Raw genomic sequence first — 115,343 nt, forward strand, 5'->3', positions numbered from 1 at the left:
TTGAATCCTAAACTATGAAAATCATTGTCAATTAATCCTTTTCGGTTTCCAGATGAAAAAGCAGTTCCAATGTAAATGAACTTTTTTATAAAAGGATGAAATAGATTGAAAAGGGATTTTGTGATTTTGGTATTCTCTTCAAAAATTTTTTCGCGTTGTTCTTCATCGGTAGATAAATTCACGAATCCTGCCGAATGGATAAAATAAGCACCTTTTATTTGACTTGAAAAAGTATATTGAATTACATCCAAATCGGTATCAATGATTTCAATGTATTCGTGCAGTTTTGCGATGCCTTTGTCTTTTATGATTTTAGGCGTATAACTACTGGATAAGAGTTCGTTTATTCGATCTAAAGCGGAGTTTTTTCCTTTATTTCGTGCAATAATAAATAGTTTTCCATCAATTTTAGTGTTGATGAAAAGCTCCAGAATTTCATACATAATATGAGATCCTAAAACTCCTGTTGCACCTGTAAGTATTATTTTCATTATCGTTTTGTTCTAAAAACAAATGTAGTTTTAAAAAAATTAAAGAGCACTTTTTTAAAACTACAAATGGGTAAGATTTTGAAAATTAATTTCGCTATCCTAAAGCTATTTTTTCTAAAGTATACGCAATCAATTCATCAACGGCTTTGTACGGATCCTCGCTAAATGTTCCCGAAGCACGATTAGCAATAATGGCGTTTAATGACAATGCGTTATGTCCTAAAAGCGCCGAAAGTCCATAAATAGCTGCCGTTTCCATTTCTAAGTTTGTGATTTGGTTGTCACCAAATTTAAAATTATCCATTTTAGCATTCAACTCTTCATCTTGAATATTCAAACGCAAAACGCGACCTTGAGGACCATAAAAACCACCGGCAGTTGCGGTAATTCCTTTATGCATTTTATTGCTTTCTATCATTTTTTCCAGTTTTTCGGAACAAGCAATTACATATGGCTTTCCTTTTCGTAAATCCCAATTGGTGTGTTTCACAAAAGCATCTTCCATTTCAAGATTCGAAACTTCGTCAATCAAATAGGAGCGTAGCATGTTATCCAGTCCTAATCCAAATTTTGACATCACAAAACTATCCACAGGAATATCGGCTTGTAAAGAACCCGAAGTTCCAATACGGATTATGTTCAATGAAGTCAAATTTTCTTTTGGCTGACGTGTTTTCAAATCAATATTGACCAAAGCATCCAGTTCGTTGATGACGATATCAATGTTATCAGGACCAATTCCTGTTGACATTACCGTAATTCGTTTGCCTTTGAAAATCCCAGTTTGGGTTTTGAATTCTCTTTTTTGAGTCGAAAATTCGATGCTGTCAAAAAAATGCGTGATTTTCTCCACGCGATTTTGATCTCCTACAAAGATGATATCGTGTGCAATATGTTCTGGTTTTAAATTCAAATGGTAAACGCTGCCGTCTGGATTTAATATTAATTCTGATGATTGTATCATTATTTTTTTGTTTAATGTTTAAGGTTTCAAGTTGCTCAACTGAATACTAATAACTGAACACTGAATACTTTTTACCCTCCAACACGTTTTACTTTAAATCCTTTTTCTTTTAAAATAGTCATTATTTTATCACGATAATCACCTTGAATGATAATGGAATTATCTTTGAAAGTTCCACCAACACTCAATTTGGTTTTGATTTCCTTGGCAAGAATTTTAAAATCCTCGTCAGTACCTTCATAACCTTCAATTATGGTTGTCGCTTTTCCTTTTCGTTTTTCGAATTTACAAATCATAGGTTCTTTTTGAACGTATAATTCGTGAGCCACTTCTTCAATTGTATCTTCAGGAGATGGTTCGTGATCTGGAAAAAGGTTTTTTAATTGGTCTTGTAAGTCCATGTTTTAAAAATTAATTAATTATTAAACCATTAAGAAGTTAAGAAAATTAAGTTTCACTGCTCTTAATCTACCTTAATTTCTTAATGGTAAAAAACAAAAAGACATCAAGCGAACTCGATGTCTTTCTTGAACTATAAATTAAAAATTATTTTTTGATTAACCCTAAATCTACTAAACGCTCGTATAAATAGGCTCCTGCGGTAATATCTTCGAATTTTTTTGGATGTTCTGCATCAATACAGTTTTCCAAACAATCCAATTTCATATCACTCACTGGATGCATAAAAAACGGAATAGAATAACGTGAAGTTCCCCATAATTCTCTTGGTGGGTTTACCACTTGATGAATGGTAGATTTCAATTTGTTATTCGTATGACGTGACAACATATCACCCACATTAATCACTAATTCATCCGGTTCAGCAATGGCATCAATCCATTCTTCGTTGTGATTTTGTACTTGCAATCCTTTTCCTTGTGCACCCATCAACAAAGTAATCAAGTTGATATCACCGTGAGCAGCAGCACGAATAGCATTTGCTGGTTCAGACGTGATTGGTGGGTAATGAATTGGTCTTAAGATTGAATTTCCGTCTTTAGCATATTGGTCAAAATAAAATTCATCTAAACCAAGGTGTAAAGCCAAAGCTCTCAAAACATAAACTCCTGTTTTCTCAAGCATTTGGTAAGCCTCTTTACCTACAACATTAAAACGGGGAAGTTCTTTAACTTCAACGTTTTCAGGATACTCTGAAGCGTATTTTGAATCTTCAGACACGTATTGTCCAAAATGCCAAAACTCCTTCAAATCACCTTCTTTTCTGCCTTTGGCATGCTCTGTTCCAAAAGAAACATAACCTCTTTGTCCGCCAATTCCAGGGATTTCATAACTGTGTTTTGTTTCTAAAGGTAAAGCGAAAAAATTTCTGATTTCACCATACAATTCATCAACCAGTTGGTCGTTTAAAAAATGCCCTTTGAGTGCTACGAAGCCAATATCTTCAAATGCACTTCCGATTTCATTTACAAATTTTTGTTTACGTTTCGGGTCGTCCGAAAGGAAATCACGCAAGTCAACACTAGGAATGTTTTGCATACTTTTAAATATTTTTTAATAACTTGTAAGGCTAAAACCTTGCAGATACAAATGTAAAGAATAATTTTATATCTGAATTTTAAAACTTACAAACAATATAAAAAAATATAACAAAATAACACTAAACTGTTATATTTTTTTATCTTTGAACCATATAATAAAACCGAAAAAATGATCTTCGACAGAAAAAATCTTACAGACAACCAATTATTAGATTTTTATAAAAGAATACTGAAACCAAGACTAATTGAGGAGAAAATGTTGATTCTTATTCGTCAGGGAAAGGTATCCAAATGGTTTTCTGGAATTGGTCAAGAGGCTATTTCTGTTGGAGTCACAGCAGTTTTAGACACGGATGAATACATTTTGCCAATGCACAGAAATCTTGGCGTTTTCACCGGAAGAGACATTCCGTTGTACCGTCTTTTTTCACAATGGCAGGGCAAAGCCAATGGTTTTACTAAAGGTCGTGATCGCAGTTTTCACTTTGGAACACAACAATACAAGATTATTGGAATGATTTCGCATTTAGGTCCGCAATTAGGCGTTGCTGACGGAATCGCTTTAGCCAATAAACTAAAGAAAAACGGAAAAGTTACTGCCGTTTTTACTGGCGAAGGTGCTACCAGTGAAGGCGATTTTCACGAAGCATTGAATATTGCTTCTGTTTGGGAATTACCGGTGCTGTTTGTCATCGAAAATAATGGTTATGGACTTTCGACTCCTACAAATGAACAATACCGTTGCGAAAACCTGGCCGATAAAGGGAAAGGTTACGGAATGGAAAGTCATATTGTTGATGGAAATAATATTCTGGAAGTGTTTAATTTGTTATCTGAATTGAAGGCTTCGATGAAAGAAAATCCACGTCCAGTTTTATTAGAATTTAAAACCTTCAGAATGCGTGGACATGAAGAGGCGAGTGGGACTAAATACGTTCCACAGGAATTAATGGACATGTGGGCGATTAAAGATCCAGTAGAAAATTATAAAAAATATTTAACCGAAAACGGAGTTCTTACCGCCGATTTTGATACTGCTTTACATGCTGAAATAAAGAAGGATATCGATGAAAGTCTGGCTATTGCCAATGCGGAACCGGAAATTGAGTCTACTTTAAGCGAAGAACTAAATGATGTTTACAAACCGTATGAATTTGAACATGTTAATTCTTCAGAAGAAAAAGAAAATATTCGTTTTATAGATGCCATTTCTAGCAGTTTGAGACAATCTATGGAACGCCATGAAAACTCAGTAATCATGGGTCAGGATATTGCTGAATATGGTGGTGCTTTTAAAATTACCGATGGTTTTGTAGCGCAGTTTGGCAAGGAGCGTGTTATCAATACGCCAATTTGTGAAAGTGCAGTGGTTTCAGCAGGAATGGGATTGTCGATTAATGGATATAAAGCGATTGTGGAAATGCAGTTTGCCGATTTTGTTTCGACAGGTTTCAATCCAATTGTGAATTTATTAGCCAAATCACATTATCGTTGGTTAGAAAAAGCCGATGTTGTGGTCCGAATGCCTTGCGGTGGAGGAACACAAGCAGGACCTTTTCATTCGCAAACCAATGAAGCTTGGTTTACCAAAACGCCAGGTTTAAAAGTAGTTTATCCTGCATTTCCGTATGATGCCAAAGGATTGTTGAATACTTCCATAAACGACCCGAATCCTGTATTGTTTTTTGAACACAAACAATTATACAGAAGCATTTACCAAGATGTTCCTACCGATTATTATACCATTCCATTAGGAAAAGCGGCTTTGTTGAAAGAAGGGGCTGATATTACTATCATTTCGTTTGGAGCTGCAGTGCATTGGGCTTTGGATACTTTATCAAAAAATCCTGAAATTTCTGCTGATTTGTTGGATTTGAGAACTTTACAGCCTTTGGATACTGAAGCTATTTTTGCTTCTGTTAAGAAAACGGGAAGAGTGATTATTTATCAGGAAGACAGTATGTTTGGTGGTATTGCCAGTGATATATCAGCAATGATAATGGAAAATTGTTTCAAATATCTTGATGCGCCAGTAAAACGCGTAGCAAGTTTAGACTCACCAATTCCTTTTACAAAAGCATTGGAAGATCAATATTTGCCGAAAGGAAGATTCGAAAGTGATTTGAAAGAACTCTTGGCATACTAATAGTTAGAATTATTATTAGGTTGTTTTTAGCGTTATGATTCTAAAAATAACCTAATAGCCAATAGATTATTATGAAAATAATAATTGTTCCAAAACAGCCGCCACCTAATTTTTTGGCACCGTAACCTGCAAGTATTGTTTTAAAAAATCCATTCATACATTTTAAATTTTTAAGTATTCTTTAAAAGTACTGAATATTTTTTAGACGATTGTTTTAGTTTAATTCCAAAAATATTTTCTTAATAAGAGCTAATTCTTAGAGAACATTGTTTTATTATCAAATTTAGTTTAAAGCAATTGTATTTTTTAAAAAATCAAAATCTTATCGATTGATCAATTTTGCTTTCTCCTTAATAATATCACTGATTTTTCGGTTTTCAATTTTGCTTTCGAGCCAAGAAATAATGTCTAAATAAAGGAAAGCTCTTTTTTCATAAGTGTTTTTTTCCAATTCAATAAATCGAGCTCTCATTTTTATAAACTCCTTTTTGATATCCGTTGGATAAATAGAGTTTAAGTTTTTCAAAAATCGAATGATTTCTTTTTGCACTTCATGTAAATCATTCATTTTGATGAGGAATTTATAAGTATTTTTCAACTGATTTTCCAGGTAATAATCCTTACCTAATTCATAATGAGCAATTAAACACAAAATTCGGGCAAAACACATCAAATCTTCTCGCATCGAAAGATTTTTGTTGTTTATGATTTTCTCTAAATAAAAGATACATTCCGCATATTTTTCATTTCCGAAATAAATAGAGGCAAATTTATAATAGAACAACATTTCGTGATGCTCATCAAGATGGTCCGTATGAAGTTTTAATTTATTTAAGACTTCGGGAATTAAGTATTCGCTTTCGGCAAACGTTCCTTCCAGAATGTGGTAATTCAATTTATTGTTATACACATATAAGAATGATAGTGACGCAATATTGTCATTCACGGGAAAACGTGGGTCTTTTATGGTATTTTCCAGCAGTGATAAATACTTTTTGAATTTTGATTTGTATTTCAACATGTATAAAGATTCCAATAAATAATGGTTTCCTTTTAAGAAAAATACAGGGTTTAAATAAATCATATTAGGGTTGTCATAAAAAAGCGTCACCCATTTTAAAGAATATTTATAGCAGGAAAGAAAATCCTGTACTAAGAAACTTCGCCATAAATACGCATTATAAAACCAATATTTTTCTCTAAAACCAAACTTTTTATCATCAAATTTAGAAATGTGTTTATTGAAATAGTCGTCTATATATGTATACTCTTCATCACTTTTCACATAACCGGTTTTAAGCATAATCCCATACAGTTGCAGGGATAAATTAGATAATTTACTGGAAATGGTATTGCGGTAATTTAATTCTTTGGCCTGGATAACCAATTCATCAGCCCGTCCTTGAATACTTCGTGTGATGTATTGTGATTCAATAAGTTTTTCAAATTCTACGATTTCATACGCCATGAGTTTTTCATCATTCTCTAAAGCTAAAATTTTTGTTTTATCCAAAATTTTTAAACTCTGCTTGTATAACCCTTTATTGTATAATATAGCAGCAAAATCAATTTGTTCTCTAAGCTGATATCGAATGTTTTGACTGGGAATATTCAATCGGATGCTCACTAAAATTTGCTTGTACAAGTATGATTTAAGATTCGATAATTGTACTTTTTTAATGATACCGCTTTTCAGAATGAGTTTCTCATCATAGACTTCTGATTTGTCTAAAATGTTGAATAATTCGATGAATTTTGTATTGGAACTGGTTTCCAATCGGCTTGCAAAAATCTTAAATTGTCTTTTTTCAGATTTTGAAAGCGATTTTATTAATACAAATAAGAAATCTTTTTGATGGTTAGCCATTGTAAAATATAGTAGCTTAATGTGTTGTTTTTCAGTAGCTTACAAAGTTATTATTTGTTTTATAAGCAGTATATTTCATTAAATTGAGTTTTATAATAAAGTAATGAAAGATATTTTTGTTATCAAGATGTGAAATTACATTAAATAAATGAAAATGAATAGAGAGAAAGTTCAAATTTTTGATACCACTTTAAGAGATGGCGAACAGGTCCCAGGATGTAAATTAGATACCAATCAAAAACTCGTTATAGCAAATCGACTGGACGAAATGGGTGTTGATATTATAGAAGCTGGTTTTCCTGTTTCTAGTCCGGGTGATTTTTTATCTGTTTCAGAAATAAGTAAGGTGGTAAAAAATGCAGTTGTCTGCGGATTAACAAGAGCGGTGAAAAATGATATTGATGTTGCTGCAGAAGCTTTAAAACATGCAAAAAGACCTCGTATACATACTGGAATTGGAACTTCTGATTCGCACATAATACACAAGCTAAATACAACTAGAGAAGATATTATTGCACGTGCAAAATTTGCCGTTTCACATGCTAAATCGTATGTTGAAGATGTTGAATTTTATGCTGAAGATGCAGGTAGAACAGATAATGAATTCTTGGCGCGAGTCTGTGAAGAAGTAATAAAATCAGGTGCTACCGTACTTAATATTCCAGATACAACAGGGTATTGTTTACCAGAAGAATATGGTGCGAAAATTAAATATTTAAAAGAAAACGTCAAAGGAATTGAAAACGTAATCTTGTCTTGTCACTGTCATAATGATTTAGGAATGGCTACTGCTAATTCAATTGCAGGGGCAGTAAATGGAGCCAGACAAATTGAATGTACCATAAACGGGATAGGTGAAAGAGCAGGAAATACAGCACTTGAAGAAGTGGTGATGATTTTCAAACAACATCCTTATTTGAATTTAGACACGAATATCAATACACGTCAGCTGAATGAAATGAGCCGATTGGTTTCTGAAAGTATGGGAATGATGGTGCAGCCTAATAAAGCGATTGTTGGTGCGAATGCTTTTGCGCACAGCTCCGGAATTCATCAAGATGGTGTGATAAAAAATAGAGCAACTTATGAAATCATGGATCCTTTAGAAGTAGGTGTAAATGAATCATCTATAGTTCTTACGGCCAGAAGTGGTAGAGCAGCATTGGCTTACAGAGCCAAAAAAGTTGGGTACGAACTTACAAAAGTGCAATTAGATGTTGTCTATGTTGAATTTTTAAAGTTTGCTGACATTAAAAAAGAAGTGTTGGATGATGATATTCATCAAATAATTGAAGCTTGTAAAATGAATAAGGAATTAATCCTTAACTAAAATATTTTGATTTCTAATAAAATCTAAATCCTACTATTATGAACTTAAAAATAGCAGTACTTTCAGGAGACGGAATAGGTCCGGAGGTAATCTTACAAGCAAAAAAAGCATTGTATGCAATAGGTGTTGTTTTTGATCATGAGTTTGTTTTTGAAGACGCGCTTATTGGTGCTATTGCTATTGAGAAAACAGGAAATCCTTTACCGGAGCAAACATTGAACCTTTGTTTGAATACTGATGCTATATTGTTTGGAGCCGTTGATGATTCAAAATATGATACCCATTCAGATTCAAAATCACGCCCTATTCAAGGATTATTAAAATTGAGACAAGCACTAGGATTGTATGCGAATATAAGACCTATAAAACCATACAATGACTTATTGGACTTATCTCCTTTAAAAAGAAAAATAATTGAAGGAGCTGATTTTATAATTTTCAGAGAAATTTCGGGAGGATCTTATTTCAGTGAAAAAAAGATCAACGAACAAGGCACTTTAGCCTCTGATTTATGTGAGTATTCCGAAGAAGAAATTATTCGTATCAGTCATTTAGCTTTTAGAACTGCACAAAAAAGACAAAAAAAGGTGACTTTGGTAGACAAAGCCAGTATCCTTGAAACGTCAAGATTATGGAGAAAAGTGGTATCAGAAATCGCAGAAGGATATCCTGATGTAACCTTAGATTTTCTTTTTGTTGATAATGCGGCAATGCAAATAATCATTAATCCAAAACAGTTTGACGTCATTTTGACTGAAAATTTATTCGGAGATATTTTATCAGATGAAGCGAGTGTAATTACCGGTTCAATAGGATTATTGCCATCAGCATCTTTAGGAAATTCAAATGCACTTTTTGAGCCTATTCATGGTTCTTATCCAGAAGCAAAAAGAAAAAATATTGCCAATCCTATTGCTTCAATAGTATCTGCTGCGATGCTTTTGGAACATTTTGATCTTCATATCGAATCGCAAAAGGTATACGAAGCGGTTCATAAAGCAATCGAATTAAATGTCGTCACTGCCGACTTGAATCCGTATTCAAAATTTGGCACTAATGAAGTGGGAGATTTTGTTTCGAATTATATTCTAAGTAAAGACGACTTATATTTTAAAAGTGACAATGTCTACATAGGCCAATCGACCATAGTTTAAAAAATAAATAATTGATGGTACCTATAATTTTTCAGAAAAACATATTACCTACAAACTAACATAATAATGGAATTAAATAAATACAGCAAAATAATCACGCAAGATGAAACACAACCAGCTTCTCAGGCCATGTTGTACGGAATTGGATTAACTGAAGAAGATCTTAAAAAAGCGCAAATAGGAATTGTGAGTATGGGTTATGATGGAAACCCTTGCAATATGCACTTAAATGATTTGGCTAAAGATATTAAGACTGGCGTCTGGGCAGTAGATTTAGTTGGTTTGATTTTCAATACTATTGGTGTCAGTGATGGTATTTCAAATGGTAATGATGGAATGCGTTTTTCTTTGGTTTCTCGTGATGTAATTGCAGATTCTATTGAAACAGTTATGGGAGCTCAGTGGTATGATGGAATGATTGCTGTTCCAGGTTGTGATAAAAATATGCCAGGAGCGCTAATGGCTATGGGTAGAGTCAATCGTCCTTCGATTATGGTTTATGGAGGTTCTATTCACCCAGGAAAATGGAAAGGCGAGGATTTGAATATTGTTTCTGCTTTTGAAGCATTAGGAAAAAAATTCAATAACACTATTACACCTGAAGATTTTAAAGGTGTGATTCAAAATGCTTGTCCAGGTGCAGGTGCTTGTGGTGGAATGTATACTGCTAATACCATGTCATCTGCGATTGAAGCATTAGGAATGAGTTTACCTTACAGTTCTTCTAATCCTGCTTTGAGCCCAGAAAAAAAACAAGAATGTGTTGATGCTGGTAAAGCGATCAGAATATTATTAGAAAAAGATATTAAGCCAAGAGACATTATGACCCGTAAAGCATTCGAAAATGCAATTACAATCGTAGCTGTTTTAGGAGGTTCTACAAATGCGGTTATGCACTTAATTGCAATGGCTCACTCGGTTGGTATTGAATTGACATTGAAAGATTTTCAAGATATTAGTGATAAAACACCTTTATTAGCAGATTTGAAACCAAGTGGAAAATACTTAATGGAAGATTTACACAATGTTGGTGGTGTTCCGGGAGTAATGAAATATTTATTAAAAGTAGGTTTATTGCACGGAGATTGTTTGACTGTAACCGGAAAAACAATTGCAGAAAATTTAGCTTCAGTTCCTGATTTGCATGATGGTCAACAAGTGATTCATGAAATTCAAAATGCTTTAAAAGCAACTGGAAATATTCAAATTTTATACGGAAACATTGCAACAGAAGGTTGTGTGGCTAAAATTAGTGGTAAAGAAGGAGAATTTTTTGAAGGTACAGCTGTAGTTTTTGAAGGTGAAAAAGATGTAATCAGAGGAATCCAAGCTGGTGAAGTAAAACCAGGAAACGTAGTAATCATTCGGTATTGTGGTCCAAAAGGTGGTCCTGGAATGTCTGAAATGTTAAAACCAACTTCTGCTATTATGGGAGCTGGTTTAGGAAATTCAGTTGCTTTGATTACTGACGGACGTTTCTCTGGAGGTTCACACGGTTTTGTGGTAGGTCACGTTACACCAGAAGCGTATGATGGTGGCGGAATTGCTTTAATAGAAAACGGTGATGTGATTTCAATTGATGCTGTAAAAAACACCATTAATATGAAAATATCTGACGAAGAATTTGCAAAACGTAAAGCCAATTGGAAAAAACCGGAATCACCAATTAAACAAGGAGTGTTACTTAAATATATGCGTTCGGTCTCAAGTGCCTCTGAAGGATGTGTAACCGATAAATAATTTTCAAAAAAGAAGGAATAGAAACAAAACAAAATATTTTAAATATATGTTTCTATCTCTCAAAAATAATAAACGTACCCATGGGAACAAATAAAATATCCGGCGCCGAAGCCGTTATAAGATGCTTATTAGAAGAAGGAGTAGATTTGGTTTATGGCTATCCAGGTGGAGCTATAATGCCAGTTTACGACGAATTATATAAATTTCAAGATCAATTACACCACGTTCTAGTTCGTCATGAACAAGGAGCAACTCATGCTGCACAAGGTTTTGCAAGAGCAACAGGAAAAGTAGGAGTTGCGATTGCAACTTCGGGTCCGGGAGCCACAAATTTAGTTACAGGAATTGCAGATGCGCAAATCGATTCGACTCCTATGGTTTGTATCACAGGACAAGTAGGAAAACATTTATTGGGCTCCGATGCGTTTCAAGAAACTGATATTATTGGAATTTCGACTCCGGTAACCAAATGGAATTACCAAATAACGGAAGCTTCAGAAATTCCTGAAATCATTGCAAAAGCATTTTATATTGCCAGATCAGGTCGTCCAGGTCCAGTATTAATTGATATTACAAAAAATGCTCAGTTTGACGAAATTGAATTCAGTTATAAAAAATGTACCAGTATTAGAAGTTACAATCCGAAACCAGTTTTAAATCTTGAAAAGGTTAAGGAAGCGGCAGCATTAATTAATACTGCTAAAAAACCATTTATCATATTTGGTCAAGGAGTAATTCTTAGTGAAGCAGAAGCAGAGTTAAAAGCTTTGGTTGAAAAATCAGGAATTCCGGCTGCTTGGACAATTTTAGGACTTTCGGCAATGCCAACAGATCATCCATTAAATGTAGGAATGGTGGGAATGCACGGAAATTACGGTCCTAATGTTTTGACAAATGAATGTGATGTTTTAATTGCGCTTGGAATGCGTTTTGACGATCGTGTTACAGGAAATTTAGCTACTTATGCGAAACAAGCTAAAGTAATTCACTTTGAAATTGATCCAGCTGAAGTAGATAAGAATGTAAAAACTACTGTAGCAGTTTTGGCCGACTTAAAAGAGTCTTTAACAGCTTTACTTCCTTTAATTGAAAACAACTCTCATGAAGCTTGGCACAATGAATTCAAAGAGAAATATGAAATAGAATTAGAAGCGGTAATCAATGACGAGTTAAAACCAAAGAAAGAAGGAATTTCTATGGGAGAAACGATTGAAATGATTAACAAACATTCTAAAGGAGATGCCATTATGGTTTCGGATGTGGGTCAACACCAAATGTTTGCGTGTCGTTATGCCAAATTCAATTCGACCAAAAGCAATGTAACATCCGGTGGTTTAGGAACTATGGGATTTGCATTACCGGCAGCGATTGGAGCCAAAATGGGAATGCCAAATCGTGAAGTGGTAGCCATTATTGGTGATGGAGGTTTTCAAATGACTATTCAGGAACTAGGAACTATTTTTCAAACTAAAGTTCCAGTGAAAATTGTGGTCTTGAACAATGAATTTTTAGGAATGGTACGTCAGTGGCAACAATTGTTTTTTGACAAAAGATATGCTTCTACAGAAATGATCAATCCTAATTTTATAGCTATTGCTGAAGGCTATTATATTAAATCAAAAAAAGTAACCAAAAGAGAAGATTTAGATGCTGCCGTTGCCGAAATGATGGCTTCAAAAGAATCGTATTTCCTTGAAGTTATGGTAGAAAAAGAAAATAACGTATTCCCAATGATTCCTACAGGAGCATCGGTTTCTGATATAAGATTGAGTTAATATTATGGAAAATAAAACATTCACCATTTCTGTTTATTCAGAAAACAACGTTGGCTTATTAAACAGAATATCTGGAATATTCTTGAAACGCCATATCAATATTTTGAGTTTAAATGTATCCGAATCTGAAATTGAAAATGTTTCCAGATTTATCATTGTAGTTAATACTACTGAAAAATGGGTGCAAAATATAGTAGGACAAATCGAAAAACAAATCGAAGTCATCAAAGCATTTTATCATATTGACGAAGAAACTATTTTCTTGGAAAATGCACTATTCAAAATTGAATCGAGCTTGCTTTTTGATGAAAAACAAATTCAGAACATAATTAAGGAAAGCCACTCTGAAATAGTTACTGTTGCGAGAGACTTTTTTGTGATTTCAAAATCAGGACAACGTGCTGAAATAGAATCGTTATACGAAAAATTAAAACCTTTTGGAATCATGCAATTTGTTCGTTCTGGGAGAATATCGGTTTCCAAAGCAAAAATGGAGATTTCAACATTATTAGAAGAACTTAAACAGTAATTCGTTTAATTTTCAATTAGTAAACCTATCAATTATTAAATTTTACAATCATTAAATAATAAAAAATGGCAAATTATTTCAATTCATTACCACTTAGATTACAATTAGAACAATTAGGCGTTTGCGAATTCATGGATCAATCTGAATTTGTAGACGGAATTAAAGCTTTAGCAGGAAAAAAAGTAGTTATTGTAGGTTGTGGAGCACAAGGTTTGAACCAAGGTTTGAACATGAGAGATTCTGGTTTAGATATTTCTTATGCATTGCGCGCAGATGCAATTTCAGAAAAAAGAGCTTCGTTTAAAAATGCTTCTGATAATGGTTTCAAAGTGGGAACGTATGAAGAATTAATCCCAACAGCTGATTTGGTTTGTAACCTTACACCAGATAAGCAACATACAGCTGTAGTTACAGCGATTATGCCTTTGATGAAAAACGGTTCAACTTTAGCGTATTCTCACGGTTTTAATATTGTAGAGGAAGGAATGCAAATCCGTAAAGACATCACTGTTATTATGTGTGCGCCAAAATGTCCAGGATCTGAAGTGCGTGAAGAATATAAAAGAGGTTTCGGTGTACCAACTTTAATCGCGGTTCACCCGGAAAATAATCCAAACGGAGAAGGTTTTGAACAAGCAAAAGCGTATGCTGTTGCTACTGGTGGTCACAAAGCTGGAGTATTGAACTCTTCATTTGTAGCCGAAGTAAAATCGGATTTAATGGGAGAACAAACCATTCTTTGTGGAATGTTACAAACAGGTTCTATTTTATGTTTCGATAAAATGGTTGAAAAAGGAATCGAGCCGGCTTATGCTTCAAAATTAATTCAATACGGTTGGGAAACAGTAACTGAAGCCTTGAAACATGGTGGAATTACTAATATGATGGATCGTTTGTCAAATCCTGCAAAAATTGAAGCGTATGAATTAGCAGAAGAATTGAAAGATATCATGCGTCCATTGTTCCAAAAACATCAAGACGATATCATTTCTGGAGAATTTTCAAGAAACATGATGATTGACTGGGACAATAATGATGTTAATTTATTGACTTGGAGAGCTGCAACTGCAGAAACTAACTTCGAGAAAACGGCTCCGACAGCAGCTCATATTTCAGAACAAGAATATTTTGACAATGGTGTTTTAATGATTGCCATGGTTAAAGCGGGTGTAGAATTAGCTTTTGAAACAATGACACAATCAGGAATCATTGAAGAATCAGCGTATTACGAATCTTTACATGAATTGCCTTTAATTGCTAATACAGTAGCAAGAAAAAAATTATATGAAATGAACAGAATCATTTCGGATACAGCAGAATACGGTTGTTATTTATTTGACCATGCTTGTAAACCTTTATTGGCTGATTTCATGAAAACGGTTGATACAAATGTAATAGGAAAACCTTTTTCAACTTCTAATGGAGTAGATAATGCAGTTCTTATTGCTGTAAACAAAAGTATTCGTCAACATCCAATTGAAGAAGTAGGTGAGTGGTTGAGAGAATCAATGACTGCCATGAAAAAAATAGGATAATAAAAAATAGGAATTACCACACAAGAGGGTGTGTTGGGATTAGCTCTATATCATTTGATTTCATAATATTTTGAATTAGTTAAAACTTATTAAAAAGATAAATGGATATGGATGCTTGTACATTCACTTAACTTTAAACGAGCTTAAAGTTGAGTGAAGTAGTCCCTATTAAAAATATTGGGAAGTAGTAGAAATATCCATGTTTATTTTCTAAATAAATCATGCTAAAAGATTAGTAGTAGAATTCCTTGATTGGAACGAAATAGTTTTGGTTGATTATTGTTCAAAAAATCATCGTTTATAGTACTAAAATAATTGTTGTTAAATTTTGTTGATACAGGAGGTGAGGTAGATTTAAATCTATCTCGCCTTTTTGTGTTTTACTTATTTTGCCAAAAACAGTAAAAATTAAACAAATTAGTATTAAAAGTGCTTTTTTATTTGGGAATCTATTTTTTTTAGCAAGTATTTATGATTTAAATAATTTTAAGAATAGCGAGAGATTTAATACTTTTATAAAAAATTATAACATGAGCTACTACAAAATTGAAAATTTAGAACAATATTTTAAACATTACAATAAATCAGTTCGTGAACCTAGAAAATTTTGGGGTAAAATAGCAGAAGAAAATTTCACTTGGTACCAACAATGGGATAAAGTTGTCGAATTTAATATGGCTGATGCCGATATCAAATGGTTTACCGAAGCAAAAGTAAATATTGTAAAAAATTGCATTGACAGGCATCTTGCTAAAAGAGGAGAAAAAACAGCAATTATTTTTGAACCAAATGATCCAACAGAAGCTGCACTACATATTACTTATAATGAATTGCACCAACGTGTTTGTAAAATGGCAAACGTATTGCGTGAACAAGGCATAAAAAAAGGAGATAGAGTTTGTATTTATTTACCAATGATTCCTGAATTAGCGGTTTCAGTATTAGCTTGTGCCAGAATTGGAGCGATACATTCGGTTATTTTTGCCGGATTTTCGTCTACAGCTGTAGCCACTCGTATCAACGACAGTGAATGTAAAATGGTTATCACTTCAGATGGTGGTTTCCGCGGTAACAAAACCATTGATTTAAAAGAAATCGTTGATGAAGCATTAGAAAAATGTACTTCTGTAGAAAAAGTTTTAGTAGCCAAAAGAATTCATACCGATATTAATATGAAAGAAGGTCGTGACCAATGGTTGCAACCCCTTTTAGATCAAGCATCTGATAACAATGTTGCTGAAATTATGGATGCCGAAGACCCATTGTTTATACTGTACACTTCTGGTTCAACCGGTAAACCAAAAGGAATGGTGCACACTACCGCAGGGTATATGGTGTACACCGCTTATACTTTTAAGAATGTTTTCAATTATGAAGAAAACGATGTTTTTTGGTGTACTGCCGATATTGGTTGGATTACCGGACATTCCTACATTCTTTATGGTCCATTATTAAATGGAGCAACAACAGTAATTTTTGAAGGAGTTCCTTCGTATCCTGATTTTAGTCGTTTTTGGGAAGTAATCGAAAAGCACAAAGTGACACAGTTTTATACTGCACCAACTGCTATTCGTGCTTTGGCAAAAGAAAATATAGAATTTGTACAAAAATATCCATTGAAGTCGCTTAAAGTAATCGGATCTGTTGGTGAACCAATAAATGAAGAAGCTTGGCACTGGTACAACGACCACGTCGGTGATAAAAGATGTCCTGTAGTAGATACATGGTGGCAAACAGAAACAGGAGGAATTATGATTTCGCCTTTGGCATTTGTCACACCAACAAAACCTACGTATGCAACTTTGCCATTACCGGGAGTTCAACCGGTATTAATGGATGAAAAACGCAATGAAATAGAAGGAAATCAAGTAGTTGGTAGTTTATGTATTAAGTTTCCATGGCCAGGAATTGCCAGAACTATTTGGGGCGATCACCAACGGTATAAAGACACTTATTTCTCTGCTTTTCCAGGTAAATATTTCACTGGTGACGGTGCTTTGCGTGATGAAGTAGGATATTATAGAATTACCGGTCGTGTAGATGATGTGGTAATTGTTTCAGGTCATAATCTTGGAACAGCACCAATAGAAGATGCGATTAATGAACATCCAGCTGTTGCAGAATCAGCAATTGTAGGTTTCCCGCATGACATAAAAGGTAATGCTTTATATGGTTTTGTTATCCTTAAAGAAACTGGAGAAACAAGAAACAAAGCAAATCTGGCTAATGAAATTAATCAACACATATCTGATCATATTGGACCAATTGCTAAATTAGATAAAATTCAGTTTGTTTCTGGTTTACCAAAAACCCGCTCTGGAAAAATTATGCGAAGAATCCTTAGAAAGATTGCCGAAGGAGATTATTCAAACTTTGGAGATATAACAACTCTTTTAAATCCTGAGATTGTAGAGGAAATAAAAGAAGGAAAATTATAAATTAATTAAAAGCCGTTTGAATAAAACGGCTTTTTTTTTGAACAGAAAATATAAAATTATCGCTTATTTCATATCGAATAATTATGTAAGTTTTATATGAAATAATATAGTTGCTTTCTCAAACAAATCCATAAATTTACTTCTATATGAAAAATAAAGAAGTTTTAATTATTGGAGGTGGTTTAGCAGGATTGACTGCAGCGATTCATTTGTCCAAAATTGGACTTCAGATTACTGTAATTGAAAAAAATGAATTCCCAAAACACAAGGTTTGTGGCGAATATATATCTAACGAGGTCTTACCTTATCTCAATTGGTTGAATTTAAACATAGCCAATTTAAATCCTACAAATATCACACAACTTGAATTTTCAACAGCAAGCGGAAAAACCATTAAAAGTGTTCTGCCTCTTGGCGGTTTCGGAATTAGTCGTTTTGCTTTAGATGAATATTTATATAAAAAAGCACTTGAAAACGGATGTAAAATTCTTCAAGACAATGTAGAAAATATACAATTTGAAGACAATCAATTTATAGCTACGACTGCTAAAAAAACTATTTTAAAATCGGAAATAGTTATTGGTGCATTTGGAAAACGTTCTAACATTGACCAAAAATTAAATAGAGATTTTATTCAAAAAAAATCATATTGGCTAGCTGTTAAGGCTCATTATTCGGGAGATTTTCCAAATAATAGCGTTGGTCTTCATAATTTCAAAGGAGGATATTGTGGTGTTTCTAAAGTCGAAAAGGATATGATTAATATCTGTTATTTAGCAGATTACGAGACGTTTAAGCGGTTTAAAAATATAGAGGAATATCAAAAAATTGTGGTTTCAGAAAATCCACATTTGAAAGTAATTTTAGAAAATAGTAAATTGCTTTTTGAAAAACCTTTAACCATAAGTCAAATATCTTTTGATAAAAAACAAGCTGTAGAAAATCATATTCTAATGATTGGCGATACCGCGGGACTCATTCATCCATTGTGTGGAAACGGTATGGCAATGGCAATTCATAGTGCTAAAATTGTTTCAGAATTAGTGGAGAAATATTATAACAACGAAATTAAATCCAGAAATGAACTTGAGGAAAAATACATTGAGGAATGGAATTTTAATTTCAAGAAAAGACTCAAAATGGGTCGGTTGTTATCGAATCTTTTGCAAAAGCAAAAACTTTCAGCTATATTGATGCGTATATTAATTATATTTCCATTTTTATTATCTAAAATCATAAAAAAAACGCACGGAACCCCAATAACTCTAAATTCATAAATGTTTCTAAATACCAAATTCAGAACCGATACACTTGAAACGATGGATGATTTTGCCATGGAAGGAGAAATCTTGCGTGATGCATTGGATAAAATAGCTAAAATCAATCAGCTTTTAGGAGGGAACCAGCTAACTTTACAAGGCGTTCAGGATTTGACAAGTAGTATTTCAAAATCAAATGAAATTGTAATTGTAGATGTAGGTTGCGGAAACGGTGATATGTTGCGGACTTTAGCTGATTTTGGATTGAAAAATAAGCTGAAATTCCAGTTAATAGGCATCGATGCCAATAGTTTTACAATTAGTCATGCACAACAATTATCTCAAAACTATCCTAATATTAGCTATCGTTGTGAGGATATATTTGATGCATCATTTAAGGAATTAAAATATGATATTGTGCTGTGTACTTTGACATTACATCATTTCAAAGACAAAGAAATTGTTGATTTATTAAGCGTATTTTATGCGAATTCAACTATTGGAATTGTTATTAATGATTTACAGCGAAGCGCAATTGCTTATCGATTATTTCAAGCATTGTGTTTTGTGTTTCGATTGAATGAGATGTCTCGTGAGGACGGATTAACTTCAATTTTAAGAGGTTTTAAAAAAGAAGAACTGATTCATTTTTCTAAAAAATTAAGTTTTAAGAACTATAAAATTCATTGGAAATGGGCTTTTCGATACCAATGGATAATTTCTAAAATATGAGTGTAAAAATCAAAACAGTAACAAAACAGTTACCAAAATATTCCAGAACAACTGAAGAAATCATTCCTTTTTTGGATGCCTGGCTCGTTGGGCAAGACGAACGTTTCATTAGAAAAGTAAAGAAAATTTTTGAAGGAGCCGCGGTTGATAAACGGTATTCCATCATGGATCCGATTGAAGTATTTACCAAAACTTCTTTTGAGGAAAGAAACGATATTTATGTTCGTGAAGTGATTGATTTAGGGGAAAAAGTTTTAGAAAAAGCCTTGAAAAAAGCGAACTGGAACCCTGAAGATTTAGATTATATCATTACGGTAAGTTGTACTGGAATCATGATTCCGTCACTAGATGCCTATTTGATTAATACATTAAAATTACGTCAGGATATTGTGCGACTTCCAGTTACCGAAATGGGTTGTGCAGCAGGAATTTCAGGGATTATTTATGCTAAAAATTTCTTGCAGGCAAATCCCGGAAAACGGGCTGCCGTAATTGCTGTTGAAAGCCCAACGGCCACATTTCAATTGGATGATTTTTCGATGGCGAATATAGTAAGTGCTGCAATTTTTGGAGATGGAGCAGCTTGCGTTTTACTTTCTTCACATGAAGACGATGAAGGTCCGGAAATTTTAGCGGAGCAGATGTATCATTTCTATGATAATATTCACATGATGGGTTTTAAACTCACCAATTCTGGACTGCAAATGGTTCTGGATATTGAAGTTCCGGAAACGATTGCTTCTCATTTTCCGGATATTATTCATCCGTTTTTAGAAAAAAACAATCTAAAAATGGAAGATATTGATCATTTAATTTTTCATCCCGGAGGAAAGAAAATCGTTCAAACGGTTGAAGGTTTATTTTCTAATTTGGGTAAAAATATAGATGATACTAAAGAAGTTTTGCGTTTGTATGGAAATATGTCAAGCGCAACTGTTTTATATGTTTTGGAAAGAATCATGGACAATCAGCCTAAAAAAGGAGAAAAAGGATTGATGTTGAGTTTTGGTCCGGGTTTTTCAGCGCAAAGAGTTTTGCTAAAGTTTTAACAATGGAGAGTCAAAAGATTATATCTAAATTACCGTATTCTAAGCCGTTTTTATTTGTGGACGAAATAGTCCAAATCAATGAAAATGGAGTGGAAGGAACCTACACTTTTGATGAAAACCTTGATTTTTATAAAGGACATTTTAAAGATAATCCAATAACACCAGGAGTGATTTTGACGGAAGTTATGGCGCAAATTGGATTGGTTTGTTTAGGAATTTTTTTATTAGATGATTCATTTAATACAACTACTTCAATCGCCTTAACATCAAATGAAATAGAATTTTTAAAACCTGTTTTTCCTAAAGAAAAAGTGACCGTTATTTCAGAAAAAATATACTTTAGATTTGGGAAATTGAAATGTAAGGTAAGAATGAAAAATGAAAAAGGAGAAGAGGTTTGTACAGGAATAATCGCAGGAATGGTAATTTCTAAATAAATGAAAAAACGTGTCGTAATTACTGGTCTTGGTGTTGTTGCTCCAAATGGAGTAGGACTTGATGCGTTTACACATGCCATCAAAAACGGAATTTCGGGAATCAAGCACGACGCTGAGTTGGAACGATTGCAGTTTTCTTGCCAAATCGCTGGAAAACCAGAGATTTCTACTGAATTAGCATTAAAATATTTTTCTGAATTAGAGTTAAGAAACTTCAATTCTACTGGGATTTTATATGGTGTAATTGCTGGAATTGATGCATGGAAAGATGCTGGTTTATCGTTGGAAATAAATGAAGAACCAGATTGGGACAGCGGAACTATTTTCGGTACCGGAACTTCTGGAATTGATAAATTTCGCGAAAGCATTTATAAAATAGATGATTTTCAAACAAGAAGATTAGGCAGCACCGCCGTGGCTCAAACAATGAATAGTGGTGTGAGTGCTTATCTGGGAGGGAAATTAGGATTAGGAAATCAAGTCTCCACTAATTCTTCTGCTTGTACTACTGGAACCGAAAGTATTTTGATGGGTTATGAAAGGATAAAATCAGGACAGGCAAAACGCATCTTGGCAGGAAGCACAAGCGATTCGGGACCTTATATTTGGGGTGGCTTTGATGCTATGAAAGTTTGTACTTTTAAGCATAATGAAAATCCAGAGCAAGGCTCAAGGCCAATGTCTGCAAGTGCTTCAGGATTTGTTCCGGGAAGTGGAGCAGGAGCTTTAGTTTTAGAAGATTTAGAAAGTGCAATTGAACGAGGAGCTACAATTTATGCTGAAGTTTTGGGTGGGAATATAAATTCTGGCGGGCAACGAGGTTTAGGAACTATGACTGCTCCAAATCCTATTGCTGTGCAGAAATGTATTCAAAATGCTATTATTAATTCTGGAATTTCTGCTGATGAAATCGATGCGATTAATGGACATTTGACCGCCACATCCAAAGACAGTCTGGAAATTAAGAATTGGAGTGAAGCATTGGGAAGAAAAGGAAAAGAATTTCCATTTATAAATTCCTTGAAATCAATGGTAGGTCATTGTTTATCGGGAGCGGGAAGTATTGAAAGTGTGGCTTCAATACTGCAATTGTATCACGGATTTATTTTTCCGAATATCAATTGTGATGATTTGCATCCTGAAATTACAGCAATAATTGATGAATCCAGAATTCCTAGACAATTGATCGAAAAGGAATTAAATATAATTGCAAAGGCCAGTTTTGGTTTTGGAGATGTGAATGGATGCATAATTTTTAAGAAATACATTTAGTCACATAATGTCAGGTAATTTTGAATTCAATGCATTAAAAAAAAGCAAAAAATATGAATAAAGAACAAACAATAGAAGAATTAAAAAATATAGTAAAGCCGTATATTCAAAATCAAGAAGCTTTTGAAATGCTTACGGAAGATACTGATTTCATCAATGACTTAAAGATTAATTCTGCTAATTTAGTAGATGTTATTTTAGATATTGAGGAGAGATATGATATTGTAATTGATAATGAAGCTATGGAGCGTATGGTGAACGTAAAGTCAGCATTGGAAATTATTGAAACTAAATTATCAGAGAAAAATTAGTGAATCAGCTGAAAAAAAGTCTGTAAAATGATTGGAAACGATATAGTAGATTTGGCTTTAGCCAGAAAAGAAAGCAATTGGAAACGAAACCGGTTTTTAGATAAAATCTTTACTGCAAAAGAACAATTACTCATTGTTGATAGCCAAAATCCTGAAATAATGGTTTGGAATTTATGGTCTCGAAAGGAAGCTGCTTATAAAATATACAATCGAGAAACTGGAATTAGAGGGTATTTTCCTTGGCAACTGGAATGTAGTTATGAAAATGAAATTTCGGGTTCAGTTTCAATAAAAGGAAAAACTTATTTTACTAAAACGATAATTTCTAAGGAATTCGTACATACGATTGCAGTAGTGAAAAAAGATAATTTTGATACCGTCAAAAAATTAAATTCAAACGACACCATTATAAAATCGAATGGAATTCCTTTTATAATTGATGAGCAGACTAAATTGATCAAACCAGTATCCATAAGTCATCACGGTCGATTTTGGGAAGGAATTACTCTGATTGATTAGAATAAATATTATTTTATTCCCAGCCTTGATTTTAATTTTAAGAATAATAATGCCGTTTTATACGCATCTTCCGCAGATGAATTTCGATCACTTTTAGGAATATTATATACCGCGCAAAGTTCATCAAGAGAAAATTGTTTATCATTAATATCATGCAGTTTTCTATGCATAATATCAACATCTAGAGCTTCGTTTTTCAATCTCCCACAGTCAAGTCGTTCTAATGCAGCATTGATCATTTCTACATCAAAATCAATGTGATGACCCACTAAAACAGCATTCCCGATAAACTCTATAAATAATTTTATGGCTTCGGCTTCGCCAAGTTTTTTCATTTTGCTTTCCACCAAAAATTCATTTGAAAGACCGTTATCATGAAGAAACTTGTATTGTAGCAACACAGCCTCGAAACTATCCCCGATAACTATACTATTATCGATTACAGAAAAAGAACCAATAGATAAAATAACATCTTTAAGAGGATTCAAGCCGGAAGTTTCTGTTGACAAAACAACAAATCGGCTTGATTTCTTATCAAATTTAGAAAGATAGGTTTTCCAAAATTCTGGATATTCTTTATTAATACTTTTTAACCAGTCTAACATAATTATGAAAATTGAGTAAGTTGAAATTTATTTTTTATTAATTCTTCCAATTCTCTCATAGGAGCCAAAGCATTCTTTAATTTTTCCTTATCAATTTTTGATAATTCATTCAAATTTATAAATTGACCTGAATTATCATTTTTTAAGCCTTCTAAGGTTCTAAATTTTGATAAAATCAAAAAGGCTTCAGCACAATTAAGGTAAATTTCAGCATGTTTAGGATCTGCAATTGCTAACTGCTTGAATCGCTGAAAGGTGTTGTTGATTCCTCGAATATCAAAATTTAAGGTAAACAAACGAGCACCATCAATCAATGGCATCAAAGCACGTGTTTTTATATCAAATTTATCTTTGTTTGGACCTTCTTCTTCCACAATGAAATTTTTGAAAAAAGTTAGTGGTGAATTTTTTCTCAAAGCATCGTTTCCTAAGAAATCAAAGAACAGAGTGTTGTTTTTTGCATTTTTAAAAACAACATTTCCAATAGCATCTTCGATTCTTTGTTCTCCAAAAGTGATTTCATAATCAAAGAAAATACTGCTTAAATCATTGCTATTTTCACCTGGAGTATTCATCCAGCTGTCGTATTGTTTTGTCCAGTCAGTCAGTGATTTACACCAAAGCATATTGCTTCCCATATGCCCGTTTGGACATAATTCATAACCAATTTTTTCAAGCGTAGCTGTTGTTCGTTTTCCAAGTTTAAGGAAATAATCTTTTACCTCACGATATTTATCAGCCGAAACGTCTTCGAAAATTAATATACTGTCCTGATCGGTTAATAATAGTTGTTCTTTTCTTCCTTGACTTCCAATACTTAGCCAGGCAAAACGGGCAGGAGGTGAGCCTAAATCTAAAATGGATAACTCTACAGAACGTTTAATTATTGCTAAATTAATTTCGCTGGCAATATTAAAAACGTGAGAAAGCGGTATGTTTTTAGAAATAGATGTTTGAATCAAATCTGTTAAACGTTCTCGAATTTGTTTTAATTCTTTCGGATTTTGGGAACGCTTAATTTCTTTAATTAAAACACCTGGATTATTTGCTTGCGCAACTATCAAATCATGTTCAGAAATAACTCCTTTTACATCAGATTTATCAGTTCCATCCTGTGTTACACATAAATGGGTCACATTATGTTTCAACATAAGCAGTTGAGCTTCGGCCAAGGAAACATTTTCCACAACAGTAATAACGGGAGATGACATTATTTTATCTATTGAAACGGTTACAGGGAATCGACCGGTTGCAATTTTGGAACGCATATCACTGTCAGTCACAATTCCGATTGGAAAATTATTGTCACAAACGATAACATTGTTTTTTAATGTTTCAGTCATTAACTGAGCAACTTCTTGCGCAATTGCAGTAATAGTTGTTTTTAATGGTGAAATAGTATAGGATAATGATTGAAAATATTGCATTTCCGACTGCTGGTCAGAATAGAAAACATTGTCAGAGATAAGTTTGCCTCTTAAATTTTCTTTGTCATTTGGATTTCGCGTATTTGTTGCAAAACTCTCCAGCAAAAAGTTTAGAACTTCTGAATTATTCACCACAAAAGGACGAAAAGTAGCGATTGGTATAGCATAAACAATGCTTTCTTCTCTAGCTTTGGCCGTCATCATGTAATTATTCTTGGCAAAAAAGGGACGTAAACCAAAAATATCACCTTCATGACACTTATTTAATAAAGTTTCTTCAGAATCTGAAATCACAGATAAATTGATAGTACCTGAAGCAACAACATAAAAACTGTCATGCAAAACATCATTAATTTGGAATAATGTTTTATGTTTTTCTAAATTTACAACGCGAATACTTGTAGCTATTTCGGATAACTCCTCAAATGTCAAATGATTAAATGGTGGATATTCCTTTAAAAAATCGGCAATGTGCTCAGCAATTGTATTCATAAGTTGGTCAAATAAATGGTGTATTGTTTGTAAAAATAATAAAATAATAAATCATAATACCGTCATTACAGCAGTAAAACAACTAATTTATAAACTTCATAATATTTTCTTAAAATTAAGGGGAATTATGCTAAATTAAATGAAGTTATTTTATTTTTATGAGCAAAACTAAATCATTTTAAATTATGAGATTACTTAAAAAAATTCACCATTTGCTTATTGCATTTTTGATTATTAATTCTTTAAATGCCCAAGAAAAACCAACCAGCACAAAAGAAGTGGTTACTGGAAAAATTAATGGCGCTACAATTACAATTAATTATGGAAGTCCATCAGTCAGAGCAAGAGAAATTTGGGGTAAATTGGTTCCGTTTAATCAAGTTTGGCGTGCAGGTGCAAATGATGCAACAACTTTTGAAACCGACAAAGAAATTACTGTTGAAGGATCAAAATTACCTGCAGGAAAATATTCTTTTTTTGTTTTACCAAATGACAATGAATGTATCATAATTTTCAATAAAGAAGCTAAACAATGGGGAGCTTATAAATACAAAGAAAAAGAAGATCAACTAAGAGTTACAGTTAAGCAAAAAGTTGCAAAATCTAAAGTTGAAAAATTAGCGTATACAATTGATAAAAATACTATTACTTTGAGTTGGGATAATTGGGATATTCCAGTTTCTGTAAAATAAGTTTCTTTTAAATTATAAAACAGCATCACCAATAGGTGATGCTGTTTTATTTGGTTGAATATGTAATTACAAATATTTAACAATAAATTCTATTTTACATAATATAAATTATAGTGCATTACTATATTTTATCTATTTGACGCTCAATTGTTTAACTATAATAATTATTATATGTTTAACACTGGCTTAATAGATTCGTTAAAAATTCGGGTAAAATTAGACAAAGTTCAGATACTTGATAAACGTTTAATAACTGATTTTATCGCTTATTATCCTACACTAGATGCACTTGATCAAAATACAGGAGAAATTAAAGAAGATTTAGAATGGTCTCAATGCTTGGGAGATAATTACAAGAAAGCTGAGCCATTTGTAAAAATCATAAACGGTATAACTTACCGTATCTATATCAAAGCTTTTATAGATGGCAAAAAAACTGTACACGAATACGTAGTATTTCAGATTTCCGCAAAAATGCTTAAAGAAAAGTATTTCGAAGGAATCACCTCAAAAAATTATTCTTGTATTGTAGACGATATAAATTCATTTGGAGTACTTAAGATTTCAAAAAAAGCTTTTTTAGATGGCTTGGTTTCTGATATTGATATTTGTATCAATCAGTTAATCGACCTTAAAAGCTTAAAGACTGCATTCGCATTCATCATTCAAAATCCTAACGAAGGTAAAAAACCGTTAATGCATTACATTAACCAAACTACCCACGTAAAACAAACTTTTGATTTAGAAATACAAGAAAACGAACCCGTATTTAAAAGTACTAAAGGTTCTAATCTTGGTATGGATTTCAACAAAAGAGAAAAAGCCTCAAATACTGCCCCTTACTGTAAAATCTATCATAAAGGATTTGAATTACTTTCAAAGTCAATAGTTTTTTATAAAGCTTATCTAGAGCCTATGAGAGCGTCAGTAATTGACAACCTAGTACGTTATGAATTTACAATCAAAGCACATAAACACAAAGAGTATTTAACCTCAAAAGGCTTTAAAGCAGATTTTAAAACTCTTTTTGATTTATTGAGTGCCAACCCGAAAGATTTAAAATTAATCGCTCAATCTGGACTAAAACACTATATCGAACCAAAAAACAAAGCTAACGTACAAAAAGAGCAAAGCCCTACAGATGTAATGTTACAGTATTATATATCTCAATTAATTCTAGCTGGTTATGATACTGAAAAATTACTTGGTTTCGAGTACTTCATCGATTGTCCTGTAGCGAAATCAAGAAGCAAATCCAAAGCAAAAAAGCTTATAGATGATATCAAGCATAGAAACAAAAATATCAAAACTAAAATCGAAGAAAATGACCGCTCAAACAACTTTTTAAAAAATTTAGGAATATGAATGAAATAAGAGAAATTATCGTAGAAGATTATTTAGAAGTACCATTTGAAAAATATCTACATAGTAAAGGATTTGTTTTTAGTAAACAATTAAAACGTTGGTTTCATAATGACAAATGCATTGTATATCACTACAGTTGTGATGTATGGGTTTCTATCGATACTTTACACTGGCTTAATGAACAAAAAAAATAATTATGAAAAAAATACTTCTCGAATTTACAAATGAAGAATATTTGTATAACATTTTAACCGCTCAAAACGCATTAAAAAAACTGATACTAAAGGAAAAATTATTAAAGTCATCATCTTTTCTAAAATCTATCAGAATAGTTATAAATAGAGTAAAAATAATAGCTATTAGAGAACATATTTCTACACTAAGAAAATACCAAAAAATCAATCAAAAACTAACCGCCTAAAACAGGCAAAATCCCGACTAATGATAGTCGGGATTCATTTAACATTTTTGTTAATCCAATATTCTAAAAATTATGACTCAAAACTGCGAAAATTGCGCCTCATTCGATGGAACAAAACACGAGAATGACAATCGAACAAAACACGCTGGAATCTGCTTTAAATGGTCTCAGATTGTATTTAGAAATGAAACCTGTAAACAGTTCTTTTCAAATCAAAATAAAACAGAAACTGAGGTCTTCCCTCCTTTGCTTGATATTTCAAAATTGCCACCAGCAAACCAGCTTGCTTTTTTTTAAATTATTCAATTATTATATAAACAAAAAAGGGAGTGTCTCACCACTCCCCTATTAATAAACCAATGTTATGACCTCTCAAAAAGTATACACCGATTTACAAAAAATTACAAGTAAAGATATTGAAACTCTTCTAATATCAATATCAAATAAAACCGCTCAGCAATATTTGACTGATATCAAAAAGGAATACGATTTAAAAATAGTACTCTTTCAGCACTTCAAAAAGTACTTTAAAATAACTGAAATTCCCTCATTATCCCCTAAAAATACTTAGTACCCTAAAAGCCGATATTCTCGGCTTTTATTATTTCAAAATTTGTGCCAGTAAATCACTAATTAAAATGAAATAAATGGAAATTTTTAACTCGCAAGGTAAAAACATCACTAAAAGTGGGGTTCTCGTTCAAAACAAGTCAATAGGCTCTTTGATTGTTTCCCTTTCTCTAGATGTTGAAGCTCTTACTACAGAGCAAATTAAAGTAGAGGTTGAGAAGTTGACAGGAAATGAAGAAATTACAAAAGGCTTTATGTCTTTGGCTGATTTCATCTATATGACAACATTCAACGCTGATGCTATTACAAGTGATGCAAACTTTAAAACAACTGCTCAGTGCGAAATCTGCGAAGATGGTTCGATTGAGTTAGGTGATAAGGATGTCATCAAAATCGAATTAACAGGTTTGAAAACCGCTGAAACTTATGTTATCAACGGAATTGAAGAACCTCAAACTTCAAGAAAAACGCTTTCTTTTTCAAATAAGTCAATGGGCTCGGATGACAAAAGTAAAGTATTTGATGTAGTTGATTGTGATATTGTCGTATTGGACAACTCCGAGGACATCGAAGAAATCGCATACACATATGCAAACAAAGTTGTTGTAAAATACACTTTACATGAATTGAGGGTGTTGTCTCGTGCTATCGACCCCGTTGCATACATCAAACAGGATGGAACTGTTAAAGCTTCTTTTGCTAATAAAATTCAATTACCTCTTTTCGGAGTTGATTCGATTGAAGTTAGAAAAGTACAAGGCTCAATTGTTAACCTATTGGTAAGATACGAAGCTTAAGCCTATGTCTATATTCACGAAAATAGGTAAGGCAGTAAAAAAGGGAGTAAAACAAATCTCCCTTAAAAACTTAGTAAAGGTTGGTACTCCGTTCCTTTCAATGATTCCATTAGTAGGCGGACAAGTTCAGCAAACTATTGAGGGCGTTTCTGCTTCTGCTGAAGCAAAAAAACAAGCCAAAATAGCAGAGGCACAAGGTCAAGCAGAATTAGCAAAAGCGTATCAAGCCCAAGCCGATGCACTCGCTCAAACTGCAGGTCAAAATGTAGGTCAACAGGTAGGAACCGTCTTTAATGCCTTTGCAAAAGGCGCAACAAAAGAAGCTACTGCTCAGATATCTACAGGTGCAAAAGAGGTTGCTGGTAATATAGGTGCAGATTTAGCTGACGAAAGTATTAAAAGCTGGATTAAAAAGCACATGACCGCTTTAATTGTTGCTGGTGTTGCTCTCGTTGCTGGTGTTGTTATTTGGTGGCAAAAATCAAAATCAAAACCAAAGAAAAAAGGATGGTAAAGCCTTTAATCGGTACTGTAGGAATCGGTTTAATTGAGGGGGTTGACTCTATCCCCTCAGTTAATGGAACTACCGATATAATAAAGATAGTTGTTCAAGTAGTCCTTGCAATAGCTTCTTTATATAAAATGTTCAAAAAACCAAAAGAGGTTATCAGTAACCAAAATGTACAACCAATTAGTTAAAAACTATGTCAAATTATAAAGCAAGAATAACAAACGATCGTTTCGGAAATCCTTATCAAGTTATAGGGTGTAAAGACAAAAAAGGAACAGGATTCAGCAAAGGATACATTGAATTAGGCGGTAAGCTATACAAGCTTGAACCAAGTAAAGCCACAAAAGACGGTGTTGAAGTTTGGATTAAAGTTACCCAAGTCAAAAAGCAACCACAAAACGCAAGTATGTAAAATCAAAAAAACCTTTATAATCAAGCGTGCAGGGCTAACAAGCGTAAAAGGAATCCTGTAAATGCTGTCTTAAAGGTTTTTTTAAAAAACCCAAAAAATGAACAAAGTAAACGGAATCATAAACGGTCTTAAATTCGTGTTGAAATACGGTGTTTATATCACTGCAATTATTACTATAGTAAAATTCGCAATAGATACTTTTGAAGCAATAGAACAAAAAGACGCTCCAAAAACTCTAGAAAATGAGTAAATCATTCTTAAACAGTCACGCTGTGAGGGGATTAAGGAACAACAATCCTGGCAACCTTAAAAGGACTAAAGACGCTTGGCAAGGTAAGATTCCATTCCCTCAGAGTAAAGACGCAACTTTCGAGCAATTCAAAGAGATAAAATTTGGTATTCGTGCAATGTTGAAAGACTTAATACACGATATCAATAAAGGTAAAAACACAGTTAACGCCTTAATCAATGAATATGCACCATCTAGCGAGAACGATACAAAAGCCTACATTCTAAACGTTTGTAAAACGTTAGGAGTTCAGCCAAATCAAAAGCTTACAACGATAAACAGTAAGTTTCTTGTAATACTTGCTCGAGCAATAATGAAAGTCGAATTAGGTGCTTCTCATACATTGGTAACTGACGCAGATATCAATGAAGCTTTACAGATTCTCGGAGAAGTTTCAACGCCTCAGTTAACTGTCACAATCAGCAAAAATAAATACAAGCCTTTAATCCCAGCTGTGGTGTTTCTCCTTGTTTTTTTTTGTTCAATTTTTACAACAATAATTTAAATAAATCTAAAAAATCCTTATGGAAAAATTAAAAACTTTCGCAATGGTGCATCAAGCACAAATTTTAGCAGTTCTAACACTTGGATTACTTGTAGTAGCTTACAAAGTATTCGTTCCAGCAAAGCGTTAAGATGCCTTATTTATTACCACTATTAGCACTATGGCGAGAGATGAAAATTCTTTCGCTATTGGCTTTTCTAGTACTATTGTATTTCGTTTCAAAAATATTTAAAGATGATAAAGAACAACCAAAATAAATCAAATGTCGCAACTCAATCAATAGAGTTTTTAAAAAAATACTGGCTATTCATTACAGCTTTATTAATTGGAATACCTTACCTAAAAAGGTATATGGATGAACAAGCCGAAAGAACTAGACAAGCACAAGCACAAAATAAACTCGATGGCGTAAAAGCTGATATAATCATAAAAAAAGAAACTCAATTTGTAACTAATCTAAACCCATTGACGCAAACGCAAAGGAGATTAAAAATTACAGCTTCTAAGGATTTACATGCAGCGTCGCAAAGTTTAAGCGCTCACTTCGGAGTATTGTATTCTGACAAAGGAAATTGGTATGATTTTCTTAATCCAAAGGGATGGACAGAAAACGATACAGAGATTAGAAAAGTTTTAGTATTGTATCGCAATTACTTCGACAAATTAGAAAAACTATACTATGAAGTAGATACTAATTCTAGGAGTTTGAGAAAAGATATACTCGAACTATTAGACCCTGACGAATTAAAATATCTACGCAAATATTTAAAAATATAACTATGCAAAACAATTCTTTTTTAGTTGCTTACAACAAAAATAATCAACTAAGTTACCACGATTTAGACTATGATAATTTAAATCAAGGTGGGTCAACTTGTATCCCACTATATGAGGATTTAATTTTTACAGCTGTTTTCATAGCTGGTAAAAGGGTGCTTTATCCAACTACTGAGCAAGAAACTAATTTTTTTAACATCTTTACCCAGCAGGAGCGCTATCTAATTGCATCTGAATTTTTTGACTCCGATTTAATCAAAAATCAAGATTACAGAACTCAAAATACTGCTTTCTGTCCAAGCTTTCTACCTCCGCCCTCTTTTGATGTCATAATCACCAATGTTGATGCCTACGGGGTTACTTTTACAGGAGGTGATGAAGTTAGAGTTTATAGAAGTTTTGATGGTGTAAATTATCAAGAAGTAGGCTCACAAGGTCCAAGTGATTATCAAAGAACTAACTATCAGCCAAACAATCCGGATTGTTACTTTAAACTTTCTAATGTTACTAGAACTTTGTATTCTCCGGTTTATCATTACATCCCAGCTGGAGGAGATAGCTTGTAGTAAAATAAATTTTTAAATTCAAAAAAATATGTATATTTGTCGAAACTTCAACGAGAGAATTAAAGCAGTGGAATGCTCCTCTCAATGATATAAATCAAATAACATGCAAAAATCGAACTATTTATATAATAGAGCATTCCGTACAATCGGGAATGCTCTATTTTTTTTATCTCTTATCCAAATATTCCCCAAGTTTAATTTTTTTTATCTCTTATCTAAATGAGCATTTACGAGGGATTAAAAGATAAAAATGACTATTCAGTAACGGTCTACCACGGCAAAGAAAGAAGACTATTCACCGAGTATGTACATTCAATATACAGTTATTCTCATTGGCTTAAAAAACAGTCAATTACATGGGATTATCTACTGGTGTACGTTAGGAGAACTAGAAAGATACTTTGTTACTATAAAAATGGAGATTTTTTACACTCAAACCCTGATTTCCAAATAAGGGGCAGAATAAAAACAGGTTGGTAATATAAACAAAAAAAGAGGCTCAAACGCTGGTGGAACAGCTCGCCTCTCATTGATATAAATCTATGGCAAATATACACAAAAATTCTTTACATACTATAAATTATAGTGCATCTTATTGCAATGGAATATTATCATTTTTAGGTGTATTTCAGCATTTTTATACCAATATTATTGAGATGTTCGTTTCTGTTATGAAAATTATACTATTACATCTGCTACATTCAAAGGCTTAATTTTTTCAAATAAATACTCCGGTAACGATAGCAATAACAAGACCTGCAGACAGATTCTAAATAATCTAAAAATAAATCAGTTAGAAGAAGCTATAAATCTTTCAAATCTGATAAGATTAAATGTGTTGTCGGTTCTCCATAAACCAAAAGTCTGTCGATAAATTGTTGCAGATGCAATTGATCAATTAAAACAACTTTCATGAAAATATTATGCGTTCCGGTAATTCTGTAAACTTCATATATTTCAGGAAACTGGTTCAAATCATCACAAAATATTTTAAGCTTTCCACTAAATAATTTGAACATAATAAAAACTTCTAAGCCAAAGCCGAGTTTTTTATTATCGAGTTGAACATTATAACCTTTTATAACTTCAGTATCTTCTAGTTTTTGAACCCGTTCTCTAACTGATGATGGCGAAAGTCCTATTTGTTTGCCAATTTCTACAAATGAAGTTCTCGAATTAACTTTGAGACTTTCTATTATTTTTAAATCAAGCGTATCCACCATAAATAAAGTTTTAATATAGGCTAAAATACATTTATATTATGGAATAATGATGTTAAATCCGTGGATTAAATTTTAGTTTAACTAGGTGTTATTCTAATTTTGCACTATGGATATGATGTTATTGCTGCTTACTATTGGAATTTTTACTGGCTTTTTTGTTCAAACTATTACCGGATTTGCGGGTGCATTAATTGCGTTACCTTTTTTACTATTTGTAATGCCACTACCGGATGCAATTGGGTATTTATCTATATTCTATTTTATTTCTACACCTATTCATGTGTACAAAGAATGGAATTATATAGACAAGCCTCTTCTTAAAAAATTAGCTTTATCGTCATTTTTTGGACTACTGATAGGAATTATAGTATTAGCATACGGCCAGCCCGTAATTCTAAAAAAGGCATTGGGTGTATTTATAATTCTGTTTGTTTTAAATAGTTTAAAAGCAAATAAAGAGATACAGTTAATCTCAAAAATGAAATATTTTTTTGGATTTTTAGGTGGTTTCTTTTCAGGTGTTTTTTCAACTGGCGGACCTTTATATTTAGTAATTGTAAAAAACGAAACTTCAGATGTGAAGACTTTACGTGCCACTATGTTTGGCGTTTTGGGTTTGATAACATTCATGCGAATTCCTGTCCTTGCTTTCGAAGGGATTTTAACCGTAAATCAATTGTACAACTCATTGTATGTTTTGCCTTTTTTCATACTGGCTTTGATATTGGGTAAAAAAGTATACTTAAAATTAAATGAGCTTTTTTAAAGAGGATTATGTTAGGGCTTCTTTTTCTGTCCGGAATTATGTTATTGATTAAAAATTAATTGCTTCATTTCAATCAATCTGTTTTGCAACAGTTTAAATTTATTGAATCTAACAATTGATTCGCCTTTTAAATATTTACCTTTGCAAAAATTAAAAAAGATTCCATGACTGATACCGTAATGACAAAAGCAAAATATTTAAAATTAATTCTAATTTTAGGTTCACTGACAGCACTTGGTCCATTTTCAATAGACATGTATTTGCCTGGTTTTGCAGGAATTGCCAAAGATTTGAATACTTCTGTTGCTAATGTTTCCATGACTCTTTCCAGTTATTTCATTGGAATTTCTGCGGGACAATTGCTTTACGGACCATTATTAGACCGTTTTGGACGTAAAAAGCCGCTGTTTATAGGACTCTTAGTTTACATTTTAGCTTCTTTAGGTTGTGTTTTTGTAACCGACATTGATACTTTCATAGGTTTGCGTTTTATTCAGGCTATTGGTAGCTGTGCAGCGACCGTAGCATCGGTTTCTATGGTTCGTGATTTATTTCCTGTGAAAGATATTCCAAAAGTATTTTCTTTATTAATGTTAGTGGTTGGGCTTTCGCCAATGTTAGCGCCTACAGTTGGAGGTTATATAACAGAAGATTATGGCTGGCATACTGTCTTTTTTATATTGATGTGCATGGGGATTTTAATTCTTCTAGCAGCTCAAATTGGGTTGCCAAATACGTTTAAGCCAGACACTTCAATTTCATTGAAACCAAAACCAATTATTTCAAATTTCATCAGTATTGTAAAGGAACCACAGTTTTACACCTACGCGTTTACGGGTGCTATCGCTTTCTCAGGATTGTTTACTTATGTAGCGGCCTCCCCTATTTTATTTATGGACATTTTTAAAGTTGACGGAAAAACGTATGGTTGGATATTTGCTTTTATGTCATTAAGTTTCATTGGTGCCAGCCAGCTGAATTCATTCTTGTTACGAAAATTCACGAGTGAACAAATGATTTATGGCGCATTAATCACGCAATCTTTCATTAGTATTTCATTTCTTATTTTGGCAATGAATGATCTTTTGGGTTTATATGAAACTATTGCGATGTTATTTTTGTTCTTAGCGTGTTTAGGAATTTCAAATCCGAATACAGCGGGACTTACCCTTGCGCCTTTTTCAAGAAATGCAGGAAGTGCTTCGGCATTAATGGGTGCCATTCAGTTAGGATTAGGAGCATTAGCTTCTTTTGCAGTAGGTATTTTTGTTAAAAATTCAATGTTGCCAATGGTTATGATTATGGCTGTTTCAACAATTCTGGCTTTGATTATTTTAATTTTCGGAAAACGAAACATAAAAAAAACTATTACAACTTCTCACGATGAGGGAATTGCAATAGTTCATTAATTATAGATTTAATTTATTGTTGTTTTGGCTCCGTTTTTATTTTTTTATCGGGTCTGATAATCATACGTAACGATTGATCTTTAGCAAAATAAGCAATCATCCAATTGAAGAATGTTTTCACTCTGTTGCGATACGTTATCAATGAAATCAGGTGAATAAATAACCAAATTATCCATGCAAAAAATCCTTTGAAATGCATTTTTGGTTTTGGTAAATCAACCACAGCCTTATTTTTCCCAATAATAGCCATAGATCCTTTATCGTTATATTTAAAGGGTTTTAATGGCTTTTTTTGGCGCATTAATTTAAAGTTATCAGCTAAATTTATTCCTTGCTGAATAGCAACTTGTGCCACTTGCGGATGACCATTAGTAAAAGCTTCATCTGTTAGTTGAATACAAGTATCGCCTATTGCATAGATATTCTCCGTGCTATTAACTTTATTGAAAGCGTCCGTAGCCATTCTTTTTCCGCGGCCATAACTTTCTGCTGGAATTCCTTCGAAAACTTTTGCTGTAACTCCTGCAGCCCAAATTAAATTTTTGGTTTGAATTGTTTCCCCATTTCCAAAATATACTGTGTCATCAATATAATCAACCACAGTTGTATTTAATTTTACTACAACGCCTAATTTTGTCAGCGCTTCTAATGTATCTTCCTGTGAAGCTTTGCTCATTGGAGATAAAACTGCATTGGCACCGTCAACCAGGTAAATATTACTTGCTGTTGTGCTTAATTCCGGATATTCTTTCAATAAAATACTTTTACGCATTTCAGCAAACATTCCCGAAACTTCAACACCAGTCGGACCTCCACCGGCAACTACAATGGTTAATAATTTTCTGCGTTCGCGAATGTCTTTGCAAATGGCTGCTTTTTCTAAATTTTTCAATAATGTATTACGCATCACAATGGCATCATTGAGTGTTTTCATTGGAATGGCATTTTTCTTTACGTTTTCCATTCCAAAATAACTCGTTTCGGCACCAGTGGCAAAAACCAAGCAATCGTATGTTAATTCGCCATTATTGAGAATGATTTTATTTTCTGAAAGATTAACTTTTAATAAATTTCCCAGACGGAATTGTAGATTTTTTTTACCCGAGAAAAATTTTCGAAAAGGGTAACTGATACTTGAAGGTTCTAAAAAAGCGGTAGCAACCTGATAAATTAGTGGCGGAAAGAAATTATAATTGTTTTTGTCAACGAGTGTTACATTGATTCCTTTTTCATTTACTAGTTCTTTAGCAAGATTTAATCCTGCAAATCCTCCTCCTATTATTATAATTTCCATATTATATTTTAAGTCTAAAATTAAAAAAGCATCCATAAATATACGTTATTTATGGATGCTGATAAAATATTAAATATTAAAAAAACTTTAAATGTTTAGTTCTTTTTTAGTCTTTTAACGGGTTTTTCTAAAGGTTCATTCTTGTTTTGAAGGATGTAATTAGCCAACAATTTTTCGATTAATTCATCTTTAGTCAAATGATGAAAAACTGTTTTTATTTTTTCTTTTAATTCTGCAGCAACATCATGATTGGGTTTTGTCTTGAAAATTTGCTTCGCCCATAATAACGTATTATTTTCTTCGATGCTGGCAACAGTTGGTTTCTTGAATTGAGTAAATTTAATTCCCAACTCTTTTTCGAAATCTGCAATTTCAACTACTTCTTCGGGTTGCATAACAGTCAAAGAAAGACCCTTTGCTCCTGCTCTTGCCGTTCTTCCGCTACGATGTACATAGGCTTCGTAAACATCAGGTAAATGATAATTAACCACATAAGAGATTTCTTTTACGTCAATTCCTCTTGCCGCTAAATCTGTTGCTACTAATATATTGATATGTCCTTCACGGAATTGCTCCATGATTCGGTCCCGAATTCCTTGTGATAAACTACCGTGTAATGCGCCTGATGAAAACCTATTGATAGCTAAGTTTTTAGCTAATTTATTGACTGCAGCTTTCGTTTTGCAAAAGATGATTCCGCGTTCTCCCTCTTTCGAATTCAGGAAATGCATCAAGACATCTAGTTTTTCAATGGGATCCACCACAATATATTCATGTTCAATTCCTTGATTTCCTATCGTTTCCATGTTGGCACTAACTTGCACCACATTTTTATTCAAATAGTTCTGAATCAATTGTTTTATTGTTCCAGGCATGGTTGCCGAGAATAAATAAGTATTGTGAGTTACAGGTAATTCAGTTACAATTTCGTCTAAGCTTTCTTTCAATATCGTAACCATTTCATCGGCTTCATCGAGCACAAGGAATCTGGTTTCTTTTAGATTTATGGCTTTGCGCTGAATCAAATCAATCAATCTTCCGGGAGTTGCCACAACAATATGTGTAGGCAATGAAAGTCGTTCTATTTGTGGTTTAATTGGAATTCCTCCACAAGTTGCCGCAATAGAAACTTGTGGCAAATATTTTGAAAATTCTTCTAAGTTTCTAAAAATCTGATGTCCTAATTCACGCGTTGGCACCAAAATAACAGCTTGTACAACTGATAAATTAGTATCTATTAATTGTAAAATAGGCAATCCAAAAGCCGCTGTTTTTCCTGTACCGGTTTTAGCAAGTCCAACCAAATCTGTGGTGTTTGATAAAAGTAACGGAATTGTTTTTTGTTGAATTTCTGTTGGTACAACAATTTTCAATTCGGTAATCGCTTTTAATATTGGTGCTGAAATTCCTAAATCAGAGAATTGTTTTGGCATTTTTTTGGATTTTATATTTTATAAAAAATAGTTGTTTTGTAAACGGTAATTTTTAGCCCCGATGGAAACGGCATCCTGTTGTGGTCTCGTTTTTTTACGAGACCACAACAGATATAGTGTACAGCGGGATTAGCTCCTTGAAAAAGAAATATTAATCTTCATCCGGTTCGTTCATGATTTTCTCACGATATTTTTTCCCGGTTAACAATACCAGTTTCAATTTGTAATCGTCAACAAGCCACTCGCGGTAATTTTTACTGCACTGACTCAAACATTTTGAATAGCGCTTGATGCGGCAATCGATATCATCATCTAACAGTTTTCCTAATGCTTTTGCTTCTTGCAGTGTTTCAGAATTATCAACACACATGGCAGCGTGCTGTTCCAATGATTTTTCCAGTACTTCTTTGGAACGTAAATTTTGCTTGATGATGAGTTTGTGCTCTTCATCGACATCAAAAGTCACGACTTCGGTTTTACTGAATTTAGCGCGTACATCGGGCGGCATGCTGTATTTAAAATACAATTCGATTTCTGTATCATCACGTAAATTCTCTAAGTAAAACTCCGGTGATTTAAAGATGTGTTGCCAGTTTACCGGCTCACTCCACAATCCGAATCGTGCTGCATTATTACCTAAATCGATAACGCTAAAAGTATCTTTATTAGGTAGTTTTCTGGAACCACGACCAATCATTTGGTAATATAAGGTCAATGATTTTGTCGCTCTGTTCAGAATAATGGTTTCTACAGTAGGTTCATCAAAACCGGTGGTAAGAATCCCAACCGATGTTAAAATTGCATCCGGCGTATGCTTAAACCAATGTAAAATATCTTTTCTTTCCTCGTTATTACTGGTGTTGTCTAAGTGACGAATCGCATAACCGGCTTCTCTAAATGTTTCATACACATATAAAGATGTATTGATTCCATTATTGAAAATTAAGGTTTTCTTGCCTAAAGATTTCTCGGTATAGGCATGCAATAATTTTTCCTGCATCGCCATATTTGTGTACAAATCATCAGATGATTTAACGGTATAATCCCCATTGATACCGACTTTTAACGAAGTCAAACCGACATCATAACTATACGTGACTGCTTTGGCCAAAAAGCCATTTGCAATCAAAGAACTAATAGTGTCCCCTACGATTAATTCATCGTAGCTTTCATGCATTGGTAATTTAATATTCGAACTTAAAGGTGTTGCGGTAACGCCTAATATGAATGCGTTTTTGAAAGAGCTTAATAATTTTCTGAAGGAATTGTAATGCGCCTCATCGATGATTACCAATCCTACATTATCTAAATGCAGTTTTTCATCGTTGATACGGTTTTTCAAAGTTTCGACCATGGCCACAAAACAAGAATAATCGTTTTGGTCCGGAAGTTCTTTTACTTTACTGTTGATGATTTTGTTTTTTACATCAAAACCCTTCAACATTTTTGAAGTTTGCTTACACAACTCAATTCGGTGTGTTAAAACAACTACTTTTTTATCGTGTTGTGATAAATAACGGCGTACTATTTCTGAGAATACTACTGTTTTTCCACCACCAGTAGGCAATTGATATAACAAATGGTGTTGTGGAGGTGCATTATCTATGCGTTCAAATATGGCATCAATATCGCCTTGTTGATACGCATAAAGTTCTTTTTTGTCTTCGATTTCTATTTCTAAAGTGTTTTGGGACATTGCTTATTGTTGGATTTTTGCAAAAATACACCTAAAAAACAGTTTAATTGTCAATTTTAATTAAAAAAAATAGGATTGATTAAATAAAATTGAATTATGCAACCGCTCAATATTCAAATCGCTCTATTATAGCATTAAACTCCGGTTCGTTGAACCACTTTTGGTTGATGGTTTCGGTATGAATTCCTATTATTCTTGTTTTGAAATCATTAAGTATTCCATTTGCAATCAAGAAAATAACGGCTTGCTCAAAAGAATTGAACATACTTTTAAAAAATAAGTCTTGCTTTACGATGTGTTCAGAGGAGAATGTTTGTGCAATTTCGATGTTATAGAGCATTACATCTGCAATTATGAATGGATCTACACCCAAAAGTGTAAAATGCTTGATGTATTTTTGGGCAACGGAACGCCTCATTTTTGGTTTACTGCGTCTTCCTGCCTTTTTTAAAGGGTAATATTCATTCGAAATTTTGAGCTTGCATTCCTGTGAAAGCGTTTCTTCCTTTGGATTAAAAACAAAATTATAATAGACTTTTACGGGGCTGAATTTCTCGTACAATTCAATAATTTGTTCTTCGAGTTGCTCCTTATTAAGTTCGGCTAAATATTTTTTTAAATCGCGTTTGCTCATTATCAAAGTTTAAGAATACAAAAGTAATTTACTTTAGGAAGGAATGCATCGAAAATCAATGATAATACTTAATTTTGTCAATTATCACTTAAAATAAAATAAATGCTTAAGATTTTTAAGGTTACAGCAATAGTAGAAGGTATATCTGCCTTATTGTTATTTTTCTTTGCTATGCCAATGAAATACATTTTTAATGATCCTATTTATGTCAAACACATTGGAATGGCTCACGGCGTATTATTTACTGCCTACATTATTTTGGCAACAATTTTAAAGTTTAGTGAAAAGTGGGATTTAAAAAAGTATTTTATCATTTGTATTGCGTCAATTCCTCCTTTTGGTACTTTTTACATAGAAAAGAAATACTTGAAAAATGTATAAATTAATAGAAAAAATATTCAATTTTCTATATCCTATATTCAGAAAATGGGGATTAGGCAGCAGTTTTGCTTCTTACCTGAGTCTGTTTATAAATATTGCTATACTTTGCGTATTGGCATATGCTATTTATGTAGTCTTTCGTCTTATTTTGGTAACAATTATGGCGGTAATCGCCCAGAAAACTAAAACCAAATTTGATGATTTATTAGTATCTAATAAAACGGCTAAATACATTGCACATTTAATTCCGCTATTGTTTATTTATAAATCGGTTCCAATTATTCTGGAACGATATGAATATTGGGAAGGCGTTTTTGGAAAACTTGTTGGGATTTATATTGTACTGCTTGTTTTATGGATTATCCGAACTATTTTCAATGCATTACGAGATTATTTAAAGCTAAAACCAAGATACAGCGATAAACCTATTGACAGTTTTATTCAAGTAATCATGATTGTTCTTTGGGCAGTTGGGATTACAGTGATTATTTCTAAATTATTTGATATTGACCAAAAAGAGCTTTTAACCATTTTAGGAGCTGTTTCTGCGGTAATAATTTTGATTTTCAGAGATACAATTTTAGGTTTTGTCTCCAGCGTTCAAGTATCCATAAACGATATGGTTCGAATTGGCGACTGGATTACGATGGATAAATTTGGTGCCGATGGAGATGTAATTGAAATAAATTTGGCAACAGTAAAAGTCCGAAATTTTGACAATACAACCACTACAATTCCAACATACAGTTTAAGCTCCGATTCGTTTCAAAACTGGCGCGGAATGCTGAATTCAGATGGAAGACGTATCAAAAGACACATTCTTATTAAAACGAGCAGTATCCGATTTTTGGAAGAAGCAGAATTGAGTGACTTGAAGAAAATCCATCTGATATCAGATTATATTGACACCCGAAAATTAGAAATAGACGAATATAATTCTAGCCATAAAATTGATAAATCTATTGCGATTAACGGACGAAATTTGACTAATTTAGGTTTGTTTCGAAAATACATTACAGAATATTTATTCAATTATCCGGGATTAAATAAGGATATGTTGATGCTTTGTCGTCAATTACAATCTACATCACACGGAGTTCCTCTCGAGGTTTATGCCTTTTCACATGACAAGCGATTTGAGAATTACGAGTACATCATGTCGGATATATTTGATCATATTATTGCTTCTGTAAAATATTTTGATTTGGAAATTTTTGAAACGGTATCCGAAAATGATTTCAAAGTATAAAAAATTTTAAATGCATTCTACATTAAAATGAGCGGAGAAAAAGACTTAGAGAAGTTGCTTAAAAAAATGAAACCGGAACATACTTTAGGAGAATATGTCTTTTGTGTGGTTGATGATTTGGCAAATCTAAATCTTAACGATGTCATTATGACATTCAAAGAGCAGGAAGGTACTACCATAGTGATCAAGAAGGAATTTGCCGATAGTCTAAAATTAGAATATTCTTTTATTGCTTCTTGGGTTACTTTAACCGTTCATTCTTCACTGGAAGCTGTTGGATTAACCGCTGCTTTCTCCAATGCTCTTTCGCAGGAAGGAATAAGTTGCAATGTGGTAGCCGCTTTTTATCACGACCATATTTTTGTAGATAAAAAAGACACTGATAAAACAATGGAAATCCTTAATCGATTTTCAAAGTAAAAGCGAAAATATTAAATCTAATTACAAGCGATTCTTAACAAATTCAATTTCGGTTTTTCCGTGTGCTTTTGGTTTTCCGTTACCATCTAAATTTACCATTGTAGTGTGATCAATCGTGATAATTGTTTCGCGTGTCATCATATTTCTAGCTTCACATTTTAGCGTTAGCGAAGTATTTCCAAATTTTAAAACATCAATACCAATTTCTATAATATCACCTTGTTTTGCTGAGCTTCTGAAGTTGATTTCCGACATGTGCTTGGTTACAATTCTGGTATTTTCTAATTGAATAATGGTGTATAAGGCCAATTCTTCATCAATCCAAGCCAGTAATTTACCTCCAAATAATGTTCCGTTAGGGTTTAGATCTTCTGGTTTTACCCATTTCCTAGTATGAAATCGCATAATTTTTCTTTATATCTGCAAAAATAAACTTTTCTTATGGCTATTTTCTTTATTTTTAAAGAAAAAAAAATGAGCGAACGTGATACGTTTTTAAAAGAATTCAGAGGACAAACAATAGGCTCCGTAACCAATCAATCTTCAACCGAAGAATCATTTCAAAATGAAGTACTTAGGCCTATTTTAAAACTACAAAACGATTTGTTTATAGCTTCATTCATTAATTATGTAGCAAAAAACAAAGCAGATTTTTATAGCTACACCGTTGAAAAAAAATTATCGGTTATAGAAAATGCTATCCAAAAAGACATCAAGTTTAGAAATGCTTTAAAAGGAATGATAATCGCATTATTCACTTTGGATGAATATGCCGTTTATATAAAAAACTCGTCAAATATCAATAAAAGAATGATGAGCATGTTAATTGAAAGACTAAAAAGTCAAGTCCAATTGTTTGAATTAAAGGAAAACTAAAAAAAGGAATCTTGATTTTTTTAATTTTATAAATATGTTAAAAGGAATTGATTTGTTGTTTATAATTTAAAAAACAGCGACATATTCATTCAAATTTTACAATTAAATTACAATTTGACAATCGTAATGTTTTATACAATAAATCTTAATTAAGCATAAATATTTATGTCATTTGCACGAATTTTTTCATTATAATTGTTAAAAATAAAGTTATGAAGGAAGAATATTTTAAATGGCATTCACCCAATCTTAACAGGGATATTGAAATGTTAGTTTTTGGACACGCAGGATATCCTATTATTTTATTTCCCACTTCTATGGGCAGTTACCATGAAAATAAGGATATGGGATTGATTGATTCCGCAAGATGGTATATCGATCAGGGTTTAATCCAAATATTTTGTCCGGACAGTATCGACAAAGACAGTTTTTACAATAAAAATATTCATCCAGTACATCGCATAGAAAATCATGTCAGATACGATAAAATGATTTGTCATGAAATTGTTGAAAAGATAAAGAATAATACTTCCTCAGGAAAAGTTGCTGTAGCAGGTTGCAGTTTTGGTGGTTATCATGCGGCAAATTTTGCTTTCCGTCATCCAGGTTACGTGAGTCATATGTTCTCGATGAGCGGTGCATTCAACATTAAAAGTTTTATGGATGGTTTTCACAATGATGATGTGTTCTATAACAGTCCTGAAGATTATTTATACGGACTAGATGATTATGAATTATGGAATATGGATATCGTTTTAGGGACTTCTAACTGGGATATTTGTTTTGATGCTAATCTAAAATTAAGCAAAGTACTTAGTGACAGGAATATTCATCATTGGTTGGATATTCGTCAGGAACGCAAGCACGACTGGCCTGTATGGAAAGAAATGTTTCCACATTATTTATCAAGAATTAAATTTTTTTAAAATTATAAACGTATCAAGATGAAAAAAATCGGAATTTTATTTGGAATGGAAGACACCTTTCCGCAAGCATTTATTGATCGTGTCAATTCAAAAAATGAAAAAGGAATCATTGCCGAAGCTGTTGCAATTGATAAAGTGGTTCAAAATCAAGACGGTGAATATGCAGTAATTATTGACCGAATTTCGCAAGACGTTCCTTTTTATCGTGCTTATTTAAAAAATGCCGCTTTAACAGGAACCAATGTAATTAACAATCCTTTTTGGTGGAGTGCTGATGATAAGTTTTTTAATAATGCTTTGGCAGATACGCTTGGAGTTCCATTGCCTAATACGGTGATTCTTCCTTCAGCTGAACATCCTACTGATACAACCGGAAAATCATTCCGAAATTTAAAATACCCAATGGATTGGGAAGGAATCTTTGACTACATTGGATTTCCGGCTTACATGAAACCGTACGCTGGCGGAGGTTGGAAAAATGTATACCGATTAGAAAACAAAGAAGAGTTTTGGGAAAAACATCAGGAAACAGGGCAATTAGTAATGATGTTACAAGAAGAAATTGTTTTTACGGAGTATTTCAGAGTGTATTGTTTGGGCTGCAAAGCTGTTCGAATTATGCAATACGAACCTAGAAATCCGCATCATTTGCGCTATGTAATTGATGGACCTCCAGTAGATAAAAAGTTATTGGCAATTATAAAAGACTACACTTTGCGTCTTTGTAAAGGTTTAGGATATGACTTTAATACGGTAGAATTCGCAGTTCGTGACGGAATTCCGTATGCGATTGATTTTGGAAATCCTGCGCCTGATGCCGAGTTGACTTCGGTGGGTGCTGAAAACTTTGAATGGGTAGTTGAAGAAGCTGCTAAAATGGCTATTGCTGCTGCAAAAAAACAAAAACCAGGAAAGATAAATTTAACTTGGGGAACTTTTATAAAAGATGCCGCTGCCGGGAAATAAGATGCTATTGATTGTCGAATACCCTAGTCCCGATTAAAGTGAAAATCCTTTTTTGTTCTGAACTTTTTCAGGACAAAAAAAGATTGAAACGGAAAGTGGACACGAGCGAAGCGAACTGACGGAGTAAATAGCTCCTAAAAAAATAAATTAATGAAAAAATTACCTGTTTTTACACTTGGTGTAGAAGAAGAATATCAAATTATTGATCCTGAAACGAGAGATTTACGCTCGCATTTGTCAAAAATTGTGGATGGTGCCAAAATAATTTTAAATGAGCAAGTTAAGGCCGAAATGCACCAATCAGTGGTGGAAGTTGGTACCAATATTTGCCATAGCGTTAATGATGCCAAAAATGAGATTCGGTTTCTGCGTTCAAAAATCGTTGAATTAGCGGATAAACAAGATCTTATTGTTGGTGGTGCAGGGACACATCCATTTTCAAAATGGCAAGATCAACCCATAACTGACGACCCAAGATACCACGATATTGTTAATGAATTACAAGATGCGGCACGTTCTAATTTGATTTTTGGAATGCATTGTCACGTAGGTATTGAAAACCGCGAAATTGGTTTGCAATTGATGAATCAAGCGACCTATTTCCTGCCTCACATATTTGCGCTTTCGACAAATTCCCCTTTTTGGGAAGGAAGAAAAACGGGTTATAAATCCTTTAGGACTAAAGTTTTTGATAAGTTTCCAAGAACTGGATTACCAGAATATTTTGATTCTGTAAGTTCGTACGAAAACTATTTAGATACTTTGGTAAAAACAAATTGTATCGATAATCCAAAGAAAATTTGGTGGGATTTACGCTTGCATCCTTTTTATAATACGATAGAATTCAGGATTTGTGACATGTGTTTAACAGTTGATGAAACCATTTGCATAGTAGCGATTATTCAAGCAATTGTGGCTAAACTCTACAAATTGAACATGAACAATACGAGTTTCAATATTTATCGATTGGCGTTGATTAAGGAGAATAAATTTCGTGCTGCCCGCTATGGAATCGATAATAATATGATTGATTTTGGACTTCAAAAAGAAGTGGAAACTAAAATGCTCATCTTAGAATTATTAGACTTTATTGACGATGTTGTTGATGAACTGGGAAGCCGTGAGGATATTAATTATGTTCATGAAATTTTGAAAAATGGAACCGGAGCTGACAAACAATTAACTGTTTTTGAAGAAACAGGTGATCTTTGCAAAGTCGTGGACTTTATAACTGGCGAATTTACAAAGGGATTGTAAAATATAAATTATCTTTGCGCATCGTTTTTTAAAAATAGTTATGTCGAATAAAATTATAAAAATAGCGCTTTTAGATATGTACAAAGGGGAACCTAATCAGGGGATGCGTTGTATAATTGATGTTGTAAACAGGTTCAGTCCTGTAGTTAGTTTTGAAATATTCGATGTTCGGGTAAAATGTGAATTACCGGATATTAAAGAATTTGATATTTATATTTCTACCGGTGGTCCAGGGAATCCATTAATTGGAGATGGAAATTGGGATGTGAAATATTATGCGTTTATTGATTCGTTGAACAAATGGAATAGTGAAAATGCGGTTAAAAAGCATGTACTGTTCATTTGTCATTCTTTTCAAATGGCTTGCTTGCATTTTGGGTTGGCCACGGTTACCCGAAGAAATGATACTTCTTTTGGTGTAATGACCATTCATAAAACCAAAGAAGGAGTTACAGATCCTTTATTTGAAGGACTTGCAGATCCTTTTTATGCAATTGATTCCAGAGATTATCAAGTAGTACAGCCTAAGCTTAGTGTTTTTGCCAAAAAAGGAGCTAAAATTATTTCGTTGGAGAAAATTAGAGATCATGTTCAATACGAGCGTGCTATCATGGCGGTTCGCTTTACAGATTATTTTGTAGGTACTCAATTCCATCCCGAAGCAGATCCAATAAGTTTTGTCTCTCATTTAAGAAACAAACAGGCAAAAGAAAAAATTAGGGCTATGAAAGGAAAAAGGAAGTTTAGAAATATGTTGGAAGATTTATTAGATGATGATAAAATATACCGAACTAATGAAACCTTGATTCCAAACTTTCTAAGAACTGCTATTAATGACTTGATGAAAACAAAGAAAATGCTTTCTAATTAATAAATTCATTTCGAGATGATTTCAAAATATCGGGAGTTATTTAATGCTCAATTTACAGAAAAGAAATATCAGGAATTTAAAGATGATATTGCTTCCGATTTTAATTATATGCCTACCTTCCGTTTAGGTGAAACGCCTTTTTTTATTTCTAAAGAGCTTAAAAACCAATTGATTGAAGGTTGTAATGAAGTTATTTCTTTTATTCAAAAAGAAGACTTTAAGTTATTAACAGATAAGTCGTTAGAACTAAATCATAAAGTTTCAAAAGAGGATGAGCACACCACTTTTTTAGCAATTGATTTTGGAATTTGTGAAGAAGACGGAGCTGTTATTCCTAAACTTATTGAAGTACAAGGATTTCCTTCTTTGTATAATTATCAGATTAATTTATATGATAAATTCAAGAACCACTATTCATTCCTCAATGAGTTAACCCCATTTATCAATAACATTGAACCTCAGGAATATTTGGATATTTTGGAAGAAGCAATTTGCAATAACCATCCAAAAGAAAATGTTATTCTCCTTGAAATTGAACCCGAAAAACAAAATACAAAGATTGACTTTTATTATTGCCGAAGAGATATTGGTATACCGATAGTTTGCGTTACTGAACTCATAAAGAAAGGCAAACAACTGTTCTATAAAAATGAAAAAGGCGATGAAATTCTTGTAAAAAGAATCTATAATCGGGTTATTTTCGATGAATTGGATTTGCGAACGGATTTGAAATTAAACTTTCATTTCTCTGATGAACTTGATGTGGAATGGGCTGGACATCCCAACTGGTTTTTTCGAATCAGTAAATTTATTTTACCATTCTTAAAAGGGAAATATTTCATCGAAACAACTTTATTAAGTGAGCTCAAAGAAATCCCACAAGATTTAGAAAATTATGTTCTAAAACCACTCTTTTCCTTCTCAGGAACAGGAGTTATTTTTCATGTAACAAAAGAGGATATTGAAGCAGTTGTCGAAAAAGAACTTTATATTCTTCAAAAAAAGGTAAACTACCTTCCTATTGTACAATCTCCTGATGGGAAAGTAAAAGCCGAAGTCCGTGTACTCTGTGTTTGGAAAAAAAATGATGCCGAACCTACTCTATTGTGTAATTTGGTGCGATTAAGTCGTGGCGAAATGATAGGCGTTAAATTCAATAAAGATAAAGATTGGGTGGGTGGAACACTTGGATTATTTGAGAGGTAAATTATTTATATTGTCAAGCTTTAAGTTTTTCGAACTTTTACTTTTAATTTTATTTCAATTTAGATCCTCATTTGTCTATATTATCTTATTCAAAACAAAGGCCTTTATTCTTAAATGCAAAACCATATTTAGTCGAGCTATATAAAATTTATTTTTAAGATTAATTTTTAGTAATAATGTCATTATAACGCATTGAAATTGCTTAAAATGGAAATCGCTTAAAATTTTATAAGTTAAAACTGATTAAATTAAACTAAAAACAACAAAAAAAAGGATTATTAGTCTTATGTAATTTTTTTTTTTTCTTGTTTTAACAGATTACAGATAGTGTTTAATGAATTTTTTAAAGTGATTCCCTTAATAATTTGAAAAAAATGGAATTATTCAATAAATTAACATAAAAAAAACTAAGCTATTTTTTTTTTCTTTATTATTGTAAGGTTATAATAATTTAAGAATAGTAATCAATTTTAATAATTAACAAATGAATAGAAGAGAAGCACTTAAAAGCGTTGCGTTTTTGATGGGAAGCGCAATCTCAGCAACTACGATGGGCGTTTTATTTGAAAGTTTTACTTTGCCTGAAAAAGAGAAAAATCGAGTGTTTTTTTCCGCTTCGGATGAAGAAGTTTTAGCTGAATTTGCCGATATTATCATACCGACGACAGCATCTTCACCAGGAGCTAAAGCCGCAGGACTTGGCCCTTTTATTCCTATGATGATTAGAGATTGTTATCCAGCACAGATGCAAGAGATTTTTGCATCAGGAATGAAAGATATGCAAGCAAAATGCTTGAAAGATTTTAATAAAGATTTCTTGGCAATGTCAATAGAAGAGCGTCAGAAATTAATGGAAGCTTTAAAAGACGAAACAATAGCTAATGGAAAAGCACCTTCTTTCTTTTTGATTGCTAGGGATTTGACACTTCTAGGGTATTACTCTTCAGAAATAGGCTGTACACAAGCACGTGAATACCTTCCAGTTCCTGGTAGATATGATGGAAATGCTGATTACAAACCTGGACAAAAAGCTTGGGCTACCAACTAATTGTTATTGAACCTTTTGTTTTAAACTATTTTATTAAATAAAAATACTACACGTGAATATAAATACGAATTTAAAAGAGGAAAATACATATGATGCTATTGTAATAGGATCAGGAATTAGTGGTGGTTGGGCAGCAAAAGAACTTACTGAAAAAGGTTTAAAAGTTTTGATGTTGGAACGCGGTATGAACATTGAGCACGTAAAAGATTACGAATCTGCAATGAAAGCTCCTTGGGAATTTGAACATGCAGGTAAACTTACCGAAGAACAAAAAAGAACACATCCAGTACAAACTCGTGATTATCCCTATAATGAAGCTACCGAAAAATGGTGGGTTAATGACTTAGAATGCCCGTATACAGAAGACAAACGTTTTGACTGGTACAGAGGATTTCATGTGGGAGGAAAGTCTTTAATGTGGGGTCGTCAAAGTTACCGTTTCAGTGACCATAATTTTGAAGATAATGCCAAAGATGGTCATGGTAATGACTGGCCTATTCGTTATAAAGACCTTACTAAATGGTATGATTATGTAGAGAAATTTGCAGGAATCAGTGGTCAAGCAGAAAACTGGCCTCTTTTACCAGATGGTAAATTTTTGCCTCCAATGGATTTAAACTGTGTAGAAAAATCAGTTAAAGAAAGATTAGAAAAACATTATAACAGAACACGTATTTTAACCATTGGTCGTACGGCTAACTTAACTGTACCTCATAAAGGTCGTGGAAGTTGTCAATATAGAAATTTATGTAGTCGTGGTTGCCCGTTTGGAGCTTATTTCAGCACGCAATCATCTACATTACCTGCAGCTATGGCTACTAATAGATTAACAGTAAGACCCTACTCTATTGTTAATCATATCATTTATGATAAAGACACAAAAAAGGCAAAAGGTGTAATGGTTATTGATGCAGAAACAAATGAAACTATGGAGTTTTATGCTAAAATTGTTTTTGTAAATGGTTCTACATTAGGATCAACATTCATTTTATTGAATTCTACTTCAGAGGCACATCCAAATGGAATGGGTAACGCCAGCGGGCAGTTAGGACATAATTTAATGGACCATCATTTCCGTTGTGGAGCCGAAGGAACAGCTGAAGGTTTTGAAGATAAGTACACATACGGAAGAAGAGCAAATGGTATTTATATTCCAAGATACCAGAATGTAGGTGGTGATAAACGTGATTATTTAAGAGGTTTTGGTTATCAAGGAGGCGCCAGCAGAGGATCTTGGCATAAAGAAGTAGCAGAATTAGCTTTTGGCGAAAACTTTAAATCTACCATGTCATTACCTGCTGATTCTTGGAGTATGGGATTAGGTGGTTTTGGTGAAATGTTACCTTATTATGAAAACAAAGTTTACATTGATCACAACAAAAAAGACAAATGGGGACAACCAGTTTTGGCTATTGATTGTGAATATAAAGAAAATGAAGCTAAAATGCGTGAAGATATGATGAATGATGCTGCTGAAATGCTTGAAGCTTCTGGAATCAAAAATGTAAAAACATACGATAACGATTGTTATCCTGGAATGGCTATACACGAAATGGGTACTGCAAGAATGGGTAATGACCCTAAAGATTCAGTTTTAAATAAATGGAATCAAATGCATGAAGTAAGCAATGTATTTGTTACCGATGGTTCTTGTATGCCTTCTATTGCTTGTCAAAATCCATCATTAACATTTATGGCTTTAACGGCTCGTGCTTGTGATTATGCAGTAAAAGAATTAAAAAAAGGAAATATTTAGGTTCATCATTATGAGAAAATTAAGAATGGGTATGGTCGGTGGTGGCCAAGATGCCTTTATAGGTGCAATTCACCGCTTAGCAGCCAATATGGATGGACTAATTGAATTAAGTTGTGGTGCATTAAGTATAAACCCAGAAACAGCAATAGCATCTGGTAAAGCCTTGTTTCTTCCGGAATCAAGAACATATTTAACGTATGACGAAATGATCAAAGCTGAAGCGGCATTACCTGCTGACGAAAGAATCGATTTTGTTACTATTGTTACTCCAAATTTTGCACATTTTGCACCTGCTATGATGGCTTTGGAACATGGTTTCAACGTAGTAATTGAAAAACCAATGACTTTTTCATTGGAGGAAGCAAAACTATTGAAACAAAAAGTAGAAGAGACAGGATTAATACTTTGTTTAACGCATACCTACTCCGGTTATCCAATGGTTAAACAAGCGAAAGCTATGGTTAGTGAGGGAAAACTGGGTAAGATTAGAAAAGTCGTGGTAGAATATCCTCAAGGATGGTTAAGTAAACTATCAGAAAGAGAAGGAAATGCACAAGCTGCTTGGAGAACTGATCCTAAAAAATCTGGAAAAAGTTCTGTAATGGGTGACATTGGAACCCATGCCTCTCATTTAGCCGAATATATTACCGGAGCTAAAATTACAGATGTTTGTGCAGAATTAAACACACTTGTTGAAGGCCGCCTAATGGATGATGATGGTGCAGTATTGTTGAAGTTTGACAATGGCGCAAAAGGAGTTTTAATTGCATCTCAAGTTGCTGCTGGGGAAGAAAACGCTTTGAAAATTAGAGTTTATGGTGAAAAAGGTGGAATTGAATGGTTCCAACACGACCCAAATACTTTAATGGTTAGATGGTTAGATGAACCAGCGCAGATTTTAAGAGCGGGATCTAATTATGGAGCACATTTATCTTCATTTGCTACCCATAATTGTCGTACTCCTGGCGGACATCCAGAAGGTTATTTAGAAGCATTTGCTAATATTTACCGCAACTTTGCCTTAACGCTTGGTTGCAAGTTAGATGGTAAAGAACCTACAGCTGAAATGTTAGACTTTCCTTCTGTTGAAGATGGATTAAGAGGAATGGCATTTATTGATAACGTAGTAGCATCATCACAATCTGATAAAAAATGGACTCCTTACGTTTTGTAATAAAATAGGAATTCATAAAAGTTTTAGACAAAATATAATATGACAACAATACAAGGCCCCGCAGTATTTTTAGCCCAATTTATCAGTAATGAAGCTCCTTTTAATTCCTTAGATGGAATTTGTAAATGGGCTGCTGATTTAGGTTTTAAAGGTATTCAAATGCCAACATTAGATACTCGATTCATTGATTTGCAAAAGGCTGCAGAAAGTAAAACCTATGCAGAAGAACTTAAAGGTACAATTGCTTCTTACGGATTAGAAATCACAGAATTATCAACTCACTTACAAGGTCAATTAGTTGCGGTTCATCCTGCATACGATGATTTTTTTGATGCTTTTGCCCCTGTAAATGTACATGGTAATTCTAAAGCCAGACAAGAATGGGCAGTGCAACAATTGAAATATGCTGCAAAAGCATCCCAAAATTTAGGTTTAAATGCACATGCAACTTTTAGTGGTTCTTTGCTTTGGCAATATTTTCACCCTTGGCCACAAAGGCCTCCCGGCTTAGTTGAAGACGGTTTTGCCGAATTAGCAAAACGTTGGTTGCCAATTTTAAATGAGTTTGATCAAAATGGGATCGATCTTTGCTATGAAATTCATCCAGGAGAAGATTTATTTGATGGGGAAACCTATGAAATGTTTTTGAAGGCTGTAAATAACCATTCAAGAGCTTGTTTACTTTACGATCCGTCACATTTTGTATTGCAACAGTTAGACTACATTCAATATATTGATTTCTATCACGAAAGGATTAAAGCTTTTCACGTGAAGGATGCCGAGTTTAACCCTACAGGAAAGCAAGGAACTTTTGGTGGATATCAAAGTTGGGTAAATCGTGCGGGGCGTTATCGTTCTCCAGGAGATGGTCAAATTGATTTTAAAACTATTTTCAGCAAACTGGCACAATATGATTTCAAAGGTTGGGCTGTTATGGAATGGGAATGTTGTATTAAAAATCAAGAAGATGGAGCACGTGAAGGTGCTGAATTTATAAAAAATCATATTATAAAAGTTACCGATAAAGCATTTGATGATTTTGCTGCGGTAGAAACAAATAAAGCTTTTAACAGAAAAAACTTAGGATTATAAAACTTAAATAGAAATGAAAATGAAATTAAAATATTTGCTTTTTGGGGTTGCTTTAATTAGCTTAACCTCATTTTCTAATGACAATTTAGATACAAAATATATTAAAGCCACTAAAAAATCAAACGCTATTTTTCAAACATCCGATGGAGAAAAATTAATTGCAAAATCTGATTGTGTTGGATGTCATAAATTAGACAAAAAACTTATAGGTCCCTCCTATTTAGATATTGCAAAAAAATATCCTTCTAATGAAAAAAATGTTGCTTATTTATCGGGTAAAATTATAAAAGGAGGTTCTGGAGTTTGGGGAACTATACCGATGGCCGCTCATACATCTCTAAAAAAGGACGATGCAAAATCAATGGCTAAATATATTTTATCCCTAAAAAAATAATTCCAAAGGTGCTTTTCAGTATTCTAAATAACTTTAGAATATTGAAAAGCACTTCATTTATTAAGCTATTTTATTACTATTAACTATAACCGGATTAAAAATAAATGAAACAAAAAGAAGAAGGGAATAAAATCACAAACAACCGTCGTGATTTCATAAAAACAACAGCTATAGCGGCAGCAGCCTTTATGATTGTTCCTCGTCATGTTTTAGGAAGAGGATTCGTAGCACCAAGTGATCGTTTATCAATAGCCAGTATCGGTGTTGGTGGAAAAGGGAAATCTGATATTGCGATGTTCGCAAGTAGTGGAAAAGCTGATATTTCATTTTTATGTGATGTAGATACCAGAAGAGCCGCTGCAAGTGTAAATGCATTTCCTAAAGCTAAATTTTATACGGATTGGCGTGAAATGTTAGACAAAGAACATAAAAATTTCGATGCTGTTTCAGTTTCTACTCCGGATCATAATCATGCTATTCAAGCGCTTGCTGCTATGCAATTAGGAAAACATGTTTATGTTCAAAAGCCTATGGCACATGATATTTACGAAGCTCGTATTTTGACTCAAGCGGCCAAAAAATATAAAGTGGTAACCCAAATGGGAAATCAAGGTGCATCAAATGATGGTACCAGAATAATGAAAGAATGGTATGAAGCTGGTTTAATTGGTGATGTTCACACTATTCATGCTTGGACAGACCGTCCAGTTTGGCCTCAAGGTATTCCTTGGTCTGCCAATAAAGCGGATATTCCAAAAGAATTAGATTGGGATTTATGGTTAGGAACAGCCCCTTATAAAGAGTATGTAAATAAATTAGTTCCATTCAACTGGCGCGGTTGGTGGGATTACGGTACAGGTGCATTAGGAGATATGGGATGTCATTTATTAGAAGCTCCTTTTAGTGTATTGAATTTAAAATATGCTAAAGATGTTCAATGTAGTGTTGGTTCTGTTTATGTAGATGAATTTCAAAGAGGATATTTCCCAGAAAGTTGCCCTCCTTCAAGTCATGTTACATTAACTTTTCCAAAAACTGAAAAAACAAATGGTGACATAGCGGTACACTGGATGGATGGAGGAATTCAACCTGAAAGACCTGCTGAGTTAGGACCTAATGAAATTTTTGGAGATGGTGGAAATGGAACATTATTCACTGGAACTAAAGGAAAAATGATGTGTGATACGTATGGTTTAAATCCTCGTTTACTTCCTCTTAGCAAAAATGAAAATCTCATAGTTGCTCAAAAATATAGCAGAGTAAAGGATGGTTCCGAAGGTCATTACAGACAATGGGTTGAAGCCGCAATTGCAGGTTACGGGAAAAAAGAATTAAGCTCTCCTTTTGAAATTGCCGGACCATTAACTGAAGCTTTATTGATGGCAAATCTTGCAATCAGAGGGTATGATGTGATGAGAGAAGAACTTGGAGAAGAAGTATATCCAGGACGTTCAGCAAAATTATTATGGGATAATGATGCTATGAAAATCACTAATTTTGACGAAGTTAATCAATTTGTAAAACGTGATTATCGCCAAGGTTGGAAAGCTTTAACTTTATAAACAAGATTAATTATTAATTCAAAAATTTAAAAATGATTAAAAATATTTGTACTTCATTAATTGTTATGGTAATGATTCAAACAGCAAATGCACAACAAGCACCAATAGCAAAAGGATTTAAATCAATATTTGATGGACAATCAACAACAGGATGGCATACTTATGGAAAAAAAACTGCTGGTTCCGGTTGGAAAGTTGAAGATGGTGTATTGCATTTTGACCCTACCGCTGCCAAAAATGGTCAAGGAGGCGATCTTGTAACAGATATAGAATACGAGAATTTTCATTTAAAATTAGAATGGAAAGTAGCAGCAAATGCAAACAGTGGTATTATTTTCTTTGTAAACGAAGATTTGACAAAATTCAAAAATACTTACGAAACTGGATTGGAAATGCAAGTATTGGACAATGACGGTCACCCTGACGGAAAAATTGAAAAACACAGATCAGGAGATTTGTATGATTTAATAAAAAGTACTTCTGAGCCTGTTAAACCAGTTGGAGAATGGAATTCTGTTGACCTTGTATGTAAATTCGGAAAACTGACAATGTTATTAAATGGTGTAAAAGTAGTTGAAACTACACTTTGGGATGCCAACTTTAAAACATTGGTAGCAGGAAGTAAATTTGCTACTTGGCCTGGTTTTGCTGCATTCAAAAAAGGAAAAATTGCATTACAAGATCACGGAGATAATGTGTGGTTCAGAAACATTCAGATTAAAGAATGGAATTCTATGAAAATTACAACTGGTTGTGAAGCCGGTATGTAATTAAGAATGAAATATTAAAAAATAAATTACTGCTAATTAACCAAAACCAAAAAAATAAAACCAAAATACCAATGAATAGCACCATCCGAATTAAATTATCCATAATGATGTTCCTAGAATTTTTTATCTGGGGAGCATGGTTTGTAACCCTTGGTACGTTTCTGGGGAATAATCTAAAAGCATCTGGATCAGAAACTGCCGCAATTTTTTCTACACAATCATGGGGCGCTATTATTGCACCTTTTATTATAGGGTTAATCGCTGACCGATATTTTAATGCTGAGAAAATTTTAGGAATACTTCATCTTATTGGAGCATTTTTAATGTATCAAATGTATCAGTCAGAAGAGGTTGGAATGTTCTATACTTACGTTCTTAGTTACATGATTTTATACATGCCAACATTAGCATTAGTAAATTCAGTTTCTTTCAATCAAATGAAAGATCCAGAGAAAGAGTTTGCAAATATTAGAGTTTGGGGAACAATTGGTTGGATTTTAGCAGGATTGTCTATTAGTTTTGTTTTCCATTGGGATGCTGCAGAAGCAATTTCTGAAGGAATGCTTAAAAACACGTTCCTTTTAGCAGGAATCGCAGCTTTAGTTTTAGGTATATTCAGTTTTTCTTTACCAAAAACACCACCAAAAGTAAGTGATGAAAAAATAAAAATAGGAGATATTATTGGTCTTGATGCTTTAAAATTATTGAAGGATAAAAACTTCGCTATCTTTTTTATCTCATCAATTCTTATTTGTATTCCCCTTGCGTTTTATTACCAAAATGCACATCCATTTTTAACAGAAGCTGGAGTTGAAAATCCTACTGGAAAAATGGCAATCGGTCAAATATCTGAAGCTTTATTTTTATTATTGATTCCTGTATTTTTTACCCGTTTTGGCTTCAAGAAAACAATCTTGGTTGGAATGTTGGCGTGGGCAATTCGTTACGTTTTATTTGCTTATGGTAACGGAGATGATTTAAGTTTTATGCTTATTATAGGTATCGCTTTGCACGGTATTTGCTATGATTTCTTTTTTGTTTCTGGTCAAATTTACACCAATTCAAAAGCAGGAGAAAAATATAAAAGTGCCGCTCAAGGTCTAATTACGTTAGCTACTTACGGAGTTGGTATGTTGATAGGTTTTGCAGTTGCTGGTTGGATAACGGACAATTATAAAATGTTAGACGGCGCTATAAATTGGGAAATGGTTTGGATAATTCCTGCCGGAATTGCTTTCGCAGTATTCTTACTTTTTGCACTTTTATTCAATGAAAAAAACAAAGTCGAGGAAACATCTTCTGCTGTATAAAAAATAAAAAATGAGCACTAATTTAAATAGGAGATCTGCAATAAAAGGAATATTAGCCGGAACAGCGGCTATGGGAATTCCTTCTGGATTTTCTGCTTTGGCTATGCCAATGAATAATACAGAAGCACAATTAGGTATGTTGAAAGGAAATATAAATCACTCTGTTTCTCGTTGGTGTTTTGACAGTCTTGATTTGGATACACTTTGCATTGAGGCTAAGAAAATTGGAATTACCGGTATTGATTTAGTAGGACCTTCCTCTTGGCCAACATTGAAAAAATATGATTTAGTTTCTACAATGTGCAACGGTGCTGAGATTAATTTAGTGGATGGTTTCAATGATATTAAATTTCATGAAACACTTATAAAGAATTATACCGAAATGATTCCGCTAGTGGCTAAAGCCGGTTATAAGAATCTAATTTGCTTTAGCGGAAGCCGAAGAGGAAAAACAGATGAAGAAGGTTGGAATAATTGTGTTCTTGGTTTACAAAAACTAATTCCATTGGCTGAAAAGCATAATGTGATTTTGGTGATGGAATTGTTAAACAGCAAAATTGACCATAAAGATTACCAATGTGACAGAACATCATGGGGAGTTGAATTAGCAAAACGTTTAAACTCAGAAAACTTTAAACTTCTGTATGATATTTATCACATGCAAATTGATGAAGGTGATGTGATTAGAAACATAAGAGACAACCATCAATATATTGCACATTTTCATACAGCCGGAGTTCCCGGACGAAATGAAATTGATAATACACAGGAATTAAATTACGAAGCAATAATGAAAGCTATTGCAAAAACTGGTTTCAAAGGTTTTGTAGGACAAGAATTTATTCCTAAAAACCCGGACAAACTAGCTTCATTGAAGCAGGCTATTGCAATTTGTGATATTTAACTAATCTAAAAAATAACCCATGATAAAAAGAAGAGAATTTTTAATTAATGCTGGTTTAGCATTAGGCGCATTAGCCATTGCTCCTACATTTGCTTTTGACTCTAAAAAAAGAGCCATCGGAATTCAATTATGGACATTACGTGATACTTTACCAAAAGATGTCAAAGGAGTTTTATCCCAAGTTGGAAAAGCTGGATTTACAGAAGTGGAAACTTTTGGTTATTCAGTAGACAAAGGCTTTTTTGGAACTTCTGTACATGATTTTAAGGCGATACTTGATGATAACGGTTTAAAAGCCACGAGTAATCATTTCGATTTTAACTCTATGATTAAAGATGGCACTACTGATCTTGTAAAATCATATATCGAAACAGCAAATCATTTGGGAAGTGAATATGTAACTGTACCTTATATAATTTCCGAATTAAGAGGAACTAGCGGTGATGATTACAAAAAACTAGCTTCACAAATAAATAAAGTGGGTGAACTTTGTAAAGCAGGAGGTTTAAAATTAGCCTATCATAATCATGATTTTGAATTTACAAAATTCGGAGCAACGAACGGATATGAGATTTTATTGAATGAAACGGATAAAAACTTAGTTGATTTTGAAATGGATTTATACTGGGTTGTTCGTTCTGGTAATGATCCGTTGCAATTGTTCAAAAAATATCCTGGACGTTTCACTATGTGGCACGTAAAAGATATGGATAAAGTAAATCCTGATTTGAATGCCGAAATAGGAACTGGAGCAATTGATTTTAAATCGATTTTTGCTCAAGCAGAACTTTCCGGAATGAAACGTTTCTTTTTAGAGCACGAATCAAACTACAAACCGAATCCGATAGAATCCGCAGTAACAAGTTTTAATTACATTAAGAAGAATTTAATCTAAATGTTTTAAAAATTAATAAATATAAAAAAGGGATACTTATAGTATCCCTTTTTTTGTTACCACTTCTCTACTCCCAATAATTTTTTTCCTAAATCACTCAATTCCGCAGTTTTATATTTGGTTTGTTCCCATTTACGAGGATCTCCAGGAAACGCATATCCTTCAGGCGCAATGCGATTTTTCCAAGAATTAACTCTCCATTGACGCAATTCTTCATTATCCTCTTCAGCTGGCATCATAGAAATATATTGTGCCATTCTTACTTTATCTTTTGTAATATTTGGGCGAATCCCATGCGGTTGCGTGCTATTAAAAATTAATAAATCACCAGCTTCCATTTTTACTTTTACAAATTTATCTTCAAGTCCGGCAACATCCGGTTTAAAACGATTCCTATCTTCAGGTTGCGTCAGTTTCCAAGTATCATAATTTCGATATAAATCAGGTATACATTGAAACCCTCCCATATTTTCATCCATTTGGTCAGCCAAAGCTAAAACCCCTTGCACGTTTTGAGGTTTTGTCTCCGGATCATAATCCCAATGAATAAATCCTTTGAAATCAAAACCTGGACGAACCGGTAAATTCAAATTCGCTCGGTCAATGGTTACCCATAATTTCTCGGTTCCCCAAATATCTACAAACGCATCATATACTTTTTCCATTTGTCGGTTATCCCATTGATATTGATGATTGTAAACTTCAACCATACCGCTATTGGTAAGTTCTTTCATTTGCATTTCGGCTCTTGGCGGAGCATACCAAGTTTCTGGATCATTCTGATTTTTCTCTTCAAATTCCCATAGAAAATCAGCCATTTTTTTAGCGTTTTCTTTCGGGATAGCATTTTTTATGATAATGTAACCGTTTTCAATCCAAAACTTCCAGTCGTCTTCAGTAAGTAAACGTAACGGTTTACCATTAGAACGATCATTTAATTTTGTTGTGCTGGATTTTGCAGTAGATGGATTTCCCGGAATATCTTTATGAGCATTATTTTGTGCCATTGTGGGAACCATAGTTGGTGTCATTGATTGATTATTCTTTTCCATAGTCTTATATTTTAGTGTTATAACTATTTCAAAATTAGAAAAAGAGAATACTAATTACTTCCACAAAATTTACTACAATTTGTACTATATTGATTTTTTTATTAACTTTAAACAAGTATATGTATTCTATTGAACAATTATTGAGTTAATGAGATATGAAAATAGTTTTTGAGGATATAAAAAGATTAGCCGGGAGTTCATTCAGAATATTGGTAAATCCAAAATTGAATGATTTTTATTATTGGCATTTTCATCCTGAATTTGAGTTGACTTTCATTGTTGCGCCAAATGGAACACGACGCGTAGGCGATCATATTGGCAATTTTGAAGGAAGCGATTTGGTTTTTATAGGTTCCAATATTCCGCATTTGAATTTTGATTATGGAATTAAAACTGAATATGAGAAAGTAGTTTTACAGATTAAAGAAGACTTTTTCAAAAATGACTTTATAACAACTCCTGAATTAGCTTCTATTTATCAATTATTTGAGAACTCAAAAAAGGTGATTTGTTTTCATGGAGCTGTAAAAGATAAAATTGGTAAAAGGCTTCAAAAAATTCATCTTTTATCTCATTTCGAACAATTTATTGAAGTGCTGTCATTATTTCAGATTTTATCAACATCAAATGAAATGACTTTTTTGCACAATAAACCATTTGAAAATTTATATAATAATAAAGAACAATTGCGATTAAAAGTCGTCTATAAATTTATAGAGGAAAACTACCAAAGGGCTGTTTCTATTGAAGAAATCTCCCATTTAACTCATTTATCTAAAGCTGCTTTTTGTCGTTATTTTAAAAAAATGACGCGATTGACATTTACTGAATTTTTAAATCAATATCGAATTGAACAAGCTAAAAGACTTTTAAAAAGTGATAAAAATGTAACCGAAACGTGCTTTGAATGTGGATTTGAAAGCCTGTCGTACTTTAATAGAATCTTCAAAAAAGTGGTGGGGGAAAATCCGATACAGTTTAAGAAAAGATAAAAAAAGGTGTGTTTCTTATATTTTAGAAACACACCTTTTGGATTTACTCAGTAATATTAAAACTGGCTACATAAAAATTCTTATCTATTTCCAGTTTTGAATTTTTAGAAATTACTGGAATACTCTTCCATTCTGTTTCTGGTTGCAGTAATTCTTCTTTTCCATTTAGCGTTACTTTCACGGGCATATTAAAACCCGAAACGCAATTTGTCCAGCGATAACCCACTTGATTATCCTTGAAAAAATATTCTAATGTTGGAATTCTGGTATCTCTTAAATACTGATTGAAAACTGTAGATAAATCGATTCCAACTTGCTGACTTAAATAATCTTCAATTTGTTTTGTAGTAACAGTTTGGTGATAAAAAGTACTGTTTAAGCTTCTTAATATGCCTCTCCATTTTTCATCATCATTTACAATTTGGCGTAAAGTATGCAACATATTCCCTCCTTTTGGATACATATCACCAGAACCTTCGTTGTTTACATTATAATTTCCTATAATTGGTTTGTCATTTTTTATACCTTTTCTGGTTCCCAGAACATATTCAAATCCAGCTTCTTTTCCATAGTAATATTCTACAAAAAGGCTTTCTGAATAGTTTGTAAAACTCTCGTGAATCCACATATCAGCAATATCTTTATACGTGATATTATTGGCAAACCATTCATGCCCAGATTCATGAATAATAATAAAATCAAATTTTAATCCCCAACCCGTTCCGCTTAAATCCCTACCACGATATCCGTTTTGAAAACCATTCCCATACGTTACGCTACTTTGATGTTCCATTCCTAAATACGGAGCTTCAACCAATTTGTAACTGTCTTCATAAAATGGATACGGTCCAAACCAATGTTCAAAAGCTTTTAGCATTTTTGGAACATCTTGAAATTGTTTTTTGGCTTTCGCCAAATTGTCTCTCAAAACATAATAGCTACAATCTAAATCGCCTTTTTCTCCTTTATATTTTTCTGAAAACGATACATAATCGCCTATATTTATATTTACTCCATAATTATTGATTGGATTTGATATATACCAATTATAGGTTTTTGTTCCATCTTTTAATTGCTTTACACTTAGTAAACGTCCATTGGAAACATCCGTCAAATTTTTCGGAACATTTACACTAATCAGCATATTATCCACTTCATCATACATGTGATCTTTGTTTGGCCACCAAACACTTGCCCCCAATCCTTGACAAGAAGAAGCAATAAAAGGATTTCCATTACTGTCTTTTTTCCAAGTTATACCTCCATCCCAAGGTGGATTTACGGCTACTTTTGGTTTTCCGCCATAAAATATGGTAATTTCTTTTAGTGCACCTTTTGTTTGAGGAGCAATTAATTCAATAAAAAATGCATTTTCTTCTCTTTTATATTTTAAAACTTTTCCATCCTGAATGACTTTATTAATTTCCATAGGATTTTGTAAGTCAATTTGCATACTAGTGTATTCCTGAACAACTTGATATTTTATTGTATTTGAGCCAGTAATAGTACTGTCTGCAGGATTTACTTTAATATTTAGATGATAATATTTTACATCCCACCAAGCTCTTTCTTTAGTGATACTTCCTCTCAAAGTATCTTGTCTTGTGAATATTTGCACCGATTTATTTAGCAAACCTTGTGCATTTATACCATTAAAAAATAGAAACGTAATAAAAATAATGCTAAACTGTTTTTTCATAATTAATTCATTTTGAACAAAAATAAACTTTATAATTTTATAAATAAATATGACTCTAAAAAATTATTTTTCAGGATATACTTGAACATATTCTTGAATAAATTTATTTTCCTTTCCACGAATTTCCATTATCACTTTATTATTTTTAAAATCAAATTTTAATAGTCCAAAGTTCAACTCTTTAATCACTTCCCCTTTTACATAAGGATTTTCTTCGCCGGAAAAAGAAGCGTAAGTATGCGTCAATCCACTCGAGGTAAAATCTACTAACGGATAGGACAAACCCGCAACATTTTTTGAAGAAAAAGTGGCAATATGGCGATCTCCGGAGATTATAAAAGTGCCTTTTGCTTTCGTCGAAACAATCAATTTCTCCAGTTTTTCTATTTCATGAGGGAAATTCACCCAAGCTTCAAAGCCATGTTTATCAGATAAAAATTGAATGCTGCTGACAATCACATTAAATTGCGCATCAGATGATTTAAGTTCTTCTTCCAGCCATTTCCATTGTACATTTCCTAATATAGTTCCTTCACCATATTTATTGGGTTGAAAGCGTTTTTTTGAATCGGTGGCTTTAGTCAATGCCGTTCTAAAAAAACGAGAATCCAATACAATAACTTTTATTTTATTTCCATTTACAGCAATAGTTTTAGCCGAATAAACTCCTTCTCTTTTTCGTTCCGGAGCATTCTTTGAAGTTCCTAAAAAGTCCAATAATAACTCTTGGCTTTGTCTTTTAAAAGGATATTCTTCGCCACCGTCATTTGCTCCATAATCGTGATCGTCCCATGTTCCTAATACGATTTTGTCATTAATAAACTTAAGGTAATCAGAATCTTGTTTCTGAATTTCATAATTATTTTTAAGAAACTGCATGTCTTCCGTATCCGAATACACATTATCACCTCCCCAAATCCAAACGGACGGATGATTTTTATCTATAGCTGGCCACAGTTCGTTTTTAATCTTCTGGTTATCGCAGGAACCAAAAGCAACAGTAAAATATTCATTTTGAAACGGTTTTTGAGATTCAATTAAACTCGTTGTAGTATACGTTTTACAACTAATTAACCCTAAAAAGCTAAAAATCAGAACTATTTTTTTCATGTGTGGAGGAGATGGAAACCGTTATTTATTATAGAAATTTTTAAGTAAGATATAAAAATCTGTCCATTATTAGTTTAAGTAAACTTTAAATAAAAAAGCGACTGTCTCTATTGAAACAGTCGCTTTTTTTAGTTTAATAATAGCATTTAATGCAAGTTGGTTACCTTACTTTGTTCTACTACAGCAGTAAAATCATTGGCTAAGCGATTCCCATAATCATCTAACAATTCTAAAACTCTTTCTTGCTTATCAGATTTGACAATAAGTCCCGCATGATATTCCAACGGAACTCTGAAACAAATTTCCGGATCTGAAAACGACGATAAATTAGGATGCTGGAATTTTGACAATGTCAAAACGATACCGGCATATTCTTTTTTTACTTTTGGCAAAATGTATTTAGTTCCTTTTACCAATGCGTCTTCAATTGCGGCCCATTCTTTCCATAAATTAATATTGGAAGCTTCTGTTACCATTTCGGCCAAATGCGCTCCTCCTACTCTTGAAGAAGTTTCCAGGAAATAAATTTGACCATCTTCATTGCATTTTATGAATTCAGTATGTGCGGCACCATGTTTCAATCCGAAGCCTTTCATTACTTCTTCATTTAACTTTTTTATGGCTTTATCATCCTCTGAATTGTACTTAATATTCGCTGAACGGAAAACACCGCCACCTTGAGAAATTTCCATTGGTGTGGCTAAATATTTTGAAGTTAAACTAAAAATTACTTTACTTTGTGAAATCAAACTATCACAATGATACACATCGCCAGGTTTGAATTGTTCTAATAAATATTTGAATCTGTTATTCCCCATTTCATTGATATGGATCCACAAACTCTCTTTGTCATCTATTTTTTTAATTCCTGTTGCCGAAGCTTCGGAGCGTGGTTTCAATACCCATGGAGCTGAAATCGTGTCTGCAAAAGTATTGATGTCATGATCATTAAATAAAGAACAAAATGCCGGAATAGGAATTCCACAACTTTTGGCTCTCATTCTCATCGCCAGTTTATCTCTAAAATAACGTCCCGTTGTTTGTCCCATCCCGTCAATACGCAGGTTTTCCCTTAGATACGTAGCCTTTTCGACATCATAATCATCTAAGGCAACAATGGCATCCACTTTAGTTGACTTCATAAAATTACCAACACCTAATAACAGATGTTCTAAATTCCAATCGACATCTTGACCCTCCATATAAAAAATCTCATCGATATGTTGATGGGGCCATGGCTTGTCTCTCAGTTTTTCACTTGTCACTAAATAGACTTTGTTGCCTAACTTTTTTAAATTAATCAAAAAATCGGCACCCTTGAAATAATTTGAAATACAAAGGAAGGTTTTAGAGTTTTCCATACGTTATAAATTTTCAATGAATTTAGTTAATAAATGAACTCCATATCCTGTAGCATGCTTACTTTTAGCAAACTCATCATCGCCAAATGCGACACCTGCAACATCAAGATGTGCCCAAGCTTTGTGTTCTTGGGTAAAATATTCTAAAAATTTTGCGGCACTTATTGCTCCTGCAACTGGTTTTCCACTATAATTTTTCACATCGGCAATGTCACTCTCAATATCGGATTTATAAACATCCCAAAGCGGTAAAGGCCACAAACGCTCTCCTATTGCGTCTCCGTTTTCTTGTAGCTTCTTAGCCATTTCGGTATTATTGGTAAACAAAGCACCACATTCATACCCAAAAGTACCAACACTGCTTCCGGTTAGCGTAGCAATATCAACAATATATTCTGGTTTAAAATTTTTAATTAAATACGACAATCCATCCGCTAAAATGAGTCGTCCTTCAGCATCTGTATCAATGATTTCTATCGAATGTCCGCTATAACTGTGAATTACATCACTTGGTAAAAATGATTTGGCATCAACTGAATTTTCGGCACAAGGAACAATTGCAGTCACTTTTACTGGTAATTGCAAATCTGCAATCAATTGCATCGCCCCAAAAACGGCACCACCACCGGCCATATCGCATTTCATGTGAAGCATTCCGGCTGTTTTTATATTCAATCCTCCAGTATCAAAAGTGATTCCTTTCCCCACTAACCCAACATGTTTTAGGTGTTCCACATCGGCTGCAGGAGTGTAATTCATAATGATAAACTGTGGTTCATTTTCACTTCCTTTTCCAACTGCCAAAAAAGCGCCCAATCCTACTATTTTTGATGCATCCTGACCTAAAACTTCTACATCAAAACCATATTTTTCACCCGTTTCTTTAGCCCAATTGGCCAAATATTTAGGATTAATCGTGTTGGGAGGTAAATCAACCAAATTATAAGTTGCTAATTGTGCTTTGGCAATTTTAATTCCTTTTTTGGCTGTAGCCAAATAATCTTTTTCGGATACTAAATTTAAAGTAAAATCAGCACTCAAAAAAGGATGTGCATTTTTTTCTGTTTTGAAATGACCTAAATCATACGTTCCTAAAAGCAAACCAGAAACTACGGCTTCAACTTGATCCTGAGTGAATTGTTCAGGTATAACTAAAGCAACATTCGAACTGAAATTTTCTTTTTGTTTCGATGAAATACGACGAAAAATAGTTTTCAATGATTTATAGTCTATCTCTTTTCCTAAGCCAATAAAAACATACGCATTGTTATTTTTTTCAGCTAAATAGTGCGTGTCTTTTTTTCCAAAAAAAACTTTTGATGTTATTTCTAATCCATTAAAAGTTATAGGAACAATGCTTTTTGAATACGTTTCAAAAACCGGAATCAAAATTGTTCCTGAAAAATCAGCTACGTTTTGTAATGTATTTGTTTTCATTTGTTCTTTTCTTTTTTTCTACCTATTAATTCAAGACCCTATGAATAGTACTCTACGACTCTTTTGTATTAAAAAACAACCATTCTATTGCTTTAGGAAATTCATCACTCCAATAGGTTTCACTATGTTTTCCTTGCCTGTTAATGCTTAAATTAATCTTTGATTTGTCTTTTACAAATTCGCTTGAAATCAGATTCTCTTTAAAACTTTTTATATGTTCAATCATTGTTTTACTCTCATCTCCACCACCATACAAATAGATTTTGCTGTCGGCTGTATTGGCTTTTTTGGGATTAATTTTCAATTCTGGAACAACCCAAAGCGATGGAGAAAAAATCATTAATTTACCATATACTTCCGGGTTTCTTAATCCACTAAAAATACTTACTAATCCTCCCATCGAGCTTCCACCAATACCTGTAAATTCCCGTTCTTTTTTTGTTCTAAAATTGCTGTCAACAAATGGTTTTAGGGTATCAGTTACAAAACGGATGTATTTTTTTCCTTGTCCTTTTCCTAATACTGTTTTCCCAACATTGTATTCTTTTATTCGATCTTCTTTGGCGTGTTCTATGGCAATAATTATAATTTTTCCAATTTTATACTCGGACATAACCGCCAGTTTTTTATCAATTTCCCAATTACCAAATTCGGCTGATTCATTGAATAAATTTTGGGCATCCTGCAAATACATTACGGGATAACTTTCACTTGAATTATCATAATCATGAGGCAACAAGGCCCAAATTTTTCTGGTTTTATTAAGTTGCGGGATTTCAAATTCATCTGAAATTAACTGAACCTGTGGTAAAAAAGACTGCTTAAAAGGCAACCAGTTTTTTCTCCATCTTGCTACGTGTTCCTTTTGAATGCCCGTATGTGCTAATGTTGAACGGTTTTCGGTACGATTGCCGTGGCTGTCAATCTCAACTTCACTCCAATCCCCTTTAGTAAATTTATACAAAAGCTCGACAGGATAATCAAAATCATGCGAAAATTTGTAATGGTATACGTTATTTCCAATTTTCTCCATCATAAACTCCTTGTCCTGAGTACGCCAATTATTGAAATTCCCTGAAATATAAACAGGTCTTGCATCGTCTTCGTCAGTTGTAAGGATTATATATAGTCCCGTATTTAGGATTGGATCGTTTAATTCTTGTGTCAATGTGGTATTATCTAAATTCATCACTTGCATGTGGTACTCTTATTTTAAAATAATAGTAAATATAGTGGATTGCTATTTGAAATAAAAGAAAACCCAATAGTATATTCATTTACTATTGGGTTTTATTGATGTAAAATCTTTAAAAAGAATTTCTATTTCTGACGACTTTTTAGTACTTCAACAACATCATTTAGCTTAAATCCTTTGGCTTGCAACAATATAAGGTAATGAAAAAGCAAGTCAGCACTTTCGCTCAAAAACAAATCGTCATTATCATCTTTGGCTTCAATAACCACTTCTATTGCTTCCTCTCCTACTTTCTGGGCAATTTTATTCATCCCTAATTTAAACAAGGAAGCCACATAACTTTTCTCAGAATCAGCATTCTCTCTTCGAAGTTGGATTGTATCTTCTAAATTCGAAATAAAGCCATAATCTGCTTTGTTTTCATCAGCCCAACACGTATCCGTTCCTTTGTGACATGTTGGTCCTTCTGGTTTTACCTGAATCAACAACGTATCATTATCACAGTCATTTTTGATGTCAATCAGATTTAAAAAGTTGCCACTTTCCTCGCCTTTTGTCCAAAGTCTTTGCTTGGTACGGCTATAAAATGTCACTTTTTTAGTATCAACCGTTTTTTGATACGCTTCGGCATTCATGAAACCCAACATCAAAACTGTTTTGGTTTCACTGTCTTGAATTATAGCAGGAATTAATCCGTCTGTATTTTTTGAGAAATCTATGTTCATATTTTTTAAGTATTAAGTTGTAAGTCTTAAGTATTAAGTTATATGGATAAATAAGCAACTCAATACTTAATAACTCATACTTAATACTTATGCCTTAATTTAAATCCGTACTTCGATATTGTTATTTTTAAGGGCTGCTTTCAATGTTTTAATTTCAATTTCTTTAAAATGAAATACACTTGCGGCTAATGCTGCGTCTGCTTTTCCTTCCAGAAAAGTATCTACAAAATGTTGTATGTTTCCTGCGCCACCAGAAGCTATTATTGGAATATTAACTAATTCCGAAAGTTTAGCCAAAGCTTCATTAGCAAATCCGTTTTTAGTTCCGTCATTATCCATTGATGTGAATAAGATTTCACCTGCGCCGCGTTCTTCAACTTCTTTGGCCCAATCAAATAAATTCAATTCTGTAGGCACTTTTCCTCCCACTAAATGAACAATCCATTGCCCATTAATTTGCTTGGCATCAATCGCAACAACGACACATTGGCTGCCAAATTTTTGTGCCAAATCATTAATTAACTGCGGGTTTTTCACCGCCGATGAATTAATGGAAACCTTATCCGCACCGTTTTGCAATAAAATTTCAACATCACTAACGGATGAAATTCCACCACCAACAGTAAAAGGAATATTAATCGTCGAAGCCACTTTGCGTACCAAATCAACTAAGGTTTTTCTCCTTTCTTCCGTTGCCGAAATATCCAAAAAAACCAATTCATCAGCACCTTCATCCGAATATATTTTGGCTAATTCCACTGGATCTCCCGCATCACGCAAGTCCACAAAATTAATACCTTTTACTGTTCTTCCGTTTTTTATATCGAGACAGGGAATAATTCTTTTTGTTAACATTTTTCTAAAATATAGTTTTCTAACTGTTTCAAGCTAATACGACCTTCATAGATTGCTTTCCCGATTATCGTTCCTTCACAACCCAATTCGGCTAGCTTTGGTAATTCGTCAAAAGTAGAAATTCCTCCTGAAGCAATTAATTTTATGCCATTGGCTTCTGCCAAAATTTTAGCGTATAAATCAAAAGATGGTCCTTCAAGCATACCGTCTTTGGCAATATCCGTACAAATTACATACTGAATTCCTTTGCTTTGATAATCTTGTATAAAAGGAATCAAGTCTTCATTCGAATCTTCTAACCAACCCGAAACAGCTACTTTTTCATTGTTAGCATCTGCTCCCAAAATAATTTTATCAGAACCATACTCAGCAATCCATTTTTCGAATAGTTCTCTGTTTTTGACAGCAATACTTCCGCCGGTAATTTGATTTGCACCACTTTCAAAAGCAATTTTCAAATCAGAATCCGATTTTAATCCACCCCCAAAATCAATTTTCAATTTGGTTTGTGTAGCTATTTGCTCCAGTATTTTATAATTCACAATTTGGCTTGACTTTGCTCCGTCTAAATCGACCAAATGTAAATATTCTATTCCGTGTGCTTCAAATGATTTTGCTACTTCAAGCGGATTTTCATTGTATATAATTTTGGTATTGTAATCGCCTTTTGACAAGCGAACACATTTTCCTTCTATGATATCTATTGCAGGTATTATTCTCATTGAGATTTATGATTTTTGATTAACGATTTTTGATTTCAGATTTGTTATTGCGAGGAACGAAGCAATCTCACTGACTATTCTCATTATTGTTATTGCCATTAAAATTTATAACTTCAAGAAATTAGCCAAAATTTGTTCTCCAACGTCACCACTTTTTTCTGGGTGAAATTGTGTTCCGTAGAAATTATCCTTCTGCAAAGCTGAGGCGTATTCTACTTCGTAATCAGTTGTAGCAATGGCTTCAGGGCAGTTAGGAGCATAAAAACTATGAACCAAATACATATATTCGTTTTCATTAATTCCTTCGAATAAAGGCGATTTCAAATTATAAATTTGGTTCCATCCCATTTGTGGGACTTTTACTTTTGGCGTAAATTTAATCACATCAACATCAAAAATTCCCAAACCTTTTGTATTTCCTTCTTCTGATTTGTTGCACATCAATTGCATACCCAGACAGATTCCTAAAACGGGTTGTTTCAAGGTTGGAATCAAAGTTTCCAAACCACTTTCTAAAAGCATTTTCATTGCAGAACTTGCTTCACCAACTCCTGGAAAGATTACTTTATCGGCTGCTTTAATTTCGTCAGGATTATTACTCAAAATGGCTTTAAATCCCAATCTTTCGATGGCAAACATAATGCTTTGAATGTTTCCTGCTCCGTAATTTATGATTACTATTTTCATTTTAATTTTGTTTCAAGTTTAATGTTTAATGTTTAAAGTTGCTCGAGTCAACCTGAAACTTTAGACTTTAAACAATTTTACAACATTCCTTTCGTGCTAGGCAAAATCATCTTCTCCGTATCACGTTTTACGGCTACTTTTATTGCTTTGGCGAAAGCCTTGAAAATGGCTTCAATTTTGTGATGCTCGTTTGTTCCTTCCGCTTTGATATTAATGTTGGCTTTAGCACCATCAGAGAAAGATTTGAAGAAATGATAGAACATCTCTGTCGGCATTTTACCTACCATTTCTCGTTTGAATTCGGTTTCCCAAACCAACCAGTTTCTTCCTCCAAAATCAATCGCCACTTGCGCTAAACAGTCGTCCATTGGCAAACAAAAACCGTAACGTTCTATACCTAATTTATTTCCTAATGCTTTCGCAAAAACTTCTCCTAAAGCAATCGCTGTATCTTCGATAGTATGATGTTCATCAACTTCTAAATCACCTTTCACAAGGATTTCCAAGTCCATTTGTCCGTGACGTGCAATTTGGTCGAGCATGTGGTCAAAGAAAGCAATCCCTGTTTCGATTTTACTTTTTCCGGTTCCGTCAAGGTTTAAGTTGATGAAAATATCCGTTTCGTTTGTTTTTCTTTCAATAGAAGCGGAACGTTCTTCTAGTTTCAAAAACTCATAAATTACTTTCCAATCTGTCGTTTGTAAAGCAATGACAGAATCCAAAGCTGACCTTTTTGAAGTAATTTCATCACTTCCCAAACCTTCGTCCGTGTTGATAAAAATGGCTTTTGAGCCTAAGTTTTTTGCCAATTCAACATCCGTTATTCTGTCTCCAATTACGAATGAATTTGCTAAATCATATTCCGGATTATCAATATATTTTGTCAACAAACCAGTTGCAGGTTTGCGAGTTGGTGCGTTTTCGTGAGGAAATGTTTTGTCAATTAATACTTCTTTGAAAACAACGCCTTCATTTTCAAAAGCTTTCATGATTAAATTATGAACGGGCCAAAAGTTAATTTCCGGATGAGAATCAGTTCCCAAACCATCTTGATTCGTAACCATTACCAATTCGAAATCCAATTCTTTAGCTATTTTTCCAAGATATTGAAAAGCATTTGGATAAAATTCTAATTTTTCGAAACTGTCTAATTGATAATCATTTGGTTCCAAAACCATTGTTCCATCACGATCTATAAAAAGTATTTTTTTCATTAAAAAAAGTTTAAAGTTTAAGGTTTAAAGTTGTTTTAACACCTCAATTAATTTCATATTTTCTTGTTCTGTTCCAACGGTCAGACGCAAACAATTATCGCATAACGGTTGGGTTGTTCTGTTTCTAATTACAATTCCTTTTGCAATCAATTCATCGTATCTTTTATTGGCGTCATCTACTTTTACCAAAATAAAATTAGCTTCCGTAGGATAGATTTTTTCGACAAAATTTACATTAAGCAAAACTTTAAGTAACTCCTCTCTTTGTCTTATTATAGATTCAATTTCCGATTTTATTTTATCTTTATCATCTAATCGTTCTAAAGCTCTTTTTTGAGTCAACTCGTTTACATTATACGGAGGTTTAATTTTGTTTAAAACCGAAATCACCTCCGCAGATGCGTAACAAATTCCTAATCTAATTCCAGCTAAACCATACGCTTTTGATAGCGTTTGAGTAATGACCAAATTTGGATATTCGTCTAGTTCGTTAATCCAACTTTCCTTTTTAGAAAAGTCAATATACGCTTCATCAATAACTACCAAACCTTTAAAATTTTGCAAAAGTGATACTACACTTTCATCCGAAAATGAATTCCCGGTTGGATTATTTGGAGAGCACAAAAAGATGATTTTAGTATTCTCATTAACCGCTTCCATGATTTTCTCAATTTGTGGTTGAAAGTCTTCAGAAAGTAAAATTTCTTTATTTTCTACTGCATTGATATTAGCCAAAACACCATACATTCCGTATGTAGGTGGCAAAGTAATTACGTTATCTGTTTTTGGTTCACAAAAAGCTCTGAATAACAAATCCAGCACTTCATCACTTCCGTTACCCAATAAAATTTGATTCGTTTTGACATTTTTTTGTTTTGCCAAAATCCCTTTTACACTCATTTGTTGTGGATCTGGGTATCTGTTCACCCCATTTTCAAATGGATTTTCATTGGCATCCAGAAAAATCATATCTGCGGTATCAAAATCTTCAAATTCATCACGAGCCGAAGAATAGGGTTTTAATTGCTTAACGTTTGCTCTAATTATAGTATTTATATCGAAATTATTTTCCATCTTCAATTGCTTTTAATCGTAATGTAACTGCATTTTTGTGTGCTTGTAAGCCTTCTGCTTCTGCCATGATTTCAATGGCTTTACCGATATTTTGTATTCCTTTTTGAGAAATTTTTTGAAAAGTCATTGCTTTGGTGAAACTGTCTAAATTTACTCCGCTGTAATTCTTAGCATAACCGTTGGTTGGCAACGTATGATTGGTACCTGAAGCATAATCTCCAGCACTTTCAGGAGTATAATTTCCTATGAATACAGAACCTGCATTTTGAACGCCATTGCTGTAAAAATCATCAAATTCTGAGCAAATGATAAAGTGTTCCGGTCCGTATTCATTGATTAATTCCAGGGCAATTTTATCATTTTCAACAAAAATTAATTTTGAATTTGCAATCGCTTTTTCGGCAATTGCTTTTCTTGGCAACGCTTCCATTTGGATTTGAATTTCGGCCTCTACAACATCCATTAGCTTTCTGGAAGTAGAAACTAAAATTACCTGACTGTCCGCTCCATGTTCTGCTTGTGACAATAAATCAGAAGCCACAAAAGCGGGAACTGCACTGTCATCTGCAACAATCAATAATTCTGATGGGCCAGCTGGCATATCGATTGCTACGCCATATTGAGTTGCCAATTGTTTAGCGACAGTCACAAATTGATTACCAGGACCAAATATTTTATAGACTTTAGGAATTGTTTCCGTTCCAAAAGTCATTCCTGCAATAGCTTGAATTCCGCCTACTTTTAATATTTTAGTCACACCACATAAGTTTGCGGCATACAAAATAGCTGGATTTATAGTTCCGTTTTTATCTGGAGGAGAACATAAAACAATTTCGTTACAACCTGCAATTTCTGCGGGAACTGCAAGCATTAAAACTGTTGAAAATAAAGGTGCAGTTCCCCCTGGAATATACAATCCTATCTTTTGGATCGGTCTTTTTTCCTGCCAGCAGTTAACTCCTTCGATTGTTTCTACAGCAACTCTATCTGTTTTTTGAGCAGTATGAAATTTTTTAATATTTGATTTTGCAAGTAAAATAGCTTCTTTTAACTCGGTAGAAATTGATGCAATTGCTTGATTAATTTCAGCTTTAGTAACTTCAATTACATCTATTTTAGCTCCATCAAAAAGCGACGTATATTTTGCTATGGCAGCATCGCCTTTTTTTTGTACTTCTTTAAAAATTTCTTTCACAGTCGCTTCAATATCATCGACAGTTTTTGTAGGTCTTTCTAAAATAGAAGTCCAGGTTTCTGGTTTTGGATTGTATATTTTATTCATTTTTAATTTAATTGAAAGATTAAATGATTCAAAAATTTAAAGATTGAGGCTTTTTAAACCTCTTATTTCTAACTTATCAAATCTGATTTTATAAAACCATTTTCTCAATTGGGCAAACCAAAATCCCTTCGGCTCCGGCTTCCTTTAATTGATCAATAACATCCCAGAAAGTATCTTTATCGATTACGGAGTGTACGCTACTCCATCCTTCTTGCGCTAATGGCAAAACGGTTAAACTTCTTAATACAGGAAGAATTTTCCCAACAGCTTCTATTTTGTCATTTGGAACATTCATCAAGATATATTTTGATTTTCGTGCTCTTAAAACCGATTCAATTCTGAATTTTAAGGTATCTATTATTTTTTGAGATTCAGGACTTACTTTTGGCGAAACGGCTAAAACTGCTTCACTTTTAAAAATAACTTCTACTTCTTTTAGATTATTTTTAAACAAAGTACTCCCGCTAGAAACAATATCAACAATAGCATCGGCTAGACCAATGTTTGGAGCTATTTCAACCGAACCTGAAATCTGGTGAATATCAACTGTTACCCCTTTAGAATTAAAAAAATCAAGAACTGTTTTAGGGTAAGAAGTCGCAATGCGCATACCATCTAAATCTTGAACTGATTTGTAATTAAATGCTTTTGGTACAGCTACGGAGACTTTACATTTTGAAAAACCTAATTTTTGAATTACTTCAATGTTGTTTCCTTTTTCAACTAATAAATTATCGCCAACAATAGCAATATCTACAACACCATCTATTAGATATTGAGGTATATCTGAATTTCTTAAATATAAAACCTCTAAAGGGAAATTGGATGCTTCCGCTTTCAATTGGTCGATACCATTATCGATTGAAATACCTGCATCTTTAAGAATTTGAATGCTGTCTTCGTTTAAACGTCCTGATTTTTGAATTGCAATTTTTAATGTACTCATTTTTTGTCTTTTTTGTTTTTGTTTAAATTTTTTTGATTGAGTACAAATTTTGGGTAATAAAAAAACCCGTTTGATGTACTCAAACGGGTTTTTAGAATATGATGATTTACACACATACCATTAACACATCGCTTGAGAGCAAAAATGAAAATGATGATGATGCAATTGATTTGTAAACATTTTTGTATTTGTTTTATTTTTAATAATTCTTTTGCAAATATAAGAGATAAAATATTTAAAAAGCAATTTTTATTTTAACTTAAAGATATGAAATTGTTACAAATTACTTTTTATCTATCATTTTATTCGATTCATTTTCAACAGAATTTGTATCGCTTGTAACTGTAGTACCGTTGTCTTCCCTGATTTCAGTATGAAGAATTTCACCACCGGAAGTCCCAACATTTATTGATATAATTCCAGCAATTAAAGCTAAAACAAGCGTAATAAATGAAAATATTTTAGCTAGTCGGAACTTTTTTATGGCAGCTACTAATGAAACCAATGCAAAAATTCCGGTTGCATAAAGTACTAATGCAAATTTTTCTGCCAATTCTTCATGTTCATGGATAATTGCTTTTCCAATGTTTGGAAAATCTTCAACCATCTCCTCCGCTCCTTCACCAGTTCCCATACTGAGCGCTCCAAAAATTGCTGCAATTATAAATAATATATAAGCAGTATTTTTAACGGAACCGTTATTTAAAAATATCCCTGCAATTAAAATTCCAATTCCAAAAATGGTTCCGATGATTGGAAAATGGTTTACAACCATATGTAAATGAGCATCATTCATAATTTTTTTATTTAAAGTTTATTGTTTTAAAGCTGAATTATTTGAACAAATTATTTTTATCCCGCTAGTGAAACTCCAATTAAAGAGCCAATGCCATAAGTCACCGCAGCGGCTGCCAATCCAAAAGAAACTTGTCTAAATCCAGAAAACAGAACGCTTTTCCCTGTCAATAAAGTAATTGCGGCACCTATTCCAAAAAGCCCGACAACACTGCTTCCTACACTCAATAGAATAGCATTTTTCCCATCTAAAAACATAAAAGGATATAACGGAATAATGGCTCCAATAGCAAAAAGTACAAACGAAGCTGTTGCTGCTTCCCAGGCAGACCCGCCTAATTCTTCTTTATCAATTCCTAGTTCTTCTGTGATAATAGCATCAATCGCTGTTTGTGGATTTTCAAAAGCTTTATCCGCCAGTTTTTGTGATTCGACAGCATTCATTCCTTTGGCCTGATACAATAAAACTAATTCTTTTTTCTCTTCTTCGGGAGAAGCTTCCAATTCTTCGGTTTCCAAATCAATTTGGCGCTGATTTAATTCTCTGGAACTTTGTACCGAAAGCCATTCACCCAAAGCCATTGAAATTGCTCCTGCCAAAAGTCCCGCAATACCAGTTAATAATATCGTATCATTAGAAACAGCCGCACCAGCAACTCCCATGACCAAACTCATATTAGAAACCAATCCATCATTAGATCCTAAAACGGCGGCACGCAATGCATTTCCGCCTACTGATTTATGACGACTTTCAAATTTGGACAAAAAGCCACCCGAAACATTCAAAGCAGCATTATTGTTTACTGCTTCAATAATATTAAGATGATTGTGCTCAAAACCTGTTGGCTTTTCTCCGTTTTTAATCTTATTTTTGATTGAATTTACCGCAAACTGTTTTTCTATATTTGAAAGGTTACTGATTATAGAACTGTAGCCAAAAATTTTACCCAACTTCAATTGAAATTTTGCTCTGGAGGAAGGCGAAGGCATTTTGTAATTTGGTTCAAAAGTCAACACTTTATCAAGCATATGTTTCGCGTGTCCTTTTTCAATTTCACTCAAACTCAATAATACTCTTTTAAGATTATCCTCAGATTGAATGGCAGCAATACTATTATACAAAAAAGCCGTATCAACCTCTGTTTGCAACTGATCTTTTAGTTTATTCAAGTCCATTATTTATCTAATTTACGATATCAAAAGTCCCTTTTACAAGAATTTCTGAAGAATCATTTATTATTTCAACTAAAGTAGCATTTTTCATTTGATGTTAATGCTTATCCAATTTATTATCGGGTCAGCTTTAAGGCATCGTTCAATCGCATCGCCACGTTATCCCAATTGATGATATTGAAAAGTGCATCTACAAAATCAGTTCGCTTATTTTTGTATTTTAAATAATAGGCATGTTCCCAAACATCAATAACTAATATTGGAATTGCACCCCATTGAGTTAGTTTTTCATGGTTTTCACATTGTAGAACTACAAGACTGTCACTATAAGGTTGATATGCCAAAATTCCCCAACCGTTACCATCAACATTTTTTGCGGTAGCTGCAATTAAAACTTTCAATCTGTCGAAACTACCAAAGCTTTTCTCAATTCGTTTTAGCAAATTTCCTTGAGGGATGTTGCTTTTATTTGTAAGATTAGTCCAAAATATGGAATGCAGTATGTGTGATGAAAAGTGATACGATAGCTTTTTTGTCCATAAATCAATGGTTTCTAAACTATTTTCATCCAATGCTTTTTTTATCATCTGCAAATCCTTATTTGCTCCTTTTACTGCGCCACCGTGATGAAAAGTATAATGTAGGTGTAAGGTTTCAGCATCCATGTAGGGTTCTAAAAAACTTTCGCTGTAGGGCAATGTTTGTTGAATATAATTACCATTTGCATCAACTAATTTATCAATAGAATTGTCTGATAAATTTTTAGCAAACGCGTTTGTAGTTGGAAGCACTAATGCAGCTGCGCCAAATAACGTACTTGATTTTAAAAACTCTTTTCTGTCCATACTGTAAATTTACGGTTTTTATTCTTCCATATTCTTCATTTTCATTAAAAGCGAATAAGCCCCTTTTATCACAATAGTAGCCTCATTCAAATCTTCTGAAATAATTTCAGTAAATTCATTTTCTGTATTTCCTGTTGTTACTTCTTCCATTTCAAATTGCTTGTTTTCCTTTTCTATGAAGATATAATTCTTGTTTTCATAGTTCACAATAGCTTCTGATGGCAACACATTTGATTGTTGACTTTTTAATTCTATTTCAGCATTCATATACATCCCTGGCAAAAGTGATTTGTCATAGCTTGTAAAATGACAATGCATTTCTGTACTTCTGTTTTCGGAAAAGTCTTTACCAATTAAAATGATTTTACAAGGATATTTTTTTTCTGGATCAGTATTATTATAAGCTATAACTGACTGGCCAATTGCCATTTTGTTAATGTCTTTTTCGAATACGGTTAGTGCCAAATGAATATCAGAAGGATTTACAATCTCGAATAAAATATCGCTTGGATTTACATATTTTCCAGTATTTACATTTACTTTAGACACATATCCGCTTATTGGCGAATAAATATTGATGCTTTTTGAAATGTTTTTTGCCGATACATTATTTGGATTTATTCCTGCGAATTTTAATTTCTCCCCATACGATTGTACCATTACCGATAGTGAGTTGTATTCTGATTGTGCTTGTTGGTACACTTTATCGCTGCTGGCTTTGCTTCGATTAAGTTCTTTTTGTCTTTCGAATTCGGCTTTTGCATACCCAATTTTTGCTTTTGCCAAAAGGTAATCTTCCTGTAATTGAATGTATTGTTGGTCTTCTACTACGCATAAAACTTGTCCTTTGGTCACATACATTCCCTCTAAAAGTTTGGTGTATTTTAAATATCCTCCCATTGGAACACTTATGGATACTAAATTTTGAGGTGGCACATCTATTTTTCCATTTATCTTTAATAATGATGAAATCTCTTTTTGCTCGATTTTTCCGGTTTCAATACCTGCATTTTTTATTTGTGCATCGGTAAGTGTTGTTGTGTTTTCGATAGCTTGAGAAGCTTCTCCCGAAGCTTCGGGATCGTTTTCTGTTTTTTTATTACCACACGAGTATAGAAAAAATAACCCTATTAAAGTAATGACTGTATTTTTCATTTATTTTGATATTAAATTTCCTAGTTTAAGAATTGTTTCGTTGAATTTTCTAACTGTTTCAATGTAGTTACTTTGAATTTCTGTATTTTGATTGATCAACATTACCCATTCCAGATAATTGATGTCACCATTAATGAATTTATCATTAGCGGCTTTAGTTATCAAATCTACATTCTTTAAAGCCTGATTTTCGAAATAAGTAATAGTTTCTTGGTGTTTTTTCGATTCTTGAATTAATTCCTGATACTGACTTTCCAGTTTTAATTTTTCGTTAGTCAAATTATTTTCTGCAATTTGACTGTTGATTTCTAATGCTTTTTGTCTGTTTTTTATGTTTGAATTGAAAAGCGGCAGTGACACTCCAAATTGTCCATAAACGCCATTATAGCCGTCTTGAAACGCAGTATTTGTTTTGAATGTCTGCCAATAAACGCCGCCAATTAATTCGGGTAATTTTTTAGATTTTTCAAGTGAAATTTGCGCTTTGTTACTATTTACTTCTTGCTCAAATAATTTTATAGTGGGTTGATTGCTCATAACATTTTTATCTAAATTTTCAGCAAAATCCAATTTGTATTTATCTGAAACAGGGATAAAGTCTTTATCTGTATTAAGAATGTACTTGAATTGCAATTGTGTCATTTTATAATCACTTTGTAATTCCAGAAGTTGAATTTTTATTTGCCCGGATTGATTTTCGGCAGTTGCTTTTTCTAATATATTGCTTTCTCCTTTGTCAAAACGAAGTGTTGATTTTCTTAAAAATTCAGAATAGATACTATCACTTTTTAGCAATAATTTTTCCTTTTCTTTGAGATAAACCATTTCATAAAATACTGTTGTCACTTGTCTTGTCAATTCCTTTCTTTGTAAGACTTCGTTCCATTCGCCAGTTTTGGCTTCTTCAATTAGCAGTTGTCTCTGCCTTTTGTAAACTGTCGGAAATTTAATAGTTTGTGAAACGCCAATTTTTATATCATTAGCATTGCTGTTAAACTGACCATATTCCCCAATAATTCCCGTGTTGGAAATATCGTAGCCCGTCTTGGTCATTTTTTGTAAATATTCAGAATTTAATTTTCCGTTTTTTATTTTTATATTATTATCCAATGCAGTTTCAATGGCTTTCTCAATTGAAATTTTTTCCTGAGAATATGCATTTTGAAAAGAAAAAAACAATCCCAATACCATGATTGTTGTAATTGATTGCATTTTTTTTGATTTTAATTTAGCTCCTTTTTCGAACATAATGTATAAAATTGGTAAAACAAATAAGGTTAAGAAGGTGGCCACCAATAATCCTCCAATCACAACAGTTGCCAATGGTTTTTGTACTTCGGCTCCGGAGCCGTTGCTTAATGCCATGGGCAAAAATCCTAATGAGGCAACAAATGCAGTCATTAAAACAGGACGTAAACGTATTTTAGTCCCTTGTAAAACAATCGCTTTCAAATCGGTTTCGCCTGATTTCTGAATACTGTTAAATTCTGCAATTAATACCAAGCCATTCAAAACCGCTACACCAAATAAGGCTATAAAACCAACTCCGGCACTTATACTAAAAGGCATTCCTCGCAACGCTAAAAAGAAAATACCTCCAATTGCAGAAAGTGGAATCGCGGAATAAATTAATAGTCCTTGTTTCACTGAATTGAATGCAAAATAAAGCAAAATAAATATTAATAATAATGAAACCGGAACAGCTATCATTAAACGATTTTTTGCTTCATTTAGGTTTTCAAATGCACCGCCATACGTAGGATAGTAACCCGCGGGAAATTTTATTTGGGCTTCGACTTTTCCTTGCAACTCTTTTACTATACTTTGCACATCGCGGCCTCGAACATTAAAACCAACCACAATTCTACGTTTAGCGTCTTCTCTTTGTATCTGATTTGGCCCTTCGGTAATTTCAACTTTTGCTAATTGGGATAACGGAATTTGAAAACCATTTGGTGTTGGAATTAATAAATTTTGAACATCTGCCAAATCCTGACGTTTTTCGCCTTCAAGACGAACTACTAAATCAAATCTTTTTTCACCTTCGTAAATAACTCCGGTACTTTGTCCTGCAAATGCGGTATTTACTATTCGATTAATATCTTCAATGTTCAATCCATATTGCGCTATTGTTGACCGATTGTAGTCAATTACCACTTGTGGCATTCCGGTAACGGTTTCAATATAAAGATCAGAAGTACCCTCTACTGTATTCACAATTTTACCCAGTTTATTAGCGTATAAAGCTAAGGTGTCTAGATTTTCTCCAAATATTTTACAAACCACATCTTGTCTTGCGCCCGTCATTAATTCATTAAAACGCATTTGCACCGGATATTGAAAACCGTAAGAAACACCTGGAACAGCTTCTAATTCTTTTGCCATTTTTTCTGATAATTCGTCAAAAGTTTCTGCAGAAGTCCATTCGCTTTTATCCTTTAAAATAATCATCATATCGCTGGCATCAATAGGCATTGGATCGGTTGGTACTTCGCTGCTTCCGGTTTTACCTACAATTTTCTCCACTTCGGGGAATTTTTCCAATAGTATTTTTGCGCCCTGTGAAATTGCTGTCATTGAAGTTTGCAAATTACTTCCCGGCAAAACCCTTGTTTCTACAGCGAAATCACCTTCTTCTAATGAGGGCATAAATTCACCACCCATAAACGAAAGTGTAATTAACGCCAAAACAAATAATCCAAAAGTTGCAGCAATAATTGTTCGAGGAATTCCTAATGCTTTGTTCAGAAGAGGTTGATAGAAATTTTCTAATTTTTCCATCATTCTATCTGAGAAGTTTTTTTTGTGGGATATGTTTTTATTCAAAAACAAAGCAGTCATCATCGGAACATAAGTCAACGATAATATAAAAGCACCAAACAGAGCAAACGCAATTGTTTGTGCCATTGGCAAAAACATTTTTCCTTCAATACCTCGCAAAGTAAAAATTGGAATGTATACTATCAAAATAATCAGTTCTCCAAAAACGGATACATTACGCATTTTTATAGACGTTTTCAATACGGTGTTATCCATTTCTTGCTGTGAGATTTGAGAAGTTTTCCTGCTGTGTAAACTAAACAAACATGCTTCAACAATAATAACGGCACCATCTACAATCAATCCAAAATCTAATGCTCCTAAACTCATTAAATTACCGCTCACACCAAAAATATTCATCAGTATGACTGCAATTAACATCGCTAAAGGAATAACCGATGCAACGATTAATCCTGCTCTTATATTTCCTAAAAAGAAAATTAAAACAAATAGGACTATCAATGCTCCTTCTAATAAATTCGTTTCTACCGTTGAAATGGAATTATTTACCATTTTTGTTCGGTCTAGAAAGGGTTCTACAATAACGCCTTCGGGTAAGGTCTTTTGTATTTGCTCAATACGTTCTTTAATTTTTTTGATAACCACATTACTGTTAGCACCCTTTAACATCATCACTACTGCACCTGAAACTTCGCCAGATGGCACTCCTTTTTTATTAAAAGTCATTGCACCATATCGGATAGCACTACCAATACGAACATCGGCTACATCACGGATAAATAAGGGACTACCGCTACTGGTGTTTTTAATTGAAATGTCTTTTATATTTTCGATGGTATTAATCAATCCTTCACTTCGGATGTATAAAACTTTCGGACCTTTTTCGATATAAGCACCACCAGTATTTTGATTGTTTTTTTCTAAAGCAGAAAAAACATCAGCAATCGTGATATTATACGATTGTAATTTATTGGGGGCAATGGCAATTTCAAATTGTTTTAATTTCCCACCGAAACTACTCACTTCTGCTACACCTTCCACGCTTAATAATTGACGGCGAACAATCCAATCCTGAATGGTTCTCAACTCGGTTACATCGTATTTTTTTTCATAACCGGGTTTTGTTCGAACCGCATATTGGTAAATTTCACCTAGCCCAGTAGTTACTGGTGCTAGAAATGGATTGCCTATTCCTTTTGGAATTTGGTCTTTAACAGCGCTTAATCGTTCTGTTACTTGTTGTCTAGCCCAATAGACATCAGTTGCATCATCAAAAACAATGGTTACCACTGATAAACCGAAACGAGAAAAACTGCGAATTTCTTTCAGTCCAGGAATATTGCTGTTGACCTGTTCTATTGGAAATGTAATTAGTCGTTCAATATCAGTTGCGCCCAATGATGGTGCTGATGTGATTATTTGAACTTGATTATCCGTAATATCGGGAACCGCATCGATAGGTAATTTGGTAAATTGATAACTTCCATATCCTATCAGGGCAATAATAAAAAGACCAATGATGAGTTTGTTTTTTATTGAAAACTCAATTATTTTATTCAACATAATTTATAATTATTAATTATTTTTCTAAGAATATGCTGTAATACAAATGCCCATCAATGTATAGACGATGATGGATTGTAAAAAAACATTAAAAATAATTAACAATTTTTTGGAGGTCTCCAGATAGATAGTAGAACTCTTGAAGAAAAATGATTTTGTAAAAAAGCAATTTTTTGTGGTTCTTTAAAATAATAGTTAGGAATAAATTTGATTAATTTTATTTCTACGTTTATTGCTAAATTTTGATTAAATGAAAAGTCAGAATGATTATGCAGAGGTAAATCTCCATGCTCATCGTGTTTCTCATCATGATGCTTGTTTAAATAATGATCCGCCAAGAAATGGACCATAGTAACGGCTCTATGATTATTATTGTGTTGAATGAAATGTGAAACCAAAATAGGTAGGCGCAAACTATCCTCAACAACAAAAGGAATTGTTAGTTGTAGGCAAATGATTAAAGTTATTATGTTTTTTAGAAATTTCACAAAACAAATTTAAGTACTTTTTTAGATTTTATTTTAAATGATATACTTAAGCATTGACACATTACGTTTCTTGTTTTAAAGAAAATTAAATAATCTGGTGATTTTTGTAAAATATTAAATTCATAACTTCATGATTATGTATAATCAATTAAATAAAGCACAAATGTAGAACATAAATTTAAGGATTTACTTAAGAATTACTTAAGGTCTACTTCTAATAAACTTAATACCACTCGTGTTCCTATGTTTTCTTCACTGGTTATTGCAATATCAATAGTAAGTAACGAACACAGTCTTTTTACAATAGACAAGCCCAATCCGGTTCCTTTTATTTCAGGGTGAGCATTCGATTGTGAACGATAAAATTGATTGAAAATATTCTCTAAGTCATCCGCAGGAATTCCTATCCCAGAATCTATGATATGGCATTCAATTCTAGAAGCTAAACTCTTTATAAGTACTGTTAAATTCCCGTTTTGATTCGAATATTTCAACGCATTAGAAATCAAATTATTGACAATAATTAAAAATAGATAACTATCTGTTTCTATGTAATAATCTCTCGAAAATTGTGTAGTGATAGTAATGTTTTTAGACTGTATCGCAGTAGAGTTTCTGGCAATAGTATCTAAAAATATAGCGTTCAAATAGACTTTTTCTATTTTTAAACTTTGTTTTTGATTTTCAAATCGGGCCAATAAAAGCAATTGATCAACCAAATGATTCAACCGATTGACTTCTGTAACACAAAAATTAATTTTTTCTTCATATTCAGCAGGATTTCGAGGTTTTCGAATCAAAACTTCCAATGTTCCTTTGATAACCGTTAAAGGCGTTCTTAATTCATGCGATGCATCCGAGGTGAATTGTTTTTCTCTTTCGATAGCGGTTTCAATTCTATCTAATAAATTATTTATGGTTTGAGACAGAATATACAATTCGTCACGGTTTTGTGGCAATGGAATTCTGGATGTCAGATTGTCTTTAGTAATAATATTAGAAGTAGTGATTATGGAACTAATAGGTTTTATGCTCCTTCCAGCAATAAATCGTGCTATAAAGAAAAGTACCATTAGAATTAAAGGATAAACAATTAGCAAGACCTCAAATAAATTATTAAGTACCATTGTGGCATCTTCTAAGGACATTGCAATTATGATGTACCCAATAATTTTTGTTTTTTGATAAATGGGAACCTGAATTTGTCGAATAGAATTATCGGCTAATTTTGTATCAAAGAGCTTGTTCTCCGCATTATTTTCATTAAAGATAAGAGACGATTTTTTGAGATTAGGCGATTTTTCAATCACATTTCTATTTTGATCCACAAACTGAATAAATACAGGATTTACATCCAGAGTATTGTGTTCTCGTTCTTTCCATTCTTCTTTATGAATTAAATGAAAACTATTACCCACAATTTCAATTTCTGATCGATGTTTATCAACTTCACTGGTAATATCATTATTCACATGACTGTAAACACTGAATTTAACAATAGAATAGATGATAAAGAAAACTACAGAAATCAATAAAGCTGTAGTCACTATATAATGGGAGGCAATTCTATTTTTAAAAGAAAGTTGTTGCATTTTTATTAATCATTAGCGATGTAACCTACACCGCGAACTGTTTTTATGTAGTCTTGTTCAATTTTTAAATTTAATTTTTTACGAATTGCATTCATAAAAACATCAATCACACCCGTATCATATTCAAAATGAATGTCCCAAACATCCTCGATAATTTGGGTTCTGGTACATACTTTGCCTTTATTTTTGACTAAATACGTCAATAGATCAAATTCACGTTGAGTCAAATTCACTTCAGTATCACTAACGAAAACACTATGCTTAGTAATGTCAATTTGAATTGTTCCAAGAGTCAGAATTTCATCTTCATTTTGATTTCTGAAATGAATTTTGATACGTTCGAGCAATTCGTCAAAACTAAATGGTTTTTTGATATAATCATTGGCACCCGCTTTCAAACCTTCAATTGTTTCTTGCACAGTATCTTTGGCCGTCAAAAATAAGATTGGCGTATGAGTGTTTTTCAACCGAATGGATTTACAAAGTTCCAGTCCTGTCATTTTTGGTAACATCCAATCTAATAAAATCAAATCGAAATTGTTTTTTTGAGTCAGTTCAAACCCTTTTAAACCATCCGAAGCACTGGTGATTGTATATCCTTCTTCTTCTAATCCTTGCTGAAGAAATTGAACAATTCCCGCTTCATCCTCCACGATTAATATGTGCATGATTGTATAAATTTAGGCTTTATTGCATGACAAATTTAAATGCAATCGTACCAATGTTAGCATTTAAATTATCACTTCTTTCATAATGATTGAATCTAAAATCAATAGTTTTCAAACCAAATTTCCAAATTTTTGTACCTGTAAAAATATCAGTATAATTGATTCCAAAACCATATTGATTCGCATCAAATGTAGCTAAATCTGCATCAGAGGTATAATATCTTTCTGTTGATAAATGGGTTTCATAAGGCGCATAATATTTTGAAGCCGTTTGGGTGTAATAACGATACATTGGAAAAACGGTAAATCTATCAGATAATTTTATAGGAAGCTCAATTGTTGCGGTATGCGATTGAATATCCCAATTATCGGAATAAAAACGATAATAGGTTCTCAATATAAATCGCTCGTTGATGTAATAATTCAAACGTGCTCCAACAGGGACTTTAAATCGGGAATCCGGTAATCTTTCAATATCATCAGCCAGTTTATAAACGCCGCTATTCGTTGAACTTTCGTAATTATTAATGTATTGTGCCTGACCGATGTAATAATTAGCTTTATCTGCAAAATAAATTCGGTGATACGGTGAAGACAATAAGCCTTGTTGCTGTAAAATATCGAAGAAGATTGAAAACTGTAGTTTTTTAGTTAAAACCTGTGAGAAACCAACAGAAGCCGAATAAGAGTTTCTATTTACGCCACTTACCGTTTGAAATGCTGATGGCAAATAATTTGTTGTGGCTTGCCCATTTTGATCTAAAACTGATACGCCATTAAAATAGCCTTGATTTAAAAAATTAGCACCATATTTTGAATATTCGTCTAATTCCGTTGGATAAATAGGCCTCCATTGATCCAGATACACATTGGCTTTCAAGCTTAATTCGGTATTTTTTTCATTAAAAAGAGTCGCAATTCCTCCTCCAAAACCAACCGAAGTATAATCATACTCATTTGAAAAAGAAACATCAGTATTCCAAATAAAATTCCTAGAATCACTACTATGACTATAATTAGCAACAATTGATACTAATTGATCGCTTTTAGAAGCTCCAGAGGAAGCTTGCCAAGGAGTCCCACTGGGTCCGCCTGAACTGGAAGCTCCAGTTGAATTAAACGGGTTGATGTTACTCGATGATGCTGATGAATAAGCTGATATTCCTAAATCAATCGTTAAAACATCATCATCATTTAATGGCATTGCCACCACAATATTTGAGGCAATATCAGTAAGTTTCTCCGAACCAATTCCACCTGAAACAGCTGATCTTGAACCGTCCTGATTGTAATAACTAGCTAAAAAATCGACCTCAGTACTCTCTAATACTCGTTTTTTAAATGCTGGTGCAGTAGTTTTGTCTTGCGAAAAGGCAATGCTACTGATTAATACTAAAAGAAATAAAAATTTTATTTTCATTGTATAGAAATTACTAATTACTATCTAAATTGTTGTTTTGTAAATTAGTTGCAACCACAACCACCACCTGATTTACCACCATTGGCTCCAGCAGCTGCTTCACGATATACTTGAAAAGAAGTTTCATATCGCTCTGCAGTTCTTGCCGTTAGTTTCATGTCAGGATCATTTATTTTTTCTTTTTCGTATTCTTTTACTGAACTACACGATTGTAAAATCAGCATTACAAAAAACAAAACCGTTATTGTCTTTATCATTTTCAATGTCTTTTATTAATTATATTTTTTAACATCAATTCCTTTTGACGAATGGATTTTACCTTTGTCATCAACAATAATACATTCAATCCCTTTAAGCTGATTGACTAAATCCAACCCTACTTCTACCCCGAGAACAAAAATACCCGTAGCCAAAGCGTCAGCTACTTCCGTTTGCTTTGCAAAAACAGATACACTCACCACGCCAACTGCAGGATAACCCGTTCTCGGATCTATAATATGCGAGTAGCGTATTCCATTAAAAATAACATACTTTTCATAACTTCCCGAAGTTTCTACAGCGCTGTCTTCTAATAGAAATGTGGCAAAAATTTTATTTTTATTTAAAGGGTTTACAATTCCCACATTCCAAAGTTTCCCATCGGGTTGTTTTCCCCAAGCATTAATATCTCCGGAAACATTTACAATTCCTGAACTACATCCTTTTGAAACCAATAAATCTTTCACTTTATCAGCAATATAGCCTTGACCAATTCCGCCCAAACCTAATTTCATTCCTTCTAATTTCAGGAAAATGGTTTGTTCTTTCTTGTTTATAATAACATTTCTGTATCCAATTTTTGCAACTGATTTTTTTATGGCTTCTTCTGTCGGCATTACTTTCATCGAACCATCAAATTTCCATATTTTGTCCATGGAAGCATATGAAATATCAAAGGCGCCATCGGTAATTTGGGAAATTTTAATCGCTCTTTCGACCAATTCCAAAACTTCAGTATCCACTTTTACAGGTTTAATTCCTGCATTTCGATTGATTTCTGAAATTTGTGTCGTCGGGATCCAATCAGAAATTAAATTCTCTATGCGTTTTACTTCGGCTACAGCCAAATCTATATACTCATTACTTTTCAGAGTATCATTTGCAACAGCTGTAATCTCAAACGGGCTTCCTAACATCGATAACTTTCTTTTATGGGCGACTTGACCAACGGAAATGAAAGTTGTCAATACTAAACATATGGAAATTATGCTCTTCATCATTTTTCAAAGGAATGGATTAATTTGATATAATCAGCTGGAGAAAGGTTTTTGAAACCTGTAATTCCTAACACATTCCCAGTTTTGTCCAAAAGTAACACTAATGGAAAATTTCCTGATTTATTATATTTTTCAGCTAATTTTTTATTGCTCTCCATCAACTCTGGTTCGAGTTGATTTGCTTTTTTCTTTGGAAAATCAGCTTTGTAAATAACCCAATTTTTGTCGGCTTCCTTTTTAAATTCTTCCGATTTCCAAATGGTATTTTCTAATTTAATACATGGAGCACACCAATCTGATCCTGAAAAGACAAGAAGGATATTTTTATCTTCTGATAGTGACTGCGCTATTGCTTCTTCAAAATTGGATTTCCAGTTTTGAGAATATCCTAACGTTCCTATAAAAAGAAACAAGAACATGACCTCTTTTTTCATCTTTTAAATCTGTTTTAACACCGTAAAAGTATTTATTTCTAGTGAAGTATAGTTTTCTGATTGTAAAAATTAAGACAGAATTAATTTAACGAATTTAGTACAGCTATACACGTTTTTTTATTTGTTGGACTAGACAATAACGGTCAAAGTTGTTCCAGATAATGTAGTCTGATATTGTTTTAAATTGGATGGCGCAGGTCCTGAAATTACGGTGCCTGTACTTGTAAACTGAGAATTATGTCTTGGACAAACAAAAACATTACCTGACTTTTCATAACCAAGCGTTACTCCTTCATGAGTACAAGAAGACGATACTGCCAAAAAAGTTCCTGTAGTAGTCCGTGCAATAATAATTCCTTTCATTACTATAAAACCTCCATTTGTGGCCAAAGGTCCTGCACTGGTATCAACTGTAAAATTACTTGTGGCGGCTGGTGTTGATGAACCGGAGCCATTAGTACCTGAATCGTCTGAGCTACAACTTGTAGCTAAACCGGCTATACAAGCAGGCAATAAAACTGTTGCTGCTCCAAATCCTACTCTTGCAAAAAATTCTTTTCTAGTCATGATTATTTTATATTAGGTTGGTTAATAATACTATATACGCAAAAAAAATACTTATAGTTTTTTTTAAAGCAACAAACAGTTCTTTAATAAAGATGCAAATAATTTTATGACTGTTTTAAAATTTTAACAGTATTTATTAAGATTGATTAAATCTCATTAATCTTGAATTTGGTTTTCTCAAAATATTAAGCAATTCTTAAAAAATAGCGCTAAAAAATATGCATACTTTTGTAAATAAAAATAATATTATGAATTTTTTAAAAAAGTTTTCCCCTTTTTATTATTTATTACTCTTTTACATTGCCGTAAGCTTTGTTTTAAGGGTCATACTATTTTTTCATCCTATAACACAAACATCATTTACTTGGACAGATACGCTGTCTTTATTTTTTTTGGGGTTTGTATCTGACTTTTTTATTTTTGTTTTACTTAGTGGTTTTTTATGGGGCTATCTTATTTTCATCTCCAATTCTAAGTATTTAAAACCGTACGGTTATATTATTTTTGGACTCCTGTTAACGCTATTACTTTATGTTTCATCAGGCAAAACTATACTCAATGAATATGGCAGTGCTTTACCCGCTATTGCAATTGGTTTTGTGGCAATAAAAACACTTTTGTTTGGATTATTACTTTTTCTTCCTAAATACCGAAGTCAAATCAGGTTTTGGTTGTTTTCATTTGTGATTTTTCTTTATGTGATTTTAATTTTACAAAATGGAATCAGTGAATATTTTTTCTGGAATGAATTTGGCGTAAAATACAATTTCATCGCGGTAAATTATTTGGTTTACACCAATGAAGTTATTGGAAATATTATGGAGTCTTATCCTGTTATTCCATTGTTTTCAGTACTCTTTATAATTGCAGGATTTGTAACATATCTCATTGTAAAAAAATCAAAAAACTATATTGAAAGTATTCCTGCCTTCGTAGAAAAAATAAAATTATCAGGGATTTATTTAGCACTATTTACCCTTTCTTTATTTGCAATTCCATTTTTTTCCAGCAAAGAAAGCTCTCATAATGTTTTTGCAAATGAGCTTCAAGCAAATGGTATTTACAAATTCTACTTGGCATTCATGCACAGTGAATTGGATTACTTCAAATTTTACAAAACACTTCCCCGTAGTAAAGCATTTGCTCAATTAAAGCAACAAATTCCGTCCATTTCTGGACAAACAACTTGGAGACAAATAGAAAACGAAGCTGCCGAGAATCATAAAAATGTAGTGCTGATAACTATCGAAAGTTACAGCGCCGAATTTATGAAAATGTATGGTAACGAAAAAAACATTACTCCATTTCTGGATAGTTTAGCAACCAAAAGCTTAGTTTTTACAAACCTTTATGCCGCAGGAAACAGAACTGTTCGCGGTCTAGAAGCCGTTACTCTATGTTTCCCTCCTACCGCTGGTGAAAGTGTGGTAAAACGTGAAGACAATAAAGATAAATTTTCGACAGGAAACATTTTTAAACAGAAAGGATATACTGTAAAATTCATGTACGGTGGTGATTCATTTTTTGATAATATGAAAGACTTTTTCACCGGAAACGGATATGAAATTGTGGACAAAACAGCATTTAAACCAAATGAAATCACTTTTGCTAATATTTGGGGTGTCTGTGATGAAGATATGTACAACAAAGCAATCAAGATAATGAATAAGGAAAGTGTTGCAAATAAGCCGTTCTTTAATCACATTATGACGGTAAGCAATCACAGACCTTTCACTTATCCAAATGGGAAAATTGACATCCCTGGAGATGTGAAATCTCGTGACGGTGGTGTAAAGTACACGGATTATGCGATGAAAAAATTCTTTGAAATGGCCAAAAAGCAGCCTTGGTTTGCCAATACCGTTTTTGTAATTCTTGCGGATCATTGCGCTTCCAGTGCAGGAAAAACAGAACTTCCAGTGGAAAAATATAGAATTCCCGCAATGATTTATTGTCCAGGTTCAAAACCCCAAAAATATACAAACCTAATGTCGCAAATAGACATTATGCCTACTTTATTCGGGTTATTAAATTTTGATTACCAAAGTAAATTTTACGGTCAGGATGTTTTAAAACCAGATTATAAACCTCGCGCTTTGATTGCAACCTATCAAGATTTAGGATTAATAAAAGACAATGTTTTAACGGTTATTTCTCCCAAACAAAAAGTAAAACAGTTTCAATTGACTTTGAAACCTAACCAAAAAGTAGCTCGTGATTTCCAAATTCATTACGATCAAATACTGTTGAAAAAAGAAAGGCCAGATTTAATAAACGAAACAATTTCATACTATCAAACAGCCTCGGATATGTTGAAGAAAAAGAAATATCAAAAGATTAATTGACATAAAAAAAAAGGGTGAAATTAAAATCTCACCCGTTTTTTAATTGGAAATATAGGATTACTCTCTTTCGCTTGTCAAACCAAAAAGATTCCCTTTTTCAAATGTTTTTAAATCCTTTTTTAACGTTTTGCTGTTGCGTTTTGTAAGTTCGGCTGCATCAAGATTACTTAAATCCGGTTTTCCTGCATTTACCCAAGCCGTGTACCAAAAACTTGCTGTAGCTGTAATGGCTTTTTTCATTTGCTTTTCAACCATTCCATTCAAATCCGTGTGTAATTTAGCTGCATATTCATCAGAATATAACATTCCACCGTATTTATTTTTGACTACATTTCCAGTAGCATCAGTTACATACATCTTGTTTTTAGCAGTTGCATTTCTTAGTTTTCTATCAGTTGCCAACAAAGGTTCCACTAAACTATGAGTGTCAAAAATGATATCCCAAGTTGCTTTATCTACATCCTCTAAATATTTTCCTTGTGCAACATTCAATTTATAATCTTTAGCAAACAATTCCGGCAAACGACTTTCCCACAACGAATGAATTCCTTTTTGATTCGTATTTTGTCCATCGTGATTGTCAGAAGTATGCAATGGCATGTGTGCATCTGCAATATAATGTCCTAAATCACCAGCAATGAATAATATTTCGTTTTTTCTTTTGTCCTTAAAAGCCTTAGTCAATTTGGCCATCATATCCTGGATGTACCAGGGTAATATTCCGTTTTTAGTCAAAAACTTCTCATCGTATTTTAGCTTTGCTTCTTCAATTGTTTTAGGAAAAGTTTCTACAGCACCAAAATTCTCCATGTCAAAATAATGGCGAGGTGGCTCTCCTTTGTCATTCAAAACATTTCGTCTTAAATCTGGAACAGTAGATTCTTGTGTAATGAAATCAATATGGTTGTAAAAAAAAGTCTGCAATGGTTTTGGAAGTGCCATTACCGCTGCTCTATTGATTCGTTCATGTCCAATAACTCCCCATGACAAAAGAAAAAAAGCAACTCCAAGAGTAGATAACGCAATAAGTGTAGGTCTGATTTTAAAATTTTTCATTAAATTTATTTTTTTGAAATGCAAATGTATTTCTTTAAATCGTTATTAGAAAAAATTGGCTTTAAGATTCTGTTAATTAAAAAAGAAAACTTACAAATATGTTTCGACATCAAGGAAAAAATAGAACTTTTATTCATAATCTTCGTTTAGCCACTTTATTATCTTTTGTAGCCGGAATTGTAAATGTTACGGGAGTTTTATCTATGCAAACATTAACAACCAATGTTACGGGGCATTTCGCCTACTTTGCTGAAGAAATAATGAAACGAGATTAAGCAGCCGCAATTACCTTTTTTGTATTCACTATTTTCTTTTTATTGGGTGCCTTTACTTCTAATTTTTTAGCTGAATTGATTTCCAAAAAAAATCCAAATTTATCTCATGTTATCCCAATTTCATTAGAAATGATTGTTTTAATTAGTGTTGGGATTTTTGGAGCACAATCATCATTGTCCAGCACAGAAGGAAAATGGATTGCTTTTTCCATGCTTTTTGCGATGGGAATACAAAACTCTTTGGTAAGCAAAATTTCTCAATCAACGGTCCGAACAACACATTTAACTGGACTTTTTACCGATTTAGGAATAGAACTTTCGCAATTGTTCTTTTATAAAAAACCCGATGAAAAGAAAAAATTAAAAACTAGTATTTACCTGAGATTATCCATTATTATTTTCTTTTTTATCGGTTGTATTTCAGGTGGTTTTCTTTATAATTTATTGGAAATGAAAAACCTTTTTGTTGCGGCAACCTTTTTATTATTTGCGCTTTTGTACGATTATATTAGATTGCAATTTCATGTGATTAAACGAAAAACCCTTAATTATGGAACTATTTTAAATGAATAATCGAAATTAAAGTCGCGGTTGCAATGAATCCCCAAAGTAAAATTCCTTGAGCCAGCGGTTTTAACCCCACTGATTTCAGAACAGTTCTATTTAATCCGGCTCCAATTAAAAACAAAGTAACCGTAAGACCTATTTTGGCAACTGAAACAAAATGCGGTCCTATGCTCTTCATTTGAGGCAGATACGTATTGGCAATCATGGCCAGAATAAATAATCCGATGAAATAAGGGATTTTTATTTTTCCCGATTTATTTTTGAAAATAAATGCCGTAATCAATGCTACAGGAATAATCCACAAAGCTCGGGCTAATTTTACCGTCGTAGCTATTTGCAAGGCTTCCGGACCATATTTACTGGCAGCTCCTACGACTGAACTCGTATCATGAATGGCAATGGCACACCATAATCCAAATTCTTTTTGTGATAAATCCAACCAATCACCCACCGCTGGAAATAAAAACAGCGCCACCGAATTCAGAATAAATATCACTCCCAAAGCAACTGAGGTTTGTTTTTCATTGGATTTGATTACTGGGGCAATCGCGGCTATGGCGCTTCCTCCGCAAATTGCAGTTCCGCATGAAATTAAATGAGAGGTTTTCTTCTCCGTTTTCAACCATTTCCCTAAAAAAGTTCCTAAAACTAAAGTGCTCACAATAGAAATAATCGTAAACAAAAAGCCTTCTTTACCAGCAGAAACTGCACTGTGGACATTCATTCCAAATCCTAAACCAACTACTGAAAATTGTAATAAAAAATGAGTGGCTTTATGATTTAACTCTAAAAAAGGATGCCCAAAAAGGTTCGCTACAATTAATCCTAATACTAAAGCAATTGGCGGAGAAACAAAAATGGTAGTGCAAAACAATAGTAATGCAACAAAAATGAATTGCTGCAATGTGGCATTTACTTTAAAAAAAATAAAAGATTCTTTTTGAATTGTTTTTTGATGCGTTTCCAATGTAAAGTTGTTGAATTATTACAGTACAAAGGTGGAACGATAAATCTATATATACCAATCGCAAATTATAATCTCCTATAACTTTAAATTATAATGATTGGAAATATTCTGGATAAACAAATCGGATAGTGAATCCGTTTTTCCTTGTAACGTAATAACGTAAAAGAAACGTTCTATTACCAGATCTTTAATATCTAAGATAGCTAATTCATTGTTTTGAAGTTCTTTTTTTATAGCATGAATCGATATAAAAGCCACACAATCAGAGTTCATCAAATAAGATTTTATGCTTTCGGTACTTCCTAATTGCATTTCGATTTTTAATTCTGATAATTTAATTTCAAATGGTTTTAGCGCATGTTCAATAACTTCAAGTGTTCCTGAACCTTGTTCCCGCATCAAAAAATACATTTTTTTAAGATCATCTTGAGTCACTTCATCACGACTTACTAACGGATTGGAACTCTTACAGACTAAAACCAATTCGTCCTTTAAAAACTCGGTATATTTAATGGACTTATTTTTTGATTGTCCTTCAACAATTCCTATTTCGATTTCCTGTTTTAATAAAGCATTTTCTATTTGTTCCGTATTTCCATTTAGCAAACTTACATTTACATCTTGTAATTTTTGATGAAAACGAGCTAAAAGTGGTGGAATTATATACTGAGAAATGGTCGTACTGGCTCCTAATCTTAACAGTCCGGAACGTTGATTTATCAGCGTACTCATATCAAAATCTATCTCACGGTATATTTCAAAAATGTTTTTGGTATGCTTCAGTAAGACTTCACCTGCAGCTGTCAGTGAAATTTTAGAACCGTTTCTGTCAAAAAGTTTAATTTTATATTGTTCCTCTAATTCCTGAATATGCTTTGAAATCGCAGGTTGCGTAATAAACAATTCAGTTGCAGCTTTTGTGAAACTCAACCGATTAGCAACGGTATAGAATACTTTTAGTCTAAAATCCATGATGTTTAATTGTATTTTATTACAGTAATCCGTTGTATTTTCGAACAAACCATTCGGTTGCCAACAAAATTGAAATCAAAACCAGTAACCAAATCCAATCAATCAAAGGTGTTTTGGTAACAATATTCTTTTGTATCGCCTTATATTCCTCAATTTCCAAAAGCGTTTTAATCAACACATCAACTTGGTCCGGAAAATACGCTTTCCCTTGTGTTTGCGTAGCCAATTGTGTCAATTTCTCCACATCTGGATTGACAAATTGCTTTTCGATATCAAAATCAAGAATTTCAAAACTACTGGAATACGTCGTTTTAGAATTCAATTCTTTTACCGTAAACGCGTAAGGTCCCGCTTTAAGCCCGTCAAGATTGACTTTATAGGAATTATTTCCTTTTAATAAATCGTAATTTTTTGTTTGCTTCGTTTTGGTATTCGTTACCGCAATAGTCAAACGTGCTTTTTCATCAAACTCATAATTCTTATTGAAATATTGCGCGGTTATTTCAATCGCTTCACCGGAATTATAGAAACTTTCATGTTCTACCACTAATGATTTTTTAGAATTATTAGAAGCCAAAAATTGAATAATCTTATCCATGAAAACATCATATTTTTCAAATGATTGATTGTTGACATGTGTTTGCAAACGCCATTTCCAGCTGTTTTCTCCCAAAAGATAAGCGGCTCGCCTGCCTTGATTTTCTGCAAAAGCCAATAAAGGTGAATTAGTGTCTATTACTCTAATTTTTGATGAAAGCAAAACTGACACCGCTCCTTTTGTGGTTACGGTTCCAAAAGCATTTTGCAAAGGCGGTAAATTTTCAAACCCAATATTATCAACCGCAAACAAATTAAACTGCGCATTAAAAACCGACAAATAATCTTCTTTTTGTCCGCTCATTTTAAAGTTCAAATTATCCTGTTGCTGATTCAGAAAATTAAAATCGGTGTTGTTACCAGTAATAATAAATGTATTGATTCCAGCACCTTTATTACTCTCAAAAATGTTTTTAAATTCGGCTGTTGGCTGGTATAAAATCAAAACATTAAAATCTTGTAACGTATTAATATCATTAGGTTTAACGATAGTTACTTTACGCTGTACATTCGATTCAATGGCTCTTTTTAATGCCCCTAAATCAGGATGATTTATAGCTGATACTAAAGCAATATTTGTTTTTTGGTCAATAACTTCAACCGCAAAATTCTTGGTGTTATTATAGGTGTTTTTTTCTTTTTCTTTCGATGAAATAGCGGCTTTAAAAATCTGTAATCCTATTTTATCAGCCGGTAAAAGTATGCTTACAGTTGCCGTTTTTTTGGAGGATGAAAAGGCAATCGATTGTTTGCTGAATACCGAATTTCCTTGTGAAATAATAAAATCGGCCGTTATACTTTTAGTTCCTGAATACTGTAAAAAAGCTTCTACAGGAAATTTATTCTTATGAAAAGCATATTTATTAACATTCAGTTGATTGATTTTAAAATCTAAGAAAGTTGTTGTATCGCCAACGATTACAGGATATACTTTATTCGCAGTATCAAAACTAAAAACATAATCATTTCCCGAAGTCTGGTTTCCATCCGTAATTAAAACTGTTGGATAGATTGCATTTTTATAAATGCTTTTTAGATTTTTGGCAACAACATCAATATTAGTTTGAGTTCCTTTAAAATCAAATGTTTCAGTCGGTTCAAAATCATCTGAAAACTGATACGATTGCACATCGAATTTTTCTTGTAAATCTGAGTTTGATTGTATTTTTTTATACAATTCCAATGCTTTTTTATTGGCATTCAAAAAAGAAATAGAACTCGAATTATCAAAAACAATCGGCAAAGGGGTTTTAACCGTTTCCAGCGTATTTTTGGTTAGTATTGGATTAATTAACAATAATAAAATTCCAAAAATGGATGAAAAACGCAAAAAAGCCAAAAACCAACCGACTTTCGATTTGTTTTTAGCTTTGTAGATATATTGAAAAAATGACAAACCGCCAGCTATTAGTAAAGAAAGTAGTAATAATAGTAAAGTGTTTGTTGTCATATTTTAGTAGTGTTCAGTCATCAGTATTCAGCAACTGAGCACTGATGACTGATCACTATTTTTTTAGGTAAGCATTCCTCCACAAACATTCATAACCTGTCCAGTTACATACGCACTCATATCAGAGGCGAAGAAAAGACATGCATTAGCAACGTCCTCAGTCGTTCCGCCACGTTTCAAAGGGATTCCGTCTCTCCATCCTTTTACCACATCTTCGTTTAATTTTGCCGTCATTTCTGTTTCGATGAATCCAGGAGCAATTACGTTACAACGAATATTACGAGATCCTAATTCCAACGCCACTGATTTAGAAAAACCAATAACTCCCGCTTTAGAAGCAGCATAATTAGTTTGTCCTGCATTTCCTTTCACACCTACAACTGAACTCATATTGATTATAGAACCAGAACGTTGTTTCAAGAAAGTACGTTGAATGGCTTTAGTCATATTAAAAACCGATTTCAAATTGACATCCATCACTTTGTCAAAATCTTCTTCGGACATACGCATCAAAAGGTTGTCTTTAGTAATCCCAGCATTATTAATTAAAATATCAACCGTTCCAAATTCAGCCAAAACTGCATCTACAAAAGTTTGCGCTTCATTAAAATCGGCTGCGTTAGATTGATATCCTTTAGCTTTAATTCCTAAAGCGTTCAATTCATTTTCAAGAGCCAAAGCTGATTCCACTGACGAACTGTATGTAAATGCAACATTTGCACCATGTTTTGCAAAAACTTCTGCAATTCCTTTTCCAATTCCGCGGCTTGCACCTGTAATTATGGCAACTTTTCCTTCTAGTAATTTCATATTCAAAAATTAGTTTAAATTTTATTTGAAGCTAATCCTGCTATCCGCTTCAATCTTTTATGAACACTAACGTTCACATAAAAGGATTTTCACTACTATCAGGGCTATCTTACACCCGTCAAATATATAATAATTCCCTTTTTAAAAAAAATTCAAAAGCAATTACAGTCAAAAATTCAATTCTTAAATTTTAAAGAATCGCTTTGTCCATTTGTCCCAAAACGAAATATAAATAGCCCCCAATGTGAAAATTAGTAAAAATAAATGGTACCAAGCATTACTAATTAAGTCAAAGAAATCTAATTTTCCATTAGCGTAGCTCAATATAAGCAATACTTGAGCACCATACGGTAAAACTCCTTGAATTATACACGAAAAAATATCCAGAATTGCAGCCGTTTTTCTAGGATTCAATTCATATTCATCATTAATTTCTTTGGCAATAGATCCTGTAATTACAATAGAAACCGTGTTGTTCGCTATTGCTAAATTAGCAAAACCCACTAAAGCACCAATTCCCGCTTGAGCTGATTTTTTACTTTTAATTCTTTTTTTAATTTGAACTAATAAATATGTTATTCCACCCGCTTTATCTACCATAGCTGCTAAACCTCCAGTAAGCATTGACAATAAGAAAATATCAGTCATACTGGTAAAGCCTTCATATATCTTTTGAGTGAACTCCATTAACGTAAACGAACCACTAAAATAACCTATGATTCCTGCCAATAAAGTTCCAATAAGCAATGTTGAAAATACATTAACACCTACTACCGCCAATACTATTACTAATATATAAGGTACAATTGCAATCCAGGAAAAATCATTTTTTGCAATGGCAACAGTCACAATATCCGAGTTTAAACCAAGATAAAAGAAAACCATAATAGTCAAAATTGCAGCAGGAAAGGCAATAAATAAGTTAATCTTGAACTTGTCCTTTAGATCACATCCCAATGACTGCGTTGCTGCGATGGTAGTATCAGAAATCATCGAAAGATTATCTCCTAACATAGAGCCACCTAATAAAGCGCCTGAAATTAAAGGTAATGAAGCACCGCTTTTATCAGCTAAAGCGACAGCTATCGGGCCAATAGCTACAATTGCACCCACTGATGTTCCTGTAGCAGTTGATAAAAAAGAAGCAATCAAGAAAATTCCTAAAGGAAAATAAGCAACATCAATAGTATTTATTCCAAGATTCACGACAGCATCAACTCCACCCATCGCTTTACTTACTACTGCGAAGGCTCCTGCTAGCAAATAAATTAAACACATGGTCATGATTTTACTTTCACCACATCCTGCAATCAATGTAGCAACTTTTTCATCAGTAGTGGATTTGAAAAGTAAAAAGGCTGCAATGATACCAACTACAACTGCCACTGGCGATGGAAAAGCATAAAAATCATTCAGAACAATTCCTGCTCCTAAAAAAGTAAAAATAAAAACCAATAAAGGAATCAAGGCAAAGGCATTTCCTTTTTCTTTTGAAAATAAAGTCATAAAAATAATTTTAAATTAAAAATTATGACGAAAAACAAAGCTAAATATGGGAATGTAAACAACATTTTTTCCAAAGAATTTGGCGTATCGTTTTAGCACCTTGCTTGTTGTTGCAGGTTGCTATCCTATTGAAGGATTCGTGATAACGGGTGCAAAAGTAATTAATTATTTATGAAATTAGCCTAATTTTATTCCAAAAAAAGATAATTCGAAAAAAAGCGCCACATAAAATGTAGCGCGATTATAATTAAGATATTAAAAGGCAGACTTTCAATAATTAAAAAGCTACATTCCATTTTGGCAGTCTTCCATTTTCGTCAAGAAAGTTTTGTAAAACTTGTCCTTCTACAAATGTTGGAATCACTTTAGTTTTATCGTTGAATGTCTCATACCAAACTACTTCTAGTGTACTGATGTCTTCAATTTTCATTTGTGCAGGCCAAGAATATTTTCTTCCAGTTTTAGCAAATTGGTGCCCTTCAACAATTTTGTCTTTTAAACCACCATTTTTAATCTTCAAAGTTCCGTTATTTTGAACAGTTCCAGTAGAACCAACCATAATTAACTCTTTTTCATCTCCTACTGAATACACTAAAAATACTCCAGATCCTTCTGATGCATTGCAAACTTCTGCTAAACTATCTTCTGTAGTAAATGAAAACTGATTGCTAACTTTGAATTTTTTTAACTCTTTGTACATATTATTTTATTTTTATTTGAACTGGCTTCGACAAAAAAATACCCCACAAAATCGTGAGGTCCATTAGAAACCATTCGTTTATGTTTGTTCTTATTAGGATTACATCTTAAAAACAGATGCATTTAATAAAGTGCAAAGATATTTCTTTAATTCATATTTATAATAAAAAAGCCCCACAAATTGTGAGGCTTTTAAAATATTTAATTAGAGTTTAGATTAACCTAAAACTTCTTTTACTTTTTTACCAATTTCAGCTGGAGAATCTACCACGTGAATTCCACATTCTCTCATGATTTGTTTTTTAGCTTCAGCAGTATCGTCAGATCCACCAACGATAGCACCTGCATGTCCCATTGTACGTCCTGGAGGAGCAGTAACTCCTGCAATGAAACCAACTACTGGCTTACGGTTCCCATCCGCTTTGATCCAATGAGCAGCATCAGCTTCTAATTGTCCACCGATTTCACCTATCATTACGATACATTCTGTTTCTGGGTCATTCATCAATAATTCAACAGCTTCTTTTGTAGTTGTTCCAATGATTGGGTCTCCACCAATACCAATTGCAGTAGTGATTCCTAATCCTTGTTTTACTACTTGGTCAGCCGCTTCGTAGGTTAATGTTCCAGATTTAGAAACAATACCAACAGTTCCTTTTTTGAAAACAAAACCTGGCATAATACCAACTTTAGCTTCACCCGGAGTGATTACACCTGGACAGTTTGGACCTATTAATCTAGAATTTCTTTCTTTAACATAACTATTTGCTTTTATCATGTCAGCAACAGGAATTCCTTCAGTAATTGCAATAATTACTTTAATTCCAGCATCTGCAGCTTCCATAATTGCATCTGCAGCAAAAGCCGGCGGAACAAAAATGATAGTTGTATCAGCTCCTGCTTGTTCTACAGCATCTTTTACAGTATTGAAAACTGGTCTGTCTAAGTGAGTAGTTCCCCCTTTTCCTGGAGTTACACCACCAACAACGTTAGTACCGTACTCAATCATTTGAGAAGCATGGAAAGTTCCTTCACTTCCTGTAAAACCTTGAACAATTATTTTGGAATCTTTATTAACTAAAACACTCATGATATATTTTTTATGTAGTTTTTAAAATTGTTATGCAAAAGTATAAAATAGTAATCAGTAATCAGTATTCAGTATTCAGTTTTTTGACACTAAATTATGATAATTGACTCATTTGATACCCTCGAAATAGTTTATTGTCTTTTATTTGCCAAATAACCATAAAATGCGCCAATAACATTTCTTCTCTAGGATTCTCAATCGTTTTCACAAAATGAGAATATCGTACCGAAACAGTATCATTTTCACTTACAATATGGCTAATTCTAACCTTTGAACGAACGTAAGCTTTACTCAAATCATTGGAAAGGCTTAATAAAGAATCATAATTCAATTGAACTAATCCCTTACTACTGTTCCATTCAACGATAACTTCTGGATGCAAAAAATCTTTTATGACTTCGTTGTCAATTAGCGCATCTGATTTGTAAAACTTCTGAATGATTTCTTTAGCAGACATATTACTTTAGTTTATTAAGAATTTCTGGTATCTTCTTGATATTAGCCAGTTGTTTCAATTTTTCTCTTGATTCTTCTATTGGTGTACCAAAATAAGACTTTCCTCCTTCAACTGATTTTGTAACTCCGGTTTGACCAAGAATGACAGCCTTTGCTCCTATTGTGATCCCGCTTGTAGTTCCTACTTGTCCCCAAATAGTAACTTCGTCTTCAATAATGACACAACCCGCAATTCCGGTTTGTGAAGCAATTAAACAATTTTTTCCAATAACGGTATCATGGCCAACATGTACTTGATTGTCAATTTTTGTGCCTTCGCCAATAGTTGTATCGCCAGTCACACCTTTGTCAATTGTACAAAGCGCTCCTATTCCCACATTATCTTTGATAACTACTCTTCCACCGGAAAGTAATTGATCATATCCTTCAGGACGTTTTTTATAATAAAACGCATCAGCACCAAGAACGGTTCCAGCATGAATCATTACATTATCGCCTATTACGGTATAATCATAAATGGAAACATTAGAATGAATCAAACAATTCTTTCCAATAACAACATGATTCCCAATAAACGTATTAGATTGTATTACAGTACCTTCACCTATTGAAGCTGAAGCAGCTATTGAAACATTCGAAAACTGAAAAGGCTTGAAATAGTTTGTTAATTTATTAAAATCCCTAAAAGGATCTTCAGAAATCAACAATGCTTTTCCATCTGGACAAGCTACATTTTTATTGATTAAAACAACAGTCGCTGCAGAGTTTAATGCCTTGTCATAATACTTAGGATGATCTACAAAAACAATATCTCCAGATTCAACAACATGTATTTCATTCATTCCAATCACTGGAAAATCTTTATCACCAACATATTCACAGCCGATGATACTTGCAATTGCTTCTAAAGAGTAAACTTTTTGGAATTTCATTTATTTAGTATTCAGTGTTCAGCAATCAGTGTCCAGTATATATGATACTGGACACTGATTACTGTAAACTATTCTTTAACTCGTTCCATGTAAGAACCTGATGCAGTATCAATTTTAATTTTGTCTCCTTCATTAATAAACAAAGGGACATTTACAGATGCACCAGTTTCAACAGTTGCTGATTTTGTTGCATTTGTAGCAGTATTTCCTTTAATTCCTGGCTCAGCGTATGTCACTTCAAGAATAACTGAAGCTGGCATATCTACTGAAAGCGGTAAATCAGTCTCAGTATTGATGCTTACCATTACATTTTCTCCTTCTTTCAATAAATCTGGTGAGTCTAAAATGTTTTTGTTTAAAGTAATTTGTTCGAAAGTCTCTGTATTCATAAAATGAAATTGATCACCTTCGGGGTATAAAAACTGAAATTTATGGTTTTCTACTCTAACTTCTTCAATTTTATGACCTGCAGAAAAAGTGTTGTCCAAAACTTTCCCGTTAGTTAAACTTCTAAGTTTTGTTCTAACAAAAGCAGGACCTTTTCCTGGTTTTACGTGAAGAAATTCAATGATTTTGTAAATATCGTTGTTGTATTTAATACACAATCCGTTTTTAATATCTGATGTAGATGCCATTATTTTTTTATTTTTATTACTATTTTTATTTTTTGGTAACTAAAAACTACTTTTTTTAGTAGTTTCCAGAATATCCTTTCATTACTCCTCTTGATGAATTTCGAATAAAATCAATGATTTCATCTCTTTCCGGTGTCGCTTCCATCTCTGCTTCAATAATACCCAAAGCTTGAGTTGTATTGTAATTTTTTTGATATAGAATTCTATAAATATCTTGAATTTCTCTGATTTTTTCAGTTGTAAAACCGCGTCTTCTCAATCCAACAGAGTTAATTCCAACATACGACAATGGTTCTTTTGCCGCTTTTGTATAAGGAGGAACATCTTTTCTTACCAAAGATCCACCTGATATCATGGCATGATCACCAATTTGAATAAATTGATGTATTGCTGCCAACCCACCGATAACCGCAAATTTACCTACGGTAACGTGACCTGCCAAAGCTACTCCATTTACAATAATTGCATTATCGCCAATATGACAATCGTGGGCAATATGCGCAGTTGCCATTACCAAACAATTATTACCTAAAGTAGTTTGTCCGGATGCAATTGTTCCTCTATTGATAGTTACACATTCTCTGATGGTACAATTGTCTCCAATTATTGCTAAAGAATCTTCTCCACCAAATTTTAAATCCTGTGGAACTGCCGAAATAACTGCACCAGGGAATATATTACAATTTTTTCCAATTCTTGCGCCTTCCATTATGGTAACATTCGAACCAATCCAAGTTCCGTCCCCAATAACTACATTATTGTGAATGGTTGTAAATGGTTCAATGACAACATTTTTGGCGATTTTGGCGCCTGGATGAACATAGGCTAGTGGTTGATTCATATTCTTTGTTTAATCGTTTAACTGTTTAATCGATTAACCGAATACACGATTAACCAAATCAACAAAAAAATTACTGTTTCTTAGCAATTTGTGCCATTAATTCTGCTTCAGCAACTAGTTTTCCATTTGCGTAAGCGTTTGCTTGCATGTGACAAATCCCTCTTCTGATAGGTGTAATTAAATCACACTTAAAAATTAAGGTATCACCAGGCAATACTTTATGTTTGAATTTAACATTATCTATTTTCATAAAATAAGTCAAATAATTTTCAGGGTCCGGAACAGTGCTTAAAACTAAAATTCCACCCGTTTGTGCCATTGCTTCAACAATTAAAACACCCGGCATTACTGGAGCTTCAGGAAAATGTCCCACAAAGAAATTCTCATTCATGGTAACATTTTTCATCCCCACAACATGGGTTTCAGACATTTCAATGATTCTGTCAATCAATAAAAACGGTGGTCTATGAGGTAAAACAGCCATAATTTTATGAATGTCCATCAAAGGTTCTTGATGTAAATCATAAACAGGAACATAATTCCTTTGTTCGATTTTTATGATTTTTGCCATTTTTTTGGCAAACTGTGTATTTACAAAATGTCCTGGTTTATTAGCAATTACTTTACCTTGAATTCTTGTTCCAATCAAAGCTAAATCACCTACTACATCAAGTAATTTGTGTCTTGCCGCTTCATTTGGATAATGCAAAGTAAGATTGTCTAAAATTCCATTTGGTTTAACTGTAATTTCGTCTTTTCCAAAAGCAACTTTTAAATTTTCCATTGTAGCTGCTGATATTTCTTTATCTACGTATACAATAGCATTATTTAAATCGCCACCTTTTATCAAACCATTTTCTAACAATGATTCTAATTCATGTAAAAAACTAAAGGTTCTAGACTCCGATATTTCCGTTTTAAAATCTGTGATGCTTTTCATTGTAGCATTTTGAGTACCAAGTATTTTAGTGCCAAAATCCACCATTGCAGTAACTGAATAATGATCGTTTGGCATTACCAATATTTCACTACCAGAAGCTTCATCTGTAAAAGAAATTACTTCTTTTACTACGTATACATTTCTTTTAGCGTTTTGTTCTTCAATTTCTGCTTTTTCAAGCGCTTCAACAAAATATTTTGAAGAACCATCCATAATAGGAAGTTCAGAAGCATTCAATTCGATGATTACATTATCTAAATCGCAACCAATTAGTGCTGCTAAAACATGTTCAGGTGTCTGAATTTTTACGCCTAATTTTTCTAAATTGGTTCCTCTTTGCGTGTTTACAACATAATTAGCATCTGCTTCAATTATAGGTTGTCCTTCCAGATCTACTCGAACAAAAGTAAAACCATTATTTACTGGAGCAGGTTTAAAAGTCATTTTTACTTCTTTTCCTGTGTGTAATCCAACTCCAGTTAGCGAAATTTCTGTTTTGATGGTCTTCTGTTTAACCATTGTTTCCATTTTTTTGGTTTAATATTTGTTTTTTTAATTCTTCTATTTCTGCAACAATTTTAGGCAAATTCTTAAAATGAACATATGATTTACTAAAATCATTGTATCCAAATGTAGGGCTTCCTTGCAAGATTTCATCATCTTTTATATTACGTCCCACACCTGATTGCGCTTGGATTCGAACATTATTACCAATGGTTAAATGCCCCGAGATTCCAACTTGTCCGCCAATCATCCCACTTTTTCCAATTTTTGTAGAACCAGCAACTCCTGTTTGAGCAGCAATTACGGTGTTCTCACCAATTTCTACATTATGGGCAATCTGAATTTGATTGTCAAGTTTTACTCCTTTTCTAATAATTGTTGACCCCATTGTAGCTCTGTCTATTGTAGTACATGAGCCTATATCTACATTATCTTCAATAATTACATTTCCTATCTGCGGAATCTTAGTGTAGGTTCCGTCTGGATTGGGTGCAAAACCAAAACCATCAGCGCCTATTATAGCACCGGAATGAATCGTACAATTATTCCCAATTACAGTCTCCGAATATATTTTTGCGCCAGCGAACAATATTACATTATCCCCTATTACCACATTATCCCCCACGAAACAATTAGGATATATTTTTACATTTTCACCCAAAACTACATTCTCACCCACATAACTAAAACTACCAAGATATAACTTATCTCCGTATTTTACACTTTCTGAAAGGAAAGAAGGTTGCTCAACTCCATTTTTATTCAATTTCACCTGATTGTAAAACTCCAATAATTTAGAAAATGCGGCATACGCATCTTCCACTTTTATTAGTGTAGTGGTTAAAGGTGATTCAGGCACAAAAGTGTCATTAACAATTGTTACTGAGGCTTTTGTAGAATATATATAATTAAGATATTTAGGATTTGATAAAAAAGTTAGCGATCCCTCACTACCTTCTTCGATTTTTGACAATCTAAAAACTTCCGCCATGGGATTCCCAACAACTTCACCTTCTAAAATCCCCGCTATTTGTTCTGCTGTAAATTTCATTGCGACAAAAATATAAAAAAATAGATTTTAAATGACCTTTTTATAGCAGTTGTTTTGGGAAACAGATATAATATTTAGTCACTAATTTAGATAACGATTTTAAATTCAGCTGGTCAGAAGATTCTATAACGTCCTCAATTGTGCTGTCTTTTTTCAAAATTCGTATCGGTTCGGCTTCTTTACTATACGCTTGATTTTTTATTTTGCCTTTAAAAATAAAATAATTGGTTTCTAATAATGAAATATTATTTTCCAATGCAAAACGCTCCTTTAGTGGATGCAATTCTTCAATCGCCACTTTTTCACTGGTTAGTTTTATTTTTAATAAATCTCGGTTTACTATCATTTTGCTTAAAGATGATAATATAAAATCATCTTGTTTTTGCCAAGCTTTTAATGCGCCAATAATATCAAAATCATCTAATTGAGCAAATAAATCCAAGGTTTCAGCATCAAAAGTATCTATGGTTACTTTGTTTTGCATAAAAAACAATAAAGGCTCGCTGCATCGTAATTGCACTCCTTTTAAAGTCAATTCTTTGGCGCGTTTTAAGATTTTCATCAAAATTAACTCTGCTACCAAACTGGTTTTGTGTAAATACGCCTGCCAATACATCAATCGTCTGGACATCAAAAATTTCTCTACAGAGTAAATTCCTTTTTCTTCAATTACCAAATAATCGTCCACGACATTCATCATTTGAATCAATCGTTCCGAGTTGACATTTCCTTCTGCCACTCCAGAATAAAAGCTATCGCGTTTCAAATAATCCATTCGATCCATGTCCAATTGACTGGAAATCAACTGTAACATAAATTTTCTGTTGTGTTCCCCTTTAAAAACCTGAATTGCCAAACTTAACTGACCGTTAAATTCCACATTCAATTGGTTCATAAATAGTAAAGAGATTTCTTCGTGATGTACATCTTCAACAATGCTTTTTTCCATCGCATGTGAAAACGGTCCGTGACCTATATCATGCAATAAAATAGCAATATATAATGCATTTTCTTCTTCGGGAGATATTAAAACTCCTTTAAAACGCAATACATCTACCGCTTTTTGCATCAAATGCATACAACCCAAAGCATGATGAAAACGGGTGTGATTTGCGCCAGGATATACTAAATACGACAATCCCATTTGAGAAATTCGACGCAAACGTTGAAAATAAGGATGCTGAACTAAATCGTAGATTAAGGCATTTGGAATGGTAATAAACCCATAAATGGGATCATTGAATATTTTAAGCTTATTGATTTGACTCACTATTAAGTTTGTTTTTAAGGTCAACAAATATAAGTAAATTAGATTTCAAAACAGAGTTGTTCCTAATTGTGATTTGGAGCCAAAAAAAACGGAGCGTTAGAAGCGCTCCGTTAGTATATTTTTTTAAAGTTTTCTAATCCAAATATTTCTGAATTGATTTTTAGAATCATGATCTTGAAGCGAAATAACATCATCGCCATGAGACGAAGGATAATTATGCAAACCAATATAAAGTGTCAACCCGTTTATTGTAGTGTTATTTTGTACCAAAACACCATTCAAAAATACGGTGATTCTCGCCGGAGCATCAATCTTGCCATCAGCTTTGAATCTTGGTGCAGTGTAGATTACATCATAAATATTCCATTCCAATGGCGTTTTTACAGCGTTTACTAATGGTGGATGGTCTTTATAAATACTTCCGGCCTGACCATTATTGTATGTTCTGTTATTGTAGGAATCCAATATTTGTAATTCGTATCTGTTTTGGAAAAAGACACCGCTATTTCCTCTAGCCTGTCCTCCATCTAAAACAACATCCGGTGCGCTCCACTCCAGGTGCAACTGGCAATCACCAAAAGCCATTTTAGTTTGAATCGCTCCAGAACCCGGAACAACTTCCATATAATCTTTGTCAACAATTTTCCATCCTGCAGGTTTGCTTGCATCTTTTTGACTTACCCATTGGTCTAAGTTTTTACCGTCAAATAAAATAATCGCATCCGAAGGCGCGCTTCCAAGATTTTTAGCAGGCGTTATTACTTTTACTTCCGGTTCCCAAATCTCCGTCATTTCGGGTTTCATTGGCATTGGGGAAACCTCAGGTGGAGTATTCACATATTTGTGTTGCGCCATAGCTGCCGTTGCAGAAAATAAGGCAATCATTAAAAAAGAGTTCTTGAAGTTTTTAGATTTCATAGTTAAATTCATTTGGTTTAAAAAAATATAAATATAGCATAATTGTTCTCTTTTCAATATTAAGCATTTTTTTTTCACGAACTAACTTTTAATTTAAATATAACTAATTGATGGTTAAACTTTAGATTTTTATTCCAAAGGCTGACAATTCCAGAGAAATCGTTTTCTTAAAAAATTAACATAATTTTAAGTTCGTTTAGTTCGGTAAATTACGAACTAACTTTAATTTTGCAAAAAAAATCATGGCTACAATACAAAAAGAGAGAGAAGAACTTATCGAGATGTTCGGAATTCATTTTGAGTTATTATACAATTTACCGCCACTAGGTTCCAGAATTCTAGGATTACTAATAATTGATGGTTGCAAAACCGGGTTAACATTTGAAGAGATAGTAGAAAAACTTGGAGCCAGTAAAAGCTCTATTTCAACCAACTTGAATCTGCTTCTAAAAATGGATAAAATAAATTACTACACTTTATGTGGTGATCGAAAAAAATATTTTAAGCCTTCCCAATTCAGTGAAAGATTAACAAATTATATCAAAATCCTAGATTTTGAAAAAAAGATAATAGACAAATTAATCTCTTACAGAGAGCAAACTATTTCGTGTACTGAAGAACGATGCAATATGGAAAATGTCAAGGCCTACAAGGCGCACGTTTGCGAAGTAGAAGAACTTTTAATTAAGACGATCGAAAAATTCAAAGAAATAGAAAGAAATAACAGTTAAAATAATAATTAATCAATTTTAGAAAATAGTCCCGTATGAAAAAGAAATATTTTATAAGTGCAATTTTGTTATCAATAAGCTTGCTCTCCTGTAAAAAAGAAACCGCTCCAACAGCTCCTCCTGTAATGCCCTATAAAGTTGTCGAAATAGGAACATCTAATACTACTTTATTAGCTGAATATCCTGCTAGTCTAGAAGGTGTTACAGATATTGACATTCGTGCAAAAGTAGATGGATATATTGAAAAAATATATGTACAAGAAGGTCAAGAAGTTAAAAAAGGTCAATTGCTTTTTAAATTAGAGACACAAACGGCAACCCAAGAAGCTGGTGCTGCAAAAGCAAAAGTTGCCGCTGCTCAAGTGGAAGTAAATCGTTTAATTCCTTTGGTAGAAAGAAAAATAATCAGTGATGTTCAATTAGAAACTGCAAAAGCAAATTTAGCTAGCGCTAAAAGTACTTATCAAAGTATCGTTGCCAGAATTAATTATGCTACCATAGAAAGTCCGGTTAATGGAATTGTGGGAACTTTACCTTTAAGACTGGGAAGTTATGTCAGCAGTCAAACAGTCGAACCTTTAACTCGCATTTCAGATGTTAGTACCATTTATGCCTATTTTTCAGTAAATGAAAAAGAACAATTGGACATCATGATGCATGCTCAAGGAAAGTCTTTTCAAGAAAAAATAAACAAAATGGAAGCTGTAAACTTAGTTTTGAGCAATGGTATGCAATATGAACAAAAAGGTAAAATTGAAACCTTTAGCGGACAAGCCAATGCAGCTACAGGTTCCTTTAATGTAAGGGCAAGTTTTCCAAACGGGAATAAATTATTGCGTTCCGGAGGAAGTGGAACTATTCAAATCCCAACAGATTTAGAAGATGTTATTATTATCCCACAAAATGCATCATTAGAATTACAAGACAAGCGTGTGGCACTTGTTGTAGATAAAGATAACAAAGTCAAAGCTGTTCCAATTGAAGTGCGTGCAATTCCTGGAGGCAAATTTTTTGTAGTTGATAGCGGATTAAATATAAACGATAAAATACTTATTGAAGGAGTTGGGATTGTAACTGAAGGAACCCTTATTAAACCTGAAGTGGTTGATTTTAATACGATAATCAATCCAACAAAAAAATAATTGACAAACTAACTATTGAATAAATAACAAAATATGTTTTCAAAATTCATTGACAGACCGGTATTGTCAACGGTGGTATCTATTATCATCGTAATTTTGGGAGTTTTAGGATTAACCTCACTTCCAGTATCTCAATATCCAGAAATAGCGCCACCTACGGTAACTGTATCAGCAAATTATCAAGGAGCAAGTGCCGAAGTTGTAATGAACTCGGTAGTAATTCCATTAGAAGAACAAATCAACGGTGTTGAAGACATGACTTATATGACTTCTACATCAAATAATGATGGTTCTGCTTCCATTAATATATACTTTAAATTAGGTACAAATCCTGATTTAGCAGCTGTGAATGTACAAAATCGTGTATCACGTGCTACACCTTTATTACCTCAAGAAGTCACAAGGGCCGGTGTTACAACTTCAAAGAGACAAAGTGATAATATTTTGATTTTATCACTGTACAGTGAAAACCCTGACTATGACGATGTTTTTCTTCAAAATTATGCTAACATCAATATTTTACCAAAAATAAAACGTGTAGCCGGAGTTGGAGAAGCAATGATTTTTGGTCAAAAAGACTACTCTATGCGTATTTGGCTTAAGCCAGATGTAATGGGAGCTTATGGACTAGTTCCTTCGGATATTACAACGTTATTAGCGGAGCAAAATATTGAAGCAGCTCCAGGTCAATTGGGTGAAAGTGGCGACCAATCTTTTCAGTATACTTTAAAATACAAAGGGCGTTTACAAAATGCAAAAGAGTTTGAAGAAATTATTGTTCGTTCAACCGAAAATGGAGAAATCCTTAAATTAGGTGATGTAGCAAAAATTGAATTGGGAGCTGTAAATTATGCTAGTAATGCGTATACAAACGGAAACAAATCTATTGCAATTGCTATTGCACAAACTGCAGGATCAAATGCACAAGAAGTAATTGAAGGATCCTTAAAAGTATTGGATCAAGCAGAAGTAAATTTCCCTAAAGGGGTAAAATATGCTACATTAATTAATGCAAATGACTTCTTAGATGAATCTATCACAAAAGTGATTCATACCTTAATAGAAGCCTTTTTACTAGTATTTATTGTAGTTTTTATCTTCTTACAAGATTGGAGATCAACTCTTATACCTGCAATTTCTGTACCTGTGGCTATTGTGGGAACCTTCTTTTTCCTAAGTCTATTTGGCTTTACCATTAACTTATTAACGCTTTTTGCCTTAGTACTTGCTGTAGGAATTGTGGTTGATGATGCGATTGTAGTGGTCGAAGCCGTCCATGCCAAAATGGAAGCTGGAGAACACGATCCAAAAAAAGCGGCTCACAGTGCCATGCAAGATATCAGTAGTGCAATTATTTCCATTACACTTGTTATGTCTGCGGTATTTATTCCTGTATCATTTATCAGTGGTTCAGCAGGAGTTTTCTACAAACAGTTTGGATTAACTTTAGCCGTTTCAATTGTATTATCAGCTATTAACGCCTTAACGCTTTCTCCTGCATTATGTGCCATTTTCTTAAAAGAACACGATAAAAGTTCCAAGAAGAAGGGTTTTATGGAGCGTTTTTATACTGCATTTAATGCTGGATTTGAAACAACAACCGCTAAATACAAAAGATCAGTTGAGTTTTTTATAAAACGCAAATGGTTAGCCTTTTTAGGAATTGCGGTTTTTGCAGGGATTTTTATCTTGTTATTAAATATTACACCAAAGGCATTTGTTCCTGGTGAAGATACAGGTGCTATTCTTTCGGATGTTTCACTTCCACCCGGAACTTCATTAGAAAGAACTGAGGAAGTATTATTGCAAATTGAAAATAAAGTAAAAGACATTCCTGAAATAAAAGAAGTGCTTCGTATTTCAGGTCGTAGTTTGATAAGTGGTACTGGTAGTAACTACGGAATGGTCATTGTAAAATTGAAAACCTGGGCTGAACGTAAAGATGCCAATCAGGAAATAACAGCTGTTGTAGCTGAACTATTTAAGCGTACCGCTGCAATTAAAGATGCGAAAGTACTCTATTTTGCTCGTCCTACTCTTGTTGGTTTTGGTTTCACCAATGGTTTTGAATTTCAATTGCAAGATCAAAAAGGAGGTTCTATCCAAGAGTTAAGTGAAGTAAATAATAAATTTTTGGCTGCTTTAAACAGCCGTCCCGAAATCAAATATGCAGCTACTTCTTTTTCTCCTAATTACCCGCAATACCGAATTGATTTAAATGTTGCTGCCATAAAAAAATCAGGTTTAACAGTAACTGATATTTTAGGAACCATGCAAGGCTATTATGGCGGAGTTTATGCCTCGAATTTTAACAAATTTGGAAAACAATATCGAGTAGTTTACCAATCTGATCCTGAGTTTAGAAGTAATCCTGAATCATTGAATAAAGTATTGGTTAGAAATAATACCGGTCAGATGGCTCCTATTTCACAATTTGTGACTTTAGTAAAAGTATTTGGTCCACAGGCAATTGAACGTTTCAATTTATTTACATCGGTAAAAATCACTGGTGC

109 protein-coding genes, 1 pseudogene and 1 riboswitch (2 of these 111 cut by a window edge) are annotated in these 115,343 nt (G+C 33.2%); of the genes and pseudogenes, 54 read left to right on the forward strand and 56 right to left on the reverse strand.

The features are described 5' to 3' along the window. The 4 genes from QLS65_RS12965 to QLS65_RS12980 form a co-directional block, all read right to left on the reverse strand. On the reverse strand, window positions 1-491 hold the 5' end (the start) of the coding sequence (locus QLS65_RS12965; RefSeq protein ID WP_282718265.1) for an SDR family oxidoreductase. It extends 634 nt beyond the left edge of the window; the window shows 491 of its 1,125 coding nt (coding positions 1-491); its start codon is at window positions 489-491; the stop codon falls past the left edge of the window. Between the two features lie 94 nt (window positions 492-585). Continuing rightward, window positions 586-1,455: a nucleoside phosphorylase gene (locus QLS65_RS12970; protein ID WP_282718267.1), complete on the reverse strand. Its 870-nt coding sequence runs from the start codon at window positions 1,453-1,455 to the stop codon at window positions 586-588. 71 nt (window positions 1,456-1,526) lie between these two features. Next, on the reverse strand, window positions 1,527-1,856 hold the full coding sequence (locus tag QLS65_RS12975; protein ID WP_282713020.1) for a translation initiation factor: 330 nt from the start codon (window positions 1,854-1,856) through the stop codon (window positions 1,527-1,529). A gap of 145 nt (window positions 1,857-2,001) precedes the next feature. Beyond that, window positions 2,002-2,952, reverse strand: a complete 951-nt coding sequence (locus QLS65_RS12980; protein ID WP_282713019.1) for an isopenicillin N synthase family dioxygenase — start codon at window positions 2,950-2,952, stop codon at window positions 2,002-2,004. A gap of 171 nt (window positions 2,953-3,123) precedes the next feature. Between QLS65_RS12980 and QLS65_RS12985 the strand changes: the two genes are divergently transcribed. Next, window positions 3,124-5,100, forward strand: a complete 1,977-nt coding sequence (locus tag QLS65_RS12985; RefSeq protein ID WP_282718269.1) for an alpha-ketoacid dehydrogenase subunit alpha/beta — start codon at window positions 3,124-3,126, stop codon at window positions 5,098-5,100. 322 nt (window positions 5,101-5,422) lie between these two features. Here QLS65_RS12985 and QLS65_RS12990 read toward each other — a convergent pair whose 3' ends face one another. After that, a complete protein-coding gene (locus QLS65_RS12990) occupies window positions 5,423-6,967 on the reverse strand; it encodes a hypothetical protein (RefSeq protein WP_099715562.1) in 1,545 nt (514 codons plus the stop codon). Window positions 6,968-7,121: 154 nt separating this feature from the next. On the opposite strand from QLS65_RS12990, the gene QLS65_RS12995 reads away from it, so the two are divergent. The 14 genes from QLS65_RS12995 to QLS65_RS13060 all read left to right on the forward strand — a co-directional run bounded on the left by QLS65_RS12995 (window position 7,122) and on the right by QLS65_RS13060 (window position 23,047). Beyond that, on the forward strand, window positions 7,122-8,297 hold the full coding sequence (locus QLS65_RS12995; RefSeq protein WP_099716341.1) for a 2-isopropylmalate synthase: 1,176 nt from the start codon (window positions 7,122-7,124) through the stop codon (window positions 8,295-8,297). 38 nt (window positions 8,298-8,335) lie between these two features. Then, complete coding sequence (gene leuB, locus QLS65_RS13000) at window positions 8,336-9,451, forward strand: 3-isopropylmalate dehydrogenase (RefSeq protein ID WP_282718273.1); 1,116 nt, start codon at window positions 8,336-8,338, stop codon at window positions 9,449-9,451. Window positions 9,452-9,517: 66 nt separating this feature from the next. Next, window positions 9,518-11,191, forward strand: a complete 1,674-nt coding sequence (ilvD, locus tag QLS65_RS13005; RefSeq protein WP_282718275.1) for a dihydroxy-acid dehydratase — start codon at window positions 9,518-9,520, stop codon at window positions 11,189-11,191. 80 nt (window positions 11,192-11,271) lie between these two features. After that, window positions 11,272-12,966 carry a biosynthetic-type acetolactate synthase large subunit gene (gene ilvB / locus QLS65_RS13010; protein ID WP_099715559.1) on the forward strand — a complete coding sequence of 565 codons (1,695 nt, stop codon included), beginning with the start codon at window positions 11,272-11,274 and terminating at the stop codon, window positions 12,964-12,966. A 4-nt stretch (window positions 12,967-12,970) separates the two neighbouring features. Beyond that, window positions 12,971-13,495: an acetolactate synthase small subunit gene (gene ilvN / locus QLS65_RS13015; RefSeq protein WP_099715558.1), complete on the forward strand. Its 525-nt coding sequence runs from the start codon at window positions 12,971-12,973 to the stop codon at window positions 13,493-13,495. Window positions 13,496-13,560: 65 nt separating this feature from the next. Continuing rightward, entirely contained in the window at window positions 13,561-15,030 is a 1,470-nt protein-coding gene (gene ilvC / locus QLS65_RS13020; RefSeq protein WP_121342016.1) for a ketol-acid reductoisomerase, read from the forward strand. 530 nt (window positions 15,031-15,560) lie between these two features. Continuing rightward, window positions 15,561-17,468 carry an acetate--CoA ligase gene (gene acs, locus QLS65_RS13025; RefSeq protein ID WP_099716340.1) on the forward strand — a complete coding sequence of 636 codons (1,908 nt, stop codon included), beginning with the start codon at window positions 15,561-15,563 and terminating at the stop codon, window positions 17,466-17,468. Window positions 17,469-17,614: 146 nt separating this feature from the next. Beyond that, complete coding sequence (locus QLS65_RS13030; protein WP_282718278.1) at window positions 17,615-18,745, forward strand: NAD(P)/FAD-dependent oxidoreductase; 1,131 nt, start codon at window positions 17,615-17,617, stop codon at window positions 18,743-18,745. Further along, the gene (locus tag QLS65_RS13035; protein WP_282718280.1) at window positions 18,746-19,459 is read left to right on the forward strand and encodes a methyltransferase domain-containing protein; all 714 of its coding nucleotides are present in this window, start codon (window positions 18,746-18,748) and stop codon (window positions 19,457-19,459) included. Continuing rightward, window positions 19,456-20,508: a type III polyketide synthase gene (locus tag QLS65_RS13040; RefSeq protein ID WP_282718282.1), complete on the forward strand. Its 1,053-nt coding sequence runs from the start codon at window positions 19,456-19,458 to the stop codon at window positions 20,506-20,508. Before QLS65_RS13035 ends, QLS65_RS13040 begins: the two co-directional genes overlap by 4 nt. A 2-nt stretch (window positions 20,509-20,510) precedes the next feature. Next, window positions 20,511-20,945 carry a 3-hydroxyacyl-ACP dehydratase FabZ family protein gene (locus QLS65_RS13045; protein WP_282718287.1) on the forward strand — a complete coding sequence of 145 codons (435 nt, stop codon included), beginning with the start codon at window positions 20,511-20,513 and terminating at the stop codon, window positions 20,943-20,945. Beyond that, complete coding sequence (locus tag QLS65_RS13050) at window positions 20,946-22,217, forward strand: beta-ketoacyl-[acyl-carrier-protein] synthase family protein (RefSeq protein WP_282718292.1); 1,272 nt, start codon at window positions 20,946-20,948, stop codon at window positions 22,215-22,217. A gap of 53 nt (window positions 22,218-22,270) precedes the next feature. Then, the gene (locus QLS65_RS13055; RefSeq protein WP_282713003.1) at window positions 22,271-22,528 is read left to right on the forward strand and encodes an acyl carrier protein; all 258 of its coding nucleotides are present in this window, start codon (window positions 22,271-22,273) and stop codon (window positions 22,526-22,528) included. A gap of 27 nt (window positions 22,529-22,555) precedes the next feature. Continuing rightward, window positions 22,556-23,047, forward strand: coding sequence for a 4'-phosphopantetheinyl transferase family protein (locus QLS65_RS13060; RefSeq protein ID WP_282718294.1), 492 nt, complete (start codon window positions 22,556-22,558; stop codon window positions 23,045-23,047). 8 nt (window positions 23,048-23,055) lie between these two features. Here the strand turns inward: QLS65_RS13060 and QLS65_RS13065 are convergent, their stop codons facing one another. Next, on the reverse strand, window positions 23,056-23,652 hold the full coding sequence (locus QLS65_RS13065) for a 3'-5' exonuclease (protein ID WP_282718296.1): 597 nt from the start codon (window positions 23,650-23,652) through the stop codon (window positions 23,056-23,058). 2 nt (window positions 23,653-23,654) lie between these two features. Continuing rightward, complete coding sequence (locus QLS65_RS13070) at window positions 23,655-25,571, reverse strand: DUF294 nucleotidyltransferase-like domain-containing protein (protein ID WP_282718298.1); 1,917 nt, start codon at window positions 25,569-25,571, stop codon at window positions 23,655-23,657. A 185-nt stretch (window positions 25,572-25,756) separates the two neighbouring features. Here QLS65_RS13070 and QLS65_RS13075 point away from each other — a divergent pair, with 185 nt between their 5' ends. The 12 genes from QLS65_RS13075 (at window position 25,757) to QLS65_RS13130 (ending at window position 32,476) form a co-directional block, all read left to right on the forward strand. Beyond that, the gene (locus QLS65_RS13075) at window positions 25,757-26,263 is read left to right on the forward strand and encodes a DUF2911 domain-containing protein (protein WP_282718300.1); all 507 of its coding nucleotides are present in this window, start codon (window positions 25,757-25,759) and stop codon (window positions 26,261-26,263) included. A gap of 147 nt (window positions 26,264-26,410) precedes the next feature. Next, window positions 26,411-27,628, forward strand: a complete 1,218-nt coding sequence (locus QLS65_RS13080; protein ID WP_282718301.1) for a hypothetical protein — start codon at window positions 26,411-26,413, stop codon at window positions 27,626-27,628. Beyond that, the gene (locus QLS65_RS13085) at window positions 27,625-27,822 is read left to right on the forward strand and encodes a hypothetical protein (protein ID WP_282718303.1); all 198 of its coding nucleotides are present in this window, start codon (window positions 27,625-27,627) and stop codon (window positions 27,820-27,822) included. Before QLS65_RS13080 ends, QLS65_RS13085 begins: the two co-directional genes overlap by 4 nt. Window positions 27,823-27,824: 2 nt before the next feature. Then, a complete protein-coding gene (locus QLS65_RS13090) occupies window positions 27,825-28,049 on the forward strand; it encodes a hypothetical protein (RefSeq protein ID WP_282718305.1) in 225 nt (74 codons plus the stop codon). 647 nt (window positions 28,050-28,696) lie between these two features. After that, window positions 28,697-29,416, forward strand: coding sequence for a hypothetical protein (locus QLS65_RS13095; RefSeq protein WP_282718306.1), 720 nt, complete (start codon window positions 28,697-28,699; stop codon window positions 29,414-29,416). Window positions 29,417-29,420: 4 nt separating this feature from the next. After that, window positions 29,421-29,930, forward strand: coding sequence for a hypothetical protein (locus QLS65_RS13100; RefSeq protein WP_282718308.1), 510 nt, complete (start codon window positions 29,421-29,423; stop codon window positions 29,928-29,930). Then, window positions 29,924-30,115: a hypothetical protein gene (locus QLS65_RS13105; RefSeq protein WP_282718310.1), complete on the forward strand. Its 192-nt coding sequence runs from the start codon at window positions 29,924-29,926 to the stop codon at window positions 30,113-30,115. Before QLS65_RS13100 ends, QLS65_RS13105 begins: the two co-directional genes overlap by 7 nt. 5 nt (window positions 30,116-30,120) lie before the next feature. After that, window positions 30,121-30,339 (forward strand): hypothetical protein, encoded by a 219-nt coding sequence (locus tag QLS65_RS13110; RefSeq protein WP_282718311.1) that lies wholly within the window; start codon window positions 30,121-30,123, stop codon window positions 30,337-30,339. Between the two features lie 97 nt (window positions 30,340-30,436). Next, window positions 30,437-30,589: a hypothetical protein gene (locus tag QLS65_RS13115; RefSeq protein WP_282718313.1), complete on the forward strand. Its 153-nt coding sequence runs from the start codon at window positions 30,437-30,439 to the stop codon at window positions 30,587-30,589. Further along, window positions 30,582-31,133 carry a hypothetical protein gene (locus QLS65_RS13120; protein WP_282718315.1) on the forward strand — a complete coding sequence of 184 codons (552 nt, stop codon included), beginning with the start codon at window positions 30,582-30,584 and terminating at the stop codon, window positions 31,131-31,133. The genes QLS65_RS13115 and QLS65_RS13120 overlap by 8 nt, the downstream gene beginning before the upstream one ends. A gap of 234 nt (window positions 31,134-31,367) precedes the next feature. Further along, window positions 31,368-31,910, forward strand: a complete 543-nt coding sequence (locus QLS65_RS13125; protein ID WP_282718317.1) for a hypothetical protein — start codon at window positions 31,368-31,370, stop codon at window positions 31,908-31,910. A 2-nt stretch (window positions 31,911-31,912) separates the two neighbouring features. Beyond that, window positions 31,913-32,476: a hypothetical protein gene (locus QLS65_RS13130; protein ID WP_282718322.1), complete on the forward strand. Its 564-nt coding sequence runs from the start codon at window positions 31,913-31,915 to the stop codon at window positions 32,474-32,476. An 803-nt stretch (window positions 32,477-33,279) separates the two neighbouring features. Here the strand turns inward: QLS65_RS13130 and QLS65_RS13135 are convergent. Further along, a complete protein-coding gene (locus QLS65_RS13135) occupies window positions 33,280-33,699 on the reverse strand; it encodes an Lrp/AsnC family transcriptional regulator (protein WP_282712985.1) in 420 nt (139 codons plus the stop codon). A gap of 106 nt (window positions 33,700-33,805) precedes the next feature. Here QLS65_RS13135 and QLS65_RS13140 point away from each other — a divergent pair, with 106 nt between their 5' ends. Beyond that, window positions 33,806-34,465, forward strand: coding sequence for a sulfite exporter TauE/SafE family protein (locus tag QLS65_RS13140; RefSeq protein ID WP_282718323.1), 660 nt, complete (start codon window positions 33,806-33,808; stop codon window positions 34,463-34,465). 179 nt (window positions 34,466-34,644) lie between these two features. Beyond that, complete coding sequence (locus QLS65_RS13145; RefSeq protein WP_282713078.1) at window positions 34,645-35,874, forward strand: multidrug effflux MFS transporter; 1,230 nt, start codon at window positions 34,645-34,647, stop codon at window positions 35,872-35,874. Between the two features lie 13 nt (window positions 35,875-35,887). Here the strand turns inward: QLS65_RS13145 and QLS65_RS13150 are convergent, their stop codons facing one another. The 4 genes from QLS65_RS13150 to QLS65_RS13165 form a co-directional block, all read right to left on the reverse strand. Next, window positions 35,888-37,168, reverse strand: a complete 1,281-nt coding sequence (locus QLS65_RS13150; protein WP_282718324.1) for an NAD(P)/FAD-dependent oxidoreductase — start codon at window positions 37,166-37,168, stop codon at window positions 35,888-35,890. A gap of 95 nt (window positions 37,169-37,263) precedes the next feature. Further along, window positions 37,264-38,601, reverse strand: coding sequence for a DEAD/DEAH box helicase (locus tag QLS65_RS13155; protein WP_282718325.1), 1,338 nt, complete (start codon window positions 38,599-38,601; stop codon window positions 37,264-37,266). A 151-nt stretch (window positions 38,602-38,752) separates the two neighbouring features. Beyond that, window positions 38,753-40,297, reverse strand: a complete 1,545-nt coding sequence (locus QLS65_RS13160) for a DEAD/DEAH box helicase (protein ID WP_099715539.1) — start codon at window positions 40,295-40,297, stop codon at window positions 38,753-38,755. 106 nt (window positions 40,298-40,403) lie between these two features. After that, complete coding sequence (locus QLS65_RS13165; protein WP_282718326.1) at window positions 40,404-40,931, reverse strand: DUF6155 family protein; 528 nt, start codon at window positions 40,929-40,931, stop codon at window positions 40,404-40,406. A gap of 102 nt (window positions 40,932-41,033) precedes the next feature. On the opposite strand from QLS65_RS13165, the gene QLS65_RS13170 reads away from it, so the two are divergent. Genes QLS65_RS13170 through QLS65_RS13180 form a run of 3 tightly spaced genes read left to right on the forward strand, consistent with a single transcriptional unit; the run spans window position 41,034 to window position 42,981 of the window. Then, a complete protein-coding gene (locus tag QLS65_RS13170; RefSeq protein WP_282712979.1) occupies window positions 41,034-41,312 on the forward strand; it encodes a DUF3817 domain-containing protein in 279 nt (92 codons plus the stop codon). Then, entirely contained in the window at window positions 41,305-42,561 is a 1,257-nt protein-coding gene (locus tag QLS65_RS13175; RefSeq protein WP_099715536.1) for a mechanosensitive ion channel family protein, read from the forward strand. Before QLS65_RS13170 ends, QLS65_RS13175 begins: the two co-directional genes overlap by 8 nt. Before the next feature lie 27 nt (window positions 42,562-42,588). Beyond that, window positions 42,589-42,981, forward strand: coding sequence for an ACT domain-containing protein (locus QLS65_RS13180; RefSeq protein ID WP_282712977.1), 393 nt, complete (start codon window positions 42,589-42,591; stop codon window positions 42,979-42,981). A 21-nt stretch (window positions 42,982-43,002) separates the two neighbouring features. Here QLS65_RS13180 and QLS65_RS13185 read toward each other — a convergent pair whose 3' ends face one another. Continuing rightward, on the reverse strand, window positions 43,003-43,386 hold the full coding sequence (locus QLS65_RS13185; RefSeq protein WP_099715534.1) for an acyl-CoA thioesterase: 384 nt from the start codon (window positions 43,384-43,386) through the stop codon (window positions 43,003-43,005). 69 nt (window positions 43,387-43,455) lie between these two features. On the opposite strand from QLS65_RS13185, the gene QLS65_RS13190 reads away from it, so the two are divergent. From QLS65_RS13190 to QLS65_RS13265, 16 genes are all read left to right on the forward strand, one after another. Beyond that, entirely contained in the window at window positions 43,456-43,857 is a 402-nt protein-coding gene (locus QLS65_RS13190) for a glyoxalase (RefSeq protein WP_099715533.1), read from the forward strand. Window positions 43,858-44,069: 212 nt separating this feature from the next. Further along, complete coding sequence (locus QLS65_RS13195; RefSeq protein WP_282718327.1) at window positions 44,070-44,783, forward strand: esterase family protein; 714 nt, start codon at window positions 44,070-44,072, stop codon at window positions 44,781-44,783. An 18-nt stretch (window positions 44,784-44,801) separates the two neighbouring features. After that, a complete protein-coding gene (locus QLS65_RS13200) occupies window positions 44,802-45,749 on the forward strand; it encodes an ATP-grasp domain-containing protein (RefSeq protein ID WP_282718328.1) in 948 nt (315 codons plus the stop codon). A gap of 150 nt (window positions 45,750-45,899) precedes the next feature. Continuing rightward, complete coding sequence (locus tag QLS65_RS13205) at window positions 45,900-47,006, forward strand: carboxylate-amine ligase (RefSeq protein WP_099715530.1); 1,107 nt, start codon at window positions 45,900-45,902, stop codon at window positions 47,004-47,006. Between the two features lie 40 nt (window positions 47,007-47,046). Continuing rightward, on the forward strand, window positions 47,047-47,877 hold the full coding sequence (locus QLS65_RS13210) for a type 1 glutamine amidotransferase (RefSeq protein ID WP_099715529.1): 831 nt from the start codon (window positions 47,047-47,049) through the stop codon (window positions 47,875-47,877). Between the two features lie 15 nt (window positions 47,878-47,892). Beyond that, window positions 47,893-49,083, forward strand: a complete 1,191-nt coding sequence (locus QLS65_RS13215; protein WP_282718329.1) for a hypothetical protein — start codon at window positions 47,893-47,895, stop codon at window positions 49,081-49,083. Window positions 49,084-49,567: 484 nt separating this feature from the next. Next, window positions 49,568-50,131 (forward strand): gluconate 2-dehydrogenase subunit 3 family protein, encoded by a 564-nt coding sequence (locus tag QLS65_RS13220; protein WP_282712975.1) that lies wholly within the window; start codon window positions 49,568-49,570, stop codon window positions 50,129-50,131. A gap of 52 nt (window positions 50,132-50,183) precedes the next feature. Then, window positions 50,184-51,887 (forward strand): GMC oxidoreductase, encoded by a 1,704-nt coding sequence (locus QLS65_RS13225; protein ID WP_282718330.1) that lies wholly within the window; start codon window positions 50,184-50,186, stop codon window positions 51,885-51,887. A 10-nt stretch (window positions 51,888-51,897) separates the two neighbouring features. Then, window positions 51,898-53,061: a Gfo/Idh/MocA family protein gene (locus tag QLS65_RS13230; RefSeq protein ID WP_282712973.1), complete on the forward strand. Its 1,164-nt coding sequence runs from the start codon at window positions 51,898-51,900 to the stop codon at window positions 53,059-53,061. Window positions 53,062-53,100: 39 nt separating this feature from the next. Next, entirely contained in the window at window positions 53,101-54,153 is a 1,053-nt protein-coding gene (locus QLS65_RS13235) for a sugar phosphate isomerase/epimerase family protein (RefSeq protein ID WP_099715524.1), read from the forward strand. A gap of 19 nt (window positions 54,154-54,172) precedes the next feature. Further along, window positions 54,173-54,547, forward strand: a complete 375-nt coding sequence (locus tag QLS65_RS13240) for a c-type cytochrome (RefSeq protein WP_099716336.1) — start codon at window positions 54,173-54,175, stop codon at window positions 54,545-54,547. Window positions 54,548-54,651: 104 nt separating this feature from the next. Beyond that, on the forward strand, window positions 54,652-56,109 hold the full coding sequence (locus tag QLS65_RS13245) for a Gfo/Idh/MocA family protein (protein ID WP_282718331.1): 1,458 nt from the start codon (window positions 54,652-54,654) through the stop codon (window positions 56,107-56,109). A 32-nt stretch (window positions 56,110-56,141) separates the two neighbouring features. Next, window positions 56,142-56,879 (forward strand): 3-keto-disaccharide hydrolase, encoded by a 738-nt coding sequence (locus QLS65_RS13250; RefSeq protein WP_282712970.1) that lies wholly within the window; start codon window positions 56,142-56,144, stop codon window positions 56,877-56,879. A gap of 71 nt (window positions 56,880-56,950) precedes the next feature. After that, entirely contained in the window at window positions 56,951-58,189 is a 1,239-nt protein-coding gene (locus QLS65_RS13255) for a nucleoside permease (protein ID WP_282718332.1), read from the forward strand. A gap of 10 nt (window positions 58,190-58,199) precedes the next feature. Then, window positions 58,200-59,093, forward strand: coding sequence for a hydroxypyruvate isomerase family protein (locus QLS65_RS13260; protein ID WP_282718333.1), 894 nt, complete (start codon window positions 58,200-58,202; stop codon window positions 59,091-59,093). Window positions 59,094-59,112: 19 nt separating this feature from the next. Then, window positions 59,113-59,988 carry a sugar phosphate isomerase/epimerase family protein gene (locus QLS65_RS13265; RefSeq protein WP_282718334.1) on the forward strand — a complete coding sequence of 292 codons (876 nt, stop codon included), beginning with the start codon at window positions 59,113-59,115 and terminating at the stop codon, window positions 59,986-59,988. Between the two features lie 56 nt (window positions 59,989-60,044). On the opposite strand, the gene QLS65_RS13270 is transcribed toward QLS65_RS13265, so the two are convergent. Continuing rightward, on the reverse strand, window positions 60,045-61,040 hold the full coding sequence (locus tag QLS65_RS13270) for a phytanoyl-CoA dioxygenase family protein (RefSeq protein WP_282718335.1): 996 nt from the start codon (window positions 61,038-61,040) through the stop codon (window positions 60,045-60,047). Window positions 61,041-61,195: 155 nt separating this feature from the next. Here QLS65_RS13270 and QLS65_RS13275 point away from each other — a divergent pair, with 155 nt between their 5' ends. Next, window positions 61,196-62,032: an AraC family transcriptional regulator gene (locus QLS65_RS13275; protein ID WP_282712966.1), complete on the forward strand. Its 837-nt coding sequence runs from the start codon at window positions 61,196-61,198 to the stop codon at window positions 62,030-62,032. A gap of 43 nt (window positions 62,033-62,075) precedes the next feature. On the opposite strand, the gene QLS65_RS13280 is transcribed toward QLS65_RS13275, so the two are convergent. The 26 genes from QLS65_RS13280 to QLS65_RS13405 all read right to left on the reverse strand — a co-directional run bounded on the left by QLS65_RS13280 (window position 62,076) and on the right by QLS65_RS13405 (window position 91,076). Beyond that, the gene (locus QLS65_RS13280) at window positions 62,076-63,731 is read right to left on the reverse strand and encodes a M1 family metallopeptidase (RefSeq protein WP_282718336.1); all 1,656 of its coding nucleotides are present in this window, start codon (window positions 63,729-63,731) and stop codon (window positions 62,076-62,078) included. A gap of 63 nt (window positions 63,732-63,794) precedes the next feature. Next, the gene (locus QLS65_RS13285) at window positions 63,795-64,841 is read right to left on the reverse strand and encodes an alkaline phosphatase D family protein (RefSeq protein ID WP_282718337.1); all 1,047 of its coding nucleotides are present in this window, start codon (window positions 64,839-64,841) and stop codon (window positions 63,795-63,797) included. A gap of 146 nt (window positions 64,842-64,987) precedes the next feature. After that, window positions 64,988-66,202, reverse strand: a complete 1,215-nt coding sequence (locus QLS65_RS13290; protein WP_282718338.1) for an ATP-grasp domain-containing protein — start codon at window positions 66,200-66,202, stop codon at window positions 64,988-64,990. A 3-nt stretch (window positions 66,203-66,205) separates the two neighbouring features. Continuing rightward, the gene (locus tag QLS65_RS13295) at window positions 66,206-67,639 is read right to left on the reverse strand and encodes a leucyl aminopeptidase family protein (RefSeq protein ID WP_282718339.1); all 1,434 of its coding nucleotides are present in this window, start codon (window positions 67,637-67,639) and stop codon (window positions 66,206-66,208) included. A gap of 52 nt (window positions 67,640-67,691) precedes the next feature. Next, entirely contained in the window at window positions 67,692-68,837 is a 1,146-nt protein-coding gene (locus tag QLS65_RS13300) for an alpha/beta hydrolase (RefSeq protein ID WP_345959871.1), read from the reverse strand. Window positions 68,838-68,959: 122 nt separating this feature from the next. Then, window positions 68,960-69,559 carry a bifunctional phosphoribosyl-AMP cyclohydrolase/phosphoribosyl-ATP diphosphatase HisIE gene (gene hisIE, locus QLS65_RS13305; RefSeq protein ID WP_039108135.1) on the reverse strand — a complete coding sequence of 200 codons (600 nt, stop codon included), beginning with the start codon at window positions 69,557-69,559 and terminating at the stop codon, window positions 68,960-68,962. 99 nt (window positions 69,560-69,658) lie between these two features. After that, complete coding sequence (hisF, locus tag QLS65_RS13310; RefSeq protein WP_282718340.1) at window positions 69,659-70,414, reverse strand: imidazole glycerol phosphate synthase subunit HisF; 756 nt, start codon at window positions 70,412-70,414, stop codon at window positions 69,659-69,661. Continuing rightward, window positions 70,408-71,136, reverse strand: a complete 729-nt coding sequence (gene hisA / locus QLS65_RS13315) for a 1-(5-phosphoribosyl)-5-[(5-phosphoribosylamino)methylideneamino]imidazole-4-carboxamide isomerase (protein ID WP_282718341.1) — start codon at window positions 71,134-71,136, stop codon at window positions 70,408-70,410. Before hisA ends, hisF begins: the two co-directional genes overlap by 7 nt. A 105-nt stretch (window positions 71,137-71,241) precedes the next feature. Continuing rightward, on the reverse strand, window positions 71,242-71,823 hold the full coding sequence (hisH, locus tag QLS65_RS13320; RefSeq protein ID WP_282712956.1) for an imidazole glycerol phosphate synthase subunit HisH: 582 nt from the start codon (window positions 71,821-71,823) through the stop codon (window positions 71,242-71,244). A 77-nt stretch (window positions 71,824-71,900) separates the two neighbouring features. Further along, window positions 71,901-73,037: a bifunctional histidinol-phosphatase/imidazoleglycerol-phosphate dehydratase HisB gene (gene hisB, locus QLS65_RS13325; RefSeq protein WP_282718342.1), complete on the reverse strand. Its 1,137-nt coding sequence runs from the start codon at window positions 73,035-73,037 to the stop codon at window positions 71,901-71,903. A gap of 24 nt (window positions 73,038-73,061) precedes the next feature. Next, window positions 73,062-74,111: a histidinol-phosphate transaminase gene (gene hisC / locus QLS65_RS13330; RefSeq protein ID WP_282718343.1), complete on the reverse strand. Its 1,050-nt coding sequence runs from the start codon at window positions 74,109-74,111 to the stop codon at window positions 73,062-73,064. Beyond that, complete coding sequence (hisD, locus tag QLS65_RS13335; RefSeq protein ID WP_282718344.1) at window positions 74,101-75,393, reverse strand: histidinol dehydrogenase; 1,293 nt, start codon at window positions 75,391-75,393, stop codon at window positions 74,101-74,103. Before hisD ends, hisC begins: the two co-directional genes overlap by 11 nt. Before the next feature lie 88 nt (window positions 75,394-75,481). Further along, the gene (hisG, locus tag QLS65_RS13340; protein ID WP_282718345.1) at window positions 75,482-76,339 is read right to left on the reverse strand and encodes an ATP phosphoribosyltransferase; all 858 of its coding nucleotides are present in this window, start codon (window positions 76,337-76,339) and stop codon (window positions 75,482-75,484) included. 283 nt (window positions 76,340-76,622) lie between these two features. After that, window positions 76,623-77,135 (reverse strand): hypothetical protein, encoded by a 513-nt coding sequence (locus QLS65_RS13345; RefSeq protein WP_282718346.1) that lies wholly within the window; start codon window positions 77,133-77,135, stop codon window positions 76,623-76,625. Between the two features lie 56 nt (window positions 77,136-77,191). Beyond that, window positions 77,192-78,310, reverse strand: coding sequence for a VIT1/CCC1 transporter family protein (locus QLS65_RS13350; protein ID WP_282718347.1), 1,119 nt, complete (start codon window positions 78,308-78,310; stop codon window positions 77,192-77,194). Window positions 78,311-78,423: 113 nt separating this feature from the next. After that, a complete protein-coding gene (locus QLS65_RS13355; RefSeq protein ID WP_282712951.1) occupies window positions 78,424-79,152 on the reverse strand; it encodes a superoxide dismutase in 729 nt (242 codons plus the stop codon). A gap of 18 nt (window positions 79,153-79,170) precedes the next feature. Next, on the reverse strand, window positions 79,171-80,307 hold the full coding sequence (locus QLS65_RS13360; protein ID WP_282718348.1) for an efflux RND transporter periplasmic adaptor subunit: 1,137 nt from the start codon (window positions 80,305-80,307) through the stop codon (window positions 79,171-79,173). Further along, complete coding sequence (locus QLS65_RS13365) at window positions 80,308-84,651, reverse strand: CusA/CzcA family heavy metal efflux RND transporter (protein WP_282718349.1); 4,344 nt, start codon at window positions 84,649-84,651, stop codon at window positions 80,308-80,310. Window positions 84,652-84,749: 98 nt separating this feature from the next. Continuing rightward, a complete protein-coding gene (locus QLS65_RS13370) occupies window positions 84,750-85,139 on the reverse strand; it encodes a hypothetical protein (protein ID WP_282712948.1) in 390 nt (129 codons plus the stop codon). Window positions 85,140-85,336: 197 nt separating this feature from the next. Then, entirely contained in the window at window positions 85,337-86,731 is a 1,395-nt protein-coding gene (locus QLS65_RS13375) for a sensor histidine kinase (protein ID WP_282718350.1), read from the reverse strand. Window positions 86,732-86,736: 5 nt separating this feature from the next. Next, on the reverse strand, window positions 86,737-87,399 hold the full coding sequence (locus QLS65_RS13380) for a response regulator transcription factor (protein WP_282718351.1): 663 nt from the start codon (window positions 87,397-87,399) through the stop codon (window positions 86,737-86,739). Between the two features lie 19 nt (window positions 87,400-87,418). Further along, window positions 87,419-88,819, reverse strand: coding sequence for a DUF3570 domain-containing protein (locus QLS65_RS13385; protein ID WP_282718352.1), 1,401 nt, complete (start codon window positions 88,817-88,819; stop codon window positions 87,419-87,421). A 44-nt stretch (window positions 88,820-88,863) separates the two neighbouring features. After that, window positions 88,864-89,076 (reverse strand): DUF4266 domain-containing protein, encoded by a 213-nt coding sequence (locus QLS65_RS13390; RefSeq protein ID WP_099715498.1) that lies wholly within the window; start codon window positions 89,074-89,076, stop codon window positions 88,864-88,866. A 15-nt stretch (window positions 89,077-89,091) separates the two neighbouring features. After that, the gene (locus QLS65_RS13395) at window positions 89,092-90,075 is read right to left on the reverse strand and encodes an FAD:protein FMN transferase (protein ID WP_428831880.1); all 984 of its coding nucleotides are present in this window, start codon (window positions 90,073-90,075) and stop codon (window positions 89,092-89,094) included. Further along, window positions 90,075-90,509: a thioredoxin family protein gene (locus tag QLS65_RS13400; protein WP_282718354.1), complete on the reverse strand. Its 435-nt coding sequence runs from the start codon at window positions 90,507-90,509 to the stop codon at window positions 90,075-90,077. The genes QLS65_RS13395 and QLS65_RS13400 overlap by 1 nt, the downstream gene beginning before the upstream one ends. Window positions 90,510-90,638: 129 nt before the next feature. Then, entirely contained in the window at window positions 90,639-91,076 is a 438-nt protein-coding gene (locus QLS65_RS13405; RefSeq protein ID WP_282718355.1) for a QcrA and Rieske domain-containing protein, read from the reverse strand. 248 nt (window positions 91,077-91,324) lie between these two features. Between QLS65_RS13405 and QLS65_RS13410 the strand changes: the two genes are divergently transcribed. After that, window positions 91,325-93,421, forward strand: coding sequence for an LTA synthase family protein (locus tag QLS65_RS13410; protein ID WP_282718356.1), 2,097 nt, complete (start codon window positions 91,325-91,327; stop codon window positions 93,419-93,421). Window positions 93,422-93,478: 57 nt separating this feature from the next. Here QLS65_RS13410 and QLS65_RS13415 read toward each other — a convergent pair whose 3' ends face one another. Next, a complete protein-coding gene (locus tag QLS65_RS13415) occupies window positions 93,479-94,477 on the reverse strand; it encodes a zinc dependent phospholipase C family protein (RefSeq protein WP_282718357.1) in 999 nt (332 codons plus the stop codon). A 98-nt stretch (window positions 94,478-94,575) separates the two neighbouring features. On the opposite strand from QLS65_RS13415, the pseudogene QLS65_RS13420 reads away from it, so the two are divergent. After that, window positions 94,576-95,325 (forward strand): annotated as a pseudogene (locus QLS65_RS13420) (YoaK family protein). Here the strand turns inward: QLS65_RS13420 and QLS65_RS13425 are convergent. From QLS65_RS13425 to QLS65_RS13495, 15 genes are all read right to left on the reverse strand, one after another. Beyond that, window positions 95,309-96,286: a YeiH family protein gene (locus QLS65_RS13425; protein WP_282718358.1), complete on the reverse strand. Its 978-nt coding sequence runs from the start codon at window positions 96,284-96,286 to the stop codon at window positions 95,309-95,311. The pseudogene QLS65_RS13420 and the gene QLS65_RS13425 overlap by 17 nt on opposite strands. A 75-nt stretch (window positions 96,287-96,361) precedes the next feature. Further along, complete coding sequence (locus QLS65_RS13430) at window positions 96,362-97,258, reverse strand: LysR family transcriptional regulator (protein ID WP_282718359.1); 897 nt, start codon at window positions 97,256-97,258, stop codon at window positions 96,362-96,364. Window positions 97,259-97,277: 19 nt separating this feature from the next. Further along, entirely contained in the window at window positions 97,278-99,305 is a 2,028-nt protein-coding gene (locus tag QLS65_RS13435; protein WP_282718360.1) for a hypothetical protein, read from the reverse strand. Between the two features lie 63 nt (window positions 99,306-99,368). Next, window positions 99,369-100,115, reverse strand: coding sequence for a 3-oxoacyl-[acyl-carrier-protein] reductase (gene fabG / locus QLS65_RS13440; protein WP_099715489.1), 747 nt, complete (start codon window positions 100,113-100,115; stop codon window positions 99,369-99,371). Between the two features lie 183 nt (window positions 100,116-100,298). Further along, on the reverse strand, window positions 100,299-101,621 hold the full coding sequence (locus QLS65_RS13445) for a Na+/H+ antiporter NhaC family protein (protein ID WP_282718361.1): 1,323 nt from the start codon (window positions 101,619-101,621) through the stop codon (window positions 100,299-100,301). Between the two features lie 54 nt (window positions 101,622-101,675). After that, window positions 101,676-101,772: riboswitch (SAM-I-IV-variant riboswitch) on the reverse strand. A 126-nt stretch (window positions 101,773-101,898) separates the two neighbouring features. Continuing rightward, on the reverse strand, window positions 101,899-102,321 hold the full coding sequence (locus tag QLS65_RS13450; RefSeq protein ID WP_121342069.1) for a hypothetical protein: 423 nt from the start codon (window positions 102,319-102,321) through the stop codon (window positions 101,899-101,901). 216 nt (window positions 102,322-102,537) lie between these two features. After that, window positions 102,538-103,410 carry a succinate--CoA ligase subunit alpha gene (gene sucD / locus QLS65_RS13455; protein WP_282712933.1) on the reverse strand — a complete coding sequence of 291 codons (873 nt, stop codon included), beginning with the start codon at window positions 103,408-103,410 and terminating at the stop codon, window positions 102,538-102,540. Between the two features lie 94 nt (window positions 103,411-103,504). Further along, window positions 103,505-103,867 (reverse strand): nuclear transport factor 2 family protein, encoded by a 363-nt coding sequence (locus QLS65_RS13460; RefSeq protein WP_282712932.1) that lies wholly within the window; start codon window positions 103,865-103,867, stop codon window positions 103,505-103,507. A gap of 1 nt (window position 103,868) precedes the next feature. After that, window positions 103,869-104,798 (reverse strand): UDP-3-O-(3-hydroxymyristoyl)glucosamine N-acyltransferase, encoded by a 930-nt coding sequence (locus tag QLS65_RS13465; protein ID WP_282718362.1) that lies wholly within the window; start codon window positions 104,796-104,798, stop codon window positions 103,869-103,871. A 68-nt stretch (window positions 104,799-104,866) separates the two neighbouring features. Next, on the reverse strand, window positions 104,867-105,433 hold the full coding sequence (gene efp / locus QLS65_RS13470) for an elongation factor P (protein WP_099715484.1): 567 nt from the start codon (window positions 105,431-105,433) through the stop codon (window positions 104,867-104,869). 55 nt (window positions 105,434-105,488) lie between these two features. Then, entirely contained in the window at window positions 105,489-106,274 is a 786-nt protein-coding gene (gene lpxA / locus QLS65_RS13475) for an acyl-ACP--UDP-N-acetylglucosamine O-acyltransferase (RefSeq protein WP_099715483.1), read from the reverse strand. A 70-nt stretch (window positions 106,275-106,344) separates the two neighbouring features. Continuing rightward, window positions 106,345-107,733: a bifunctional UDP-3-O-[3-hydroxymyristoyl] N-acetylglucosamine deacetylase/3-hydroxyacyl-ACP dehydratase gene (locus QLS65_RS13480; RefSeq protein WP_121343316.1), complete on the reverse strand. Its 1,389-nt coding sequence runs from the start codon at window positions 107,731-107,733 to the stop codon at window positions 106,345-106,347. Continuing rightward, entirely contained in the window at window positions 107,726-108,769 is a 1,044-nt protein-coding gene (gene lpxD / locus QLS65_RS13485) for a UDP-3-O-(3-hydroxymyristoyl)glucosamine N-acyltransferase (RefSeq protein ID WP_282718363.1), read from the reverse strand. Before lpxD ends, QLS65_RS13480 begins: the two co-directional genes overlap by 8 nt. 40 nt (window positions 108,770-108,809) lie before the next feature. Continuing rightward, the gene (locus QLS65_RS13490) at window positions 108,810-110,039 is read right to left on the reverse strand and encodes an HD domain-containing protein (protein WP_282718364.1); all 1,230 of its coding nucleotides are present in this window, start codon (window positions 110,037-110,039) and stop codon (window positions 108,810-108,812) included. Between the two features lie 123 nt (window positions 110,040-110,162). Continuing rightward, window positions 110,163-110,957 (reverse strand): 3-keto-disaccharide hydrolase, encoded by a 795-nt coding sequence (locus QLS65_RS13495; protein WP_282718365.1) that lies wholly within the window; start codon window positions 110,955-110,957, stop codon window positions 110,163-110,165. Window positions 110,958-111,199: 242 nt separating this feature from the next. Between QLS65_RS13495 and QLS65_RS13500 the strand changes: the two genes are divergently transcribed. The 3 genes in view from QLS65_RS13500 to QLS65_RS13510 are tightly spaced (at most 35 nt apart) and all read left to right on the forward strand, a layout consistent with a single transcriptional unit that may run on beyond the window. Further along, window positions 111,200-111,688: a GbsR/MarR family transcriptional regulator gene (locus tag QLS65_RS13500; protein ID WP_282718366.1), complete on the forward strand. Its 489-nt coding sequence runs from the start codon at window positions 111,200-111,202 to the stop codon at window positions 111,686-111,688. 35 nt (window positions 111,689-111,723) lie between these two features. Continuing rightward, on the forward strand, window positions 111,724-112,830 hold the full coding sequence (locus QLS65_RS13505) for an efflux RND transporter periplasmic adaptor subunit (RefSeq protein ID WP_282718367.1): 1,107 nt from the start codon (window positions 111,724-111,726) through the stop codon (window positions 112,828-112,830). A gap of 33 nt (window positions 112,831-112,863) precedes the next feature. After that, window positions 112,864-115,343, forward strand: the 5' portion of a protein-coding gene (locus QLS65_RS13510) for an efflux RND transporter permease subunit (RefSeq protein WP_282718368.1). It continues 691 nt past the right edge of the window; only the first 2,480 of its 3,171 coding nucleotides appear in the window; the start codon lies at window positions 112,864-112,866; the stop codon falls past the right edge of the window.

The sequence above is a fragment of the Flavobacterium algoritolerans genome, from assembly GCF_030010385.1.
Taxonomy (GTDB): domain Bacteria; phylum Bacteroidota; class Bacteroidia; order Flavobacteriales; family Flavobacteriaceae; genus Flavobacterium; species Flavobacterium algoritolerans.

Excerpts from the sequence above, each read along its gene's own strand:
- QLS65_RS12970 (WP_282718267.1), bottom strand. The coding sequence starts at position 1,455 with ATGATACAATCATCAGAATTAATATTAAATCCAGACGGCAGCGTTTAC.
- QLS65_RS12975 (WP_282713020.1), bottom strand. The coding sequence starts at position 1,856 with ATGGACTTACAAGACCAATTAAAAAACCTTTTTCCAGATCACGAACCA.
- QLS65_RS12980 (WP_282713019.1), bottom strand. The coding sequence starts at position 2,952 with ATGCAAAACATTCCTAGTGTTGACTTGCGTGATTTCCTTTCGGACGAC.
- QLS65_RS12985 (WP_282718269.1), top strand. The coding sequence starts at position 3,124 with ATGATCTTCGACAGAAAAAATCTTACAGACAACCAATTATTAGATTTT.
- QLS65_RS12990 (WP_099715562.1), bottom strand. The coding sequence starts at position 6,967 with ATGGCTAACCATCAAAAAGATTTCTTATTTGTATTAATAAAATCGCTT.
- QLS65_RS12995 (WP_099716341.1), top strand. The coding sequence starts at position 7,122 with ATGAATAGAGAGAAAGTTCAAATTTTTGATACCACTTTAAGAGATGGC.
- leuB (WP_282718273.1), top strand. The coding sequence starts at position 8,336 with ATGAACTTAAAAATAGCAGTACTTTCAGGAGACGGAATAGGTCCGGAG.
- ilvD (WP_282718275.1), top strand. The coding sequence starts at position 9,518 with ATGGAATTAAATAAATACAGCAAAATAATCACGCAAGATGAAACACAA.
- ilvB (WP_099715559.1), top strand. The coding sequence starts at position 11,272 with ATGGGAACAAATAAAATATCCGGCGCCGAAGCCGTTATAAGATGCTTA.
- ilvN (WP_099715558.1), top strand. The coding sequence starts at position 12,971 with ATGGAAAATAAAACATTCACCATTTCTGTTTATTCAGAAAACAACGTT.
- ilvC (WP_121342016.1), top strand. The coding sequence starts at position 13,561 with ATGGCAAATTATTTCAATTCATTACCACTTAGATTACAATTAGAACAA.
- acs (WP_099716340.1), top strand. The coding sequence starts at position 15,561 with ATGAGCTACTACAAAATTGAAAATTTAGAACAATATTTTAAACATTAC.
- QLS65_RS13030 (WP_282718278.1), top strand. The coding sequence starts at position 17,615 with ATGAAAAATAAAGAAGTTTTAATTATTGGAGGTGGTTTAGCAGGATTG.
- QLS65_RS13035 (WP_282718280.1), top strand. The coding sequence starts at position 18,746 with ATGTTTCTAAATACCAAATTCAGAACCGATACACTTGAAACGATGGAT.
- QLS65_RS13040 (WP_282718282.1), top strand. The coding sequence starts at position 19,456 with ATGAGTGTAAAAATCAAAACAGTAACAAAACAGTTACCAAAATATTCC.
- QLS65_RS13045 (WP_282718287.1), top strand. The coding sequence starts at position 20,511 with ATGGAGAGTCAAAAGATTATATCTAAATTACCGTATTCTAAGCCGTTT.
- QLS65_RS13050 (WP_282718292.1), top strand. The coding sequence starts at position 20,946 with ATGAAAAAACGTGTCGTAATTACTGGTCTTGGTGTTGTTGCTCCAAAT.
- QLS65_RS13055 (WP_282713003.1), top strand. The coding sequence starts at position 22,271 with ATGAATAAAGAACAAACAATAGAAGAATTAAAAAATATAGTAAAGCCG.
- QLS65_RS13060 (WP_282718294.1), top strand. The coding sequence starts at position 22,556 with ATGATTGGAAACGATATAGTAGATTTGGCTTTAGCCAGAAAAGAAAGC.
- QLS65_RS13065 (WP_282718296.1), bottom strand. The coding sequence starts at position 23,652 with ATGTTAGACTGGTTAAAAAGTATTAATAAAGAATATCCAGAATTTTGG.
- QLS65_RS13070 (WP_282718298.1), bottom strand. The coding sequence starts at position 25,571 with ATGAATACAATTGCTGAGCACATTGCCGATTTTTTAAAGGAATATCCA.
- QLS65_RS13075 (WP_282718300.1), top strand. The coding sequence starts at position 25,757 with ATGAGATTACTTAAAAAAATTCACCATTTGCTTATTGCATTTTTGATT.
- QLS65_RS13085 (WP_282718303.1), top strand. The coding sequence starts at position 27,625 with ATGAATGAAATAAGAGAAATTATCGTAGAAGATTATTTAGAAGTACCA.
- QLS65_RS13090 (WP_282718305.1), top strand. The coding sequence starts at position 27,825 with ATGAAAAAAATACTTCTCGAATTTACAAATGAAGAATATTTGTATAAC.
- QLS65_RS13095 (WP_282718306.1), top strand. The coding sequence starts at position 28,697 with ATGGAAATTTTTAACTCGCAAGGTAAAAACATCACTAAAAGTGGGGTT.
- QLS65_RS13100 (WP_282718308.1), top strand. The coding sequence starts at position 29,421 with ATGTCTATATTCACGAAAATAGGTAAGGCAGTAAAAAAGGGAGTAAAA.
- QLS65_RS13105 (WP_282718310.1), top strand. The coding sequence starts at position 29,924 with ATGGTAAAGCCTTTAATCGGTACTGTAGGAATCGGTTTAATTGAGGGG.
- QLS65_RS13110 (WP_282718311.1), top strand. The coding sequence starts at position 30,121 with ATGTCAAATTATAAAGCAAGAATAACAAACGATCGTTTCGGAAATCCT.
- QLS65_RS13115 (WP_282718313.1), top strand. The coding sequence starts at position 30,437 with ATGAACAAAGTAAACGGAATCATAAACGGTCTTAAATTCGTGTTGAAA.
- QLS65_RS13120 (WP_282718315.1), top strand. The coding sequence starts at position 30,582 with ATGAGTAAATCATTCTTAAACAGTCACGCTGTGAGGGGATTAAGGAAC.
- QLS65_RS13125 (WP_282718317.1), top strand. The coding sequence starts at position 31,368 with ATGATAAAGAACAACCAAAATAAATCAAATGTCGCAACTCAATCAATA.
- QLS65_RS13130 (WP_282718322.1), top strand. The coding sequence starts at position 31,913 with ATGCAAAACAATTCTTTTTTAGTTGCTTACAACAAAAATAATCAACTA.
- QLS65_RS13135 (WP_282712985.1), bottom strand. The coding sequence starts at position 33,699 with ATGGTGGATACGCTTGATTTAAAAATAATAGAAAGTCTCAAAGTTAAT.
- QLS65_RS13140 (WP_282718323.1), top strand. The coding sequence starts at position 33,806 with ATGGATATGATGTTATTGCTGCTTACTATTGGAATTTTTACTGGCTTT.
- QLS65_RS13145 (WP_282713078.1), top strand. The coding sequence starts at position 34,645 with ATGACAAAAGCAAAATATTTAAAATTAATTCTAATTTTAGGTTCACTG.
- QLS65_RS13150 (WP_282718324.1), bottom strand. The coding sequence starts at position 37,168 with ATGGAAATTATAATAATAGGAGGAGGATTTGCAGGATTAAATCTTGCT.
- QLS65_RS13155 (WP_282718325.1), bottom strand. The coding sequence starts at position 38,601 with ATGCCAAAACAATTCTCTGATTTAGGAATTTCAGCACCAATATTAAAA.
- QLS65_RS13160 (WP_099715539.1), bottom strand. The coding sequence starts at position 40,297 with ATGTCCCAAAACACTTTAGAAATAGAAATCGAAGACAAAAAAGAACTT.
- QLS65_RS13165 (WP_282718326.1), bottom strand. The coding sequence starts at position 40,931 with ATGAGCAAACGCGATTTAAAAAAATATTTAGCCGAACTTAATAAGGAG.
- QLS65_RS13170 (WP_282712979.1), top strand. The coding sequence starts at position 41,034 with ATGCTTAAGATTTTTAAGGTTACAGCAATAGTAGAAGGTATATCTGCC.
- QLS65_RS13175 (WP_099715536.1), top strand. The coding sequence starts at position 41,305 with ATGTATAAATTAATAGAAAAAATATTCAATTTTCTATATCCTATATTC.
- QLS65_RS13180 (WP_282712977.1), top strand. The coding sequence starts at position 42,589 with ATGAGCGGAGAAAAAGACTTAGAGAAGTTGCTTAAAAAAATGAAACCG.
- QLS65_RS13185 (WP_099715534.1), bottom strand. The coding sequence starts at position 43,386 with ATGCGATTTCATACTAGGAAATGGGTAAAACCAGAAGATCTAAACCCT.
- QLS65_RS13190 (WP_099715533.1), top strand. The coding sequence starts at position 43,456 with ATGAGCGAACGTGATACGTTTTTAAAAGAATTCAGAGGACAAACAATA.
- QLS65_RS13195 (WP_282718327.1), top strand. The coding sequence starts at position 44,070 with ATGAAGGAAGAATATTTTAAATGGCATTCACCCAATCTTAACAGGGAT.
- QLS65_RS13200 (WP_282718328.1), top strand. The coding sequence starts at position 44,802 with ATGAAAAAAATCGGAATTTTATTTGGAATGGAAGACACCTTTCCGCAA.
- QLS65_RS13205 (WP_099715530.1), top strand. The coding sequence starts at position 45,900 with ATGAAAAAATTACCTGTTTTTACACTTGGTGTAGAAGAAGAATATCAA.
- QLS65_RS13210 (WP_099715529.1), top strand. The coding sequence starts at position 47,047 with ATGTCGAATAAAATTATAAAAATAGCGCTTTTAGATATGTACAAAGGG.
- QLS65_RS13215 (WP_282718329.1), top strand. The coding sequence starts at position 47,893 with ATGATTTCAAAATATCGGGAGTTATTTAATGCTCAATTTACAGAAAAG.
- QLS65_RS13220 (WP_282712975.1), top strand. The coding sequence starts at position 49,568 with ATGAATAGAAGAGAAGCACTTAAAAGCGTTGCGTTTTTGATGGGAAGC.
- QLS65_RS13230 (WP_282712973.1), top strand. The coding sequence starts at position 51,898 with ATGAGAAAATTAAGAATGGGTATGGTCGGTGGTGGCCAAGATGCCTTT.
- QLS65_RS13235 (WP_099715524.1), top strand. The coding sequence starts at position 53,101 with ATGACAACAATACAAGGCCCCGCAGTATTTTTAGCCCAATTTATCAGT.
- QLS65_RS13240 (WP_099716336.1), top strand. The coding sequence starts at position 54,173 with ATGAAATTAAAATATTTGCTTTTTGGGGTTGCTTTAATTAGCTTAACC.
- QLS65_RS13245 (WP_282718331.1), top strand. The coding sequence starts at position 54,652 with ATGAAACAAAAAGAAGAAGGGAATAAAATCACAAACAACCGTCGTGAT.
- QLS65_RS13250 (WP_282712970.1), top strand. The coding sequence starts at position 56,142 with ATGATTAAAAATATTTGTACTTCATTAATTGTTATGGTAATGATTCAA.
- QLS65_RS13255 (WP_282718332.1), top strand. The coding sequence starts at position 56,951 with ATGAATAGCACCATCCGAATTAAATTATCCATAATGATGTTCCTAGAA.
- QLS65_RS13260 (WP_282718333.1), top strand. The coding sequence starts at position 58,200 with ATGAGCACTAATTTAAATAGGAGATCTGCAATAAAAGGAATATTAGCC.
- QLS65_RS13265 (WP_282718334.1), top strand. The coding sequence starts at position 59,113 with ATGATAAAAAGAAGAGAATTTTTAATTAATGCTGGTTTAGCATTAGGC.
- QLS65_RS13270 (WP_282718335.1), bottom strand. The coding sequence starts at position 61,040 with ATGGAAAAGAATAATCAATCAATGACACCAACTATGGTTCCCACAATG.
- QLS65_RS13275 (WP_282712966.1), top strand. The coding sequence starts at position 61,196 with ATGAAAATAGTTTTTGAGGATATAAAAAGATTAGCCGGGAGTTCATTC.
- QLS65_RS13280 (WP_282718336.1), bottom strand. The coding sequence starts at position 63,731 with ATGAAAAAACAGTTTAGCATTATTTTTATTACGTTTCTATTTTTTAAT.
- QLS65_RS13285 (WP_282718337.1), bottom strand. The coding sequence starts at position 64,841 with ATGAAAAAAATAGTTCTGATTTTTAGCTTTTTAGGGTTAATTAGTTGT.
- QLS65_RS13290 (WP_282718338.1), bottom strand. The coding sequence starts at position 66,202 with ATGGAAAACTCTAAAACCTTCCTTTGTATTTCAAATTATTTCAAGGGT.
- QLS65_RS13295 (WP_282718339.1), bottom strand. The coding sequence starts at position 67,639 with ATGAAAACAAATACATTACAAAACGTAGCTGATTTTTCAGGAACAATT.
- QLS65_RS13300 (WP_345959871.1), bottom strand. The coding sequence starts at position 68,837 with ATGCAAGTGATGAATTTAGATAATACCACATTGACACAAGAATTAAAC.
- hisIE (WP_039108135.1), bottom strand. The coding sequence starts at position 69,559 with ATGAACATAGATTTCTCAAAAAATACAGACGGATTAATTCCTGCTATA.
- hisF (WP_282718340.1), bottom strand. The coding sequence starts at position 70,414 with ATGTTAACAAAAAGAATTATTCCCTGTCTCGATATAAAAAACGGAAGA.
- hisA (WP_282718341.1), bottom strand. The coding sequence starts at position 71,136 with ATGAGAATAATACCTGCAATAGATATCATAGAAGGAAAATGTGTTCGC.
- hisH (WP_282712956.1), bottom strand. The coding sequence starts at position 71,823 with ATGAAAATAGTAATCATAAATTACGGAGCAGGAAACATTCAAAGCATT.
- hisB (WP_282718342.1), bottom strand. The coding sequence starts at position 73,037 with ATGAAAAAAATACTTTTTATAGATCGTGATGGAACAATGGTTTTGGAA.
- hisC (WP_282718343.1), bottom strand. The coding sequence starts at position 74,111 with ATGGAAAATAATTTCGATATAAATACTATAATTAGAGCAAACGTTAAG.
- hisD (WP_282718344.1), bottom strand. The coding sequence starts at position 75,393 with ATGAATAAAATATACAATCCAAAACCAGAAACCTGGACTTCTATTTTA.
- hisG (WP_282718345.1), bottom strand. The coding sequence starts at position 76,339 with ATGAGTACATTAAAAATTGCAATTCAAAAATCAGGACGTTTAAACGAA.
- QLS65_RS13345 (WP_282718346.1), bottom strand. The coding sequence starts at position 77,135 with ATGAATGATGCTCATTTACATATGGTTGTAAACCATTTTCCAATCATC.
- QLS65_RS13350 (WP_282718347.1), bottom strand. The coding sequence starts at position 78,310 with ATGGACTTGAATAAACTAAAAGATCAGTTGCAAACAGAGGTTGATACG.
- QLS65_RS13355 (WP_282712951.1), bottom strand. The coding sequence starts at position 79,152 with ATGGACAGAAAAGAGTTTTTAAAATCAAGTACGTTATTTGGCGCAGCT.
- QLS65_RS13360 (WP_282718348.1), bottom strand. The coding sequence starts at position 80,307 with ATGAAAAATACAGTCATTACTTTAATAGGGTTATTTTTTCTATACTCG.
- QLS65_RS13365 (WP_282718349.1), bottom strand. The coding sequence starts at position 84,651 with ATGTTGAATAAAATAATTGAGTTTTCAATAAAAAACAAACTCATCATT.
- QLS65_RS13375 (WP_282718350.1), bottom strand. The coding sequence starts at position 86,731 with ATGCAACAACTTTCTTTTAAAAATAGAATTGCCTCCCATTATATAGTG.
- QLS65_RS13380 (WP_282718351.1), bottom strand. The coding sequence starts at position 87,399 with ATGCACATATTAATCGTGGAGGATGAAGCGGGAATTGTTCAATTTCTT.
- QLS65_RS13385 (WP_282718352.1), bottom strand. The coding sequence starts at position 88,819 with ATGAAAATAAAATTTTTATTTCTTTTAGTATTAATCAGTAGCATTGCC.
- QLS65_RS13390 (WP_099715498.1), bottom strand. The coding sequence starts at position 89,076 with ATGATAAAGACAATAACGGTTTTGTTTTTTGTAATGCTGATTTTACAA.
- QLS65_RS13395 (WP_428831880.1), bottom strand. The coding sequence starts at position 90,075 with ATGAAGAGCATAATTTCCATATGTTTAGTATTGACAACTTTCATTTCC.
- QLS65_RS13400 (WP_282718354.1), bottom strand. The coding sequence starts at position 90,509 with ATGAAAAAAGAGGTCATGTTCTTGTTTCTTTTTATAGGAACGTTAGGA.
- QLS65_RS13405 (WP_282718355.1), bottom strand. The coding sequence starts at position 91,076 with ATGACTAGAAAAGAATTTTTTGCAAGAGTAGGATTTGGAGCAGCAACA.
- QLS65_RS13410 (WP_282718356.1), top strand. The coding sequence starts at position 91,325 with ATGAATTTTTTAAAAAAGTTTTCCCCTTTTTATTATTTATTACTCTTT.
- QLS65_RS13415 (WP_282718357.1), bottom strand. The coding sequence starts at position 94,477 with ATGAAAAATTTTAAAATCAGACCTACACTTATTGCGTTATCTACTCTT.
- QLS65_RS13430 (WP_282718359.1), bottom strand. The coding sequence starts at position 97,258 with ATGGATTTTAGACTAAAAGTATTCTATACCGTTGCTAATCGGTTGAGT.
- QLS65_RS13435 (WP_282718360.1), bottom strand. The coding sequence starts at position 99,305 with ATGACAACAAACACTTTACTATTATTACTACTTTCTTTACTAATAGCT.
- fabG (WP_099715489.1), bottom strand. The coding sequence starts at position 100,115 with ATGAAATTACTAGAAGGAAAAGTTGCCATAATTACAGGTGCAAGCCGC.
- QLS65_RS13445 (WP_282718361.1), bottom strand. The coding sequence starts at position 101,621 with ATGACTTTATTTTCAAAAGAAAAAGGAAATGCCTTTGCCTTGATTCCT.
- QLS65_RS13450 (WP_121342069.1), bottom strand. The coding sequence starts at position 102,321 with ATGTACAAAGAGTTAAAAAAATTCAAAGTTAGCAATCAGTTTTCATTT.
- sucD (WP_282712933.1), bottom strand. The coding sequence starts at position 103,410 with ATGAGTGTTTTAGTTAATAAAGATTCCAAAATAATTGTTCAAGGTTTT.
- QLS65_RS13460 (WP_282712932.1), bottom strand. The coding sequence starts at position 103,867 with ATGTCTGCTAAAGAAATCATTCAGAAGTTTTACAAATCAGATGCGCTA.
- QLS65_RS13465 (WP_282718362.1), bottom strand. The coding sequence starts at position 104,798 with ATGAAATTCCAAAAAGTTTACTCTTTAGAAGCAATTGCAAGTATCATC.
- efp (WP_099715484.1), bottom strand. The coding sequence starts at position 105,433 with ATGGCATCTACATCAGATATTAAAAACGGATTGTGTATTAAATACAAC.
- lpxA (WP_099715483.1), bottom strand. The coding sequence starts at position 106,274 with ATGAATCAACCACTAGCCTATGTTCATCCAGGCGCCAAAATCGCCAAA.
- QLS65_RS13480 (WP_121343316.1), bottom strand. The coding sequence starts at position 107,733 with ATGGTTAAACAGAAGACCATCAAAACAGAAATTTCGCTAACTGGAGTT.
- lpxD (WP_282718363.1), bottom strand. The coding sequence starts at position 108,769 with ATGAAATTTACAGCAGAACAAATAGCGGGGATTTTAGAAGGTGAAGTT.
- QLS65_RS13495 (WP_282718365.1), bottom strand. The coding sequence starts at position 110,957 with ATGAAATCTAAAAACTTCAAGAACTCTTTTTTAATGATTGCCTTATTT.
- QLS65_RS13500 (WP_282718366.1), top strand. The coding sequence starts at position 111,200 with ATGGCTACAATACAAAAAGAGAGAGAAGAACTTATCGAGATGTTCGGA.
- QLS65_RS13505 (WP_282718367.1), top strand. The coding sequence starts at position 111,724 with ATGAAAAAGAAATATTTTATAAGTGCAATTTTGTTATCAATAAGCTTG.